Raw genomic sequence first — 89,471 nt, forward strand, 5'->3', positions numbered from 1 at the left:
AGGCTGGTCTGGCTGCGAGACTCTCCTTGGATGTAAGCCATAACGAAAAATGCTCCGTATCTTTCGATACGGAGCATTTTCATTGAGCGCTGCGCAGATTGCTAGGTTTTCACACAGTCTGCGAAGCCGGTTTTTTTGTGCCTGCGATCTTAGAACGAAGCGTTCTGCAGACCGTCCAGGTAACGCTCGGTGTCCAGTGCCGCCATGCAGCCGGCGCCGGCCGAGGTGATGGCCTGACGGTAAACGTGGTCAGCCACGTCACCGGCGGCAAAGACACCTTCGACGCTGGTTGCGGTGGCATTGCCGTCACGGCCGCCCTGCACTACCAGATAACCGTCCTTGAGGGTCAACTGGCCTTCGAACAGCGAAGTGTTCGGCGTGTGGCCGATGGCGATGAACACGCCGTCGACTTTGATCTCGTCGAAGCTGCCATCGTTGTTCTTCAGACGCGCACCGGTCACGCCCATGTTGTCGCCCAGCACTTCGTCAAGGTTGGCGTTCAACTTGAGGATGATCTTGCCTTCGGCCACACGGGCGTTGAGCTTGTCGATCAGGATCTTCTCGGCGCGGAAGGTTTCACGGCGGTGGATCAGGGTCACAGTGCTGGCGATGTTGGCCAGGTACAGCGCCTCTTCAACAGCGGTGTTGCCGCCGCCAACCACTGCAACAGGCTTGTTGCGGTAGAAGAAACCGTCGCAGGTCGCGCAGGCCGAAACGCCTTTGCCCATGAACGCTTCTTCCGATGGCAGGCCCAGGTAACGAGCGCTGGCGCCGGTGGCGATGATCAGGGCGTCGCAAGTGTAGGTCGCGCTGTCGCCGGTCAGGCTGTAGGGCTTGGAAGCGAAATCAACGGCGTTGATGTGGTCGAACACGACCTCGGTTTCAAAACGCTCGGCGTGCTCGCGCATCCGCTCCATCAACACAGGACCGGTCAGGCCGTGGACGTCGCCCGGCCAGTTGTCGACTTCGGTGGTGGTGGTCAGTTGACCGCCGGCCTGCATGCCGGTGATCAGCAGTGGCTTGAGGTTGGCACGGGCCGCGTATACCGCAGCGCTGTAACCGGCAGGGCCGGAACCGAGAATAATCACTCGCGAATGACGGACTTCAGACATGACCTGCTCCTGTTGACCGGGCCGAAAAACTGGCACGGTTCGCCGGACTGCCGGCGGGAATAAAAAAGGACCGTGGAAAACCTTGGGGAAGGCTTGAGCTCGACAGTCCTGTAAAAAGTTGGGTGCAGCGTATCGAGGGGGGCAAGATTAAGGAAATACGGTTTAACAATCCAGCTCATAGGTGGTCTCTATGCCGACCCACTGACGAGATGGACGTCTTTGTTACAGTGAATGTCGATCGCTCTGCCGCGCTTTCGCACATCTTGCAAAGTCGGTAAGGTCGGCGCGTTTTCCCTTGCTCGGAGCCCCTTATGCCCGCCCCTGTTCTGTCCGGCCCGCAATACCTGCGCGAAGGCCTCAAACTGGTTCTCAGCCCGGGCCTGCGCCTGTTCGTGTTGTTGCCGCTGGCAATCAACCTGGTGCTGTTCGTCGGATTGATCTATCTGGCCGGCCATCAGTTCAGCCTGTGGGTCGATACGCTGATGCCGTCGCTGCCCGACTGGCTGAGTTTCCTCAGCTACATCCTCTGGCCGCTGTTCGTGGTGCTGGTGGCGTTGATGGTGTTCTTCACCTTCACTATGCTCGCCAACGTGATTGCCGCGCCCTTCAACGGCTTCCTCGCGGAAAAAGTCGAAGTGGTCGTGCGCGGCAGCGATGACTTCCCGGCGTTCAGCTGGGGCGAACTGATCGCGATGATCCCGCGCACCCTCGCCCGGGAAATGCGCAAGCTCGGCTACTTCCTGCCGCGGGCCATCGGCCTGTTCATCCTCTCGTTCATCCCGGTGGTGAACATCGTCGCCGCCCCCCTGTGGCTGCTGTTCGGCGTGTGGATGATGGCGATCCAGTACATCGACTACCCGGCGGACAACCACAAACTGGGCTGGAACGAAATGCTCGCCTGGCTGCGCGAGAAGCGCTGGCAGAGCATGAGTTTTGGCGGGATCGTTTATCTGGTGTTGCTGATTCCGGTGGTCAACATCCTGATGATGCCGGCCGCTGTGGCCGGGGCGACACTGTTCTGGGTGCGTGAGCGTGGTGCCGAGAACCTTGTAACCCAACGCTGACCCCGTCACAAATCCATCATCCGACCGTCACAAGCGCGACATGGCCTCAGCCGACACTGAGGTCATGACGACAGCTCTACACATCACTCTGATCAGCGAAACCTTCCCACCGGAAATCAACGGGGTGGCCAATACCCTTGGTCGCTTGTGCGATGGATTGCGCGCGCGCGGCCATCAAGTTGACCTCGTACGGCCGCGTCAGGGCGGTGATCCGCAGCGCAGTGACGACGATGCTGTGTTGTTGTGTCGTGGCTGGCCGTTGCCGGGTTATCCGGGGCTGCAATGGGGCCAGTCGTCGATGCACAAACTGCTGCGGCGCTGGAAGCAACAGCGCCCGGACGTGCTGTACATCGCCACTGAAGGCCCGCTCGGTTTGTCGGCGTTACGGGCGGCGCGGCGTCTGGGGATTTGCGTGGTCAGCGGTTTCCACACCAATTTCCAGCAATACACCAGTCAGTACGGCCTCAGTCTCCTGACCCGGATGCTGACGCATTACCTGCGCTGGTTTCACAATCGTTCGGCGCTGACGCTGGTGCCCAGTGTCAGCCAGCGACTGGAGCTGGAGCGCCGGCATTTCGAGCGATTGGCGTTGTTGTCCAGAGGCGTGGACAGCCAGTTGTTCCACCCAACCAAACGCATGAACGCTTTGCGTGAGCAATGGGGGCTGGGTGAGCGTGACATTGCTGTGATTCATGTAGGAAGACTCGCGCCAGAAAAAAACCTCGGTTTGCTCAAACGCTGCTTTGAAAAGCTGCGCAGCACTTATCCACAGCGCAATCTGAAGCTGATCGTGGTCGGCGACGGGCCGCAACGTATGGCCCTGGAAAAAGATCTGCCCGAGGCAATTTTCTCTGGGGCGCAGCGCGGTGAAGCGTTGGCGGCGCACTATGCGTCCGGTGATGTGTTCCTGTTTCCGAGCCTGACGGAAACCTTTGGCAATGTGGTGCTCGAAGCACTGGCTTCAGGGCTTGGCGTGGTGGCTTACGATCAGGCTGCGGCGGCGCAGCATATTCGCCATGGCTATAACGGCGTACTGGCGATGCCGGGCGATGAAGAGGCGTTCTGTGATGCGGCGACGTGGTTGCTGGAGGCGCATGAGACATTGCGTTGCGTGCGCCTGAATGCACGGCAACATGCGAGTCGCCAAGGATGGGCGGCCGTGATCGAACAGTTTGAAAGTCACTTGCGTGGGGCATGCCAAGGGGAGCAGTTGGTGCCGAATGCGCCGACATTGCCTTGATTACCGCTGACTTTGAGCCGTCTTCGCGAGCAAGCCCGCTCCCACATTGGAATGCATTTCAATTGTGGGAGCGGGCTTGCTCGCGAAGGGGCCTATGAAGGCGCCCGTTAAACCAGCGTCATCAACGCCTCACGGCTGAACGGCAGAATCTCCTGCTCACGTCCTTCGCGCACTTTCTGCGCCCAGTCCGGGTCCACCAGCAGCGCACGGCCTACTGCCACCAGATCAAATTCCTCTTTATTCAAACGCTCCAGCAGGTTCTCCAGACTGGCCGGTTGGGCGACCTTGTCGGTGTTGACCATGAACTGCAGGAATTCGCCATCGAGCCCGACGCTGCCGACAGTGATGGTCGGTTTGCCCGTTAGCTTACGCGTCCAGCCTGCCAGGTTGAGCTCGGACCCGTCGAACTCCGGCTCCCAGAAACGCCGCGTCGAGCAGTGAAAAATATCCACACCCGCATCGGACAACGGCTTGAGAAACTCGCCCAACGCTTGCGGGGTTTGCACCAGACGTGCGGTGTAATCCTGCTGCTTCCACTGCGAGAAACGGAAGATGATCGGGAAACCTTCGCCGACCGCCGCGCGTACTGCCTGAACAAGTTCGATAGCGAAACGCGAACGGTTGGCCAGGCTGCCACCGTATTCGTCGGTGCGCTGGTTACTGCCTTCCCAAAAGAACTGGTCGACCAGATAGCCGTGGGCGCCGTGGATTTCCACGCCATCCATGCCGATGCGTTGTGCATCTTTGGCCGCCTGAGCGAAAGCGGCGATCACGTCCTGAATGTCTTGTTTGCTCATGCCGTGAACCACGACCTGACCGTCCTTGAGTTTTTCCGACGGACCGTAACCCGGCACGCTGGCGTCCGGCTCGGTGCCGATACGGCGTACGCTGCCGACGTGCCACAGTTGCGGAACAATCTTGCCGCCTTCAGCATGGACGGCGTCGACGACTTTTTTCCATCCGGCCAATGCGGCCTCACCGTAGAAGTGCGGCACGTTCGGATAGCCGTTCGAGGCCTTGTGGCCGACGGTGGTGCCTTCGGTGATGATCAGGCCGACACCAGCGGCTGCGCGACGGCGGTAATACTCGATGACTTTGGAGTTCGGTACGCCGCCCGGAGAAAACGAACGGGTCATTGGCGCCATGACCACGCGGGTCGGCAGTTCGAGGGCACCGAGGTGGAAGGGTTTGAACAGGGCTTGAACGGGCATCACAAGGCTCCACGAAAACATTATCGACAGGGCATAAGCCATATGACGGCGATAATATGAATAGTGACGCCAGCGCGGAAGCACTATTGATCTGAATGATTAAGGGTCAAAAGGCAGGCAAAAAAATCGCAGCGCGATGGCTGCGATTTTCAGGTTTCAGCTCAGCGCTTTTTCAATCGCATGAACAATGGTCGGATCGTCTGGCGCCGTGCGTGGCGAGAACCGGGCCAACACCCGGCCGTCCTTGCCGAGCAGGAACTTCTCGAAATTCCAGGTGATGTCACCGGGAAATTCCGCTCCCTCGCCCGCCAGCAGGCGGTAGAGCTGGTGACGATCGTGACCGTTGACTTCGAGCTTGCTCGACAACGGGAACGTCACGCCATAGTTGAGGCTGCAGAATTCCTGAATTTCCTGTTCGGTGCCTGGTTCCTGACCGGCAAACTGGTTGCACGGCAAGCCCAACACACTGAAGCCTTTGCTTTTGAACTGCTGGTAAAGGTTTTCCAGCGCCGCGTACTGTGGGGTCAAGCCGCATTTGGAGGCGACGTTGACCACCAGCACGACGTGGCCCTTGAAGGGCGCCAGCGGTAGCTCCTGACCATCCAGGGCTGTCAACTTAAGGTCGTGAAAAGCACTCATGACGAACTCCAGGATTCCCGTGTTCTACTCGAAACGGCCACTTGGCGAAGCTACCAAGGACAGCCGCGGACTAAAAAGGCGCCCGCAGGCGCCTCTCCAGTTCTCGAAAGCTTAGCGCAGAAAATCAGTGCTGATGGCCGCCTTCGCCATGGACGTGACCATGAGCGACTTCTTCCTGGCTGGCGTCACGGATAGCAACGATCTTCACTTTGAAGTTCAGGCGCTGACCGGCCAGTGGGTGGTTGCCGTCAACAGTCACATCGTCGCCGTCCAGGTCACGGATGGTCACGATCTGCATTTGGCCGTCCGGCGCCGAAGCGTGGAACTGCATGCCCACTTCCAGCTCGTCAACACCTTCGAACATGCTGCGGCTCAGTGTGCTGACCAGTTCGGCCGAGTATTCGCCGTAAGCGTCTTCAGGCTCAACGGAAACTTCCAGCTCGTCACCAACAGCTTTGCCTTCCAGGGCTTTTTCCAGGCCCGGGATGATGTTACCTGCGCCTTGCAGGTAGACCAGCGGAGCGCCGCCGGCGGAGCTGTCGATGACCTCACCAGCGTCGTTGGTCAGGGTATAGTCGATGGAGACAGCCTTATTGGCGGCGATCAGCATGGGGCGAGACCTTTTGCATAAGAATTTAGAAAGGCGAAGTTTAGCGAAGCAATCGCGCGAAAGCGAACACAACCCGGACAAACGGGATTCGACGATTACGGGCTTCCATCTGGACGAAGAGGATCACTGGGTGGTCGAGCTTTCCTGCGGCCACACTCAGCACCTGCGTCACCAGCCACCCTGGCAATCTCGGGCGTGGGTGCTGGATCCGGCGCAACGTATTGAAAAAATAGGCCAACCCTTTGCCTGCGGTTGGTGCGCACAAGGCTCGGTTAGCGATAACCTTGGCGACTGAATTTCGGCAGATCGTCAGAGAAAGATGATCGCCATTGCCATGCACCCTTAGAGAATTCGCATGCAAACTTTTTTTATCGCGCCCACCGATTTTGGCGTGGGTCTGACCTCCATAAGCCTCGGGCTGGTGCGCATGCTTGAGCGAGCCGGGTTGAAAGTCGGTTTCTTCAAGCCGATTGCCCAGCCGCACCCGGGCGACACCGGCCCTGAGCGCTCCACCGAACTGGTGGCCCGCACCCATGGTCTGAAACCGCCACAACCGTTGGGCCTGGCCCACGTTGAGCGGATGCTCGGCGACGGCCAGCTCGATGAGCTGCTCGAAGAAATCATCACCCTTTATCAGCAGGCAGCCGTCGGCAAGGACGTGCTGGTCGTGGAAGGCATGGTGCCGACCCGCAGCGCCAGTTACGCCGCGCGGGTGAATTTGCACCTGGCCAAAAGCCTCGATGCCGAGGTGATTCTGGTCTCGGCACCGGAAAACGAAGTGCTCGCCGAACTCTCCGGCCGTGTCGAATTGCAGGCGCAATTATTCGGCGGCCCGAAGGACCCGAAGGTTCTCGGCGTGATCCTCAACAAGGTCAAGACCGACGAGAGCATGGAGGCCTTCGCCGCACGTCTGAAGGAGCACTCGCCATTACTGCGCAACGGCGATTTCCGCTTGCTCGGCTGCATCCCGTTCCAGCCCGAACTCAACGCGCCACGCACCCGTGACGTGGCAGACCTGATGGGCGCGCAAGTGCTCAACGCCGGCGACTACGAAACCCGGCGCATGAGCAAAATCATCATTTGCGCGCGGACCATGCGCAACACCGTCGAGCTACTCAAGCCCGGCGTGCTGGTGGTGACGCCGGGCGACCGCGACGACATCATCCTGGCCGTCAGCCTCGCGGCGATCAACGGCGTGCCACTGGCCGGCCTGCTGCTGACCAGCGACACCCTGCCCGATCCGCGCATCATGGACTTGTGCCGTGGTGCCTTGCAGGCCGGTCTGCCGGTGTTGTCGGTGAGCACCGGCTCCTACGACACCGCCAACCTGCTCAATGGCCTGAACAAGGAAATCCCCATCGATGACCGCGAGCGTGCGGAAATCATCACCGACTTCGTCGCCAGTCATCTCGATGCCAACTGGCTGCACCAGCGCTGTGGCACGCCACGGGAAATGCGCCTGTCGCCAGCGGTGTTCCGCTATCAATTGATCCAGCGCGCCCAAGCCGCCAACAAGCGCATCGTCCTGCCCGAGGGTAGCGAGCCGTTCACCGTGCAGGCAGCGGCGATCTGCCAGGAGCGCGGCATTGCCCGTTGCGTGTTGCTGGCCAAACCCGAAGACGTCGAAGCCGTGGCCCGCGCCCAAGGCATCGTCTTGCCGCCAGGGCTGGAAATCCTCGACCCGGACCTGATCCGCGAGCGCTATGTCGAGCCGATGGTCGCCCTGCGCAAGACCAAAAGCCTCAACGCGCCGATGGCCGAACAACAATTGGAAGACACCGTGGTGATCGGCACCATGATGCTGGCACTGGATGAAGTCGACGGGCTGGTTTCCGGTGTCATCAACACCACCGCCAATACCATCCGCCCAGCCTTGCAACTGATTAAAACCGCGCCAGGCTGCACGCTGGTGTCGTCGGTGTTCTTCATGCTGTTCCCCGAAGAAGTGCTGGTCTACGGCGACTGCGTGATGAACCCGCACCCAAGCGCCGCCGAACTGGCCGAGATTGCCCTGCAAAGCGCTGACTCTGCCGCCGCGTTCGGCATCACCCCGCGCGTGGCGATGATCAGTTACTCCAGTGGCGAATCGGCCACAGGCGAGGAAGTCGAAAAAGTCCGCGAAGCCACCCTGCTCGCCCATGAGCAACAGCACTCGCTGCTGATCGACGGCCCGTTGCAATACGACGCCGCCGCCAACGAGAACGTGGCACGGCAACTGGCGCCTAACAGTCCGGTCGCCGGACGCGCCACGGTGTTCGTGTTCCCTGACCTGAATACCGGCAACACCACCCATAAAGCCGTACAGCGCAGCGCCGATTGCGTCAGCCTCGGCCCGATGCTGCAAGGCCTGCGCAAACCGGTGAACGACTTGCCACGCGGTGCACAGGTCGACGACATCGTCTACACCATCGCCCTCACGGCGATCCAAGCCGCCAACCGACCTATGGATGTGTAAATGCTGGACTTTCTACCTGCACCACTGCGCGGCGTGATCGCCTCGCTGCTGTTGGCGCTCAATACGATAGTGCTGTGCTCGTTTCTGTTCTGCGTGGCGCTGGTCAAGGCCTTGCCGTTCGCCGTCACTCAGCGCATTGCCGGCTGGCTGATGCGCCACACCCACCAAGCCTGGATCAGCAACAACAAAGGCTGGATGAACCTGGTGCGCCGCACGCGCTGGCACCTTAGCGGCCTGCAAGGTCTGGACTATCAACACTCGTACCTGATCACCAGCAACCACCAGAGCTGGGTCGATATTCTGGTGCTGCAATACGTCCTCAACCGGCGCATCCAGCCACTGAAGTTCTTCCTCAAGCAGGAGCTGATCTGGGTGCCGGTGATCGGTCTGGCCTGGTGGGCGCTGGGCTTTCCGTTCATGAAGCGCTACTCCAAGGCTTACCTTGCCAAGCACCCGGAGAAGAAAGGCAAAGATCTGGAAACCACCCGCAAGACCTGCGCGAAATTTCGCAACAATCCGGTGGGGATTTTCAACTTCGTCGAAGGCACGCGCTTCACTGAAGGCAAGCATGCTCAACAGCAATCGCCGTTCAAATACCTGCTCAAGCCCAAGGCCGGGGGCATTGCCTTTGTACTGGACGCAATGGGTGAACAACTGGAGTCGATCGTCAACGTGACGATCCACTATCCGGCCGGACGTCCGGGTTTCTGGGACCTGCTGTGTGGGAATGTGCGGGATGTCGTGGTGCACTTTGAAGCGCTGAAGATCCCGCCGCAATTCATCGGCAAGAACTACGACCAGGACGGCGAATATCGCCTGCAGTTTCAAGGCTGGATCAATCAGCTATGGCTGGACAAGGATGCGCTGTTGGAACAGATGCACCGCGAATATCCAGACCGCCATTGATTCCTGTGGGAGCGGGCTTGCTCGCGAATACGGTTTACCATTCAACGCTGATGCTGGCTGATCCACCGCTTTCGCGAGCAAGCCCGCTCCCACAGTTGACCGAGTTGGCCCGAAATAAAAAGCCCGCCGATGATTGCTCATCGGCGGGCTTTTTGGTTTGCAGCTAACGCTTAGATCGCACCACGCTGACGCAGCAGATCCAGCACTTGCTTGACGCTTTCTTCCAGCGACAGCGACTGGGTGTCGATCACCAGATCAGCATTGAGCGGCACGTCATACGGGAAGGATTCGCCCGGAATGTTGTCGCCACCGGCAGCATACAACCCTTGCGGATCACGTTCGGCGCACACAGTCGGCGAGGCCTGGACGTAGACCGTCAGCAGACGTTCCTTGCCGATCAGGTCCTTGGCCTGCTCACGCCCCTCTTCGCTGGGTGCCACGAATGCCGCCAGCGTCAGCAGGCCCGCTTCGTTGAACTGACGCGCAACATGCGCGGCACGACGCCAGTTTTCGGTGCGACCGACGCGATCATGCGCCAGACCTTTGTTGAGGTCGTGACGCAGGTTCTGACCATCCAGTACAAACACCGCACGGCCCATGTCGAACAGCTTGCGCTCAACGGCGTACGCCAGCGTGCTCTTGCCCGCGCCCGACAAACCGCTGAACAACACGGTGGCCGGTTGCTGGCCGAAACGCTGAGCGCGTTCTTCGGTGGCAACATGGGCCAGTTTGCCGTGGTGCGTCGCGGTGCCGTGAGTCACGGGCTGCGCGACGATCATGCCGGCGCCGACGGTGCCGTTGGTCAAGCGGTCGATGACGATGAAGGCGCCAGTGGTGCGGTTGCTCTCGTAACCGTCGAGGGCGATCGGCGCGTCGAGCGCGATCTTCACCTTGCCGATTTCGTTGAGCTGCAACGCGCTCGCCGGGCCTTCTTCGAGGGTGTTCACATCCACTTTGTTGACGATGCTGGCGATGGAGCCCGGCACGTAACTGGTGGCGCGTTTGATGTCGTATTTCTTGCCCGGCAGCATCGGCTCTTCAGCCATCCACACCAGCATCGCTTCGAAGCTGTCGGTGACCGGCGGCACGTTGTCGGCATGCACCAGCAGATCGCCGCGAGAGATGTCGATTTCGTCTTCCATGGTCAGCGTCACGGCCTGACCGGGGCCTGCGTGCTCCAGCTCACCTTCGAAGGTGACGATGGATTTCACGCGGCTGCTCTTGCCCGACGGCAGCACCACGACTTCGTCACCCTTGTGCACGATGCCGCTGGCGAGCGTGCCGGCAAAACCACGGAAATTCAGGTTCGGACGGTTGACGTATTGCACCGGGAAACGCAGATCGGTGAAGTTACGGTCGCCCGCCACTTCCACGGTTTCGAGAATCTCCATCAGCGACTGGCCGGTGTACCACGGCGAACGCTCGGACTTGTTCACCACGTTGTCGCCCTTCAGGGCCGACATCGGCACGAAGTGCATGCTGGTAGGCTTCATCTTCAAGCCTTCGGCGAACTTCAGGTAGTCGGCCTTGATCGACTCGAACACGCCTTCATCGAAATCCTTGAGGTCCATCTTGTTGATGGCGACAACGATGTGCTTGATGCCCAGCAAGGACGCGATGAAGCTGTGGCGACGGGTCTGGGTCTGCACGCCGTAACGGGCGTCGACCAGGATGATCGCCAGGTCACAGGTGGACGCACCGGTGGCCATGTTGCGGGTGTACTGCTCATGGCCGGGGGTGTCGGCGATGATGAATTTGCGTTTGGCGGTGGAGAAATAGCGGTAGGCGACATCAATGGTGATGCCCTGCTCACGCTCGGCCTGCAGACCGTCGACCAGCAATGCCAGGTCGATATCGTCACCGGTGGTGCCGACTTTCTTCGAATCGCGGGTGATGGCTTCCAGGTGATCTTCGTAGATCATCTTGGAGTCGTGCAGCAGGCGCCCGATCAGGGTGCTCTTGCCGTCATCGACGTTACCGCAGGTCAAAAAGCGCAGCAGCTCTTTACGTTCGTGCTGGCCCAGGTAGGCGAGGATGTCCTCGCTGATCAAATCAGATACGTGCGACATGACAACCCCTTAGAAATAACCCTGACGTTTCTTGTCTTCCATGGAGCCGGCGCCATCGTGGTCGATGACACGGCCCTGGCGCTCGGAAGTTCGCGTCAGGAGCATTTCCTGAATGATGTCCGTCAGGCTTTCAGCCTCGGACTCCACCGCGCCCGTCAACGGGTAGCAGCCAAGGGTACGGAAACGCACTTTCTTTTTGACGATGCGCGCTTTGTCCTCATCGGACAGGTGCTCGAGGATTCGGTCGTCGTCGATCATGATCAGCGTGCCGTTCTTCTCGATCACTTCGCGCTCGGCGGCAAAGTACAGCGGCACAATCGGGATGCCTTCGAGGTAGATGTACTGCCAGATGTCCAGTTCGGTCCAGTTCGACAACGGGAACACGCGGATGGATTCGCCCTTGTTGACCTTGCCGTTGTAGACGTTCCACAGCTCTGGACGCTGGTTTTTCGGGTCCCAGCGGTGCTTGCTGTCGCGGAACGAGTACACGCGCTCTTTGGCGCGGGATTTCTCTTCATCACGACGGGCACCGCCGAACGCTGCGTCGAAACCATGCTTGTCGAGCGCCTGCTTCAGGCCCTCGGTTTTCATGATGTCGGTGTGCTTGGCGCTGCCGTGGGTGAACGGGTTGATGTTCTGCGCCACGCCGTCCGGGTTGATGTGGGTGATCAGGTCCAGGCCCAGTTCTTCGACCATCTTGTCGCGGAACTTGTACATCTCCTGGAATTTCCACCGGGTGTCGACGTGCATCACCGGAAACGGCAGTTTGCCCGGGAAGAACGCCTTGCGTGCCAGGTGCAGCATCACGGCGGAGTCTTTACCGATGGAGTACAGCATCACCGGGTTGTCGAACTCGGCGGCCACCTCGCGGATGATGTGGATGCTTTCCGCCTCCAGCTGTTTCAGATGCGTCAGTTTGTCGACCATGGCTACTCACGAAAGCTTTCTTATGAACGGCCAGCGGGCCGTGTTCGAGCGGGGAATCCTAGCACAGCGAGCTTCTTCTAATCAGGACGCCAACTAGATCGAAAGAGCATATGAATATGCCCACTCGTTTGGGCAGCAAGCGCTCTTCTGTGGGAGCGGGCTGGCTTGCGAAAGCGCAGGGTCAGTCGAAATCATTTTTGAATGACACACCGCATTCGCGAGCAAGCCCCCTCCCACCTTGGATCGATGTGATACGTCAGATCGGGTTCGGGCAATCGATGAAGATGTGTTCGAGGGCGAAGCGTTTGGCCAGGTAATCGCCCAGCGCCTGCACGCCGTAGCGTTCGGTTGCGTGATGACCGGCGGCGATGAAGCTGATGTCGTTTTCCCGGGCGCTGTGGAAAGTCTGCTCAGACGCTTCACCGCTGAGAAACAGATCGACACCCGCCGCCACCCCGTGATCGATATAACCCTGACCGCCTCCGGTGCACCAACCGACCCGACGGATCATCGCGCTGCCTTCGACCAGCAACGGCTCGCGCCCCATGACGTCCTGCACCTTGCGGGCGAAATCACGCGCAGTGACGGGTTCGTTCAGCGAGCCGACCAGACCGACGACTTTCAGATTGTCCGGATCCAGCGGGCCTTCAACGGTGATGTCCAACTGGCGCGCCAACTGCACGTTGTTGCCGACCTCGCAATGCAGATCCAGCGGCAAGTGGTAGGCGAGCAGGCTGATGTCGTGCTTGAGCAATGTCTTCAGGCGACGCTGTTTCATGCCAGTGACGCACGGGTTCTCGCCCTTCCAGAAGTAGCCGTGATGCACCAGCACCAGATCGGCTTCGGCCTCGACGGCGGCGTCGAGCAACGCCTGACTGGCGGTGACGCCGCTGACAATGCGCATCACCTGCGGACGGCCCTCGACCTGCAACCCGTTGGGGCAATAGTCGGCGATTTTTGCACTGCCCAGGTAACGATCGGCTTCTTCGACGAGGGTGCTGAGGGCGACGGCCATGAAAGACTCCTAAATATCCCGTTCAGAGGCGCGCGCGGCCTCGTATAATGCGCGACATTATGGGCGGTCTGACCCCGCCTGCAACTTTTCCAGGACGTGCTTAATGTTCAAGGCGCTACGTTTTATGGGCTGGCCGCTGTTGGCCGGTGTGCTTATCGCTCTGTTGATTATTCAGCGTTACCCGCAATGGGTCGGGCTGCCGAGCCTTGACGTCAACCTGCAACAGGCCCCACAGACCACCAGCGTGCAGCAGGGGCCGGTGTCCTATGCGGACGCGGTGACCACTGCCGCACCGTCAGTGGTCAACCTGTACACCACCAAAGTCATCAACAAACCGGCGCATCCTTTGTTTGAGGATCCGCAGTTCCGCCGCTTCTTCGGTGACAACTCGCCCAAGCAGAAGCGCATGGAATCGAGCCTCGGTTCCGGCGTGATCATGAGCCCGGAAGGCTACATTCTGACCAACAACCACGTCACCAGCGGTGCCGATCAGATTGTCGTCGCGCTGAAGGATGGTCGCGAAACCCTCGCCCGTGTGATCGGCAGCGACCCGGAAACCGACCTCGCCGTATTGAAGATAGACTTGAAAAACCTGCCGTCGATTACCGTCGGGCGCTCCGACAACATCCGCATCGGCGACGTCGCGCTGGCCATCGGCAACCCGTTCGGCGTCGGCCAGACCGTGACCATGGGCATCATCAGCGCCACCGGGCGCAATCAGTTGGGCCTGAACAACTACGAAGACTTCATCCAGACCGACGCGGCGATCAACCCGGGCAACTCCGGCGGCGCGCTGGTCGATGCCAATGGCAACCTGACCGGCATCAACACGGCAATCTTCTCCAAATCCGGCGGCTCGCAGGGCATCGGTTTTGCCATCCCGGTAAAACTCGCGATGGAGGTGATGAAGTCGATCATCGAACACGGTCAGGTGATTCGTGGCTGGCTGGGCATTGAAGTGCAGCCGCTGACCCAGGAACTGGCGGAGTCGTTCGGTCTGTCAGGGCGCCCGGGGATTGTTGTCGCCGGTATCTTCCGTGACGGTCCGGCGCAGAAGGCCGGCCTGCAACTGGGCGACGTGATTCTGAGTATCGATGGCGAACCGGCCGGCGATGGTCGTCGCTCGATGAACCAGGTCGCGCGGATCAAACCCACCGACAAGGTGACGATTCAGGTGATGCGTAACGGCAAAGAACTCAAGCTCACCGCTGAAATCGGCCTGCGCCCACCACCGGCACCGGTGCAGGAAAAAGAACAGTAGGACTTTGTTCGCGCCGATGGCGCGAATAACAGACATTCTCAAAAGGCATGTTATATTGTTTCAATTTAGCCATTGGAACAACATAACATGTCGTCTCGAACAAAGGCCTCTCTACTGGGCCTGACTCTCGGTCTGCCCCTGGGTTTATTGGGCGATCCGGCCTTCGCCGAAGATCAGATTCCGCTGGAACTCGACGCCATCAGTGTCACCTCCGATTACGAATCCCCCACCGGCCCGGTCAAGGGCTACCGCGCCACACGCTCCTCCAGCGCGACCAAAACCGATACCGCGATCCGCGACATCCCCCAAGCCATCAGCGTGGTGCCCGCCAGCGTGCTCAAGGATCTGGGCAGCACCAGCGTCGAGCGCGCACTGGAGTTCGCCGGCGGTGTGTCGAAGCAAAACAACTTCGGCGGCCTGACCCTCTACGAATACAGCGTGCGCGGTTTCACCACGTCGGAGTTCTACAAGGACGGTTTCAGCGCCAATCGCGGTTATCCAAGCACGCCGGACGCGGCCAATATCGAGCGCATTGAAGTGCTCAAAGGCCCCGCCGCCAGCCTCTATGGCCGTGGTGATCCCGGCGGCACGGTAAACATCGTCACCAAGAAACCGCAGGCTGAAGCCTTTAGCACCCTGCAAACCAGCGCCGGCAGTTGGGATCGTTATCGCACCGCGCTGGACATCAACACGCCACTGGATGATCAAGGCGATGTGCTGTCGCGCATCAACCTCGCGGTCGAAGACAACAATAGCTTTCGCGATCACGTCGACAGCCAGCGCGTATTCGTCGCGCCTTCGATCAGTTGGCAGTTGAACCCGGACACGTCGCTATTGGTAGAAAGCGAAATCGTCCGTCACAGCTCCACCTTCGATCGCGGCATTGTCGCGCCGAACAATACATCGAGTGGAGTGTCGCGCTCGACCTTCCTCGGTGAACCGAACGACGGCAACATCGACAACCACAACAACCTGCTGCAGGCCACGCTTGAGCATCACCTCAATGACAGCTGGAAACTACGCCTGGCCAGCCACTACAAGGAAGGCAAACTCTGGGGCTTCGCCTCCGAAAGTCGTGCGCTGAATGCCGACGGCCACACCGTCAACCGCCGTTACCGCGAGCGCGACAATAACTGGCATGACAGCATCACCCAACTGGAACTGCGCGGCCTGTTCGACCTCGGCCCCTGGCAGCACGAACTGCTGATCGGCACCGAATACGAAAACTATCGCAAGAACGAACGGGTCACGACCCTCGCCGGCAGCCCGTATGCCATCGACATCTACCGGCCGATCTACGGTCAGCCAAAACCCGATGGCGCACGCTCAGGCACTGACTTCTTCGAACACGTCGAAAGTCACGCACTGAACCTGCAGGATCAAATCGTCTTCACGGACAAACTGCGCGGGATGATCGGCGCGCGTTTCGAACATTTCGACCAACGCATCGACGATAAAACCCGCAGTGCCAGCAGCCGACAGAGTCACGATGCCCTCACCCAGCGCGCCGGCCTGCTCTATCAGTTGACGCCCGATACCGGCCTGTTCGCCAACGCCTCGACCTCCTTCAAACCGAACAACGGCCTCGACGCCGCCGGCAAATCCTTCGCCCCGGAAGAAGGCGTTGGCTACGAAATCGGCATCAAGAACGAACTGTTCGACGAACGTCTGAGCAGCACCCTCGCCTTCTTCCACATCGACAAGGAAAACGTCCTTGCCCTCGACCCGGGCACCGACACCAGCCGTGCGATGGGCAAGGCGCGTAGTCGTGGCTTCGATCTGCAAGTGACCGGGCAAGTCACCGATGCCGTAAGGGTGATCGGGGCATTTGCCTACATCGACGCCGAAGTGACCAAGGGCGACGCGGTGATTGCCACTGGCAGCCGAATTCTCGGCGTGGCCAAGCGCAGCGGCAGTTTGCTCGGTGTTTACGAATTTCAGGATGGTCACCTGCGCGGCTCGGACGTCGGCGCAGCGTTTACGTATGTCGGTGACCGCTCGGGTGAGTCAGGCAGTGACTTCGAATTACCGGCCTATCACACCGTCGATCTGCTGGCCCATTACAAGGCCAGCGACAACGTCACCGTTGGCCTGAACCTGAACAATCTGTTTGACGAAAAATACGACGAGCGCTCGTACAGCAACTACTGGGTCAACCCCGGCGAACCGCGCAATTTCACCGTCAGCCTGACACTCAACCTGTAAAAGGACGTCACCATGCAATACCGTAAAACCCTCCTGATCCTCGCCGCGCTGTTCGCCACACAAGCCACAGCCCATGGCCTGTGGACAGAACAACGCCGCGGCAACATCGAAGTGATCTACGGCCACGGCGCCGAAGACAATGCCTTCAAGGCCCAGAAAATCAGCGGCGCGTGGGCCTATGACGCGGGCGGCAAGATGATCCCGGTCAGCGTCGAGCGCCTTGCCGATCACGCCCGCCTGAAGCCGCTGAAAACGCCGGCGGTCATGGCGGTGGCGCTGAACAACGGGATGTGGTCACAAACGGCTGACAAGAAGTGGATCAACGAAGGTCGCAGCAAAGTGCCCGGTGCAATCGAAGCGACGCAGACGTTCAAATACAGCCTGGCGATTTATCAACCGGGAGCGAAGTTGCCCAAGCTCGATCAGATCAAACTGCTGATTGTGCCGGAGGTCGATCCGCTAACCGTCGGGCCGGGGAATTCATTGCCGGTACGGGTTTTGCTCGATGGCAAACCGGCAGCGGGCGTGAAGTTGATCGGCGATTATCGGAGCGCGCCGAATACGCTGAGCACCGAGACCGACAAGGACGGGCGCGCGCAGGTGTTGGTACGAAATGAGGGGTTGAATGTGATTGCCGCGCAGGTTGAGGTGCCGGTGAAGGACAGTGTTGATGTGAACAGTCGAGGGTTGTTCAGTTCGCTGACGTTTTTGGGGGAGCCACATCACGAGTAAGGCTCAGGATTCGCGGCGCTGCATTCGCGAGCAAGCCCGCTCCCACATTTGATCTGTGTCGTGCACAAATCCACTGTGGGAGCGGGCTTGCTCGCGAAAGCGGTTCAGAGGTCGCCGAGCCCGTCGATCAACGCCTGATTCTGCTCCGGCGTGCCGATGGAAATCCGCAGGAACTGCGCAATCCGCGCCTGCTTGAAGTGCCGCACGATCACGCCTTGCTCACGCAATTTGGCCGCCAGCCCTGCGGCGTCATGTTGCGGATGCCGGGCGAAGATGAAGTTCGCCGCCGACGGTAGCACCTCAAAGCCCTTGGCCCGCAACTGCGCAATCACCCATTCACGGCTCTCGATGACCAAGCGACACGTCTTGTCGAAATACTCGCGATCTTCGAACGCCGCTGCTGCACCGACATTCGCCAGACGATCCAGCGGATAGGAGTTGAAGCTGTTCTTGATCCGCTCCAGCGCCTCGATCAGGTCCGGATGCCCCACCGCCAGACCGACCCGCAGGCCCGCCAGTGAACGGGATTTGGACAGGGTCTGCGTCACCAGCAGGTTCGGATAGCGATCCACCAGGCTGATGGCCGTCTCGCCGCCGAAATCGATATAAGCCTCATCGACCACCACCACCGAATCCGGGCTGGCCTTGAGGATTTGCTCGACCGCGTCCAGTGCCAGCAGGCAACCGGTCGGAGCGTTCGGATTGGGGAAAATGATCCCGCCGTTCGGCTTGGCGTAGTCCGCCGGATCGATCTGGAACTGCGCGTCCAGCGGCACCGCGTCGAACTTGATGCCGTACAACCCGCAATAAACCGGATAGAAGCTGTAGCTGATGTCCGGGAACAAGAGCGGCTGATCGTGTTGCAGCAAACCGTGGAAGATGTGCGCAAGCACTTCATCCGAACCGTTGCCCAGGAACACCTGACTACTCTGCACGCCGTAGTAGTTGGCGACCGCGTTTTTCAGCAGGTCGCTGTTCGGGTCCGGGTACAGACGCAGGTTGTCGTTGAGCTCGGTCTGCATCGCCGCCAGGGCTTTTGGCGACGGGCCATAAGGGTTTTCATTGGTATTGAGCTTGACCAGTTTGGTCAGCTTCGGCTGTTCGCCCGGCACATAAGGCACCAGATCCTTGACGAACGGGCTCCAGAATTTACTCATGCTCAGTTCCCCTGCTTGTCGTCAATGATGCGGTATTCGGCGCTGCGCGCGTGGGCACTCAGCGATTCGCCACGGGCCAGCACGGATGCGGTTTTACCCAGCTCCGACGCGCCGGCCTCGGAGCAGAAGATGATCGACGAACGTTTCTGGAAGTCATACACGCCCAGCGGCGAGGAGAACCGCGCAGTGCCGGAGGTCGGCAATACATGATTGGGGCCCGCGCAGTAGTCGCCCAGGGCTTCGCTGGTGTGACGGCCCATGAAAATCGCACCCGCGTGGCGGATCTGCGGGAGCCAGGCTTGCGGGTCAGCGACCGACAACTCCAGGTGCTCCGGCGCGATACGGTTGGCGACTTCGATCGCCTGCGCCATGTCACGCACATGAATCAGCGCACCGCGACCATTGATCGAGGTTTCGATGATGGTCGCGCGATCCATGGTCGGCAGCAGTTTGTCGATGCTCGCGGCAACCTTGTCGAGGAACTCGGCGTCGGGGCTGACCAGAATCGCCTGAGCGTCTTCATCGTGTTCGGCTTGGGAAAACAGGTCCATGGCGATCCAGTCCGGATCGGTCTGACCGTCGCACACTACGAGAATTTCCGAAGGGCCGGCGATCATGTCGATACCGACCTGACCAAAAACGTGGCGCTTGGCTGTCGCTACATAGATGTTGCCCGGGCCGACCACTTTGTCGACCTGCGGCACGCTTTCGGTGCCATAGGCCAGCGCGGCAACGGCTTGTGCGCCGCCGATGGTGAACACCCGGTCGACGCCCGCGATGCACGCCGCTGCCAGCACCAGCTCGTTGATTTCACCACGCGGGGTCGGCACGACCATGACCACTTCGGTCACACCGGCGACCTTGGCCGGAATCGCGTTCATCAACACCGACGACGGGTACGACGCCTTGCCTCCCGGCACGTAGAGGCCTGCGCGATCGAGCGGCGTGACCTTCTGGCCCAGCACCGTGCCGTCGGCTTCGGTGTAGCTCCAGGAATCCTGCTTCTGTTTTTCGTGGTAGCTGCGCACCCGGGCTGCGGCTTTTTCCAGGGCTTCGCGTTGCGCCACGGTGATGCGGGTCAGGGCCAGTTCCAGGCGCTCGCGCGGCAGGATCAGGTCAGCCATCGAGGCCACTTCCAGACCGTCGAACTTCTGGGTGAACTCGACCAGCGCCGCGTCACCGCGCTCGCGCACAGCCTTGATGATGTCCAGCACGCGCTGATTGACCGAGTCGTCAGACACACTTTCCCAGCTCAGCAGATGATCCAGATGATGCGCGAAATCCGGATCAGCAGCGTTGAGTCGGCGAATTGCAGTCGGTGCGGTCATAGCGAGAACCTCATAGGAATGGCAAAAACTCAGGCGCCCTAACTTAGCAGTCGTTTCCGCTTGGGCACCTGAGATTCTGGCTATGAGGCGGATAGACGGGCGCGGCTCAAGGTCGCGCAGGTAGATCAGCCGCGGTGTCGCGATTCCACTGCGTTGCGCAGGGTGTCGATCAACGCCTGGATGCGGGCGTGTTGCATTTTCATCGAAGCTTTGTTGACCACCAGACGCGAGCTGATCGTGGCGATCAGTTCCTGAGGTTCCAGGCCGTTGGCGCGCAGGGTGTTACCGGTGTCGACCACGTCGATGATCTTGTCGGCCAGACCGATCAGCGGTGCCAGTTCCATCGAGCCGTAAAGCTTGATGATGTCGACCTGACGGCCCTGCTCGGCGTAGTAACGCTTGGCGACGTTGACGAACTTGGTCGCCACGCGCAGACGGCCCTTGGGCTCGACCGCGCCGATCTTGCCGGCGGTCATCAGTTTGCACTGGGCAATCTGCAGATCCAGTGGCTCGTACAGGCCCTGGCCGGTGTATTCCATCAGCACGTCTTTACCGGCCACGCCGAGGTCGGCCGCGCCATGTTCGACATAAGTCGGCACGTCGGTGGCGCGCACGATCAGCAGGCGTACGTCTGCCTGCGTCGTGGGGATGATCAGCTTGCGGCTCTTGTCCGGATTCTCGGTCGGCACGATGCCCGCTTCAGCGAGAAGCGGCAGGGTGTCGTCAAGGATGCGGCCCTTGGACAGTGCGATGGTCAACATGGGAAACGTCAGTCCTTATCAAGGTACTCATGTCCGGTCGCAATCGGCGCCGGACACACATCGAGCCGGCAACCGGCTCGACTCAAAACGAATTCAACGGGCACATCCTTGTGCCCATGCAGCAGCTATTAGCCCGGAACGCGACGGATCTTGGCGCCCAGCATCTGCAGTTTTTCTTCGATGCACTCGTAACCACGGTCGATGTGGTAGATGCGGTCGATCAGGGTATCGCCTTCGGCAACGAGCGCCGAAATCACAAGGCTTGCCGAAGCACGCAGGTCGGTTGCCATCACTGGCGCGCCTTTGAGGACTTCAGTACCGGTGACGATGGCGGTGTTGCCTTCGACCTGGATCTTGGCACCCATGCGGTGCAGTTCGTAGACGTGCATGAAGCGGTTTTCGAAGATCGTCTCGATCACTGCGCCAGTGCCTTCGGCAATGGCGTTGAGCGAGATGAACTGTGCCTGCATGTCAGTCGGGAACGCCGGGTACGGCGCAGTGCGCACATTGACCGCTTTCGGGCGCTTGCCATGCATGTTCAGCTCGATCCAGTCTTCACCGCTGGTGACCTCTGCGCCGGCTTCACGGAGTTTTTCCAAAACCGCCTCGAGGATGGTCGGATCGGTATCCTTGACCTTCACACGACCGCCGGTCACTGCAGCGGCCACCAGATAGGTGCCGGTTTCGATACGGTCAGGCATGACTTTGTAGAAACACGAACCCAGACGCTCGACGCCATCAATAGTGATGGTATCGGTGCCAGCACCGGAAACCTTGGCGCCCATGGCGTTGAGGAAGTTCGCCAGGTCCACCACTTCAGGCTCACGCGCGGCGTTCTGCAGCACGCTGCGGCCCTTGGCCAGAGCAGCAGCCATCATGATGTTTTCGGTACCGGTCACACTCACGGTATCGAAGAAAAAGCTCGCGCCGCGCAAGCCGCCTTCAGGCGCCTTGGCCTTGATGTAGCCGCCTTCGACGTCGATTACCGCGCCCATGGCTTCCAGGCCACGGATGTGCAGGTCGACCGGACGCGAGCCGATGGCGCAACCGCCAGGCAGGGCGACTTCGGCTTCACCGAAACGGGCAACCATCGGGCCCAGCACCAGGATCGACGCACGCATGGTTTTCACCAGTTCGTACGGAGCGATCAGGGTCTTGATGGTGCGCGGGTCGATTTCGACGCTGAGTTTCTCGTCGATCACCGGCTCAATGCCCATGCGACCGAACAGCTCGATCATCGTGGTGATGTCGTGCAGGTGAGGCAGGTTGCCAACGGTCACCGGGCCATCGCACAGCAGGGTGGCTGCCAGGATCGGCAGGGCGGAGTTCTTTGCCCCGGAGATGCGGATTTCGCCATCAAGACGAACGCCGCCGGTAATAATCAGTTTATCCATAAGAATCTCGACGCCCTTAGGCTCAGGTGCGCTCGGCCCAGGCCGCGCTGCTGAAAAATTTCATAGTGACCGCATGGATGCTGCCATCGGTGATCCATGGGTTCAAATGGGCATAGATCTGCTGCTGACGCTTCACCGGGCTCAACGCCGCCAGTTCATCGCTAATCACGTTCAGCTGGAAATTGCAGCCTTCGCCCTCAACTTCTACCAACGTTCCGGGCAGCTTTCCTTCAAGGAAGCTCTTCACTTCTACGGCCTGCATGCTCAACCTCAATCGGCGCCCTGTGCGCACGGGTCGGACATCATACAAAAAAGCCCCGCGCCTGCGAACCCCGCATGGCAGGACTCTGACGGGGGGCTTCTTTATCGATGCGAATTCAGTGTAGCGCCAGCACTTCGGTCAGCTCGCTGACCTGAGCGATTTCGCGCATGTCATCGGGCAGTGCCCGGATGCTGACAGCCTTGCCGGCGGCTTGAGCATCGCGCATGAAGCACAGCAGCAACGACAAACCGACGCTGCTGGACTTCTTTACGCCCGAGCAGTCGATGACCAGCGACGAAGCCTTGCTGGACTTGATCAGCGCCTGCCCTTCCTTGCGCAGGTCAGGCCCGGTGCGGTAGTCCAGCACTCCGCTGAGCAAAAGCTCATCGACATCACTCATACGCACTGCCGCCTCTTTCATTGCGCTGGCTTCACGGCAGCTTTGTCGGTTTCTTCTTTGGCTTTGGCGACTTCACCGGCCCAACCGTTGATGGTCGCGTCCAGGTTGTTGCCATTGCGCTGCATCGCATCAGAGAACTGATCACGGAACAGCTTGCCAATGTTGATACCGTTGATGATCACGTTGCGCAGTTTCCACTCGCCGTTGATCTTCTCGAGCGTGTACTGCACTGGATAGATCGCGCCGTTGTTGCCTTTGACGGTCATGCCGACGCTGGTGCGATCGCCGGACTCGTCCTTGGCCGGATCAACAGTGATGCCCTGGTTGTTGTATTCAAGCAAGGCGTTGCCATAAAACTGGAACAGGCCTTTCTTGAAGTTTTCCTGGAACGTCTGCATCTGTGCCGGCGTCGCCTTGCGCGAATACTTGACCGTCATGATGCTTTTGGAAATGCCTTCGGCATCCACCACAGGGCCGACAATGGTGTTCAGCGCGGTATAGAAATCCTGCGGATCCTGTTTGTACTTTTCTTTATTGGCCGCCAGATCAGCCAACATCCGGTTCGTGGTGTCCTGAACCAGATCATGCGCCGACTGCGCCGCCACAGCAGTGCCCATCAATGGCAATGTCGCAAGCAGTACCAACAGTCCACGTCGCAAGGTAGAGATCATTCAAAAGCTCCTCATTTGGCGTCTTTGCTAACGGTATTGAGCAGGAATTTACCGATCAGGTCTTCCAGTACCAGTGACGACTGCGTGTCGTGAATGGTTCCACCATCCTTCAGACGGGTGTCTTCCCCGCCCACGCTGATACCGATGTACTTCTCGCCCAGCAGCCCAGCGGTCAGGATAGACGCGGTGGAGTCGGTCGGCAGATTGTCGACGTTTTTATCCACTTGCAGAGTCACCCGACCCGTGAAGCTGTCGTGATCCAGATCGATTGCCGTGACCTTGCCGATCGTGACGCCGGCCATGGTCACTTTGGCTCTGACCGTCAAACCGGCGATATTGTCAAAGTAGGCATAAAGTTTATAGGTGTCGGTGGTCGAAGTCGGAGACAGGCCACTGACCCGCAAAGCAAGCAGCAGCAAAGCCAGGATCCCTGCCAGCAGGAACAGGCCGACACCGATTTCCAGGGTGCGGTTTTGCATCAGAAATCTCCAAACATCAAAGCGGTCAGAATAAAGTCCAGGCCGAGCACTGCCAGCGAGGCAAACACTACGGTCTTGGTGGTGGCACGACTGATCCCCTCGGAAGTGGGCTCACAGTCATAGCCTTGGAATACGGCGATCCAGGTCACTACGAAGGCGAAAACGATACTTTTGATGACACCGTTGAGCACATCACTGGTGAAGTTCACGCTGTTCTGCATGTTCGCCCAATAGGAGCCTTCATACACGCCCAGCCAGTCGACAGCCACCCACGAGCCGCCCCAGATGCCCACCACGCTGAAAATCATCGCCAGCACCGGCAGGGAGATGAAACCGGCCCACAAACGCGGCGCGATAATGTACTTGAGCGGGTCGACACCGATCATTTCCAGGCTGGAAAGCTGTTCGGTGGATTTCATGTTGCCGATTTCTGCGGTCAATGCCGAACCGGCACGCCCGGCAAACAACAGCGCCGTCACCACCGGGCCCAGTTCACGCAGCAGGGTCAGAGCAACCATCTGCCCTACCGCCTGCTCCGAACCGTAGCTCGACAGAATGCTGAAACCCTGCAGCGCCAGCACCATGCCGATGAAGATACCGGAGACCACGATGATCACCAGCGACATGACGCCCACCGAATGCAACTGTTTGACCAGCAGGCCAAAACCGCCGCTGATGCCGCCACGACCGATCAAGGCGTGAAACAGGAACAGCGTTGCACGACCAAACACCGCAATGGCGTCGATCGCCGCTTCGCCGAACCGGCGTACGCGTTCTATGAATGAAATTCTGCGCATCAGCGCTTCCCCAGAAGATCTGCGCGGTAATCCGTCGCTGGAAAGTGGTACGGCACCGGGCCGTCAGGATCGCCCGTCATGAACTGACGAATACGCGGCTCGTGCGAGTTCATCAATTCGTCCGGCGTGCCCTGCCCCAGTACCTGACCGTCGCCGACTATATAGAGGTAGTCGGCAATGCTCGCGGTTTCGGCCAGATCGTGGGACACCACGATGCTGGTGATTCCCAGCGCATCATTGAGCAGACGGATCAAGCGTACCAACACACCCATGGCGATCGGGTCCTGGCCCACGAACGGCTCGTCGTACATGAGTATCTGTGGATCGAGCGCAATTGCGCGAGCCAGAGCCACGCGACGCTTCATGCCGCCAGACAGCTCATCGGGCATCAACTCGATGGCGCCACGCAAGCCAACGGCCTGCAGCTTGAGCAGGACGATGTCGCGGATCATTTCTTCCGGCAATTGGGTATGAACGCGCAGGGGAAAAGCGACGTTCTCGAAAACATCGAGATCGGTGAACAGCGCACCGCTCTGAAACAGCACGCCCATGTGCTTGCGTGCATCGAACAGATCGCTGCGCGAAAGCTGCGGCAGGTTCTGACCGTTCACCCAGACTTCGCCACTGGAAGGACGCAACTGTGCGCCCATCAACCGCAGCAGGGTGGTCTTGCCACACCCGGAAGGCCCCATGATGCCGGTGACCTTGCCGCGCGGTATGCGGATATCGACGTTATTGAAAATGCTGCGCGCACCGCGCTTGAAGGAGACTCCCTTCAGCTCGACCGCGTAGGCGTTATCGGCACTCATCTAAACTCCTTGCGATGCAGCCTCTCACTCGGACGCCTGGCTCTACTTAAAAAGCACTTACATCCCGGGCAGGCCGAACTGGCGGCGAACTATATCACTGCAAAGGCCAAGCGCCCAAGGCTTGTACCGGGCTGTATTCAACGGTAAGGGGGAGACTGGAGGCCGTTTTGCCGGGTTTTGGTCGCGGGGAATGCTAAAGCACGACGAACTTGCGTGAGGCTTTGCAACATAACCGCTATAATCGCCGCCTTTTCATCGGGCTATACGATTTCTGACATGAGCCAATCCAGCGACCTGATTCAATCGGCACAACGCACCATCCGCCTCGAAATGGAAGCCGTAGAAGGCTTGTTGCCCCATATCGACGCCGATTTCGTACGCGCCTGCGAGATGATTCTGGCCAGCAAGGGCCGTGTGGTGGTGGTCGGCATGGGCAAGTCCGGACACGTCGGCAACAAGATTGCTGCGACCCTGGCCAGCACCGGCACCCCGGCTTTTTTCGTACATCCGGCCGAAGCCAGCCACGGCGACATGGGCATGATCACTCGCGATGACGTGATCCTGGCCCTCTCGAACTCCGGCTCGACCAACGAAATTGTCACCCTGCTGCCTTTGATCAAGCGTCTGGGCATCCAGTTGATCAGCGTGACCGGCAATCCGGCCTCGCCACTGGCGAAGGCTGCCGAGGTCAACCTCAACGTTCACGTCGAGCAAGAAGCCTGCCCGCTGAACCTGGCGCCGACCTCCTCGACCACCGCTGCACTGGTCATGGGTGACGCCCTGGCCGTTGCATTGCTGGAAGCGCGCGGCTTTACCGCTGAAGATTTTGCTTTCTCTCACCCGGGCGGTGCGCTGGGTCGTCGTCTGTTGCTGAAAGTGGAAAACGTCATGCACAGCGGGCAAGAGCTGCCACAAGTGCAACGCGGCACTCTGCTCAAGGACGCTCTGATGGAAATGACCCGCAAGGGTCTGGGCATGACCGTGATTCTTGAAGCCGACGGCAAGCTCGCCGGGATTTTCACCGATGGCGATTTGCGCCGCACGCTGGATCGCAGCATCGACATCCGCAGCGCGACCATCGACCAGGTGATGACAGCCCACGGCAAGACCGCCCGACCCGAGATGCTCGCCGCCGAAGCCCTGAAAATCATGGAAGACCACCGAATCAACGCGCTGGTAGTTGTCGATGAGGAAGATCGCCCGGTCGGCGCCTTCAACCTCTCCGACCTGCTGCGCGCAGGAGTGATGTAATGAGCACCGATCTGCTGCAACGCGCAAAAGCGATCAAACTGGCGGTTTTCGACGTCGACGGCGTCCTTACCGACGGACGCCTGTACTTCCTTGAAGACGGCAGCGAGTTCAAGACGTTCAACACCCTCGACGGTCAAGGCATCAAAATGCTGATGAACGCTGGCGTGCAGACCGCCATCATCAGCGGCCGTAAAACGCCCGTGGTCGAGCGCCGAGCGAAAAACCTCGGCATCGCGCACCTGTTTCAGGGCCGCGAAGACAAATTGGTGGTTCTGGACGGTCTACTTGAGCAACTGGGCCTAAGCTATGAACAGGTCGCCTACCTCGGTGACGACCTGCCCGACCTGCCGGTGATCCGCCGCGCAGGCTTGGGCATGGCCGTGGCCAACGCCGCTGATTTCGTCCGCGAACACGCCCATGGTGTGACCCGGGCCCGCGGCGGCGAAGGTGCCGCCCGTGAATTCTGCGAACTGATCCTGCGCGCCCAAGGCCGCCTCGATGCGGCCAACGCCGCGTACCTGTGAGCCAAAAAATGTTCAGCAAAAAATTTCGTAACTTCCTGCTCTTCGCCTGTATAGCCGCGATATTCGCGGCGGTCGGCTATTGGAACATCAGCCCGGAACGCTTTCTCGACAAACCGCCAACCTCGTCGGTAGATACCCCTATCGACTGGTATGCGACCAACACGCATACCTTGCAATACCTTCCGGACGGCAAAGTGCAGTATGAAATGACGTCCGACAAGGCCGAACACGTCAAGGCGACCGACATCACACTGGTGACCAAGCCCGACCTGAACATGTACCGCGGGACAGAGTTCCCATGGCACGTGACCAGTGAGCGCGGCGAAGTGAACTCGGGCGGCACCGAAGTCGAGTTGATCGACTCGGTACGCGTCAAGCGCACCGATGAAAAGAACCGCGACACCCTGATCACGTCGACTCGCATGACGGTGTTCCCGCAGCAGCAATATGCGCAGACCGCGCAACCCGTTAGAATCGACGGCGCTGGGGGTGTATCGACTGGCGTGGGAATGAAAGCGTATCTGAAGGAAAGCAGGATACACCTGCTATCGAACGTAAGAGGACAGTATGAGGCTCGTTAAAACCCTCCCTATTTTGCTCAGTCTGGGCGCAGCACTGGGAAGCGTGAGCGCCTGGGCTCTGCCGAACGATCAAGAGCAGCCGATCCGCATTCAGGCCGACGATGCCCAACTGGACGACAAGAATGGCGTTGCCACCTATAAAGGCGACGTGATCATCACTCAGGGCTCGATGAAGGTTACCGGCAACACCGTGACCATCACTCGCACTCAGGCCGGTGACATCGACGTGGTGACCTCGGTGGGCAACCTTGCCTACTTCGAGCAACTGCAAACCGCCGGCGACAAGAAACCCGTTCAAGGCTGGGGCGTAACGATCCAGTACCACGCAGCGCAGAACCGCGTCGTGCTGATCGACAAGGCCAAGGTTGTCGACAAGGACGACAACATCACCCAAGGCGAGAAAATCGTCTACGACACGGTGAAGAAACTCGCCAGTGCCGGCCGTGCCACCGGCAGCAAGGTCACCGAGTCGCGTCCGCGCATCGACATGGTGATCCAGCCGAAGAAGAAAACCGACGAGAAAACCCAGTAATGGCCACTCTGAAAGCTCAGCATCTGGCCAAGGCCTATAAAAGCCGCCAGGTCGTGCGTGACGTCAGCCTGTCGATCGACAGCGGCCAGATTGTTGGCCTGCTCGGCCCGAACGGTGCCGGCAAGACCACATGCTTCTACATGATTGTCGGCCTGGTACAGGCCGATCAGGGCCGCGTGCTGATCGACGATCTGGACGTCAGCCACCAGCCAATGCACGGTCGCGCAAAGGCAGGTATTGGCTATCTACCGCAAGAAGCCTCGATCTTCCGCAAGCTGTCGGTGGCCGACAACATCATGGCCATCCTCGAGACTCGCCAGGAGCTCGACAAGGCCGGCCGTCGCAAGGAGCTGGAAAGCCTGCTGCAGGAATTTCACATCAGCCACATCCGCGACAACCTGGGCATGAGCCTGTCCGGTGGTGAACGCCGCCGAGTGGAAATCGCGCGTGCTCTGGCAACCGCACCGAAATTCATCCTGCTCGACGAACCGTTCGCCGGTGTCGACCCGATCTCGGTCGGCGACATCAAGCAGATCATCCACCACCTCAAGGCCAAGGGCATCGGCGTACTGATCACCGACCACAACGTGCGTGAGACGCTGGATATCTGCGAAACCGCTTACATCGTCAACGACGGCCAGTTGATTGCCGAAGGCGACGCAGAAACCATCCTGGCCAACGATCTGGTCAAGGAAGTGTATCTGGGTCACGAATTCCGCCTGTAAACGCGACAGCGCCCGGAGAGACGCGCGGGCGCTGTATCGATTCAAGCAGGATTTAATACGCTTTAATTGTTACAACGCTCTAGGCAAACACTTCAGTTTCAGGCATATAATTTGCTTAAGTTTGGCGCTTCGGCGCTCTGTAGTGGATGGCGCATGTGCGCCGGCGAATAAGGTGTTAAGCCCCTGCCATGAAACCATCGCTAGTCTTGAGAATGGGCCAGCAGCTGACGATGACACCGCAGCTGCAACAGGCCATCCGTCTGCTCCAATTGTCGACCCTGGATCTGCAACAGGAAATCCAGGAGGCCCTGGAATCCAATCCGATGCTCGAACGCCAGGAAGAAGGCGACGACTTCGATAACTCGGACCCTCTGGCCGACAACGCCGAGCAAAAGCCCAACACCGAAATTCAGGAACCGTCCTATCAGGAAACCGCTCCGACGGTGGACAATCTGGAAGATGGCGAATGGAGCGAGCGTATCCCCAACGAGCTTCCGGTCGACACGGCCTGGGAGGACGTCTACCAGACCAGTGCCAGCAGCCTGCCCAGCAGCGATGACGACGAATGGGACTTCACCACTCGCACCTCCGCCGGTGAAAGCCTGCAAAGCCACCTGCTGTGGCAGCTCAATCTCGCGCCGATGTCAGACACCGACCGACTGATCGCCGTCACCCTGGTCGACTGCATAAACAACCAGGGTTACCTGGACGAAACCCTCGAAGAAATCCTCGAAGCGTTCGACCCGGAACTGGACATCGAACTGGACGAAATCGAAGCCGTTCTGCACCGCATCCAGCAGTTTGAACCCGCTGGCATCGGCGCCCGCAACCTCGGCGAATGCCTGTTGCTGCAACTGCGCCAGTTGTCGGCGAAGACACCATGGCTGACTGAAGCGAAACGTCTGGTCACCGACTACATCGACTTGCTCGGCAGCCGCGATTACAACCAGTTGATGCGGCGCATGAAGCTCAAGGAAGATGAACTGCGTCAAGTCATCGAACTGGTGCAGAGCCTCAACCCGCGTCCGGGCTCTCAGATCGAATCCACTGAAGCCGAATACGTCGTCCCTGACGTCATTGTGCGCAAGGACAATGAACGCTGGCTGGTCGAACTGAATCAGGAATCAGTGCCCCGCCTGCGGGTCAACGCCCAGTATGCCGGCTTCGTAAGACGCGCCGATACCAGCGCCGACAACACTTTCATGCGCAACCAGTTGCAGGAAGCCCGCTGGTTCATCAAGAGCCTGCAAAGCCGCAACGAAACCCTGATGAAAGTGGCCACCCAGATCGTCGAGCATCAACGCGGCTTTCTGGAATACGGGGACGAAGCCATGAAGCCACTGGTGCTGCATGACATCGCCGAAGCGGTTGGCATGCACGAATCGACGATTTCCCGAGTGACCACGCAGAAGTTCATGCATACCCCGCGCGGTATCTATGAACTGAAATACTTTTTCTCAAGCCACGTCAGCACCTCCGAAGGCGGTGAATGCTCGTCCACGGCGATCCGCGCGATCATCAAAAAACTGGTTGCTGCGGAAAATCAGAAAAAGCCGTTGAGTGACAGCAAGATCGCTGGTTTACTGGAGGCACAAGGCATTCAGGTGGCTCGCCGCACCGTCGCCAAGTACCGCGAGTCCCTCGGGATCGCGCCTTCGAGCGAACGCAAGCGGTTGATGTAAGCCACGTTACAGCGTTCCAGTGGCAGGCTATCCAGCCTGCCGCTTTATGCACTGGCAACGAAGGAGAAGCTGTATGCAAGTCAACATCAGTGGACACCAACTGGAAGTGACCGAACCTCTGCGCACCTACATCAACGAGAAACTCGAACGATTGGAGCGCCATTTCGACAAGATCACCAACGTACAAGTCACGATGTGTGTCGAAAAGCTCAAGCAGAAAATCGAAGCCACCTTGCATATTCCCGGCAGTGAAGTGGTCGCCAACGCGGAACATACCGATATGTACGCCGCGATCGACGCCCTGACCGACAAGCTGGATAAACAACTCAAAAAGCATAAGGAAAAGACCCAGAGCCTGCTCCAGGGCGCTACCGGTCGATAACCCCCCACTCCATGATCCGACTTGAAAATATCCTGACCCCCGGCCGTTCTCTTGTGAACGTGCCGGGCGGCAGTAAAAAGAAAGCCCTCGAACAAATTGCCAACCTGATCGCCCGCGAAGTGCCGGCGCTGGAGATGCAAGATGTCTTCGAGGCCCTGATTGCCCGTGAAAAACTCGGTTCCACCGGTTTTGGCAACGGCATCGCCATTCCTCACTGTCGCCTCAAGGGTTGCATTGAGCCTGTCAGCGCTCTGCTTCACCTCGACGCCCCTATCGATTTCGATGCGATCGACGGCGCCCCCGTTGATCTGTTGTTTGTACTGCTGGTCCCAGAAGCCGCTACCGATGCGCACCTGGAGTTACTGCGTCAAATCGCCAGCATGCTCGACCGCAAGGAAGTACGCGAAAGACTGCGCAGCGCTGCCGGCAGTGAAGCCTTGTACCAAGTGGTACTGGAAGAGCAGAACAGGCATTAATCATGCGCTTGATCATCGTCAGTGGCCGCTCCGGCTCGGGCAAAAGCACCGCACTGAATGTCCTTGAGGACAGCGGTTACTACTGCATCGACAACCTGCCGGCAGGCTTGTTGCCAGAACTGGCTGAACGCGCACTGATACACACCGAATTGGCACAACCGCTGGTGGCCGTGTCGATCGATGCGCGCAACCTGCCGAGCCATCTCTCGCGTTTCCCCGAGTTGCTGGAAGAAGTCCGCAGCCGCCACATCCAGTGCGATGTGCTTTATCTGGACGCCGACGAAGAAACCCTGCTCAAGCGTTTTTCGGAAACCCGTCGGCGTCATCCACTGAGCACTGCCAACCGCTCACTGGCCGAAGCGATCAGCGATGAAACCGCCCTGCTCGGCCCAATCGCCGATCTGGCCGACCTGAAGATCAACACCACCCACCTGAACCTGTACCAGTTGCGCGACACCATCAAGTTGCGCCTGCTCAATCAGCCTGAACCCGGAACAGCATTTCTCGTTGAGTCATTCGGCTTCAAACGCGGCATGCCGGTCGATGCAGACGTGGTGTTCGACGTGCGCTGCCTGCCCAACCCGTACTGGAAGCCAGAGCTGCGCGCGCAATCGGGTCTCGATGCGCCGGTGGCCGAATACCTGGCGGCGCAGCCGGAAGTCGAGGAAATGTTCCAGGACATTTACGCCTACCTGCACAAATGGCTGCCGCGTTTCGCCGCGAGCAATCGCGCCTACGTCACCATTGCCATCGGCTGCACAGGCGGGCATCACCGCTCCGTCTACCTGACCGAACGCCTGGGTCAGGCCCTGCACAAAACCCTGAAGAACGTCCAGGTTCGCCACCGCGACCTCACTTAAAGGATTCACACCGCGATGCCTGCTCTGGAAATCGAAATCATCAACAAACTGGGCTTGCACGCCCGGGCGTCGGCCAAGTTCGTCGGGGTTGCAGGTCAGTATCCGGATTGCACGATCAGAGTAGGCCGCACACCAGAAACGGTAGTGGATGGCAAAAGCATCATGGCGATGATGATGCTGGCTGCCGGCAAGGGCACAAAAATCTATTTGAGTACTGAAGGACATCAGGAACAAGAAGCGCTGGATGCGTTGGTGGCGTTGATCAACAACTTCTTCGACGAAGGTGGCTGATCGTCGAACAGTCAAAAAATCGCAGCCTCGGCAGTGCCAGGGGCCGGTATAAAAAAGGCGCGCCACCCAATCGGATGGCGCGCCTTTTTTGTGTCGCGGGCGGGGCTTAGCTGCCCGCCACCGTCATCCGTTCGATCAACACGGAACCTGTGCGAATATTGCTGCGCAGCTCCAGATCGTTACCGACCGCGACGATCTGCTTGAACATATCGCGCATGTTGCCGGCGATAGTCACTTCCTGCACCGCGAACTGGATTTCGCCGTTCTCGACCCAGAATCCCGCCGCCCCGCGCGAATAGTCACCCGTGACCATATTCAAACCATGGCCCATCAACTCGGTGACCAACAGCCCACGCCCCATGCGCCGCAGCAGTGCGGCCTGATCCTCATCGCCATGAGTGACAAACAGGTTGTGTACGCCGCCAGCGTTGGCCGTACTCGGCATACCGAGCTTGCGACCGGAATAGGTCCCAAGGATGTACGACACCAATTCACCTTTTTCGACAAACGGTTTGGCATAAGTCGCCAGGCCGTCCCCGTCATACCAGGCGCTGCCCATGGCACGCATCAGATGCGGACGTTCGTCGATGGTCAGCCATTCCGGAAACAGCTTCTGCCCCAGCGTGCCTTCCAGGAACGACGATTTGCGATACAGACTGCCGCCGGATACCGCCGACAAGAAACTGCCAAACAAACCGCCTGCCAGTTCTGCAGAAAACAGCACCGGCACCTCGCAAGTCGGCACCGGACGCGCCCCCAGACGGCTCGCCGCCCGTTGTGCAGCGCGTTGGCCGATGCTTACCGGATCCGCCAGCAAAGTGCCCTGACGGTTCACGTCGTACCAGTAATCGCGCTGCATCTGGCCGTCGGCCTCGGCGATCATCACGCAACTCAGGCTGTGTCGCGTCGACGCGTAGCCACCAATGAAGCCATGGCTGTTGCCGTAAACGCGGCAGCCTTGATGGGTGCTGAGGGTGGTGCCATCGGCATTCTTGATCCGCGCATCAGCATCAAATGCCGCCGCCTCACAGATCAAAGCCTTCTCGATGGCCTGCTCCGGCGTGATATCCCATTCGTGGAACAGATCGAAATCCTGCTGATCCCTGGCCATCAGCGCAGCATCAGCGAGGCCCGAAGCTTCGTCCTCGGAGGTGTGCCTGGCAATGGCGAGTGCGGCGGCAACGGTTTCGCGAATCGCCTCAGGCCCCGTGGCAGACGTGCTGGCAGAGCCCTTGCGCTGACCGACGTACAGCGTGATGCCAAAGCCCTGATCGCGGTTGAACTCGACAGTTTCGACTTCGCGCTGGCGGACCGATGTCGAAAGGCCCTGCTCCAGCGACACCGCCACTTCACAGGCACTGGCGCCCTGACGCTTGGCTTCGGCGATGATCTGCTCGACTTGTTCCTGCAGTGCCGGCAATGCCTGCGGGCCGACGCTTTGAACTGCACTCATGCTCATCTCCACTCAAATTCTGCTTTCGGCGGGGGCCATCGAGCGACCGGGCCGGACAAGCGGCCCCCGACTGGTTATCATGGCGGCGTTTCTTTGCGGACTGCCACCATGGTTGATTCTTACGACGACTCCCTCGATACGGGAGAAAAAAGCAAATCTCAGGTCAAACGCGAGCTGCATGCTCTGGTTGACCTCGGCGAGCGCCTTACAACACTCAAGCCTGACTTGATCGCAAAACTGCCGCTGACCGACGCCATGCGCCGGGCCTTGGCCGATGCGCCCAAGCACACCGCGAATATCGCGCGTAAGCGGCATTTGCAGTTCATCGGCAAACTGATGCGCGATCAGGACACTGACGCGATTCTGACTCTGCTCGATCAACTCGATGCCTCGACTCGTCAGTACAACGAGCGTTTCCACAATCTCGAACGCTGGCGTGATCGCCTGATCGCGGGCGACGATGCCGTGCTGGAGAAATTCGTCGTCGACTACCCGGACGCCGATCGCCAGCAACTGCGTTCCCTGATCCGTCAGGCTCAGCACGAGGTTGCGCAAAACAAACCTCCTGCTTCCAGCCGTAAAATCTTCAAATACATCCGTGAGCTGGACGAGACTCAACGCGGTCTGCGTTGATATTCGTCACTGGGTGGTCGCCCTGCGCGCCACCCAAAGCTCCATCTTTTCTTATGCGCCCGTGCCACCCACGGTGATCGCATCGATTTTCAGCGTTGGCTGGCCAACACCCACCGGCACCGACTGTCCATCCTTGCCACACGTCCCCACACCGCTGTCCAGCGCCAGGTCGTTACCGACCATCGACACCCGGCTCATCGCCTCAGGGCCGTTGCCGATCAACGTCGCGCCTTTGACCGGCGCAGTGATCTTGCCGTCTTCGATCAGATAGGCCTCGCTGGTGGAGAACACGAACTTGCCACTGGTGATGTCGACCTGACCGCCACCGAGGTTGGCGCAATAGATGCCTTTCTTCACCGAAGCAATGATTTCTGCCGGGTCGCTTTCGCCGCCCAGCATGTAGGTGTTGGTCATCCGAGGCATCGGCAGATGTGCATAGGACTCACGACGCCCGTTACCGGTGCGGGCCACGCCCATCAGGCGTGCATTGAGCTTGTCCTGCATGTAACCCTTGAGTACGCCGTTTTCGATCAGCGTGGTGCACTCGGTCGGCGTGCCTTCATCGTCGACGCTCAGCGAGCCGCGACGGCCGCTCAAGGTACCGTCATCGACAATGGTGCAGAGCTTTGAAGCAACCATTTCACCCATGCGGCCGCTATAGGCGGAACTGCCTTTGCGGTTGAAGTCGCCTTCCAGACCGTGGCCGACCGCTTCGTGCAGCAGCACGCCGGACCAGCCCGAACCCAGCACCACCGGCAAAGTACCGGCCGGCGCCGGAATCGCTTCGAGGTTCACCAGCGCCTGACGCAGCGCTTCACGGGCATAGCCCATGGCGCGGTCTTCGGCGAGGAAATAACGGTAGTCGGTACGCCCGCCGCCGCCATGCCCGCCACGCTCGCGACGGCCGTTTTGCTCAACGATCACACTGACGTTGAAGCGCACCAGCGGTCGCACATCCGCCGCCAGACCGCCATCAGTGGAAGCCACCAGAATCCGCTCCCAGACCCCGGCCATGCTCACGCTGACTTGCTGGATACGCGGATCGAGTGCGCGGGTAGCCACGTCGATGCGCTTGAGCAGCTCGACCTTCTCGGCACGGCTCAGCACTTCCAGCGGATTGTCCGGCGCATACAGTTGCGCAACGTCTTGGCTGGTAAATGCCTGCACCGTGCCGTTCTGCCCGGCGCGGGAGATCGAACGGGCCGCTCGCGCCGCAGCGCCGAGGGCTTCAAGGGTGATCGCGTTGCTGTAGGCGAAACCGGTTTTCTCACCGGACTGCGCCCGCACACCCACACCCTGATCAAGGTTGAAGCTGCCTTCCTTGACGATGCCATCTTCCAGCGCCCAAGACTCGGAGATCTGACCCTGGAAATACAGGTCGGCGGCATCGATGCCCGGGCCGGCCAGATCGCCAAGCACGCCTTGCAGGCTTTCGATCGTCACGCCGCCGGGCGCCAACAGGTGATCACTGACTGAGGACAACAACTCGCTCATAGGTTTACGCCTTAAATTCGTGTTCTGAGGCAGGCCGCTGTGCGCCCTGCGAGAAAAACCGCCGATGACTCGTCACCGGCATCCGCGCCCTGATGGACGCTTGTTCATCGCTATCGCGTTCGGCCAACAACACCGCTTCGCCTTGATCCTGATGCGCCAGCACGCGGCCCCACGGGTCGATGATCGCCGCGTGACCGAAGGTTTCCCGCGGCCCCGGATGTATCCCGCCCTGCGCTGCCGCCAGCACATAACATTGAGTCTCGATGGCCCGCGCGCGAATCAGCACATCCCAATGCGCCGCACCGGTCACCGCGGTGAAGGCTGACGGTGCGGTAATCAACTCGGCACCGGCAGCGCGCAATTCGCTGTACAACTCCGGGAAGCGCAGGTCGTAACACACTGTCAGACCGACTCGGCCGACCGGCGTGTCCGCCACCACCACGCTACTGCCATAAGCATAGTCATCGGATTCGCGGTAACGGCCGCGATTGTCCGCTACATCGACATCGAACAGATGCAACTTGTCATACCGTGCAACGATTTCGCCCTGATCATTGACCAGCAGCGAGCAGGCATGTGACTTGGCCTCCGGCTGATCGAAGGGCGGCAACGGCAACGTACCGGCCACTATCCATAACCTGAGGTCACGGGCGGTCTGTTTCAACCACGGCAGGATAGGCCCTTCGCCCAATGCTTCGGCTCGACCGATGTCGGCGATGTCGCGACGGCCCATGGCGGCGAAGTTTTCCGGCAACACGGCCAGCCTCGCGCCACCGGCCGCCGCCTGTTCGAGCAGGCGTCGGGCCTGGGCCAGATTGGCCTGCACGTCACTCTGGCTGACCATTTGAATGACCGCTAAAGACATGGCGAACTCCGCAAGAGGTAAGCGGCCATGCTACTCCATCGGTTCAGGGACTGGCTGTTCAAAAAGGCTTGTCGAACGTGATTTTCGGGTCTTTCCATGGACCTTTGACGGTGTATTTCACGCTGGCGAAGCGCGCCACACGATCACCGATCAGCTTGTCGATCAGGAACAGCGCACCACCGATCGCCGGTGCGCCAACGATGAGTGCGGCAATCGGCAGGTTGTTGGTCACCGGCAAGGTCACCAACAACCTGGCATCAACCTGATCGGCGACCAGATCCAGCGTACCGTCCAGTTCGAAGGTACTCGAAGGCCCGGTCAAACGAATTGGTTCGCGGGTCACATACACACCGTTGTTCGCCACCAGTAATCCTTTGACGCGGTCGTAGCTCAAGCCTTTGCCGAACAAGTCGGAGAAATCCAGACGCAAACGACGGCCGATAGCGTTGAAGTTGAGCAAACCAAACACCCGCAATGCCTGTGTTCCGCCCTCCACTTCGACAAACTGGCCCTTGTTCAGCGACGCATCCAGAGTGCCGGAAAAACGCTTGGTCGCCAGCCACGCGGGCGAGCCCGGCCAGCGGCCATCGACATCCATATGGAATTCTTCACTGGTCACACTCGGCGCAAAGCCCCAACCCTTGAGAACATCGGCAAGGTTCTTGCCGCTAATCCGGCCTTTGAACCAGCTATTGGTCGCACCCGGCGCGCCCTCCCAACCGCCATTGCCCTGCAACAGGATGCCTTTGAGGCCCATGTCGAGGTTATTCAGCGCGATGCCTTTGCCGGTCGGTCGCACCTTGAGCGACCAGCCACCGACCAGGTCCTGGCCCAGGAACAGTTGATTGATGGTGATATCCAGCGCGGGGATTTTCGCAGGATCAACCGAGGCCAGCGGATCAGGAGAGTTCTCGTCGGCCTGCTCCTTCGGATCCGGTGCCGGCAAACGCACATACTGAAGGTTGACCCCAATCGGCGTGTTTTTCGCGTCGGCAAGGCTGGCAGAGCCTTTGACCTGCTGACTGTCGAGCGCCAGGTTCCACGCCGCGGATTTACGATCGACCTGCACCGAGGCCTGATCCAGCGTGGTACCGAACGCCGTCAACTTGCCGACCTTGAAGTCAGCGCTACTGAGCAGTTGCTTGGCACTGCCACCCGGGTCCTGCCCGGCGTACTTGTTGAGCAGATCCTGCCACGGCGCGATATCAAGTTCCGACAGCACACCACGAATTCGCAAGCCCTTGGCGCTCGGCAGCACGGCTTGGCCTGCACCGAGGAACAGTTCACCGCGCCCCTCGGCGAATTGGGTCGGCGGCGCGGCAAAGGTGAAATTGGCCAGTTGACCGTAATTGACCCAGTAACGCCGCTCCTGCCCCTGCAGGGTCATGCGCAACTCCGTGTCACGACCGACATCCGCCGCCATGCCGAACGGTGCCGGCAGATCGACCGCGACGCCTATCATTCCGGAGCTGACCATCAACTGGCTGTTGGCGCCGTCCAGGTTCAGTTGCAACTGATAGGGAATCGTCCCGGACACTGGCAACGGCTGTGTCACACCCAGCCAGTCGGTGAGTTTCTTGACCTCGACCTGCCCCGATGCCGCGACCCGGGTTTTGAGCTTGCCAGGACTACCGTCGGCAAAAATTTGCGCGGTGACCGGTTTATCGAACGCTCGCGCCGCAATGTTCTGACCACTGAGGCCTTTGGCGCTGTCGAAACGGAAATCACCCTTGAGTTGAGTCAGTTCCAGCTTCGGCTCGGCCAGTTTCAGCCGCGCATTGGCAGTCGTGAAGTCGACCAGGATTTTCGGCTGATCGCCGCCCTTGTCCAGCGGGATGTCCAGTTTGAGTTTGCCCTGCAGGTCGCCCGCACCTTCCCAGCCGGCGAACGTTTCACCCGTGCCAATCGGTGCGTCTTGAAGAATCTTCAGTCCATCCCCCAAACCGCCGGCAAATGCCCCATCAAGGAACATATGCGTATGTTGTCCGGCAGGCACATGGGGAATATTGACGAAAACGTCGCTGATCCGGGTGTCGAGCAATTGGCCCTCGCTGGCCAGAATTCGCACACCACTGTCCTCAATGAACACATCGCCACTGACCTTGCTCACATGCGGCCAGCCGGGCTGGAAGGCCAGTTCGGCGTCATGCACCTTGAAGAACAGACTGATGCTGCGGTCGGCGTCCCCGGCGTTCTTGCTCAGAGACCCTTGATACTGGAAGAAGCCCTGATCCACCGCGCCTTTGAGGATTGCCGTGCGCAACCATTCGTCGAGTGCCGGGCTGAGGACTTGCGGCAAGTACTTGGCGGTGTAGCGACCGTCGCCATCGACCAGACCGACCCGCAGGTCCATGTAGTCTTCCTGGCTGTGATCAAAATGCAGGCGGATCAGGAAGTCGCCGGCAATCTTGCCTTCTTCGCCCAGTACCTTCAGGTACGGCGCGATCAAAGTGAAACCGTCCTTGTCGAGCTTCCAGGTCAGTCGGGCGTTGGCCTGAATGTACTGCCAGGGTTTGGCGAAAATCGGATCCAGGTGCAGGACGAAATCCTTGCTGTCCATGCGCAACTCGCCACCGTCGAGGTTGCCCGTCAGGCTACCGCTGACATTTCGTGCCGCCGGCGCGCCGTGATAGGCATCGAAACCGACGCTGTCGAGGTTGGCAGCGAAGCCGAACTTTGTACCGTCAGTGGCATTCGGACGGAAATCCAGCAGCACGTTGCGCAGCACGCCGGTCACTTTCAGGCGCTCGACCACCGTGGCAACCTCCTGCGGTAGCGGGCCCAATGCGTTGAGGAGCGGCGTGATCGGTGTCAGATCGAGACGATCGGCCTGCAAATGCCAGCGTTCGTCGACCTTGTCGGTAGCGCGTGTCTGCTGGAGTTGCACGCGAGATTCCCAACGGGTTTCACCGAAGTTCATCGCCAGCGAATCGAGAGTGACGGTGGCGCCATCGGCGCTGTTTTCGTAGTAGGCATTGAGCGCCAGATTGTTGATCTGGATCGGCTTGCGCTCGGCGTAAGCGCCATTGAGTTGCGGGGCATTCAAACGCAGCGCCGCACTTTGCAAAGTGCCTTCAGCCCAGTTCACCCAAAGCTCGCCGCCGGCCTTGATCTCGGAGAAATTCCATTGCCGGGTCAGGCGCTCGGGCAGCCACTTCGACCAGTCACTTTGCGGCAGACTGACGTAGCCTTCCAGGGCGCTGTCCTGCCATTGGCCCGCGCGAATCCGCGTGCGCAGGCTCAGCGCGACCGGTTGACCATCAGGCAAGGTCAAGCGTGCGTCGAGGCGTTGACGACTGGCACCGGTTTTCAGATTGAGACCAACATAGGTGAGGGTCATCGGCGCGTGATCCAGTGGCTGCAGGGTCACTTGGCTATCGAGGACAGACAACTGCCGAATCATTTGCGAGCGATTGAACAGTTGCTCCGCATCCAGTGGCTGATCCTTTTGCACCGGCAAGCCTTCCAGCGCCCAACTGCCGTCCTGCGTTTCCTTGAGGCTGATTTTCAGACCATTGAGTTCCAGATGGGCAATACGCACTTCACGAGCCAGCAGACTGGCCCAAAGATCCGGCACCACCCGCACCCGATCGAGGCGCAAGGCATTGGCGCCGTCACCGACCATCACATCATGGGCCAGCAGGATCGGCGCAAATCCCTTCCAGTTACCCTCCAGTTCACCGATCTGAAGTGGCATACCGAGGGCGGTGCTGGCTTTGTCTTCGATCTCGGCGCGGTATTCGGCCACCAGCGGCGTCAGTTCGCGGCCAAGGCTGACATACAACGCCATCAACACCAGAACCAACGCGCACAGGCTCAGCCCCCATCGGGTGAGTGCGGCCAGAATACGTGTCAGACGGTCCATGTCAGTTGGCTCCCATGGCAAAAAAACTGCGAAAAGCTGAGGCCAGCCGCTGTTGAAAAAGGGTGATGCAGGAATTCAGAGCAGCACCACGTCGTATTGTTCCTGGGAATACATGGTTTCCACCTGGAAGCGTATGGTGCGGCCGATAAACCCTTCAAGCTCGGCGACGTTACCTGATTCTTCATCAAGCAAACGATCCACCACTTTCTGGTTCGCCAACACGCGATAACCCTCGGCCTGATAGGCCCGGGCTTCACGAAGGATCTCGCGGAAAATCTCGTAACAGATGGTCTCCGGCGTCTTTAACTTGCCGCGCCCCTGACAACTGCTGCACGGTTCGCACAGCACTTGCTCAAGACTTTCGCGGGTGCGCTTGCGAGTCATCTGCACCAGACCCAACTCGGTGATGCCGATGATGTTGGTCTTGGCGTGATCACGCTCCAGTTGCTTCTCCAGCGTGCGCAATACCTGGCGCTGGTGCTCTTCATCTTCCATGTCGATGAAGTCAATGATGATGATCCCGCCCATATTGCGCAGGCGCATCTGCCGGGCAATCGCGGTGGCCGCTTCGAGATTGGTCTTGAAGATGGTTTCTTCGAGATTGCGATGGCCGACGAACGCGCCCGTGTTGACGTCGATGGTGGTCATGGCCTCGGCCGGATCGACTACCAGATAACCGCCGGACTTGAGCGGAACCTTGCGTTCAAGGGCTTTCTGGATTTCGTCTTCGACACCGTACAGATCGAAAATCGGTCGCTCGCCCGGATAGTGTTCCAGACGATCGGCGATTTCCGGCATGAGTTCGGCGACGAATTGCGTGGTTTTCTGGAAGGTTTCCCGAGAATCGATGCGGATTTTCTCGATCTTCGGGTTAACCAGATCACGCAACGTGCGCAGGGCCAGACCGAGGTCTTCGTAGATCACGCTTGGCGCTGCGATGGTTTTGATCTGCTCGTTGATCTGATCCCACAGGCGTCGCAGGTAGCGAATGTCCATGAGAATCTCATCGGCCCCGGCACCTTCGGCGGCGGTACGCAGAATGAAGCCGCCGGCCTCTTTGATGCCTTCTTTGGCCACGCAGTCGCTGACCACCTGCTTGAGCCGCTCGCGCTCGGCCTCCTCTTCGATTTTCAGGGAAATACCGACGTGAGCGGTGCGCGGCATGTACACCAGATAGCGCGACGGAATCGACAGTTGCGTGGTCAGACGCGCGCCTTTGGAGCCGATCGGGTCCTTGGTGACTTGTACAACCAGACTCTGGCCTTCGTGCACAAGCGCGCTGATGCTCTCCACCGCCGGGCCTTCACGCACGGAGATTTCGGCTGCGTGAATGAACGCTGCACGATCCAGGCCGATGTCAACGAACGCAGCCTGCATACCCGGCAGCACCCGGACAATCTTGCCTTTATAGATATTGCCGACGATCCCGCGTTTTTGCGTGCGCTCGACATGGACTTCTTGCAGCACACCGTTTTCGACCACCGCCACGCGCGACTCCATCGGCGTGATGTTGATCAGAATCTCTTCACTCATGGCAGGATCTCGTTCAGGCATGTTCACGATAATGGCCGCATCTGGATTCATACGACGCTCATTGCGCGTTCAGGTTTTGCCAACAGGGTATGCCGAAATGGCCCAACAGTTCTGCGGTTTCGCAAACAGGCAACCCGACCACCGCCGAATAGCTGCCATTGAGCCCCGCGACAAACACCGCACCGAGCCCCTGAATGCCGTAACCTCCGGCCTTGTCCCGGGGTTCGCCGCTGGCCCAATAGGCGCCAGCCTCTTCACCGCTGATCGGACGGAACCGCACCAGACTGCGCACCACCCGCGACTCGCAATGCAGGTCTTCAAGCACCGCGATGGCGGTCAGCACTTCATGCTCCTTGCCGGACAACAGCATCAGCATGGCGCATGCGTCAGCTTCGTCCACCGGTTTGCCGAGAATTTTGCCGTTGAACACCACGGCGGTGTCGGCCCCCAGGACACAGCATGCCAGGTCGGACGCGAGCGTACGACGCCCGGCCTCGGCCTTGCCGCGTGCCAGGCGCTCAACGTATGCCGAAGGCGATTCTTCAGGGAGAGGGGTTTCATCAATGTCCGCGCTGATGGCGTGGAACGGAACGCCGATCTGCGTGAGCAACTCACGCCGACGCGGCGATCCAGAGGCGAGGTAAAGCGGCTTCATCAAAACATCTCCCTGTTCAGTGCCTTGCTTCACCGGATCAATTGATTTTGTAGCGCCGGCTCAATCCACGCAAAGCAAAGCTGATCCAAGGCCAAAGCAAGGCGCTGACCAGTGCCGGCAGCAGCAACGCCAGGGTCGGCTGGCGGTTGCCAGTCAAAGCGCTGAGCCACAACTGGACGAGTTGCGCGAGGCCGAAAATCACCAGGATAACCAGACACTGCTGCCACATCGGGAACATTCGCAGGCGCTGTTGCAATGACAACACCAGGAAAGTGATCAACGTGAGGATGAGCGCGTTTTGCCCAAGCAACGTGCCGTAGAGCACGTCTTCAGCCAGCCCCAGACAGAACGCGGTGACCATGCCGACCATATGCGGCATGTACAGCGCCCAGAATGTCAGGAGCAAGGCCAGCCAAAGCGGGCGAAGAATTTCCATGAATTGCGGTAGCGGCGACACGCTGAGCAGCATACCGATGAGAAATGTCAGCCAGACGATCCAGCCGTTTCGCGATGCGGTAGCCCCGACCATTACTCTTGTCTCCCGGTGGTGGCCGGCGCGGCGACAGGCGGTTTGGCCGCTGGCCGGGCAGCAGGTTGGTTCGCAGGTGGTTTTGCAGCGGCGGGCGGTTTGTTCGCAGGTGGTTTCACGGGGGTAGCACCGGCAGCGGCGGCGGGCGTTGCAGGTGTGGCGGCAGGCGTTGCAGCCGCTGCGGGTGCGGTTTTCGGCACAGTCGCCGGCATCATCGGGCCACCGCCCTGCGCATCCAGATCCTCCTGCGCTTGCGCTGCATCGTTGGCGCGCTCTTCGGCGGTGCGATTGTCGCTGAATACCAGCAGCATGTAGCGGCTACGATTGAGCGCTGCCGTCGGCACCGCACGGACGATGGCAAACGGCTGGCCGGAATCGTGAATCACTTCTTTCACGGTTGCGACCGGATAGCCCGCCGGGAAGCGCTGGCCGAGACCGGAACTGACCAGCAGATCGCCTTCCTTGATGTCGGCGGTATCCGCCACATGACGCAGTTCCAGGCGCTCCGGGTTGCCGGTGCCGCTGGCAATCGCCCGCAGACCGTTACGGTTTACCTGCACGGGAATGCTGTGAGTGGTGTCGGTCAACAGCAATACACGGGAGGTGTAAGGCATCAACTCGACCACCTGCCCCATCAGACCACGCGCATCGAGCACCGGCTGACCGAGGACCACACCGTCGCGCTCACCTTTATTGATGATGATGCGATGGGTGAAGGGATTGGGGTCCATGCCGATCAACTCGGCCACTTCGACCTTTTCGTTGACCAGCGCGGAGGAATTGAGCAACTCGCGCAGCCGAACGTTCTGCTCGGTGAGGGCCGCTAGCTTTTGCATGCGACCCTGCAGCAGCAGGTTTTCGGTTTTGAGTTTTTCGTTTTCGGCGACAAGCTCGGTGCGGCTGCCGAACTGGCTGGCGACACCTTCCCACAAGCGACCGGGCAGGTCAGTGATCCAGTAAGCGTCCATCAGCACCAGCGACATCTGGCTGCGTGCAGGCTTGAGCAGACTGAAACGCGCATCGACCACCATCAGTGCGACCGAGAGCACGGCCAGCACCAGCAGGCGAACGCCCAACGAAGGGCCCTTGGCGAAAAGCGGTTTAATAAGCCGCTCCTCCCAGGCAAATGTTCTGTTTATTCATACGACATCAAACCGGCCTGGATGAAGACTGACAGAAGATAAACGCCAACAGGCAGCACTGCAAAGTGCTGCCTGCGCGCTCACCCACGTATTGCAATCGGCGACTTATTCGCTGGAGAGCAGATCCATGGTGTGCTTATCCATCATTTCCAATGCACGGCCACCGCCGCGAGCAACACAGGTCAGCGGATCTTCGGCAACGATCACCGGCAGACCGGTTTCCTGAGCCAGCAACTTGTCGAGGTCACGCAGCAGCGCGCCACCACCGGTCAGCACCAGGCCGCGCTCGGCGATGTCGGAAGCCAGTTCCGGCGGCGATTGCTCCAGCGCGCTTTTCACGGCCTGAACGATGGTTGCCAGGGACTCTTGCAGAGCTTCCAGCACTTCATTGGAGTTCAGGGTGAATGCGCGTGGAACGCCTTCGGCCAGGTTGCGACCGCGAACATCGACTTCGCGAATTTCGCCACCCGGGTAGGCCGTACCGATTTCCTGCTTGATGCGCTCAGCGGTGGATTCACCGATCAGGCTGCCGTAGTTACGGCGCACGTAGGTGATGATCGCTTCGTCGAAGCGGTCGCCGCCAACGCGCACGGATTCGGCATAGACCACGCCGTTCAGAGAGATCAGTGCGATTTCAGTGGTACCACCACCGATATCCACGACCATCGAGCCGCGAGCCTCTTCTACCGGCAGGCCGGCACCGATCGCAGCAGCCATTGGCTCTTCGATCAGGAACACTTCACGGGCACCGGCGCCAAGGGCCGACTCACGGATGGCGCGACGCTCAACCTGGGTGGATTTGCATGGAACGCAGATCAGTACACGAGGACTAGGCTGCAGAAAGCTGTTTTCGTGAACCTTGTTGATAAAGTATTGCAGCATCTTTTCGCAGACGCTGAAGTCGGCAATTACGCCGTCCTTCATCGGACGAATGGCAGCAATGTTGCCCGGTGTACGGCCGAGCATGCGCTTGGCCTCGGTGCCGACAGCAACGACACTTTTCTGGTTACCGTGTGTCCGAATGGCCACAACCGATGGTTCATTCAGGACGATACCGCGCTCGCGCACGTAAATAAGGGTGTTGGCAGTGCCCAGGTCAATGGAAAGATCGCTGGAAAACATGCCACGCAGTTTCTTGAACATGGGAAAGGGACCCTAGGCAACGCGTGGGTAAAAAAGTGCGGCAAACTCTAACAACGACAGGGATTTTGGGCAAGGCGCCAATATGTTAAATTGGCCGCTTTTCTGTGCACCAAGCCCCACAATCGCGGCCTTATGACCGTAGAAGTGCGGTAGTGTTCCGACAATCTAACACACGGACGCCGTCCGTTCTGTTTTCCACTGGAGAATCCCGATGGCGCTAGAACGCTCCGACGTGGAAAAAATCGCTCATCTGGCCTGTCTTGGCCTTAATGATGCCGATCTTCCGCACATTACTTCCGCCCTCAACAGCATTCTCGGGCTGGTCGACGAAATGCAGGCCGTCAATACCGACGGTATCGAGCCTTTGGCCCACCCGCTGGAAGCCAGTCAGCGCCTGCGCGCCGACGTCGTGACCGAAAGCAATCATCGCGAGGCCTATCAGTCCATCGCACCAGCGGTCGAAAACGGCCTGTATCTGGTTCCGAAAGTCATCGACTAAAGGGAAAGAGCCTGCAATGCATCAAATGACTCTGGCCGAGATCGCCCGCGGTCTCGCCGATAAAAAGTTTTCCTCCGAAGAGCTGACCAAAGTCCTGCTGGCGCGTATCACCCAGCTCGATCCTCAGCTCAACAGTTTCATCAGCCTCACCGAAGAGCTGGCGCTGGAGCAGGCGAAAGCCGCCGATGCCCGCCGTGCCAACGGTGAGAGCGGCGCCCTGCTCGGTGCGCCGATCGCTCACAAAGACCTGTTCTGCACTCAGGGCATTCGCACCAGCTGCGGCTCGAAGATGCTCGACAACTTCAAAGCGCCCTACGACGCCACCGTGGTTGCGAAACTGGCGGCTGCCGGCGCCGTGACCCTGGGCAAGACCAACATGGACGAATTCGCCATGGGTTCGGCCAACGAGTCGAGCTGGTACGGCGCGGTGAAAAACCCGTGGAACCTGGAACACGTGCCGGGCGGTTCGTCCGGTGGTTCGGCGGCGGCAGTTGCCGCTCGTCTGCTGCCAGCGGCGACCGCCACTGACACGGGTGGGTCGATCCGTCAGCCAGCTGCATTCACCAACCTCACCGGCCTGAAACCGACCTACGGTCGTGTTTCGCGCTGGGGCATGATCGCTTACGCTTCCAGCCTCGATCAGGGCGGCCCGTTGGCGCGCACTGCCGAAGACTGCGCTATTTTGTTGCAAGGCATGGCCGGCTTCGATCAGAACGACTCCACCAGCATCGATGAGCCCGTGCCGGATTACTCCGCCAGCCTCAATACGTCGCTGCAAGGCCTGCGCATCGGCGTGCCGAAGGAATACTTCAGCGCCGGTCTCGACCCGCGCATTGCCGAGCTGATCCACAACAGCATCAAAGAGTTGCAGAAGCTCGGTGCCGTGATCAAGGACATCAGCCTGCCGAACATGCAGCACGCGATTCCTGCGTACTACGTGATCGCGCCGGCAGAGGCCTCCTCCAACCTGTCGCGTTTCGACGGCGTGCGTTTCGGCCACCGTTGCGAGCACCCGAAAGACCTGATCGACCTGTACAAGCGCTCCCGTGGCGAAGGTTTCGGTACCGAAGTGCAGCGCCGGATCATGGTCGGTGCCTACGCACTGTCCGCCGGTTACTACGATGCCTACTACCTCAAAGCGCAGAAGATCCGTCGCCTGGTGAAGAACGATTTCATGGCGGCCTTCAACGAGGTCGACATCATCCTCGGCCCGACCACGCCGAACCCGGCCTGGAAACTTGGCGCCAAGAACAGCGACCCGGTCGCGGCTTATCTGGAAGACGTCTACACCATCACCGCCAACCTCGCGGGCTTGCCGGGCCTGTCGATGCCGGCCGGTTTTGTCGACGGTCTGCCAGTGGGCGTGCAGTTGCTCGCGCCGTATTTCCAGGAAGGCCGTTTGCTCAACGTTGCGCACCAGTATCAGTTGAACACCGACTGGCACACTCGCACCCCAACCGGCTTCTGAGGAGACACACATGCAATGGGAAGTCGTGATCGGGCTGGAGATTCACACTCAGCTCACCACCCGGTCGAAAATCTTTTCCGGTAGTTCCACCACGTTTGGCTCCGAGCCGAACACGCAGGCCAGCCTGATCGACCTGGGCATGCCCGGCGTATTGCCGGTGCTGAACCAGGAAGCCGTGCGCATGGCCGTGATGTTTGGTCTGGCGATTGACGCCCAGATCGGTCAACACAACGTGTTCGCCCGTAAAAACTACTTCTACCCTGACCTGCCGAAGGGCTACCAGATCAGCCAGATGGAATTGCCGATCGTCGGCAAGGGCCATCTGGACATCGCGCTGGAAGACGGCACGGTCAAACGTGTCGGCATCACCCGCGCGCACCTGGAAGAAGACGCCGGCAAGAGCCTGCACGAAGAATTCAACGGCGCCACCGGCATCGACCTGAACCGTGCCGGTACGCCGCTGCTGGAAATCGTTTCCGAGCCGGACATGCGCAGCGCCAAGGAAGCCGTGGCTTACGTCAAGGCGATCCACGCGCTGGTGCGTTATCTGGGCATCTGCGACGGCAACATGGCCGAAGGTTCGCTGCGTTGCGACTGCAACGTGTCGATCCGTCCGAAAGGCCAGGTTGAGTTCGGCACACGCTGCGAGATCAAGAACGTCAACTCGTTTCGTTTCATCGAGAAGGCGATCAACTCCGAGATCCAGCGTCAGATCGAGCTGATCGAAGACGGCGGCAAAGTGATCCAGCAGACCCGTCTGTACGATCCGAACAAGGACGAAACCCGTCCGATGCGTTCGAAAGAGGAAGCCAACGACTACCGTTACTTCCCCGATCCGGATCTGTTGCCGGTGGTCATCGAAGAGTCGTTCCTCGGCGAGGTGCGCGCCACCCTGCCGGAACTGCCACCGCAAAAACGCGAGCGCTTCCAGAGCCAGTTCGGTCTGTCGGCCTACGACGCCAACGTGCTGGCCACCAGCCGTGAGCAAGCGGACTACTTCGAGAAAGTTGCAGCCATCGGCGGCGACGCCAAACTGGCGGCGAACTGGGTGATGGTCGAGTTGGGCAGCCTGCTCAACAAACAAGGCCTGGACATCGACGAGTCGCCGGTTTCCGCTGAACTGTTGGGCGGAATGTTGCAGCGCATCAAGGACAACACCATCTCCGGCAAAATCGCCAAGGTAGTGTTCGAAGCGATGGCCAACGGTGAAGGCAGCGCTGACGAGATCATCGAAAAGCGCGGCCTCAAGCAAGTGACCGACAGCGGCGCGATCTCGGCAGTGCTGGACGAAATGCTCGCGGCCAACGCCGAGCAGGTCGAGCAATACCGCGCGGCAGACGAAGCCAAGCGCGGCAAGATGTTCGGCTTCTTCGTCGGCCAGGCCATGAAAGCCTCCAAGGGCAAGGCCAACCCGCAGCAAGTGAACGAACTGCTCAAAAGCAAGCTCGAAGGCTGATGCAAACGGAGCCAGAACGTAGGTCTGGCTCCATCCCCTGTGGGAGCGGGCTTGCTCGCGAAAGCGGTCTGACAGTCAGCAAAGCTGTTGAATGTGACCCCCTCGTCGCACCGCCGCCCCCACATTTGTTTTGTGGAGCCTTTGAATGAAACGTCTGCTCGGCGCCTTCACCCTGCTCTCTATACTGGCCGGTTGCGCCAGCACCGACATCATCGACCCGCACGGTTACGACCAGACCGGCGTCGCCTCCTATTACGGTGCCAGACACCACGGAAAACGGACCGCCAGTGGCGAGCCGTTCAACCAGAATGCCCTGACCGCCGCCCATCGCCAGCTCCCCTTTGGCACCCGGGTGAAGGTCACCAACCTGAAAAACGATGAATCGGTCGTAGTCCGCATCAACGATCGCGGCCCGCATACCCGTGGGCGGTTGATCGATGTGTCTCGCGAGGCAGCCGAACAACTCGGTATGCTGCGCAGCGGCACCGCACGGGTTCGCGTGCAGGCCCTCGACAACTGATGGAGCACCGACCATTTTCGCACTGACCGACCTACCACTGCTCAGCGTGATCGAACTGCTTGCCGGGCTGTGCCTGCTGATCTTCGGCGCCGAACTGATGGTGCGTGCAGCCGTACACCTGGCCGCGCGACTGAATGTACGGCCACTGATCATCGGTCTGACCCTTGTTGCCCTGGGCAGTAGCGCACCGCAGATGGCGGTGAGTCTGCAAGCCACGCTGGCACACAACTCCGACATTGCCGTCGGTAGTGTGGTCGGCAGCAGCATCTTCAACATCCTCGTGACCCTCGGTTTGTCGGCGCTGATCATTCCGCTGCGCGTGTCGCGACAATTGGTGCGCCTGGACATTCCGCTGATGATCGGCGCCTGCCTGCTGGTGTTTGTTCTGGCCTGGAATGGGGAAATCGGTCGTTTCGACGGCATCCTGCTACTGGGCGCCCTGGCGCTTTACCTGGGTTTACTGCTGCGCCAGTCACGGCATTCGACACGACCGCACTCGGAACACGGCGAAGCAACACAGGCGTCCTGGATCGGCAGTTCGCTGATGATCATCGTCGGACTGGCGATGCTGGTATTCGCCGGACACCTGCTGTTAGGCGCTGCCATTGAGGTGGCGACCGATCTTGGTTTTTCCGAACGCGTCATTGGCCTGACCGTGGTCGCCGTAGGCACCTCGCTGCCGGAACTCGCCACGTCGCTGATCGCGGCATTGCGCGGGCAACGGGACATCGCGGTAGGCAACGTGATCGGCGCCAACCTGTTCAACCTGCTCGGTGTACTCGGCTTCACCGCGCTGATCGCGCCGACGCCGTTGTCGGTCTCGCCCAATGCGCTGGATTTCGACCTGCCGGTGATGCTCGGCGTCGCCGTGCTGAGCCTGCCAGTGTTCTATTCCGGCTACCGGGTGACCCGCGCCGAAGGTCTGTTGCTGCTCGGTTTGTATCTGGCGTACGGGTTGCATGTGGTGTCGTTCACCACCGGCATGCCACTGGCTGGCAAACTCGAGCGGCTGATGCTGTTTTACGTTTTGCCGACGCTGCTGACGTTTTTGCTGTTCACGTCAGTCATCGCTTGGCGACGCCAACACCACAAGAGGGATGTGCCATGACCGATTCGAAGCAATCCGGGGTTGAAATCCGCCGCCAGGTAATGGGCGATGCATTCGTTGATCGCGCGCTGGGCAACGTCACCGAGTTCACCCAGCCGCTGCAGGACTTCGTCAATGAACATGCCTGGGGTGGCGTGTGGAATCGCGAAGGTTTACCGCTCAAAACCCGCAGTTTGATCACCCTTGCCGCGCTGACGGCGTTGAAGTGCCCGCAAGAGTTGAAAGGTCACGTACGCGGCGCGTTGAACAATGGCTGCACGGTCGAAGAGATTCGCGAGGCGTTGCTGCATTGCGCAGTGTATGCCGGCGTGCCGGCGGCGATTGACGCGTTTCGCGCGGCGCAGGAGGTGATCGACAGTTACCGGAAACCTGAGTGACCGGACTGACGTCTTCGCCGGCAAGCCCGCTCCCACAGGGGCAAGCATTGCAAATGTGGGCGATTGCAGGTTGCCCAACGCCCCTTTGAATCTCAGGTCAGATCCACCCACCCCACTGCAAAATGAAGATCCCGAAATTGGTGGTCACCGCTGCCATCAACGTGGTCAGCACGATGATCGCTGCCGCGAGTTCATGATTGCCCTGTGCCGCCCGGGCCATGACAAAACTGGCCGCCGCCGTCGGGCTGCCAAAATAAAGAAACAGAATCCCCAACTCCGGCCCGCGGAACCCCCACAGCCAGGCACCGACCGTTGCCAGCAGCGGCAGACTGATCATCTTCACCAGACTCGAACTCAGCGCCATGCTGCCGCTCTTGCGCAACGCCGCCAGCGATAGCGTGCCGCCAATACAGATCAACGCCAGCGGCAAGGTGGTCTGCGCCAGATACTGACCCGAGGTTTCCAGCCACCCCGGCAGACTCATCTTGAAATAGGCAAACGGCGCTGCCGCAATCACGCTGATGATCAGCGGATTGCTGAACACGCTTTTACAGATGCTCCACGGATCGGACTTGATCACCGGGCTGTACACCGCCAGCACAATGGTCGAGAGCGTGTTGTAAAACAGGATCACCAACGCGGCGAGAATCGCCCCGAGGGAAATCCCGTAGTCGCCATACATACTGGCGGCGAGCGCCAGACCGATGACGCCGTTATTGCCGCGAAATGCGCCTTGGGTATAGATACCGCGATCTTCACGCGGGCATCTGAAAATCGCCCAGCCCCAGGCAATGGCGAAGCAGGCCAGGGTGGCGAGCGAGAAGTAGATCAGCAACGCCGGTTGCAACGCGGCGTGCAGGTCAGCATGCAAAATGCCGAGGAACAGCAACGCCGGCATGGAAACATTGAACACCAGTGCCGACGCGGTATGGATGAAGTTGTCGTTGATCCAGTCGATGCGCTTGAGCAGCACACCGAGAAACAGCATGGCAAATACCGGCGCGGTGATGTTCAGGGTTTCGAGGAAAATAGCCAGCATGCCGCAGAGCCTTGGGTGAGCGTCGTTAGGGGCCTAATGATAAGCCACAAGTTCTCCGGCGTCTGTGAGTCACTCTTCGCGAGCAAGCCCTCTCCCACATTTGAACTGCATTTCCCTGTGGGAGTGGGCTTGCTCGCGAAGAACGATGACGCGGTCTCAGGTAATCGGCGCCGGATTGAACAACGTAATGTCGTTGTGCAGCCTGTGCTTCTCCGCCCACGTCTGCTGCTTGCCACTCGCCACGTCCAGGTAGTAGTGGAACAACTCCCAACCCAACTCCTCGATGGACGCCCGCCCGGTGGCAATCCGCCCGGCATCAATGTCGATCAAGTCAGGCCAGCGCTGCGCCAACTCGGTACGCGTCGAGACCTTCACCACCGGCGCCATCGCCAGCCCATAAGGCGTACCGCGCCCAGTGGTGAACACATGCAGGTTCATCCCTGCCGCCAACTGCAATGTGCCGCAGACAAAATCACTGGCCGGGGTCGCACAGAAAATCAAACCCTTGTGCTTGAAGCGCTCGCCCGGGCCAAGGACGCCATTGATCGCGCTGCTGCCGGATTTGACGATTGAGCCCAAGGACTTCTCGACAATGTTCGACAGCCCGCCCTTCTTGTTGCCCGGCGTGGTATTGGCGCTGCGATCCGCTTCACCCTTGGCCAGATACCGGTCGTACCAGTCCATTTCGCGGACCAGTTCCTCGGCGATCGCCTTGGTCTTGGCCCGGGACGTCAGCAGATAAATCGCATCACGCACTTCGGTGACTTCAGAAAACATCACCGTCGCCCCCGCCCGCAGCAGCAAGTCCGAGGCATACCCCAACGCCGGGTTGGCGGTGATGCCGGAGAACGCATCGCTGCCGCCGCACTGCATGCCGAGGATCAGTTCGGACGCCGGCACGGTTTCCCGGCGGCGCTGATCGAGCTTCTTCAGACGGACTTCGGCCAACGCCATGATCTGCTCGATCATCTCGGTAAAACCGTGACTGGAATCCTGCAAGCGATACAGCCAGGGATCACTGAGATCAACCGAAGCGTCGTCTTCGTGCATGACCTGCCCGGCCTGCAATTTCTCGCAGCCCAGGCTGATCACCAACGCCTCGCCCCCCAGGTTCGGGTTGCGCGCCAGATTGCGCACCGTGCGAATCGGGATGTACGCGTCGGTGGCGGTGATCGCCACGCCGCAGCCGTAACTGTGGGTCAGTGCGACCACGTCATCGACGTGCGGGTACTTGGGCAGCAGCTCATCCTTGATGCGTTTCACCGCGTGATCAAGCACGCCGGTCACGCACTGCACGGTGGTGGTGATCCCGAGAATATTGCGCGTGCCAACAGTGCCGTCAGCGTTGCGATACCCCTCGAAAGTGAAGCCTTCGAGCGGCGCCTGAGCGTCCGGCACCTCGGTGGAGAGCGGCAAACTGTCCAGCGGCGGCGCGGTCGGCATGCGCAGTTGATCTTCCTTGACCCAACTGCCACGGGGGATCGGCTGCAATGCGTAGCCAATGATCTGGCCGTAGCGAATCACGTGCCCGCCCTCGGGAATGTCTTGCAGCGTGACCTTGTGGCTCTGCGGCACAAAATCCACCGTCACCAGGCCATCCGGAAACTCAGTACCGGCCGGTACCCCTTGGTCATTGACCACAATCACTACATTGTCCCGCTCGTGCAGGCGGATGTAGCGCGGCGAGTCGGAATGTTCAATCAACTGCATGACGCCGCTCCTCAGGAATGCGCTTGAGACAATTTACCCGTGGTTTCAGAACCACCCTGGGTGGGTGGCTCTTTGAGCACCACACGTTTGATCGGGCCGACGATGACCAGATAGCTGAACACCGCCACCAAGGCGTTGGCACCGACGAACACCAGCGCCCATTTGAACGAACCGGTGGAGCTGATGATGTAGCCGATCACGATCGGCGTGGTGATCGAAGCAATGTTGCCGAAGGTGTTGAACAGCCCACCGCTCAGACCGGCGATCTGTTTTGGCGACGTGTCGGATACCACCGCCCAGCCCAGTGCGCCAACGCCCTTACCGAAGAAGGCCAGCGCCATGAAGCCAACGACCATCCATTCAACATCAACATAGTTGCAAGCGACGATGCTGCTGGACACCAGCAGGCCGGCAATGATTGGCGCCTTGCGGGCGAAGGTCAGCGAGTGGCCCTTGCGCAGCAGGTGATCGGAAATCAACCCGCCCAGCACGCCGCCGATAAAACCACAGATGGCGGGCAACGAGGCAATGAAACCGGCCTTGAGAATGGTCATGCCACGCTCTTGCACCAGATACACCGGGAACCAGGTCAGGAAGAAGTACGTGATGCCGTTGATGCAGTACTGGCCCAGGTACACGCCAAGCATCATGCGATTGGTCAGCAGTTGGCGGATGTAGTCCCACTTCGGGCCGTCAGCCTTTTTGCCTTTGTTCTGATCCATATCGACCATGCCGCCGTTGTCGGCGATGAACGTTACTTCCGCTTCGTTGGCCATCGGGTGTTGGCGCGGGCTGTGGATAACCTTCAGCCAGATCAGCGAGAAGACGATGCCGAACACGCCCATGACAATGAACACGTGCTCCCAGCCGTAGGAATAGACAATCCAGCCCATCAGCGGCGCGAACAGCACCGTGGCAAAGTATTGCGCCGAGTTGAAGATCGCCGAAGCAGTGCCGCGTTCAGCGGTCGGAAACCACGCCGCCACAATGCGTGCGTTGCCGGGGAAGGATGGCGCCTCAGCCAGCCCGACCAAAAAGCGCAGCATGAACAGCGCGACGATGGCCGTGGACATGCCGAACTCACCGACAAAGCCTTGCAGCACGGTGAACAGCGACCAGGTGAAAATGCTCAGGGCATAGACTTTTTTCGAGCCGAAGCGATCGAGCAGCCAGCCGCCGGGAATTTGCCCGGCCACGTAGGCCCAACCGAATGCAGAGAAGATGTAACCGAGGGTGACCGCGTCGATACCGAGGTCTTTTTGCAGGCTGGAACCGGCGATAGCGATAGTTGCGCGGTCGGCGTAGTTGATCGTGGTCACCAGAAACAGCATGAGCAGGATCAAATAGCGGACGTGAGTCGGCTTGGACGATTGCATGTAGATGTACTCCCACTGATTATTTTTATGCGCGGGTGAATCTTGTTGGGTCTGTCTTTTGTGGGAGCTGGCCGGCCAGCTCCCATAGATCAGGAACCGATGTAGCTGGTCTTCACGACCGTGTAAAACTCTTGCGCATAGCGGCCTTGCTCACGAGATCCATAGGATGAACCTTTACGCCCGCCGAACGGAACGTGGTAATCCACGCCGGCCGTCGGCAGGTTGACCATCACCATCCCGGCCTGGGAGTGACGCTTGAAGTGGTTGGCGTACTTGAGCGACGTGGTGGCGATACCCGCCGACAGGCCGAATTCAGTGTCATTGGCCATCGCCAGCGCAGCATCGTAATCAGCCACGCGCACGATGTTGGCCACCGGGCCGAAAATCTCTTCACGGCTGATACGCATCGACGCTTCACTGTCGGCAAACAGCGTCGGGGCGAGGAAGTAGCCTTCGGTATCGCACGTCACCAAACCACCGCCGCTGACCAGACGAGCACCCTCGGACTGGCCGATGTCGATGTACTTCATGTCCTGTTCAAGCTGCGCTTGCGAGACGACCGGGCCAATATCGGTGCCGGATTTCAGCGCATGGCCGACCTTGATCGACTTCATGCGCTCGGCCATGGCTTGCACGAACTGGTCGTGAATGCCGGCGGTAACGATCAAGCGGCTCGATGCGGTGCAACGTTGGCCGGTGGAGTAGAACGCGCTCTGCACCGACAACTCGACCGCTTGCTTGAGGTCGGCGTCGTCGAGAATGATCTGCGGGTTCTTGCCGCCCATTTCCAGCTGAACCTTGGCCTGACGCGAGACGCAATTGACCGCAATCTGCCGCCCGACGCCAACCGAACCGGTGAAGCTGATGCCATCGACTTTCGGACTGTTGACCAGGGCTTCGCCCACCACGCGACCGCTGCCCATCACCAGGTTGAACACGCCGGCCGGGAAACCGGCCCGGGAGATGATTTCGGCCAGCGCCCAGGCGCAGCCCGGCACCAGATCCGCCGGTTTCAGCACCACGCAGTTACCGTAGGCCAGGGCCGGGGCGATTTTCCAAGCAGGGATCGCAATCGGGAAGTTCCACGGGGTGATCAGACCGACCACACCCAGCGCTTCGCGGGTGACTTCGACGTTGACGCCCGGGCGCACCGACGGCACGTAGTCGCCGGACAGTCGCAGGCATTCACCGGCGAAGAATTTGAAGATATTACCGGCGCGGGTCACTTCGCCGATGGCTTCGGGCAGGGTTTTGCCCTCTTCCCGGGCCAGCAGGGTGCCGAGTTCTTCGCGGCGGGCGAGAATTTCAGTGCCGACTTTATCCAGCGAATCGTGACGGGCCTGAATCCCCGAGGTCGACCACGCCGCAAACGCTGCGCGAGCGGCGTCGATGGCGGCGTGAACCTGAGTCAGGTCAGCCTTGGCGTAATCGCCGATAGTGTCGTTCAGCTCGGACGGGTTGATGTTGGCCGAGTAGTCGGCACCGGCAACCCATTCACCGTTGATGTAGTTGTCGTAGCGTTTTGCATTGGTCACAGAGCAGCCCTCAAAACTAAAAGCCTTCACGCAAAAAGCCGCTGATTGCTCAGCGGCCTCGCATTTTTCAGGTGTTATTGCGCACCTTGCTTGTCGATCAGCGCGGCGAGCATTTCATACTCTTCGCCCGTCAGATCGGTCAGCGGCGCCCGCACCGGGCCTGCGTCATAGCCGGCGATTTTGGCGCCGGCCTTGACGATGCTCACGGCATAACCGGCCTTGCGGTTACGGATATCGAGGTACGGCAGGAAGAAGTCATCGATGATCTTGCCGACAGTGGCGTGATCTTCACGGGCGATCGCGTGGTAGAAATCCATCGCGGTTTTCGGGATGAAGTTGAACACTGCCGAGGAGTAAACCGGCACGCCCAGCGCCTTGTAGGCAGCGGCGTAGACTTCGGCAGTCGGCAGACCACCCAGGTAGCTGAAGCGATCACCGAGACGGCGACGAATCGACACCATCAACTCGATATCACCCAGACCGTCCTTGTAACCGATCAGGTTCGGGCAGCGCTCGGCCAGACGTTCCAGCAACGGCGCAGTCAGGCGGCAGACGTTACGGTTGTAGACGACCACCCCGATGTTGACCGATTTGCACACCGCTTCAACGTGGGCGGCAACCCCGTCCTGGCTCGCTTCGGTCAGGTAGTGCGGCAGCAGCAACAGGCCTTTGGCGCCCAGACGCTCGGCTTCTTGAGCGTATTCGATGGCCTGACGGGTCGAACCGCCAACGCCAGAGAGGATTGGCACGCTGGTCGCGCAGGTGTCGACGGCCGTCTTGATGATTTCCGAATATTCGCTGGCGGCCAGGGAGAAGAACTCACCGGTGCCGCCGGCGGCGAACAATGCCGAGGCGCCATAAGGGGCCAGCCATTCCAGACGCTTGATATAGCCCGCGCGGTTGAAATCACCCTGCGCGTTGAAATCGGTGACCGGGAAAGACAGCAGACCGGCGGAGAGGATGGACTTCAGTTCTTGTGGATTCATTATTCGAACACCCTGGGTAGCAATATTGTTGTGGTTGAATCGTTCAGCCTTCGCCGAAGTTGTAGGTCATCGTACAACTTAAAAAATAACCGTCAACTGCATTTCATCGCAGGGCACGTTTTTTTGTCGGACAAGATCGATCCTTGACGTAGGAGTTTTCTCGACTAAAGTGAAATTTACTGTATATCCATACAGCAAACTAAAACCAGCCGACGACATATCAAGGAGATAGAAATGTCCGGTCTACAAACCAAATCCCAGGAAAAACCCAAACCGGTCATTGCCCGTTTTGATGATCTGTTTACTCAATCCGGCATCGACTTCAGCACCGAAGATCCACATCTGGTGCTGCACATCGCCGATGCCCACAGCGATGTAGAGCCTGCCACCGCCCTCCCCGATCAAGCCTTGAAGGGCAAGCTGCAAGCACGGTTTGAGGGCGCTGAACACACGGCCATCGGCGACAACACACTGCTGCGCTTCGCCGAAGACGCCCAACCGATCCTCGCGCAAAACGTGCCATTGCATCTGCCCAATGGCTTGGCGCTCACCTACGGCCAAGTGCTGGCGCTGGGCGGCGACTTCTACGGCATCGTCGATCAGCCGATCAACGAAGGCGCAACACCGGTCGACCGCCTGCAACGCTTCAACGCGGCGTTCAATTCTCTCGCGGTCACTGCCGCTTCAAGGGCCGAAGCAACACAGATTCTCGCGGTCATGCAAAAAGAGATCGACGCGGTTAAACAGGCAATAAAGGACGGCAAACAACCCCACGAGGCCTATGACGCGTTAGGAGATACGTTGTCCGAGGAGTGGAACAAAATCACCGGTGGCGGCAGTTTTATCTCGGCGCTGTTTCCACTGGGGCGCTATTTGAAACTGGCGGCGAACAATGCTGATCATTTCGGTGAATGGGCAAAACTGGCCTACATCGCCGGCCACACTGCGGCCTTGCAAACCGCCATGGCCGCCCACGCCAATCACGATGAGCAGCAACTGGAACGGGCTTACGCGATGAACGCGTTTGCCGACCACTTCCTCACCGACCTGTTTTCCTCCGGCCACCTGCGTGTGCCACGCAAGGCGTTGGCTGCTGCGGTCACGCCGAGCGATCTGGGTTCATTGATTACGCGTTTCATGCACGACGAGGACAGCAAATTCGGCCTCAGCGTGCGCAACGCTTATGGCGATCAATGGCGTGCGTTCGGCGACAAGCGCTACTTCGAAGCCACCGACGCCGACAACCGCCAGCAGGTCAATCAAGCGGTGCAAGCCTCGGCGGACGAAGTGTTTGCGGCGTATCTCAGCGGAAAAAAGCCCGTACCGTCCGCGTTTTCTGCACTGCAACGGCTGCCGGATCTGACGGCTGTGTTGAACCCGGCAAACAATTTCCCGGCGCTGTTTCGCACACAGGGCAGCAAGGTGCTGCGGCGCAGGGATGTAAACAACCTCAACGACACCGCGACCGTCGACGACTGGTGGGGTTGGAGCACGTACCTGCTGCTCAAGGATTACCACCCCAGCGGCAACACCAATCAAGGAGATTGACCATGACGATCAAACTGAAACTGGAACTGGCCTCGGGCCAATCACTGAAGGGCGCGCCTCTGGAGTTATTGGCCAAAGGCCTGCCAATTGCCCGGGCGACGGTGGATGCCCAAGGTTACGCAACCTTTGATGCCAACCCCGCTGCCGGCCTGCTCGCCGTAAGGGTCGACCGATCAATTCTGCCGCGCCACTGACAACATCCGCCCCCCTGTAGGGACTGCCGCAGGGGGGCTTTGAAATGACTGGAAATGAACGGTTTAAAACACCTTCTGGGAGAGTCTTTTACCGTGCAGAACCGCCGTGAATGGATCACGGCGCACTACGCACGGAGAGCCCCCCTCATGACTTTTGTCTCACCCACACTTGTGCAATTTCTGCCTCACTCACCAGAGACGGCAACCGTGAACCTATCGGAACTGAGCGATCACCTGATCGTTGAGGTCCCGGACTCCAGCGACTTTGCGGCCAACTGGAGCGTCTACGCCATTCTCGGCGAAGACCCCGAAGAGCCTGAATGGGCGGGCGAAGAAGTCGACACCGGCACCTGGGATGACGCCGAGGACGAGATGGAAAAACTGACGGGCATCGAATTGCAGATTCCAAAGGAAGTGCTGCAGACGTATGTGAATTGCGAAATCGAACTGCGCTACAAGTTTCAGGATGAATCAAGCATGGAACCGTTTTCGGCCCCGTTGATGCTGCGTATTGAAGCCTGATTTCCTGACGCGCCTCCGATCGGGCGCGCCTTTAGAAGACATCGACCGTTCGTCTGGACTGGTATTTCTTACAGGCGCCAGCCATTGCAGATCTCGGCCTTAATGGCTGAGGAGTTAACGAACCGGCTCCGACAGTGCAATGCCTTATCTGCGCTTATTCAACGGTTTGAAGGGACAGTGAAAAGGAATTTGATCATGACTGCACAAGTAAAAGCATTGGATCCTCCAGTACTCAAGGAGGCACAGGATGGTGTACTTAAGGTGGACACATTGGAAGACTTTGCTCATGGGCAGGTAGTCTTTACCTCAAACCCGGAAAACATAATTCTAGGAGACGTGGTTACTTTCAAAGTCAAGACCAGTAACGCCTGGTCAGGGAACATGAACGTGACAGAAGTACCCGGGGTACTTGAGTTCCTCATTCCCAAAGAAGTATTCGCGAAAGATTTCACTGAGGGTACCACTGCCGAGTTGCACTACACCGTGGCAAGAGCAGGGCAGAATCTCGGGAGCTCCGACATGCTGCGTGTGAAGCTCGAACGCTAAACAGCAATCACCCCTGCGCCTGCGCCTCTTCATGGGCCTGGCGCAGTCTTTCACGGCTGTTGGTCAGGTGCAGACGCATGGCCGCACGGGCCGCATCGGAATCCTGGCGGGCAATCGCGTCGTAGATTTCTTCGTGCTCGCGGCTCAGGCGATTCATGTAGTGCTGTTGATCATCATGGGCCAGACGCGCCGAATTCAGCCGCGTGCGCGGGATGATGCTGGTGCCCAGGTGGGTCATGATGTCGGTGAAGTAGCGGTTGCCGGTGGACAGGGCTATTTCGAGGTGGAAGGCAAAGTCCGACGCGACGGCATCACTGGCATGGGACACGCTATCGTTCAGCGCATCGAGGGCAGCGCGCATGGTCGCCAGTTGCTCGGGGCTGCGGCGTTGTGCAGCGAGGCCGGCGGACTCCACTTCAAGGCTGATGCGTAATTCAAGAATCGCCAGCACATCACGCAGGGTGACGACCGTGGCCGGGTCGATACGGAAGCCGCTGGGGCTAGGCGTATCGAGTACAAAAGTGCCGATGCCATGACGGGTTTCCACTTGCCCGGCCGCTTGCAGTCGGGAAATCGCCTCACGCACCACGGTGCGGCTGACGCCATGGGCTTGCATGATCGCCGACTCGGTGGGCAACTTGTCGCCGCGCTTGAGCAGGCCATCACGGATCTGCTCACTCAGCACCGTCACTAATTCCTGTGCGAGGCTGCGGCGCTTGCGCGGAAGGCGCGGGGTGTCGATCAGGTTTTCCATGGTTTGTATCGGGTCTCGAAAATTCGGCTTGGTTGGCATCATAGCTCAAGCGGGTTGTACGATCACTTTCCGTTAACACCACAAATCCTGTGGGAGTTGGCTTGCCAGTTCCCACAGGATTTGTGTCGTGATCATGCCGTTACGGTTTGCTCAACCAAATGGCCGCTGTCGATTCGCACATGCCGTGGGTGGAAGCGCTTCAGACTGCTGCGATGGCCGACGCTGACGATGCTTACCCCCGGCAACTGATCGATCAGTGCCTGATACAGCGTCGCTTCGTCTTCTTCATCCATTGCCGACGTGGCTTCGTCCATGTACAGCCATTGCGGTGCATAGAGCAGCGCGCGGGCGAAGGCCAAGCGCTGTTGCTCGCCCGGCGACAACAGGCGCTGCCAGTGATTGGCTTCATCGACACGGGCTACCAGATGCGGCAACCGACAGGTTTCCAGCACCTGTGCATAACGCTGCGGCGCATAGGTATCGCCCGGCTGTGGATAACTCAGCGCTTCGCGCAGGGTGCCGATGGGCAGATAGGGTTTCTGCGGCAGGAACAGATAACGCGCCGCTGGCAGACGAATATTGCCGTGCCCCGCCGGCCACAAATGCCCCATCGCGCGCAGCAGCGTGGACTTGCCACTGCCGGAACGGCCACTGAGCATGACGCGCTCGCCCGGCTCAACGGTCATGTCGGCACGGGTCAACAGATGACGACCGTCGGCCAGATCCAGCCCCAGGTCATGCACCTTCAGCTCACTGCCTTGATTTTGCACATCAATGGCCGGCGGGCGGTCTTCGTTGTCGGTCATTGCCTGCCGGAAACTCAGCAAACGATCACAGGTGGCGCGCCAGGAAGCAAGGCTCTGGTACGCGTTGATAAACCAGCTGAAGCTCTCTTGAACGTTGCCGAAGGCCGAGCTGATCTGCATCAACTCGCCCAGTTCGATCTTGCCGGCGAGGTAACGCGGCGAAGCAACGATGAAGGGGAAGATAATCGCAGCCTGGCTATAACCGGCGGTGAAAAACGTCAGGCGTTTGGACACTTTCATGATGTCCCAGAAGTTATGCCAGACCATGCCGAAACGGTTGCTCAAGTGACGGTTCTCATTCGGTTCGCCGTTGTACAACGCGATACTCTCGGCATTCTCGCGAATCCGCACCATGGAAAAACGCAGGTCAGCTTCAAAGCGTTGTTGCTGGTTGTTCAGACCGATCAAGCGACGACCGATCAAATGCGTCAGCCAGCTACCCACCACGGCGTAAACCAGCACGCACCAGAACATGTAGCCGGGAATGGTGATGCCATAGAGTTCGATGCTGCCCGATACGCCCCACAAAATGATCGAGAACGACACCAGACTGACGATATTGCGCAACAGCCCGATACCCAGTTCAAGGGTGTTGGACGTGAAACTGTTGAGGTCTTCGGAAATCCGCTGGTCCGGGTTATCGGTGTAACCGCCCTGCTCCAGTTGGTAATAATTCTTGTCGGCGAGCCAGCGTGAGAAATGCTTTTCGGTCAGCCACGCCCGCCAGCGAATCGTCAGCATCTGCGTCAGATATTGTCTGTACACGGCACCGACAATCGCCACGGCCGCGATCACACAGAAGTACAGAATCAGATGCCAGAACGCCGCTTCGTCCTTCTTTTGCAAAGCGTTGTAGAAATCCTTGTACCAGGTGTTGAACCACACCGAGATTCCCACGCTGAGCAGCGAGAGCGCTATCACCGCAATCAGCAGCGTCCAGGCCTTTACCTTCTCTTCACTGCGCCAGTAAGGCGTGATCATCGCCCACACTTTGCGAAAAAACTGGCCGCGCACAGCATCGTTGACCGCGGAATGTTCAGCGTTCGGATTCATGGATAAGGCTCGATATGGAAGAGAACACACACGCACCGATCATAAAGGATCGGTGCGTTTTATCGCGAGGGCTGGCGATAGTCGTTCAGCGCAGGTTCAGCGACGAACCGGGCGCTTCTGCAGTTTGCGCTGCAGGGTGCGGCGGTGCATGCCCAGGGCGCGAGCCGTGGCGGAGATGTTGCCTTCGTGCTCGGTGAGCACGCGCTGGATGTGCTCCCACTGCAGGCGATCAACCGACATCGGGTTTTCCGGCACCAGACTGTCGAGGTCGGCGTGCTCGGAGAGCAGCGCGGCGAGCACGTCGTCGGCGTCGGCCGGCTTGCAGAGGTAGTTGCAGGCGCCGCGCTTGATCGCTTCGACCGCCGTGGCAATGCTCGAATAACCGGTGAGGATCACCACGCGCATTTCCGGGTCCAGCTCCAGCAACTTCGGCAGCAATACCAGCCCGGAGTCGCCGTCCATTTTCAGGTCGAGCGCAGCGTAGTCCGGCAGATCGGCCTGAGCGATGGTCAGGCCTTCCTCGGCGGAACCGGCAGTGCTGACGCGAAAGCCGCGGCGGGCCATGGCGCGCGCCATGACTCGGGTGAAAGTCGCGTCGTCGTCGACCAGCAGCAAATGTGGCAGTTCTTCGCCTTCGACTTGGATTTCGTCACTCATGTTGCTCTCCTCGGGCACCGTGAGGCAGGCGCAGCTCGGTGAGCGTGCCGCCTTCCTCATGACTATAGAGTTTCACTGAGCCGCCGGCGCGTGTCACGCTGGCCTTGCTCAAAAACAGGCCCAGGCCGAAACCTTTGCCCTTGGTGGTAAAAAACGGTTTGCCGATCTGCTCGGCGATGGCCAGCGGCACACCGGCGCCGTGGTCACGAATGCTGATGGTCAAGGTGTCCGCGTCCCAATCCAGCGTCACCTGAAGGTTCTCCGGGCAGGCGTCGGCGGCATTGTTGAGCAGATTCAACAGTGCCTGGGTCAGATCCGGCGGCGGCGCCATGCGCGGCACCGCACCCTGGCCGAGACGCTGGAAGCGATAACTGGCCTCCGGACGCATCAAGTGCCAGCGATTCAGCGCTTCGTCGAGCCAGACCGTGACGTCCTGCATCTCGACGGCCAGACGCCGATTGGCCTCCGCGGCGCGCACCAACTGCTGCAGGGTTTCCTTGCAGAGCTTGACCTGATCCTGCAGCACCTTCAGATCGTCTTGCAGCATCGGGTCGGGATGATCCTGCTGCATCTCTTTGAGCAATACGCTCATGGTCGCCAGCGGCGTACCCAATTCGTGAGCAGCGCCGGCGGCCTGGGTGGCAACGGCGAGCAATTGCTGATCGCGCAGACCTTCCTCGCGCCGAATCGCACGCAGTTCCTCCTGACGACGCAGCTCCTCGGCCATGCGCGCAGCAAAGAACGTGATCACCGCCGCCGCGAGCGCGAAGCTCAGCCACATGCCATAGACCTGCAGGTTCTCCCGGGCGATCGGCAAGGTTTCCAGCGGGTAGAACCGCGTCAGCATCAGGGTGTACAGCGCCAGTGCGATACCGGACAGAACCACCGAATAGCGCCAGGGCAGCGTCACCGCAGCAATGGTCAGCGGCACCAGATAATAGGAAACGAACGGGTTGGTCGAACCACCGGAGAAATACAGCAGCGCGCTGTGGATCACCAGATCGCAGGCCAATTGCAGAGCGTATTCAAGCTCAGTCACCGGCCACGAAGTGCGCAAACGCACGGCGGTAAACACGCACAGCAGCGTTGAACAGCCCAACGTCATCGCCAGTTGCACCCACGGCAACGGCAACAGTTGCAGCCAATAGGCCAAGCCTACGGACCCGGCCTGCGCGGCGAGCACCAGCGTGCGGATGAAAGTCAGCCGCCAGAGGTTCTGGCGAGTGGCGGAAGTCAGTTGTACGGGGGCGAGCATGAGCTCTCCTGATGAGCGCTCCAGGCGGATCGCACGGAGTATAACCAAGCCGCGCCCCCGAGAGGCGAAAGTGCGGCAAACGACCACATGGCGAAAAGATTTTCGGCGGCTATAAGAACGCCTGCTCGCAAATGGTTGCGCGGCAGCCCCGGGCATCTGTATAGAAGTTGTAACTGGGCGAACCGGATCATAAAAGCTAGAGTCTGATGGTTTCACGCAGGCCCCCACCCAACACCTGCGCCCCCATCAAGGAGCCTTCATGCACACATTTCGCCGCAGCGCCGCCCTTCTCGCCCTGACCGTCGGCAGCATCGCCAGCCTCCCGGCCCTGGCCGCCGATGAGCTGCACTACAACCAGATTTCCCTGCGCGCCGAAGTCAGCCAGGAAGTGGCCCGCGACCTGATGATCGTGACCCTCTACACGGAAGAGCAAAACACCGACCCGGCCAAACTCGCCGCCGACGTCAGCACCACCATGAACAAGGCTCTGGCCCAGGCCAAGCAAGTCAAAGACATCACCCTGCGCCAGGGCAGCCGCAACAGCTATCCGATCTACGACACCAAGGGCCAGAAAATCACCGGCTGGCGCGAACGCGCCGAACTGCGCCTGGAAAGCGCCGACTTCGCCGCCCTGTCCAAACTCACCGGCGAACTGCTGACCGACCTGAAAATGGGCGGCATGGACTTCGCCATCGCCGACCCGACCCGCAAGGCCAGCGAAGACGCCCTGCTCAAAGAAGCCGTCACCGCCTTCAAGGCCCGCGCCCAACTGGCCACCGACGCACTGGGCGGCAAGGGCTACAAAATCGTCAACCTGAACCTCAACAGCAATGGCTACCCACAACCGTACCTGCGCGGCCCGATGATGATGAAAGCAGCGGGCATGGATTCAGCGCCGGTTACCCCGGAAGTCGAAGCCGGCACCAGCCAGGTCAACATGACCGCGGATGGCTCGATTGAAGTGCTGATGCCGTGATGTGATGTGGGCTGAATGAAAAACCGGCGATCAGAGCATGATCGCCGGTTTTTTTGTGTCCGGGATTTGTGTTGTTTGTTCTGGCGTCATCGCGAGCAGGCTCACTCCTACCGGAAAATCCTATTTTGCAAATGGGAGCCATCACCTGCCGTTTCTCACGCGGCGAAGTGGGTGGCAGCTATGTGCGGGGTGAGAAACCGGAAAATAGGAAAACCGGCCAGACCGAAGTCTGCCCAAACACAGCCGCCATAACGCATTTGCAGACAGCGAGTACGCTGGCGGCAATTATGCTGATACGAGGACTGAATAACTAATTTTTCCCAGGTTCTCACACCCGATCGCTGAACCTTCAGCGACAACCAAAGCCTAGAGATCGCACGTCCGACGGACAACCTGAAAACCTAGTGGGAAGGTTCTGGTGATTTCACACATTTCTAAACAAACCGAAGTAATCGGGTGACTGAAAGGGCCTCTTCGCGAGCAAGCCCGCTCCCACAGTTTGCACCGAGTACACCCGCCAGAAATGGGTCGGCTGTCAGACCGCCATCGCTAGCAGTTCCCACAGCAACAGATCGCAGCCTAAAGCGGAGACAAGTACCCCCCGCACGCGGCCCAGCCCCGCAGGCTTTATCAAAGTGCCGGCCAGTTGGCACAAAACGCCTTGCCCCCGGCGCAATGGTCGTATGACCCGACGATCAAGGACGCCCCCTACGACCCGGCCAAAGCCCGGGCGCTACTTAAGGAAGCCGGGGTTGCGCCCGGTACAACCATCAACCTTTGGGCGATGACAGTGCAACGCGCCTCGAACCCGAACGCGCGAATGTCAGCGCAGATGATCCAGCAGGATTGGGCAAAAATCGGCATCAAGGCCAACATCGTCAGCTATGAATGGGGTGAGTACATCAAGCGTGCCAAGAATGGCGAACACGACGCGATGATCTACGGCTGGACAGGTGACAACGGCGACCCGGACAACTGGCCCGGTGTGCTGTACAGCTGCACGGCGGTGAAAGGCAGTAATTACGCCAAATGGTGCGACCCGGCCTGCGACAAACTCGTGCAGCAAGCCAAGGTGTCCACCGACAAGTCGCAACGGGTAAAACTGTATCAACAGGCCCAGCAAATTCTTAAACAACAGGCACCGATTACACCGATTGCCAACTCGACGGTGTTCCAGCCGCTGCGCAAGGAAGTCACGGACTTGCGTATTAGCCCATTCGGCCTTACACCCTTCTACGGTGTGGGTATAAATAAGTAACACCAAGCCCCAAGGCGGCGCGCACAACGTGACCAGCGCACCATTTTGGGGCCCTGTTTGCACCGAAAAAATCGCCCGCAAACGGTCAAATGCGTCAACTTTTACACATATGCGACATTAAGGTACGTTCGTGCCACGGTTTAAGGCCGACAGTCGCTCTGCATCTTGCAATGGGTATGGCCCCTGCATAAGTATCCGCAGGCACGACTCACGAGGTCGTACCTCACAACTAAAAAATGACAACAAATCATGAGGCCAACATGCTTAAACACGCGGTCATTCCGTTTTTAGTCGGCGCAGGCTTGTTAGCCTCCGCACCTTTCGCATCCGCTGCGACTAACCTGGTGTTCTGCTCCGAAGGGAGCCCGGCCGGATTCGACCCAGGCCAGTACACCACCGGAACCGACTTCGACGCCTCAGCCGAGACCATGTTCAACCGCCTGACCCAGTTCGAGCGCGGCGGCACCGCCGTTATTCCTGGCCTGGCGACCAAGTGGGACATTTCCGATGACGGCCTGACGTACACCTTCCACCTGCGTGAAGGCGTCAAGTTCCACACCACCCCGTATTTCAAGCCGACTCGTGAGTTCAACGCCGACGACGTGCTGTTCACCTTCAATCGCATGATTAACAAGGATGACCCGTTCCGTAAGGCGTACCCGACCGAATTCCCGTACTTCACCGACATGGGGATGGACACCAACATCACCAAGATCGATAAAGTCGACGACCACACCGTCAAGTTCACGTTGAAAGAAGTGGATGCTGCGTTCATCCAGAACATGGCCATGAGCTTCGCCTCGATCCAGTCCGCCGAGTACGCTGCCAAGCTGCTCAAGGAAGGCAGGGCTGCCGACATCAACCAGAAGCCGATCGGCACCGGCCCGTTCGTGTTCAAGAGCTACCAGAAAGACTCCAACATCCGTTACACCGGGAACAAGGACTACTGGAAGCCTGACGATGTGAAGATCGACAACCTGATCTTCGCCATCACCACCGACCCGTCGGTACGCATTCAGAAGCTGAAAAAGAACGAGTGCCAGATCACCCTGTTCCCGCGCCCGGCCGACCTGAAAGCCCTCAAAGAAGACAAGTCGCTGAAAATGCCTGACCAGGCGGGTTTCAACCTGGGCTACATCGCCTACAACGTGATGGACAAGGTCAAAGGCAGCAACGAGCCAAACCCTCTGGCTGACCTGCGTGTGCGCCAGGCGCTGGACATGTCGGTGAACAAGCCGCAGATCATCGACTCGGTTTACCAGGGCGCTGGCCAGTTGGCCGTCAACGCCATGCCACCGACCCAGTGGTCTTACGACACCACCATCAAGGACGCCAAGTACGACCCTGAGAAAGCCAAAGAGCTGCTCAAGGAAGCCGGCGTCAAGGAAGGCACCGAGATCGTGTTGTGGGCAATGCCGGTACAACGCCCGTACAACCCGAACGCCAAACTGATGGCTGAGATGCTGCAGTCGGACTGGAAGAAGATCGGTCTGAACGTCAAGATCCAGAGCTACGAATGGGGCGAGTACATCAAGCGCTCCAAAGGTGGCGAGAACCAGGCCATGATCATTGGCTGGAGCGGTGACAATGGTGATCCGGACAACTGGCTGAACGTGCTGTTCGGTTGCGACTCGCTCAGCGGCAACAACTTCTCCAAGTGGTGCGACAAGAAGTTCGACGGCCTCGTCAAGGAAGCCAAGCGCACAACCGACCAGGCCAAGCGCACCGAACTGTACAAAGAGGCGCAACACGTCCTCAAAGATGCAGTCCCAATGACACCTATCGCTCACTCGACGGTGTACCAACCCATGCGCGCCAACGTGCAGGATTTCAAGATCAGCCCATTCGGTTTGAATTCCTTCTACGGCGTCAGCGTCAGCAAATAAGGCATTGCAACGGCGACGTTTTTGACGTCGCCGTTGTTTTACCTGCCGGAAAGTTAGGAAATTGCCTACATCCAATTCCGCTGCGGATTACTGCAACGGCATAGGACGCGTCGACTTTTCCTACGAGGTTTCAGGCATTTACGCATTTACTGCCAGACCCACGGCCCCTACCGTCGGGTTCTGACCAGTGACTGTGTGGGCTAACGGTTTGCTGTCCGCACTGGTTTGAGCTTGATGCAGCCACAACGTCCCCGGATGGGATCGCAGCGCATCGAAAAACACTAAAAAAGAGGGAGCGTCATGCGCCATACCTTGGTTTTTTCCGCTTTGCTGGGCGCCGGCCTGTTGGCCGCCACGTCCGCCAGTTTCGCCGCACCCAAAAGCCTGGTGTTCTGCTCCGAAGGCAGCCCGGCGGGTTTTGATACCGCGCAATACACGACGGCCACCGATAACGATGCCGCCGAGCCGCTGTATAACCGTTTGGTCGAGTTCGAAAAAGGCGCGACCAATGTCGTCCCAGGTCTGGCTACCAAGTGGGATATTTCCGAGGATGGTCTCAAGTACACCTTTCACCTACGTGAAGGTGTGAAATTTCATACAACGCCTTACTTCAAGCCAACCCGCGATTTCAACGCCGACGACGTGTTGTTCACGTTTAATCGCATGCTCGATGCACAACAGCCCTTCCGTAAGGCTTATCCGACCGAGTTCCCGTATTTCAACGGGATGAGCCTGAACAAGAACATTGCCAAGGTCGAAAAGACCGGGCCACTGACCGTGGAGTTCACGCTCAACAGCGTTGACGCCGCGTTCATCCAGAACATCGCCATGAGCTTCGCCGCCATTCTGTCCGCCGAATACGCCGACAAGCTGTTGGCCGAAGGCAAGCCGAGCGACATCAACCAGAAGCCGATCGGCACCGGCCCGTTCGTGTTCAAGAGCTACCAGAAAGACTCGAACATCCGTTACACCGCTAATAAACAATACTGGGACCCGAGCCGGGTAAAGCTCGATAACCTGATTTTCGCGATCAACACCGACGCCTCGGTGCGCGTGCAAAAGCTCAAGGCTGGCGAATGCCAGATCACCCTGCATCCACGCCCGGCTGATGTCGACGCGCTGAAGAGCGATCCAAAACTGCAACTGATCTCCAAGCCGGGTTTCAACCTCGGCTACATCGCCTACAACGTGCGCCACAAACCGTTCGACCAGCTCGAAGTGCGTCAGGCGCTGGACATGGCGGTGAATAAACAGGGGATTCTCAACGCCGTTTACCAAGGCGCCGGCCAACTGGCGGTCAACGCCATGCCACCGACCCAGTGGTCTTACGACGATACGATCAAAGACGCTGCCTACAACCCGGAAAAAGCCAAAGAGTTGCTCAAGGCTGCCGGCGTGAAAGAAGGCACCGAGATCACCCTGTGGGCGATGCCGGTGCAGCGTCCGTACAACCCGAACGCCAAACTGATGGCCGAAATGCTCCAGGCCGACTGGGCGAAAATCGGTCTGAAAGTGAAGATCGTCAGCTATGAATGGGGCGAGTACATCAAGCGCACCAAGAATGGCGAACACGACGTCAGCCTGATCGGCTGGACCGGTGACAACGGTGACCCGGACAACTGGCTCGGCACGCTGTACAGCTGCGATGCCATTGGTGGCAACAACTACTCGATGTGGTGCGATCCGGCTTACGACAAGCTGATCAAAGAGGCCAAGGTCGTCACCGACCGCGACCAGCGCACCGCGCTTTACAAACAGGCGCAGCAGTTGCTCAAGCAGCAAGTGCCGATCACGCCTGTCGCCCACTCGACGGTCAACCAACCGTTAAGCACGCGGGTTGAAGGGTTCAAGGTGAGCCCCTTCGGTCGCAACGTGTTCTCGGGCGTCAGTATCGATTAACCCAACCGATTAGCCGCAATGCTGAGGGGGGCCGTCTATCCCCCTCACGCAAGCGCTTTGCCGAAATTCGCCAATCTGGCCTTTGGCAAACGTTTGCGATGTGTGATTGAGTTCTAAACCAAATAGCCGGACGACCAAAAAAAGACCGGTATAAAAAGAAAGTAAAGGAGCTTCACCCATGAAACTGAGCAGCACCGCGATACTGGCTTTGGCCATCAGCAGCATCACCGCCACGGCGTATGCAGAACCTGTCAGTCAGGAGTTCGTCCCGACTACCCTGGCCGGCAGTAGCGCCCAAAGCGAGGCCAAAGGCTTTATTGATGGACAGAGCCTGGGCGGCACAACCCGTAACTTTTATGCCAATGAACTGAAGCGTCGTGACGACAGTTTCAGCTACGTGAAGAACAGCGACAAGAACACCACGCCACAGGTCAGAACCAAAACCCCGCGTCGTATCAACTGGGTTCAGGGCACCATCGTTAACTACACCTCGGGCTTCACCCAAGGCACCGTTGGCGTGAGCACTGAAGTGGCCGCCTACAACGCCATCGTTCTGGATCGTGACCGTAAGGACATCGCTGGCGGCTCCAACCGCACCCTCGCCGACTCCGACGGCGACGCTGTCGGCCAGTGGAGCAAACTGGGTCTGGCCAACGTCAAGTTCCGCGTATCGAACACCACCCTGACCGCCGGTCGCCAGAATTTCAGCACGCCGATCGTCGATGTCATCGGCAACCGTCCGCTGCCTTCGAGCTTCGAAGGTATCAGCCTGCACAGCGAAGAATTCAGCAACCTGTCGTTTGACCTGGCCGGTTTCGACCGCGTCTCGCCACGTACCGAACAGAGCCTGTCGAAATTCCGTTCCGAGTACTCGGCCACTGGTGTTGAAACCGACAAGGTTTACACAGCCGGTTTGAACTACCAGCCGCTCAGGAGCCTGAAAACCAGCCTGTATGTCGCGAACGTTGAAGACTTCTGGAACCAGTACTACTTCGGCGCCACCCACGAACTGGGTGACAGCCAGGTCCTGAGCCTGACCACCGGTCTGAACTACTACAAGACTGTCGACGAAGGCAAAAAGTTGATGGGCAACATCGACAACGACACCTACTCGCTGTCGCTTGGTCTGACTCACCAGGCACACAGCCTGACCTTCTCGTACCAGGAAGTGAACGGTAACGAGTACTTCGACTACCTGCACGAAACCAACGGCATCTACCTGGCCAACTCCTTGCTGTCGGACTTCAACGGCCCGAACGAGAAATCCTTCCAGATCGCTTACGGCTTGAACATGGCTGAATACGGCGTACCTGGCCTGAAGTTCAACATCTACCAGGCGCGCGGCTGGGGCATCGACGGCACTCACTACCGTGGCACGGCTTACACCGATCCAGGAGCCAAGCGCGGCGACCTGAGCCTGATGAATGGCGAGAGCCACTATGAATACGGCGTCGGTGCTTCTTACGCCGTGCAGAGCGGCCCGCTCAAGGCCACCGCTATTCGTGCGACGTACACCACTCACCGCGCCAGCGAGCACCAGGCTGACGGCAACATCAACGAGTTCCGTCTCGTGACCACCATTCCGTTCAACATCCTGTAAAAACGCTAACCGACGGCTGACTCATGAAGAGTCGGCCGTTCGGTTTTTTGTCTTCAACCGATTGCAGAGGGTTATCGATGAAAATGCTTCCCCTACGTGCGGCCGTCGCTGCCGCGTTGTTGAGCGCCGCCATCGGCGTCTCGGCCAAACCCTTGGTGGTCTGCACCGAAGCCAGTCCGGAAGGCTTCGACATGGTCCAGTACACAACTGCAGTCACAGCCGACGCGGTGGCCGAAACCATCTTCAACCGGCTGGCGGACTTCAAGCCCGGCACCACCGAAGTGATACCGGCGCTGGCCGACTCCTGGGACATCAGCGATGACGGCTTGAGCTACACCTTCCACCTGCGCAAAGGCGTCAAGTTTCACACCACCGATTACTTCAAGCCGACTCGCGACATGAACGCCGACGACGTGGTCTGGAGCTTCCAGCGTCAACTGGACCCGAATCACCCGTGGCACAAACTGTCGAGCGTGGGCTTCCCCTACTTTGAAAGCATGGGCTTCAAGGAACTGCTCAAAAGCGTAGAAAAAGTCGACGACAACACGGTCAAGTTCACCCTGACCCGCCGCGAAGCGCCGTTCCTGGCCGACCTGGCCATGGCGTTCTCCTCGATCTACTCGGCCGAATACGCCGACCAGTTGCTCAAGGCCAACAAGACCGGCGACCTGAACAGCAAGCCGATCGGCACCGGCCCGTTCATCTTCCAGCGTTACGCCAAGGACGCTCAAGTACGGTTCAAGGCCAACCCGGACTATTTCCGTGGCAAGCCACCGGCCGATGCGCTGATTCTGGCGATTGCCACCGACAACAACGTGCGCCTGCAAAAACTCAAGGCCAACGAGTGCCAGATTGCGCTGTATCCGAAGCCGGATGACATCCCGAGCATCAAGAAAGACAGCAACCTGAAAGTCGCCGAACTCGACGCGATGACCGTGTCGTATGTCGCCATGAACACCCAGCACAAATACATGAGCGACGTGCGGGTGCGCAAAGCGATCGACATCGCCTTCGACAAGGAAGCCTACGTAAACGCGCTGTTTGGCAAAGGTAACGCCACCGTCGCAGTCAACCCGTACCCACCGACGCTGCTGGGCTACAACCATGACTTGAAGAACCCGCCTCGCGATCTCGACAAGGCTCGCGCCCTGCTCAAGGAAGCCGGTGTTCCAGAAGGCACCACGTTTACCCTGTTTACCCGCAACGGCGGCGGCCCGACCAACCCCAACCCGATGCTCGGCGCGCAGATGATGCAGGCTGACCTGGCGAAAGTCGGGATCAAGATCGACATCCGCGTGATGGAATGGGGCGAAATGCTCAAACGCGCCAAGGCCGGTGAGCACGACATGGTCTCGGCCGGATGGGCGGGCGACAATGGCGATCCGGACAACTTCCTGACGCCTATGCTCAGTTGCGAGGCGGCCAAGAATGGCGAGAACTACGCGCGCTGGTGCAACGAGAAATTCCAGGCTCTGCTGGATGAAGCACGGGCTAAAGTAGATCCGGCCGAACGCGCGAAACTCTACGAGCAAGCCCAGGTCCTGTTTAATCAGGACCAACCGTGGATCAGCATGGCCCACACCCGGATGTTCACTGCAATGCGCAACAACGTAGAGGGCTACCACATCAGCCCTCTGACAACTAATAACTTCGCCACCACCCAGGTGAAGTAGATAAGAAACGCCCGGCCTCCCTGACCCCAGGGAAGCCGGGTACGCCTAACCGGCTGATGAGGTACCACACAAGATGTTTAGTTTTATTGCCCGCCGACTGGGGTTGTTGATCCCCACGTTTTTCGGCATCACCTTGCTGACTTTCGCGTTGATTCGCATGATTCCGGGCGACCCCGTGGAAGTGATGATGGGCGAACGTCGGGTCGATCCCGAAATGCACGCTCAGGCAATGGAACGCCTAGGTCTGAACAAACCGCTGTATGCCCAGTATCTGGACTACATCGGCAAACTGGCTCACGGCGATCTCGGCGAATCCCTGCGTACGCGCACCAGCGTCTGGACCGAGTTCACCTCCCTTTTCCCGGCGACCCTGGAACTGTCCATGGCCGCCCTGCTGTTCGCCGGCATTCTGGGCCTTCTGGCCGGGGTGATTGCGGCACTCAAGCGAGGATCCCTGTTCGACCATGGGGTGATGGGCATCTCCCTGGCGGGGTATTCGATGCCGATCTTCTGGTGGGGCCTGATCCTGATCATGTTCTTCTCGGTGAGCCTGGGCTGGACCCCGGTGTCCGGGCGGATCGACCTGCTCTACGACATCGAGCCGCGCACCGGTTTCATGTTGATCGACACGCTGCTGGCCGATGACGTCGGCGCATTCTTCGACGCATTGCATCACTTGATCCTGCCGGCCATCGTGCTGGGGACCATCCCGCTGGCGGTGATCGCGCGGATGACCCGCTCCTCGATGCTCGAAGTCCTGCGTGAAGACTACATCCGCACTGCCAGGGCCAAAGGCCTGTCGCCGGCACGCGTGGTGTTCGTCCACGGTTTGCGTAACGCGCTGATTCCGGTCCTGACCGTGGTCGGCCTGCAAGTCGGCACGCTGCTGGCCGGTGCGGTTCTGACCGAAACCATCTTCTCCTGGCCCGGCATCGGTAAATGGCTGATCGAAGCCATCGGCGCCCGGGACTACCCGGTTGTGCAAAACGGCATCCTGTTAATCGCCTGCCTGGTGATTCTGGTCAACTTCGTAGTGGACATCCTCTACGGCTTTGCCAACCCACGCATCCGTCATCAGCGCTGAGGTCAATTACCCATGAGCACTCCAACTTCCTCAGCAGCCACCGCCGCGTCCGACGTGGATCAAAGCCTGCTGTACCCGTCACCGTACAAAGAATTCTGGCAAGCCTTCTCCAAGAACAAGGGCGCAGTTGCCGGTTTGCTGTTCATGCTGCTGATCGTCTTCTGCGCGCTGTTCGCGCCGTGGGTCGCACCGCATAACCCGAGCGAGCAATACCGTGACTTCCTGCTGACGCCGCCGTCGTGGCTCGAAGGCGGGCAGATTCAGTTCCTGCTCGGCACCGATGAACTGGGTCGCGACTTGCTGTCGCGTCTGATCCAGGGTTCGCGCCTGTCGCTGCTGATCGGTTTGTCTTCGGTCGTGATGTCGTTGATCCCGGGCATCCTGCTGGGTCTGTTCGCCGGTTTCTTCCCCAAAGTCCTCGGCCCGACCATCATGCGTTTGATGGACATCATGCTGGCCCTGCCGTCCTTGCTGCTGGCGGTGGCGATTGTCGCCATCCTCGGCCCTGGCCTGATCAACACCGTGATTGCAATTGCTGTGGTATCGCTGCCGTCCTACGTGCGTCTGACCCGTGCCGCCGTCATGGGCGAACTGAACCGCGACTACGTGACCGCCGCGCGCCTGGCCGGTGCCGGGCTGCCACGCCTGATGTTCATCACCGTGCTGCCCAACTGCATGGCACCGCTGATCGTACAAGCGACCCTGAGCTTCTCCTCGGCGATTCTCGATGCCGCCGCCCTGGGCTTCCTCGGCCTTGGCGTACAACCGCCAACCCCTGAGTGGGGCACCATGCTGGCCTCGGCCCGCGACTACATCGAACGCGCCTGGTGGGTGGTGAGCCTGCCTGGTTTGACCATTTTGCTCAGCGTGCTGGCAATCAACCTGATGGGCGACGGTCTGCGCGATGCGCTGGACCCGAAACTCAAGAACGCCGCCTGAGGAGATTCCCATGTCACTGCTAGAAATCAAGAATCTCAACGTTCGCTTCGGCGACAAAACCGCCGTGCCGGTGGTCGATGGCCTCGACCTCAAAGTCGACAAGGGCGAAGTACTGGCGATCGTGGGCGAGTCCGGTTCGGGCAAATCCGTGACCATGATGGCCCTGATGGGCCTGATCGAGCACCCGGGGATCGTCACGGCCGACGCCCTGAATTTCGACGGCAAGAACATGCTCACCCTGAGCAACCGCCAGCGCCGGCAGATCGTCGGCAAAGACCTGGCAATGGTGTTCCAGGACCCGATGACCGCACTGAACCCGAGCTACACCGTCGGTTTCCAGATCGAAGAAGTGCTGCGCCTGCACCTGAAAATGTCCGGCAAGCAAGCGCGTAAACGTGCCATCGAACTGCTGGAAAAAGTGGAAATCCCGGGCGCCGCCAGCCGTATGGACGCCTACCCGCATCAACTGTCCGGCGGTATGAGCCAGCGCGTCGCCATCGCCATGGCGATTGCCGGCGAGCCAAAACTGCTGATCGCCGACGAACCGACCACTGCACTGGACGTAACGATTCAGGCGCAGATCATGGATCTGCTGCTGGCGTTGCAGAAAGAACAGGACATGGGCCTGGTGCTGATCACCCACGACCTCGCGGTCGTGGCTGAAACCGCCCAGCGCGTGTGCGTGATGTATGCCGGCCAAGCCGTTGAAGTCGGTCAGGTGCCACAACTGTTCGACATCCCGGCGCACCCGTACAGCGAAGCGCTGCTCAAGGCGATTCCGGAGCACAGCCAGGGCGCCGAGCGTCTGGCGACGCTGCCGGGCATCGTCCCGGGCCGTTACGACCGTCCGCAGGGCTGCCTGCTGTCGCCGCGCTGCCCGTACGTGCAGGACAGCTGCCGCGCGCAACGTCCGACCCTTGACCCGAAAAGCCACAGCCTCGCCCGCTGCTTCTACCCGCTGAACCAGGAGGTGGCGTAATGGCCGTCGTACTTACCGCCCGCGACCTGACCCGTCACTACGAAGTCTCCCGTGGCCTGTTCAAGGGCCACGCCACCGTGCGCGCGCTGAACGGCGTGTCGTTCGAACTGGAAGCCGGCAAGACCCTCGCGGTTGTCGGCGAGTCGGGCTGTGGCAAATCGACCCTCGCCCGCGCCCTGACCCTGATTGAAGAGCCGTCGTCCGGCTCCTTGAAAATCGCCGGCCAGGAAGTGGCCGGTGCCGACAAGGCCCAGCGCAAGCAACTGCGCAAAGACGTGCAGATGGTGTTCCAGAGCCCGTACGCGTCGTTGAACCCACGGCAGAAAGTCGGTGATCAGCTCGGCGAGCCGCTGCTGATCAACACCAACCTGTCCGCCGCCGAACGTCGCGAGAAAGTCCAGGCGATGATGAAGCAGGTCGGCTTGCGTCCCGAGCACTACCAGCGCTATCCGCACATGTTTTCCGGCGGTCAGCGCCAGCGGATCGCCCTGGCCCGGGCAATGATGCTGCAACCCAAAGTGCTGGTGGCGGACGAACCGACTTCGGCGCTGGACGTGTCGATTCAGGCGCAGGTGCTGAACCTGTTCATGGATCTGCAGCAGGAGTTCAACACCGCCTACGTGTTCATCTCGCACAACCTGGCGGTGGTGCAACACGTGGCCGATGACGTGATGGTGATGTACCTCGGTCGCCCGGTGGAAATGGGTCCGAAAAACGCCATCTATGATCGTCCTCTGCACCCTTACACCCAGGCGCTGCTGTCGGCGACCCCGACGATTCACCCGGATCCGGACAAGCCGAAAATCAAGATCGTCGGCGAATTGCCCAACCCGCTCAACCCGCCCGCAGGCTGCGCGTTCCACAAGCGTTGCCCGTATGCGACCGAGCGTTGCAGCACTCAAGAGCCAGCCCTGCGCGAGCTCGACAACCGGCAGGTGGCGTGCCACTACGCCGAGCAGTTCCTCGACGGCGCGGCGTAAGCAAATCCCGAGGCAAATGCAAGCCCGCTCCCACAGAGATTGTGTTGGACTTAGAGTCAAAGTGTTAACCAAACCCCTTCCGCTTCGATTGCGCATCAGTCGAGGTAGAAGGGGTTTTCTTTTGTCTGCCATTTACGTCTGGCTGTCGCCTTCGTCACTGTCGTCGGTGGCCGGCTCGTCGGTGGTCGAATCATCATCGCCTTCGCTGCCGCCCTGGCCTTTATCACCGCCCTCAGAATCAGACTTGGCCAGCATCAGCCCGCTGTGCCCCACCTGCCCGCTGAAGGCCTGGGCATCGTGATCCTCGCACTCGGCCCAAGCCGTCGCGGTGCCGAGGGAGAAGATCACCATCACTTTCAACAGCAGCAAAACGCGTAGCAATCTGTTTTTCATGATCGATTCCATCCTCTGCGGGTGAGACAAACATGCCGATCCGGCGATGAATGAAATCTAGTTCCGATCCGCCGGGTTCACCAGACAAGACACTCAGCAGCCGGCAGAAATACCCTCGACACAAAGACTGGTTTCCAATAACGCCAATAGCCGGAGCCGCTAAAGGACGCCGGCCTGCCCTTAAGGCCCGTCCGAGACGCGTGTGTGAGTGGCCGGATAAATCAGCGGGATGGCCAACAGCGCCAGCGTCGCACTGACCAGCCAGACACTGTGCCCGCCAAAGTATCCGTACATTTGACCGCTCAGCACCGGTGATACCAGTGCGCTCGCACTCCAGCTCATGAAAAACAGACCGAAGTACTGCCCGCCTTTGCCACTCTGTGCATGCTGCATGACCAACACATTGAGCGGCGGCATGAACAGCGCTTCGCCCAGTGTCCAGACCACCGTCGACAGGCAGACGAAAAACAGTCCGGTGCCCAATGGCAACATGCCCAGCCCGATAGCCAGCAACAGACTGCCGGCCACCAGTTGCCGCCGCATGCCCCACCGTTCGCCCCAATGGGACAGCGGAATCTGCAGGGCCACAATCAGTATCGCGTTGAGCGCGAACTGCCAACCGATGGCTTCTGTGCTCAAGTGGTAGTAGTCACGCAGATAGTTGCCCAGCGTGCTGTAGACGGTATCGAACGCCATGCCGAGCAAGACCGCCGCTGCCAGCAACCAGAGAAACGCCTTGTCGCGATACGCAGAGGATGCGCCGGAGCCCGCATCGGCTGACGCCTCAACGATCAGCACCGGTCGACGCCAGGTCGTGCGGACAAACCAGAGCAACGCCAGTAGCGTCATCGCCGCACTGGCGAAAAACACCGAGCGAAAATCCGTCTGCGCCAACACCCCGCCAGCCACCCCGGCAGCGGCCATCCCGAGATTTCTCGCAACCCGGCTCAAAGCTTGCGCACGCGAACGCTGCGCAACCTCGCAATACTCCATGATCAACCGTTGATGCAGGGTGCGGATCGCCCCGTCGAGCACACCGCTCAACAGCAATAACGCCGCAAGCCACGGCACGTCGGTGACCACCCCCAACAGGATCAGGGTCCATACCGACAGGAAAAACAGCGCCGCCGTGAGCCGCGCCGTGGGAAAGCGATCACTGAGCAACCCACCGACCATCGAACCGATCAACAGCCCCGCGCCGTAACCGGACAGCAGCCAGCCCACGGTTTCAATCGCCAGCCCCAGCTCCTGACGCAGATACAACGCCATGAACAGCTTGACCATACTGCTGAGGCGATTGATGAACAGCAGCGCCGCGAGCACCCAGGCCATTACGCCGAAATAGCCATTGAGTCGCAGCAGGTAAGTCAGCCGACTTGTCATTCCTTTGACCTCTCAAAGCGACTTTCGCAAACCTGAGACACTAACGGTCAGCTCTCGGATTGTCGCGCTCAAGTATGTCGAGATCACAAAAAACGGAGTCGCCCTACAGCCCCATGCAGGTGCAACCTTCGGCAGATCAGGCAGATTGAAGGCACTCAGTCAGAAAATGGTCGGCCGTCAGGCCGCCTTCGCGAGCAGGCTCGCACACAAAAAAGCATGAGCAGAACGCGTATCCCCTCTGCTACTCACCACTCAACAGGATGAGCGTTAGCTCGGCTGCAGCTCTTGACCTTGATCCACGGGCGACGTCGGAAGGCTGAGTGGAGGGATTGATCCGGGGATGGGAGCGCAGCGACCGTTTGGCGAAGCCAAACACATCGAGAGGAGGTGCAGCGCAGCAAACCGGAGGCGATGCCCCCCGGATCAATCCCGCAGCGAAGGAACCCCGAGCCCCAGCGAGCGGGCCGCACGTAGGAGCAAGCGTTTTTTTGCTTACTTTTTTTAGGCGTTTGTAAAAAAAGTGAGTCGCCGTAAGGGCGAAACCGTCAGCCGCAACACCCGCAGAAACGGATATACACCCAAACCAACCAAGCAAAAAAAGCCCCCTAGGCATACACCTAGGGGGCTTTGGACAAAACAATTCAGCGCTTAGTGATGCTCACGCGTCGCACGGAATTTCACATCCGGCCAGCGCTCTTCCATCAACGCCAGGTTAACCCGCGTCGGAGCGAGGTAAGTCAGGTGCCCGCCGCCATCGACTGCCAGGTTTTCCACAGCCTTGTTGGAGAATTCCTCAAGCTTCTTCTTGTCGTCGCATTCAATCCAGCGCGCCGAGTAAACAGTGATCGGCTCATACGAGCACTCGACCTTGTATTCCTCTTTCAAGCGACTGGCGACCACGTCGAACTGCAGCACACCGACGGCACCGAGAATGATGTCGTTGCTGCGCTCCGGGAAGAACACCTGGGTCGCGCCTTCTTCAGCCAACTGCTGCAGCCCCTGGCGCAGTTGCTTGGATTTCAGCGGGTCACGCAGACGCACGCGACGGAACAGTTCCGGGGCGAAGTGCGGAATACCAGTGAAACCAAGCGCTTCGCCTTCGCTGAAGGTGTCGCCGATCTGAATGGTGCCGTGGTTGTGCAGGCCGATGATATCGCCGGCAAACGCCTCTTCCAGTTGCTCACGCTCGGAGGAGAAGAACGTCAGGGCGTCGCCGATGCGCACGTCCTTGCCGGTACGCACATGACGCATCTTCATGCCTTTTTCGTACTTGCCGGAGCAGATACGCATGAAGGCGATGCGGTCACGGTGTTTGGGGTCCATGTTCGCCTGGATCTTGAAGATGAAGCCCGAGAACTTCTCTTCGACCGGTTCCACGGTGCGCTCGTTGGCCACGCGTGCCAGCGGGCGCGGCGCCCAGTCAACGACGGCGTCGAGCACGTGGTCGACACCGAAGTTGCCCAGTGCGGTACCGAAGAACACCGGGGTCAGTTGGCCGTCGAGGAACTCTTGCTGGTTGAACTCGTGGCAGGCGCCCTGTACCAGTTCCAACTGCTCGATGAAGCGGTCGTACTCGTCGCCCAGATGCGCGCGGGCTTCGTCGGAGTCGAGCTTCTCGATGATCTTGGTTTCGGTGCGTTCGTGACCGTGACCGGCGGTGTAGACAATGATGTAGTCGTCGGCCAGGTGGTACACGCCTTTGAAGTCGCGGTAGCAACCGATCGGCCAGGTGATCGGCGCCGCCTTGATCTTCAGAACGGCTTCGATTTCGTCGAGCAGTTCGATCGGGTCGCGGATGTCACGGTCGAGTTTGTTGATGAAGCTGACGATCGGCGTGTCTCGCAGACGGCAAACGTCCATCAGCGCGATGGTCCGTGGCTCAACACCCTTACCGCCGTCGAGGACCATCAAGGCCGAGTCCACTGCCGTCAGAGTGCGGTAGGTGTCTTCGGAGAAGTCTTCGTGGCCCGGGGTGTCGAGCAGGTTGACCATGTGATCGCGATACGGGAACTGCATGACCGACGTGGTAATGGAAATACCCCGTTGTTTCTCCATCTCCATCCAGTCGGATGTCGCATGGCGGTCGGATTTACGGGATTTCACCGTACCGGCCACCGCAATCGCCTTGCCCATCAACAGGAGCTTTTCGGTGATCGTGGTTTTACCGGCATCGGGGTGGGAAATAATGGCGAAAGTGCGGCGTTTCGCGACTTCGGCGGCCTGGTTGGTCATGGGAAATCGCCTGGCGGTGATTCAAAAAAGGGCCGCGATTATAGCCCAAGTCCAGACAATAACCGAACCGTTGAGCACATCAGGGGTGGCCAAATGCTGTCTCGGATGGGAACCTTTTAAAGCACGGAGACGTCCATCCCCTGTTACGACGTTTCGTCAGGGGCTGAAAAATCAGCAAGTTAGCCTGACGAGGCTGCGCTCATGGCTCGCTTTCAGACCGCTTTTTGCCGGTGCTGAGGGAGCTGCTTCTCGCGAACGTTTTTTCCCGGCAGCCAAGGTTTGGCCTGCCACGCAGGATGGCGTTCGCCGACTAAAAAAGGAGTCCGCCTGTGGCTATCCGCTATGGCAAAGGGCTGATGGGAGGTGCGGTGGTGATCGCGCTCCTGGCCCTGCTGGTCCACTGGATCGGCATCAACACGATCGAACACTACCGCGACGATTTGTTGTTTTACCTGCAAGCTCATCTGGTTCTCGTCCTCGCTTCAATGCTCGCTGCCCTCGTCGTGGGCATCCCCGCCGGCATCTTCCTCAGTCGCCCAGGCATGGTCGGGCGCGCCGAACGCTTCATGCAGATCTTCAACATCGGCAACACCGTGCCGCCGTTGGCCGTACTCGCAATTGCCCTGGGGATTCTGGGCATCGGCAGCGGCCCGGCGATCTTCGCGCTGTTCCTCGCGTCACTGTTGCCAATTGTGCGCAACACCTACGAAGGCCTGAAAAACGTTCAGGGTTCACTCAAAGAAGCCGCCGTCGGCATCGGCATGACCCCGCGTCAGGTGCTGTGGAAAGTCGAGTTGCCCAATGCCGTGCCGATCATCGTCGGTGGTGTGCGTGTGGCGCTGGCGATCAATGTCGGGACAGCGCCGCTGGCGTTTCTGATCGGCGCCAACAGCCTTGGCAGCCTGATCTTCCCGGGTATCGCGCTGAACAATCAGCCGCAACTGCTGCTCGGCGCCGCGTGTACCGCCTTACTGGCGCTGCTGCTCGATGGCGCTGTCACCCTGGGCAGTCGACTCTGGCTCGAACGCGGCTTGCGCCCGTCTTAAGCCCCGGCAAAGGAATCTTCATGAAACGACTTAGCTTGATTTTAGGCTGCGCCCTGCTGTTCGCAGGAATCGCCCAAGCCGCCGACAAACCGGTTATCCGCATTGGCGCCCGGGTGTTCACCGAACAAACCCTGCTGGCGCAAATCACCTCGCAGTACCTGCGCAGCAAAGGCTACGACGCGCAAATCACCGGTGGGCTGGGTAGCAATCTGGCGCGCAGCGCTCAGGAGAGTGGCCAACTGGACATGCTCTGGGAGTACACCGGTGTGTCGCTGGTGTCCTACAACCATGTCACCGAAAAACTCGACAGCGAACAGTCCTACGCTCGGGTGAAAGAACTCGATGCCAAAAAAGGCCTGACCTGGCTCGCACCGTCGAAATTCAGCAACACCTATGCACTGGCCCTGCCGAAAAAAATCGCCGACCAGTACCCGCAGATCAACAGCATCAGCGAACTGAACACCGTGCTGCGGGATGAGGCCGAGGCCAATCATCTGGTGGCTCTGGACACTGAGTTCGCCAACCGCTCCGACGGCCTGGACGGCATGGTCAAGCTCTATGACATGAACCTGACACGCGAGAACACCCGCCAGATGGACGCCGGTCTGGTCTACACCGCCCTGCGCAATGGCCAAGTGTTCGCCGGCCTGGTGTACACCACGGACGGTCGCCTGAGCGCCTTCAATCTGAAATTGCTGGCGGACGACAAGCATTACTTCCCGGACTACACCGCCGCGCCCGTGGTGCGCCAGGCCTATCTGGACGCCCACCCGAAACTGGCCGGGCAACTCAAGCCGCTGGCCGAACTGTTTGATGACGAAACCATGCGCCGGCTCAACGCGCGGGTCGATGTCGATCATGAAAGCCCATCCGCTGTGGCCGCTGATTTCCTGCGCCAACATCCATTGAATTGAAGGGAGGAAACGTCATGGAATTCTTGAACGCCTTTTCCCATCTTGACTGGCAGCAGGTGCTGCACCTGACCTTGCAGCACATTTCTCTGGTGGGGATCGCCGTCAGTCTGGCGATTGTCGCCGGTGTGCCGCTGGGCATTCTGATGACCCGCTTTCCGAGCCTCGCCGGCCCTTTACAGGCCAGCGCCACCGTGCTGCTGACCGTGCCGTCGATTGCCCTGTTCGGCCTGCTGTTGCCGTTCTACTCCAAGTTCGGCCAAGGCCTGGGCCCGATGCCGGCGATCACGGCGGTGTTCCTTTATTCACTGCTGCCGATCATGCGCAACACCTACCTGGCCCTGACCGGCGTCGAACCGGGCATCCGTGAAGCCGCGCGCGGCATCGGCATGACCTTCGGCCAGCGCCTGCGCATGGTCGAGTTGCCGATTGCGGTACCGGTGATCCTCGCCGGTGTGCGCACTGCCGTGGTGATGAACATCGGCGTGATGACCATCGCCGCCACCGTCGGCGCCGGCGGTCTCGGTGTGTTGATCCTCGCCTCCATCAGCCGCAGTGACATGTCGATGCTCATCGTCGGCGCGCTGCTGGTCAGTCTTCTGGCGATCTTCGCCGACCTCCTCCTGCAGTGGCTGCAACGCGCGCTGACTCCAAAAGGACTCCTCAAATGATCGAACTTCAAAACCTCAGCAAGACCTTCCAAAGCAACGGCAAAGACATCAAAGCCGTGGACTCGGTGAGCCTGACCGTCAATGAAGGCGAAATCTGTGTGTTCCTCGGGCCATCGGGTTGCGGCAAAAGCACCACGCTGAAGATGATCAACCGCCTGATCAAACCGACTTCGGGCAAGATCCTGATCAACGGTGAAGACACCACCGACCTGGACGAAGTGACCCTGCGCCGCAACATCGGCTACGTGATCCAGCAGATCGGTCTGTTCCCGAACATGACCATCGAAGAGAACATTGTGGTGGTGCCGAAGCTGCTCGGCTGGGACAAACAGAAATGCCACGACCGCGCCCGTGAACTGATGAGCATGATCAAGCTTGAGCCCAAGCAGTATCTGCATCGTTATCCGCGTGAATTGTCCGGTGGCCAGCAACAGCGCATCGGCGTGATTCGTGCGCTGGCGGCGGACGCACCGCTGTTGCTGATGGACGAGCCGTTCGGTGCGGTCGACCCGATCAACCGAGAGATGATCCAGAACGAGTTCTTCGAGATGCAGCGCGCGCTGAACAAGACCGTCATCATGGTCAGCCACGACATCGACGAGGCGATCAAACTCGGCGACAAGATTGCGATCTTCCGCGCCGGCAAACTGCTGCAGATCGATCACCCGGACACCCTGCTCGCACACCCGGCGGACGACTTTGTCAGCAACTTCGTCGGCCAGGACAGCACCCTCAAGCGCCTGCTGCTGGTCAAGGCAGAAGACGCGGCGGACAACGCGCCGTCGGTGAGCCCGGAAACCCCGGTGGCCGATGCGCTGGAATTGATGGACGAACATGACCGCCGCTACGTCGTGGTCACCTGTGCCGAGAACAAGGCGCTGGGTTATGTGCGTCGCCGCGACCTGCACCGCCAGACCGGCACCTGCGCGCAGTTCCTGCGTGAGTTCAACGCCACGGCGGCGTATGACGAGCATTTGCGCATCCTGCTGTCGCGCATGTACGAGTTCAATCGTTCGTGGTTGCCGGTGTTGGACGCCGAGCGGGTGTTCCTGGGCGAGGTCACGCAGGAGTCGATTGCCGAGTATCTGAGTTCCGGCAAATCCCGCGGTGGCAAGACCAGCATCATCTTCCCCGCCGAGACAGCGCTGGCCTGATAGAGCGCTGATGTGCCGTGCCCCTCTGGCAGGGCACGGCACAATTGAATGGATCAGGAAGAGATGGCCTGGTCACCGGCAATGAACTCGAACCGCACATCAGCCGATGGCGTCTGGGGCAGCGTGATCCTGATTGCCGGAATCCAGATACCTGTCTGGTTCTTGAAATCCTGCTGGTCATACTGCGCACCGGCCTTGCCGGCGTCACCGATGTAGAACACCGCCTCGATTGGCAACGTCGTGCCAGATTCTGCCCCCACTTGGCCAGCCGGAACTCGTTCTGCGTATTGAAGGCGAACGTGCCGCCCATCCCCTGGGCCTTGATTGCCTCATTGAAAGCGGTGGTGGCTGCCTGATTCAAATCGTCGCTCACATCAAAGCCGCACAGATGCCCGTATTTGTTCGTTTGCTGATTGTAATGCGCGATGTATTGCGCGGCCGTATTGATCCCTTGTGACTGGCAGGGTCGACTGGAAACTATTCCCGGACTTTGACCGCAGCCCTGATCTGCGCGCGGGGTCGTTGCACCGTCCACCGGAAAGAAACAAAGTATCTCTGGTTCTATTTTACCCACGGGTTTGAAAAAGTACGGATACAAGATAAATCCGTTGTGATAACCGAAGACCAACTTGCTGAACTTCGCATCCGCCCGCAAATAGGAAAAAGACACGCCGGTAGACGTTGGATTAGGGTTCCAGAAATGAAACTGTGTGGAGTGTTGAGTGGCTCTCAACATGACCCCGGAACACAGGAATGCCGGGGCTGAAGGGTTATTTCGGCACATGTTCAGCTTGTTGTGGTAGGCCTCCGTGAGATAGGCGGCAATCTGTGGCCCGGTGCCGGCGCCCATCACCCCAGTCGATGCGGTCCCGAGCACTTCCTCTCGCGATACGGGAACAGACGGCTGAACCACTTCGTGAGTGGCACAACCTGACAGAGTCAATACAACTAGCCACAGTAATATTCTATTCATCCTTGTTACCCCAGCATCCGCTTGAATTGATAGACAGGCGCACTCCCCCCATCATGCAAACGGGTCGACGGAGCCATTTCCAATAACAAAAAATAGTGTGCTCGCCGATCACCAGACTTTCTTTCAGAACTAATCGGCGCCCTCATCCTAGAAAGAAAACCGCGTCTAGACACCTGTCAGAAATACTAGTCCTGACGGTTGTCTCAAGGCTTTTTTGGAATTAAACGTCTGTGGCTTATTTCCGTTTTTTCCAGCCATACCAACTACGCAAATCCATGCTCGAGGGAACATCAGCCTGTCATGTCGGTCGGTTACATCAGTACCGGAGGAAGACCGCACGACGGAAGCGTGCAAAAACGCGACATTTTTTGTTGATCTCAGGCCCCTCACGCCCTAAAGTTCGCGCCGAACGTCCATGCTGGAAACGATCCATCCGGCTCAAGTACTGACGACGAGACAGCAAGGCCAAGGGCAGCATCGGCGCCCGTGGCCTTTTTGCTTTCGGCGACATGCCTTGGGAAGTAGGCGAACCAAAGTGGGGATACGGAGGACGTTCATTTGCACCCATTGTTTTTACTTGTTTGCCCATAGGAGCTCCCAGCATGTCGATCCAGGTCGAAGACTATTTCGCGCGCGCTACATTCGACAAAATGAAGGCGTTCGCCGACAAACAGGAAACCCCGTTCGTGGTGATCGACACCGCGATGATCAGCCAGGCCTACGATGACCTGCGCGCCGGTTTCGAATTCGCCAAGGTCTACTACGCGGTCAAGGCCAACCCGGCCGTCGAGATCATCGACCTGCTCAAAGAGAAAGGTTCGAGCTTCGACATCGCCTCGATCTACGAGCTGGACAAAGTGATGGATCGCGGCGTCAGCGCCGACCGTATCAGCTACGGCAACACCATCAAGAAATCCAAGGACATCCGCTACTTCTATGAGAAGGGCGTGCGTCTGTTCTCCACCGACTCCGAAGCCGACCTGCGCAACATCGCCAAGGCTGCACCGGGCTCGAAAGTGTATGTGCGCATCCTCACTGAAGGCTCGACCACCGCTGACTGGCCGCTGTCGCGCAAATTCGGCTGCCAGACCGACATGGCCATGGACCTGCTGATCCTCGCCCGAGACCTGGGCCTGGTGCCTTACGGCATCTCGTTCCACGTCGGTTCGCAGCAGCGCGACATCAGCGTCTGGGACGCGGCAATCGCCAAGGTCAAAGTGATTTTCGAACGTCTGAAAGAAGAAGACGGCATTCACCTGAAGCTGATCAACATGGGCGGTGGCTTCCCGGCCAACTACATCACCCGCACCAACAGCCTGGAAACCTACGCTGAAGAAATCATCCGTTTCCTGAAAGAAGACTTCGGTGATGACCTGCCGGAAATCATTCTGGAGCCGGGCCGTTCGCTGATCGCCAACGCCGGCATCCTGGTCAGCGAAGTGGTATTGGTCGCACGTAAATCGCGCACCGCCGTCGAGCGCTGGGTGTACACCGATGTGGGCAAGTTCTCCGGCCTGATCGAAACCATGGACGAGGCGATCAAGTTCCCGATCTGGACCGAGAAGAAAGGCGAGATGGAAGAAGTGGTGATCGCAGGCCCGACCTGCGACAGCGCCGACATCATGTACGAGAACTACAAGTACGGCTTGCCGCTGAACCTGGCGATTGGTGATCGTCTGTACTGGTTGTCGACCGGTGCGTACACCACCAGCTACAGCGCGGTTGAGTTCAATGGCTTTCCGCCGCTGAAATCGTATTACGTGTAATTGTTGAACCGGTGTCTAGTCCTGAAATAGGTTTACACCTATCTCACCCTAACGCCCGATGCACTGCATCGGGCGTTTTGTATTTTAAGGACAGGTGCGGGCGCTCTTGGTTGTAGATCAAGACCGCTTCCCGCACCAT

At 59.4% G+C, this 89,471-nt stretch carries 82 protein-coding genes and 1 pseudogene; 44 read left to right on the forward strand and 39 right to left on the reverse strand.

The features are described from left to right. Positions 1-149: 149 nt before the first annotated feature. Positions 150-1,112 carry a thioredoxin-disulfide reductase gene (gene trxB, locus AACY18_RS23075; RefSeq protein WP_221730013.1) on the reverse strand — a complete coding sequence of 321 codons (963 nt, stop codon included), beginning with the start codon at positions 1,110-1,112 and terminating at the stop codon, positions 150-152. Between the two features lie 311 nt (positions 1,113-1,423). On the opposite strand from trxB, the gene cysZ reads away from it, so the two are divergent. After that, a complete protein-coding gene (cysZ, locus tag AACY18_RS23080) occupies positions 1,424-2,176 on the forward strand; it encodes a sulfate transporter CysZ (RefSeq protein ID WP_339466215.1) in 753 nt (250 codons plus the stop codon). Positions 2,177-2,216: 40 nt separating this feature from the next. Next, positions 2,217-3,416 carry a glycosyltransferase family 4 protein gene (locus AACY18_RS23085; protein ID WP_339466217.1) on the forward strand — a complete coding sequence of 400 codons (1,200 nt, stop codon included), beginning with the start codon at positions 2,217-2,219 and terminating at the stop codon, positions 3,414-3,416. Positions 3,417-3,523: 107 nt separating this feature from the next. On the opposite strand, the gene AACY18_RS23090 is transcribed toward AACY18_RS23085, so the two are convergent. From AACY18_RS23090 to AACY18_RS23100, 3 genes are all read right to left on the reverse strand, one after another. Then, on the reverse strand, positions 3,524-4,627 hold the full coding sequence (locus tag AACY18_RS23090) for an NADH:flavin oxidoreductase (protein WP_339431770.1): 1,104 nt from the start codon (positions 4,625-4,627) through the stop codon (positions 3,524-3,526). Positions 4,628-4,783: 156 nt separating this feature from the next. Next, positions 4,784-5,266 (reverse strand): glutathione peroxidase, encoded by a 483-nt coding sequence (locus AACY18_RS23095; RefSeq protein WP_221730017.1) that lies wholly within the window; start codon positions 5,264-5,266, stop codon positions 4,784-4,786. 124 nt (positions 5,267-5,390) lie between these two features. After that, positions 5,391-5,876 carry an FKBP-type peptidyl-prolyl cis-trans isomerase gene (locus AACY18_RS23100; protein WP_339431769.1) on the reverse strand — a complete coding sequence of 162 codons (486 nt, stop codon included), beginning with the start codon at positions 5,874-5,876 and terminating at the stop codon, positions 5,391-5,393. Here AACY18_RS23100 and AACY18_RS23105 point away from each other — a divergent pair. Genes AACY18_RS23105 through AACY18_RS23115 form a run of 3 tightly spaced genes read left to right on the forward strand, consistent with a single transcriptional unit; the run spans position 5,845 to position 9,237 of the window. Then, a complete protein-coding gene (locus AACY18_RS23105; protein ID WP_339431768.1) occupies positions 5,845-6,171 on the forward strand; it encodes a DUF3565 domain-containing protein in 327 nt (108 codons plus the stop codon). The genes AACY18_RS23100 and AACY18_RS23105 overlap by 32 nt on opposite strands. 60 nt (positions 6,172-6,231) lie before the next feature. Continuing rightward, complete coding sequence (pta, locus tag AACY18_RS23110; protein WP_339431767.1) at positions 6,232-8,331, forward strand: phosphate acetyltransferase; 2,100 nt, start codon at positions 6,232-6,234, stop codon at positions 8,329-8,331. Next, positions 8,332-9,237, forward strand: a complete 906-nt coding sequence (locus AACY18_RS23115; RefSeq protein ID WP_339466219.1) for an acyltransferase — start codon at positions 8,332-8,334, stop codon at positions 9,235-9,237. Between the two features lie 170 nt (positions 9,238-9,407). On the opposite strand, the gene cysN is transcribed toward AACY18_RS23115, so the two are convergent. The 3 genes from cysN to AACY18_RS23130 form a co-directional block, all read right to left on the reverse strand. Continuing rightward, positions 9,408-11,306 carry a sulfate adenylyltransferase subunit CysN gene (cysN, locus tag AACY18_RS23120; protein WP_339466221.1) on the reverse strand — a complete coding sequence of 633 codons (1,899 nt, stop codon included), beginning with the start codon at positions 11,304-11,306 and terminating at the stop codon, positions 9,408-9,410. A 9-nt stretch (positions 11,307-11,315) separates the two neighbouring features. Beyond that, the gene (cysD, locus tag AACY18_RS23125; RefSeq protein ID WP_098967227.1) at positions 11,316-12,233 is read right to left on the reverse strand and encodes a sulfate adenylyltransferase subunit CysD; all 918 of its coding nucleotides are present in this window, start codon (positions 12,231-12,233) and stop codon (positions 11,316-11,318) included. Between the two features lie 256 nt (positions 12,234-12,489). After that, positions 12,490-13,248: a Nif3-like dinuclear metal center hexameric protein gene (locus AACY18_RS23130; protein WP_339431764.1), complete on the reverse strand. Its 759-nt coding sequence runs from the start codon at positions 13,246-13,248 to the stop codon at positions 12,490-12,492. Positions 13,249-13,351: 103 nt separating this feature from the next. Between AACY18_RS23130 and algW the strand changes: the two genes are divergently transcribed. From algW to AACY18_RS23145, 3 genes are all read left to right on the forward strand, one after another. Further along, positions 13,352-14,509, forward strand: coding sequence for a Do family serine endopeptidase AlgW (gene algW / locus AACY18_RS23135; RefSeq protein ID WP_221730023.1), 1,158 nt, complete (start codon positions 13,352-13,354; stop codon positions 14,507-14,509). A gap of 87 nt (positions 14,510-14,596) precedes the next feature. Then, positions 14,597-16,714, forward strand: coding sequence for a TonB-dependent siderophore receptor (locus AACY18_RS23140; RefSeq protein ID WP_339431763.1), 2,118 nt, complete (start codon positions 14,597-14,599; stop codon positions 16,712-16,714). Positions 16,715-16,726: 12 nt separating this feature from the next. Next, a complete protein-coding gene (locus AACY18_RS23145; RefSeq protein WP_339466223.1) occupies positions 16,727-17,446 on the forward strand; it encodes a DUF4198 domain-containing protein in 720 nt (239 codons plus the stop codon). A 104-nt stretch (positions 17,447-17,550) separates the two neighbouring features. Here AACY18_RS23145 and hisC read toward each other — a convergent pair whose 3' ends face one another. The 10 genes from hisC to AACY18_RS23195 form a co-directional block, all read right to left on the reverse strand. Further along, on the reverse strand, positions 17,551-18,603 hold the full coding sequence (hisC, locus tag AACY18_RS23150; protein WP_339431761.1) for a histidinol-phosphate transaminase: 1,053 nt from the start codon (positions 18,601-18,603) through the stop codon (positions 17,551-17,553). 2 nt (positions 18,604-18,605) lie between these two features. After that, positions 18,606-19,931 carry a histidinol dehydrogenase gene (hisD, locus tag AACY18_RS23155; RefSeq protein ID WP_339431760.1) on the reverse strand — a complete coding sequence of 442 codons (1,326 nt, stop codon included), beginning with the start codon at positions 19,929-19,931 and terminating at the stop codon, positions 18,606-18,608. 125 nt (positions 19,932-20,056) lie between these two features. Next, positions 20,057-20,692 carry an ATP phosphoribosyltransferase gene (gene hisG, locus AACY18_RS23160; RefSeq protein WP_221730028.1) on the reverse strand — a complete coding sequence of 212 codons (636 nt, stop codon included), beginning with the start codon at positions 20,690-20,692 and terminating at the stop codon, positions 20,057-20,059. 128 nt (positions 20,693-20,820) lie between these two features. Next, positions 20,821-22,086, reverse strand: coding sequence for a UDP-N-acetylglucosamine 1-carboxyvinyltransferase (gene murA / locus AACY18_RS23165; protein WP_045122295.1), 1,266 nt, complete (start codon positions 22,084-22,086; stop codon positions 20,821-20,823). A gap of 22 nt (positions 22,087-22,108) precedes the next feature. Beyond that, positions 22,109-22,348, reverse strand: coding sequence for a BolA family protein (locus tag AACY18_RS23170; protein ID WP_007912386.1), 240 nt, complete (start codon positions 22,346-22,348; stop codon positions 22,109-22,111). Between the two features lie 115 nt (positions 22,349-22,463). Continuing rightward, on the reverse strand, positions 22,464-22,769 hold the full coding sequence (locus AACY18_RS23175) for an STAS domain-containing protein (RefSeq protein WP_339431759.1): 306 nt from the start codon (positions 22,767-22,769) through the stop codon (positions 22,464-22,466). Then, a complete protein-coding gene (locus AACY18_RS23180) occupies positions 22,766-23,419 on the reverse strand; it encodes an MlaC/ttg2D family ABC transporter substrate-binding protein (RefSeq protein WP_339466226.1) in 654 nt (217 codons plus the stop codon). The genes AACY18_RS23175 and AACY18_RS23180 overlap by 4 nt, the downstream gene beginning before the upstream one ends. A gap of 11 nt (positions 23,420-23,430) precedes the next feature. After that, complete coding sequence (gene mlaD / locus AACY18_RS23185) at positions 23,431-23,898, reverse strand: outer membrane lipid asymmetry maintenance protein MlaD (RefSeq protein ID WP_339431757.1); 468 nt, start codon at positions 23,896-23,898, stop codon at positions 23,431-23,433. Continuing rightward, positions 23,898-24,695 (reverse strand): lipid asymmetry maintenance ABC transporter permease subunit MlaE, encoded by a 798-nt coding sequence (gene mlaE / locus AACY18_RS23190; protein ID WP_339431756.1) that lies wholly within the window; start codon positions 24,693-24,695, stop codon positions 23,898-23,900. Before mlaE ends, mlaD begins: the two co-directional genes overlap by 1 nt. Then, complete coding sequence (locus AACY18_RS23195) at positions 24,695-25,504, reverse strand: ATP-binding cassette domain-containing protein (protein ID WP_339431755.1); 810 nt, start codon at positions 25,502-25,504, stop codon at positions 24,695-24,697. Before AACY18_RS23195 ends, mlaE begins: the two co-directional genes overlap by 1 nt. A gap of 276 nt (positions 25,505-25,780) precedes the next feature. On the opposite strand from AACY18_RS23195, the gene AACY18_RS23200 reads away from it, so the two are divergent. The 10 genes from AACY18_RS23200 to AACY18_RS23245 all read left to right on the forward strand — a co-directional run bounded on the left by AACY18_RS23200 (position 25,781) and on the right by AACY18_RS23245 (position 32,808). Continuing rightward, positions 25,781-26,755: a KpsF/GutQ family sugar-phosphate isomerase gene (locus tag AACY18_RS23200; protein ID WP_339466229.1), complete on the forward strand. Its 975-nt coding sequence runs from the start codon at positions 25,781-25,783 to the stop codon at positions 26,753-26,755. Then, positions 26,755-27,279: a KdsC family phosphatase gene (locus tag AACY18_RS23205; RefSeq protein ID WP_339431753.1), complete on the forward strand. Its 525-nt coding sequence runs from the start codon at positions 26,755-26,757 to the stop codon at positions 27,277-27,279. The genes AACY18_RS23200 and AACY18_RS23205 overlap by 1 nt, the downstream gene beginning before the upstream one ends. A gap of 8 nt (positions 27,280-27,287) precedes the next feature. Continuing rightward, positions 27,288-27,860 (forward strand): LPS export ABC transporter periplasmic protein LptC, encoded by a 573-nt coding sequence (lptC, locus tag AACY18_RS23210; RefSeq protein ID WP_339431752.1) that lies wholly within the window; start codon positions 27,288-27,290, stop codon positions 27,858-27,860. After that, positions 27,847-28,392, forward strand: a complete 546-nt coding sequence (lptA, locus tag AACY18_RS23215; RefSeq protein ID WP_339431751.1) for a lipopolysaccharide transport periplasmic protein LptA — start codon at positions 27,847-27,849, stop codon at positions 28,390-28,392. Before lptC ends, lptA begins: the two co-directional genes overlap by 14 nt. After that, positions 28,392-29,117: an LPS export ABC transporter ATP-binding protein gene (gene lptB, locus AACY18_RS23220; RefSeq protein WP_008085069.1), complete on the forward strand. Its 726-nt coding sequence runs from the start codon at positions 28,392-28,394 to the stop codon at positions 29,115-29,117. Before lptA ends, lptB begins: the two co-directional genes overlap by 1 nt. 188 nt (positions 29,118-29,305) lie before the next feature. After that, complete coding sequence (locus tag AACY18_RS23225; RefSeq protein WP_339431750.1) at positions 29,306-30,799, forward strand: RNA polymerase factor sigma-54; 1,494 nt, start codon at positions 29,306-29,308, stop codon at positions 30,797-30,799. A gap of 73 nt (positions 30,800-30,872) precedes the next feature. Further along, positions 30,873-31,181: a ribosome hibernation-promoting factor, HPF/YfiA family gene (gene hpf / locus AACY18_RS23230; protein ID WP_187676780.1), complete on the forward strand. Its 309-nt coding sequence runs from the start codon at positions 30,873-30,875 to the stop codon at positions 31,179-31,181. A gap of 11 nt (positions 31,182-31,192) precedes the next feature. After that, positions 31,193-31,657, forward strand: a complete 465-nt coding sequence (ptsN, locus tag AACY18_RS23235; protein ID WP_339431749.1) for a PTS IIA-like nitrogen regulatory protein PtsN — start codon at positions 31,193-31,195, stop codon at positions 31,655-31,657. Between the two features lie 2 nt (positions 31,658-31,659). Next, positions 31,660-32,517 carry an RNase adapter RapZ gene (rapZ, locus tag AACY18_RS23240; protein WP_221730039.1) on the forward strand — a complete coding sequence of 286 codons (858 nt, stop codon included), beginning with the start codon at positions 31,660-31,662 and terminating at the stop codon, positions 32,515-32,517. Between the two features lie 15 nt (positions 32,518-32,532). Then, on the forward strand, positions 32,533-32,808 hold the full coding sequence (locus AACY18_RS23245; RefSeq protein WP_339431748.1) for an HPr family phosphocarrier protein: 276 nt from the start codon (positions 32,533-32,535) through the stop codon (positions 32,806-32,808). Between the two features lie 106 nt (positions 32,809-32,914). Here AACY18_RS23245 and pmbA read toward each other — a convergent pair whose 3' ends face one another. Further along, positions 32,915-34,261, reverse strand: coding sequence for a metalloprotease PmbA (gene pmbA, locus AACY18_RS23250; RefSeq protein WP_401161623.1), 1,347 nt, complete (start codon positions 34,259-34,261; stop codon positions 32,915-32,917). A gap of 108 nt (positions 34,262-34,369) precedes the next feature. On the opposite strand from pmbA, the gene yjgA reads away from it, so the two are divergent. Next, positions 34,370-34,894: a ribosome biogenesis factor YjgA gene (yjgA, locus tag AACY18_RS23255; protein ID WP_221730042.1), complete on the forward strand. Its 525-nt coding sequence runs from the start codon at positions 34,370-34,372 to the stop codon at positions 34,892-34,894. A 51-nt stretch (positions 34,895-34,945) separates the two neighbouring features. Here the strand turns inward: yjgA and tldD are convergent, their stop codons facing one another. The 8 genes from tldD to mreB all read right to left on the reverse strand — a co-directional run bounded on the left by tldD (position 34,946) and on the right by mreB (position 46,120). After that, positions 34,946-36,388 (reverse strand): metalloprotease TldD, encoded by a 1,443-nt coding sequence (tldD, locus tag AACY18_RS23260; RefSeq protein ID WP_016771693.1) that lies wholly within the window; start codon positions 36,386-36,388, stop codon positions 34,946-34,948. Positions 36,389-36,392: 4 nt separating this feature from the next. Beyond that, complete coding sequence (locus AACY18_RS23265; protein WP_339466231.1) at positions 36,393-37,253, reverse strand: carbon-nitrogen hydrolase family protein; 861 nt, start codon at positions 37,251-37,253, stop codon at positions 36,393-36,395. A gap of 58 nt (positions 37,254-37,311) precedes the next feature. Beyond that, entirely contained in the window at positions 37,312-41,118 is a 3,807-nt protein-coding gene (locus tag AACY18_RS23270) for a YhdP family protein (protein ID WP_339466233.1), read from the reverse strand. A gap of 75 nt (positions 41,119-41,193) precedes the next feature. Next, positions 41,194-42,651 carry a ribonuclease G gene (rng, locus tag AACY18_RS23275; protein WP_339431744.1) on the reverse strand — a complete coding sequence of 486 codons (1,458 nt, stop codon included), beginning with the start codon at positions 42,649-42,651 and terminating at the stop codon, positions 41,194-41,196. A gap of 58 nt (positions 42,652-42,709) precedes the next feature. After that, on the reverse strand, positions 42,710-43,306 hold the full coding sequence (locus AACY18_RS23280) for a Maf family protein (RefSeq protein WP_339431743.1): 597 nt from the start codon (positions 43,304-43,306) through the stop codon (positions 42,710-42,712). A gap of 37 nt (positions 43,307-43,343) precedes the next feature. Continuing rightward, positions 43,344-43,835, reverse strand: a complete 492-nt coding sequence (mreD, locus tag AACY18_RS23285) for a rod shape-determining protein MreD (protein ID WP_339431742.1) — start codon at positions 43,833-43,835, stop codon at positions 43,344-43,346. Then, the gene (gene mreC, locus AACY18_RS23290) at positions 43,835-44,941 is read right to left on the reverse strand and encodes a rod shape-determining protein MreC (RefSeq protein WP_339431776.1); all 1,107 of its coding nucleotides are present in this window, start codon (positions 44,939-44,941) and stop codon (positions 43,835-43,837) included. The genes mreD and mreC overlap by 1 nt, the downstream gene beginning before the upstream one ends. A 141-nt stretch (positions 44,942-45,082) precedes the next feature. Beyond that, entirely contained in the window at positions 45,083-46,120 is a 1,038-nt protein-coding gene (mreB, locus tag AACY18_RS23295; protein WP_015093487.1) for a rod shape-determining protein MreB, read from the reverse strand. 211 nt (positions 46,121-46,331) lie between these two features. Here mreB and gatC point away from each other — a divergent pair, with 211 nt between their 5' ends. The 6 genes from gatC (at position 46,332) to AACY18_RS23325 (ending at position 51,548) form a co-directional block, all read left to right on the forward strand. Then, positions 46,332-46,619, forward strand: coding sequence for an Asp-tRNA(Asn)/Glu-tRNA(Gln) amidotransferase subunit GatC (gatC, locus tag AACY18_RS23300; RefSeq protein ID WP_007915356.1), 288 nt, complete (start codon positions 46,332-46,334; stop codon positions 46,617-46,619). A gap of 16 nt (positions 46,620-46,635) precedes the next feature. Next, on the forward strand, positions 46,636-48,087 hold the full coding sequence (gene gatA / locus AACY18_RS23305; RefSeq protein WP_339431741.1) for an Asp-tRNA(Asn)/Glu-tRNA(Gln) amidotransferase subunit GatA: 1,452 nt from the start codon (positions 46,636-46,638) through the stop codon (positions 48,085-48,087). Positions 48,088-48,097: 10 nt separating this feature from the next. Then, positions 48,098-49,543 (forward strand): Asp-tRNA(Asn)/Glu-tRNA(Gln) amidotransferase subunit GatB, encoded by a 1,446-nt coding sequence (gatB, locus tag AACY18_RS23310; protein WP_339431740.1) that lies wholly within the window; start codon positions 48,098-48,100, stop codon positions 49,541-49,543. A 145-nt stretch (positions 49,544-49,688) separates the two neighbouring features. Continuing rightward, positions 49,689-50,063, forward strand: coding sequence for a septal ring lytic transglycosylase RlpA family protein (locus AACY18_RS23315; protein WP_339431739.1), 375 nt, complete (start codon positions 49,689-49,691; stop codon positions 50,061-50,063). 46 nt (positions 50,064-50,109) lie between these two features. After that, entirely contained in the window at positions 50,110-51,171 is a 1,062-nt protein-coding gene (locus tag AACY18_RS23320) for a calcium/sodium antiporter (RefSeq protein ID WP_339466235.1), read from the forward strand. Further along, a complete protein-coding gene (locus tag AACY18_RS23325; protein ID WP_339466237.1) occupies positions 51,168-51,548 on the forward strand; it encodes a carboxymuconolactone decarboxylase family protein in 381 nt (126 codons plus the stop codon). The genes AACY18_RS23320 and AACY18_RS23325 overlap by 4 nt, the downstream gene beginning before the upstream one ends. A gap of 97 nt (positions 51,549-51,645) precedes the next feature. On the opposite strand, the gene AACY18_RS23330 is transcribed toward AACY18_RS23325, so the two are convergent. The 5 genes from AACY18_RS23330 to kdgD all read right to left on the reverse strand — a co-directional run bounded on the left by AACY18_RS23330 (position 51,646) and on the right by kdgD (position 58,194). Next, entirely contained in the window at positions 51,646-52,587 is a 942-nt protein-coding gene (locus AACY18_RS23330; RefSeq protein WP_339466239.1) for an AEC family transporter, read from the reverse strand. Between the two features lie 156 nt (positions 52,588-52,743). Beyond that, positions 52,744-54,297: a galactarate dehydratase gene (gene garD, locus AACY18_RS23335; protein WP_339466241.1), complete on the reverse strand. Its 1,554-nt coding sequence runs from the start codon at positions 54,295-54,297 to the stop codon at positions 52,744-52,746. 11 nt (positions 54,298-54,308) lie between these two features. Then, positions 54,309-55,673, reverse strand: coding sequence for an MFS transporter (locus AACY18_RS23340; protein WP_339431735.1), 1,365 nt, complete (start codon positions 55,671-55,673; stop codon positions 54,309-54,311). Between the two features lie 89 nt (positions 55,674-55,762). Beyond that, complete coding sequence (locus AACY18_RS23345) at positions 55,763-57,208, reverse strand: aldehyde dehydrogenase family protein (RefSeq protein ID WP_339466244.1); 1,446 nt, start codon at positions 57,206-57,208, stop codon at positions 55,763-55,765. 74 nt (positions 57,209-57,282) lie between these two features. After that, complete coding sequence (kdgD, locus tag AACY18_RS23350) at positions 57,283-58,194, reverse strand: 5-dehydro-4-deoxyglucarate dehydratase (protein ID WP_339466246.1); 912 nt, start codon at positions 58,192-58,194, stop codon at positions 57,283-57,285. A gap of 234 nt (positions 58,195-58,428) precedes the next feature. Here kdgD and AACY18_RS23355 point away from each other — a divergent pair, with 234 nt between their 5' ends. From AACY18_RS23355 to AACY18_RS23370, 4 genes are all read left to right on the forward strand, one after another. Next, complete coding sequence (locus tag AACY18_RS23355; protein ID WP_339431733.1) at positions 58,429-59,742, forward strand: phospholipase; 1,314 nt, start codon at positions 58,429-58,431, stop codon at positions 59,740-59,742. Positions 59,743-59,744: 2 nt separating this feature from the next. After that, entirely contained in the window at positions 59,745-59,936 is a 192-nt protein-coding gene (locus AACY18_RS23360; protein WP_339466247.1) for a hypothetical protein, read from the forward strand. A gap of 207 nt (positions 59,937-60,143) precedes the next feature. Beyond that, positions 60,144-60,458 carry a hypothetical protein gene (locus AACY18_RS23365; protein ID WP_339431731.1) on the forward strand — a complete coding sequence of 105 codons (315 nt, stop codon included), beginning with the start codon at positions 60,144-60,146 and terminating at the stop codon, positions 60,456-60,458. Between the two features lie 195 nt (positions 60,459-60,653). Further along, entirely contained in the window at positions 60,654-61,004 is a 351-nt protein-coding gene (locus AACY18_RS23370) for a hypothetical protein (protein ID WP_339431730.1), read from the forward strand. Between the two features lie 7 nt (positions 61,005-61,011). On the opposite strand, the gene AACY18_RS23375 is transcribed toward AACY18_RS23370, so the two are convergent. From AACY18_RS23375 to AACY18_RS23390, 4 genes are all read right to left on the reverse strand, one after another. Continuing rightward, positions 61,012-61,758 carry a FadR/GntR family transcriptional regulator gene (locus AACY18_RS23375; protein ID WP_339466248.1) on the reverse strand — a complete coding sequence of 249 codons (747 nt, stop codon included), beginning with the start codon at positions 61,756-61,758 and terminating at the stop codon, positions 61,012-61,014. A 131-nt stretch (positions 61,759-61,889) separates the two neighbouring features. Then, on the reverse strand, positions 61,890-63,617 hold the full coding sequence (locus AACY18_RS23380; RefSeq protein ID WP_339431728.1) for an ABC transporter ATP-binding protein/permease: 1,728 nt from the start codon (positions 63,615-63,617) through the stop codon (positions 61,890-61,892). 96 nt (positions 63,618-63,713) lie between these two features. Then, entirely contained in the window at positions 63,714-64,274 is a 561-nt protein-coding gene (locus tag AACY18_RS23385) for a response regulator transcription factor (RefSeq protein ID WP_003221630.1), read from the reverse strand. Further along, entirely contained in the window at positions 64,267-65,529 is a 1,263-nt protein-coding gene (locus AACY18_RS23390) for an ATP-binding protein (protein ID WP_339431727.1), read from the reverse strand. The genes AACY18_RS23385 and AACY18_RS23390 overlap by 8 nt, the downstream gene beginning before the upstream one ends. A gap of 259 nt (positions 65,530-65,788) precedes the next feature. Here AACY18_RS23390 and AACY18_RS23395 point away from each other — a divergent pair, with 259 nt between their 5' ends. From AACY18_RS23395 to AACY18_RS23440, 10 genes and pseudogenes are all read left to right on the forward strand, one after another. Continuing rightward, positions 65,789-66,505 carry an SIMPL domain-containing protein gene (locus AACY18_RS23395; RefSeq protein WP_339466250.1) on the forward strand — a complete coding sequence of 239 codons (717 nt, stop codon included), beginning with the start codon at positions 65,789-65,791 and terminating at the stop codon, positions 66,503-66,505. Between the two features lie 619 nt (positions 66,506-67,124). Continuing rightward, positions 67,125-67,763 (forward strand): annotated as a pseudogene (locus AACY18_RS23400) (ABC transporter substrate-binding protein); the annotation flags it as partial. 260 nt (positions 67,764-68,023) lie between these two features. Further along, positions 68,024-69,649 (forward strand): ABC transporter substrate-binding protein, encoded by a 1,626-nt coding sequence (locus AACY18_RS23405; protein ID WP_339431725.1) that lies wholly within the window; start codon positions 68,024-68,026, stop codon positions 69,647-69,649. A gap of 300 nt (positions 69,650-69,949) precedes the next feature. Next, entirely contained in the window at positions 69,950-71,548 is a 1,599-nt protein-coding gene (locus tag AACY18_RS23410) for an ABC transporter substrate-binding protein (RefSeq protein WP_339431724.1), read from the forward strand. Between the two features lie 178 nt (positions 71,549-71,726). Then, entirely contained in the window at positions 71,727-73,148 is a 1,422-nt protein-coding gene (locus tag AACY18_RS23415; RefSeq protein WP_339466251.1) for an OprD family porin, read from the forward strand. Between the two features lie 77 nt (positions 73,149-73,225). After that, positions 73,226-74,821, forward strand: a complete 1,596-nt coding sequence (locus tag AACY18_RS23420) for an ABC transporter substrate-binding protein (RefSeq protein WP_339431723.1) — start codon at positions 73,226-73,228, stop codon at positions 74,819-74,821. Positions 74,822-74,894: 73 nt separating this feature from the next. Next, a complete protein-coding gene (locus AACY18_RS23425; protein WP_221730069.1) occupies positions 74,895-75,905 on the forward strand; it encodes an ABC transporter permease subunit in 1,011 nt (336 codons plus the stop codon). Positions 75,906-75,917: 12 nt separating this feature from the next. Beyond that, entirely contained in the window at positions 75,918-76,844 is a 927-nt protein-coding gene (locus tag AACY18_RS23430) for an ABC transporter permease subunit (RefSeq protein WP_221730070.1), read from the forward strand. A 10-nt stretch (positions 76,845-76,854) separates the two neighbouring features. Beyond that, entirely contained in the window at positions 76,855-77,823 is a 969-nt protein-coding gene (locus tag AACY18_RS23435) for an ABC transporter ATP-binding protein (protein ID WP_339466254.1), read from the forward strand. Further along, positions 77,823-78,803, forward strand: coding sequence for a peptide ABC transporter ATP-binding protein (locus AACY18_RS23440; RefSeq protein ID WP_339431721.1), 981 nt, complete (start codon positions 77,823-77,825; stop codon positions 78,801-78,803). Before AACY18_RS23435 ends, AACY18_RS23440 begins: the two co-directional genes overlap by 1 nt. A gap of 132 nt (positions 78,804-78,935) precedes the next feature. Here the strand turns inward: AACY18_RS23440 and AACY18_RS23445 are convergent, their stop codons facing one another. The 3 genes from AACY18_RS23445 to AACY18_RS23455 form a co-directional block, all read right to left on the reverse strand. Further along, positions 78,936-79,196: a hypothetical protein gene (locus tag AACY18_RS23445; RefSeq protein WP_339466256.1), complete on the reverse strand. Its 261-nt coding sequence runs from the start codon at positions 79,194-79,196 to the stop codon at positions 78,936-78,938. Positions 79,197-79,376: 180 nt separating this feature from the next. Then, entirely contained in the window at positions 79,377-80,579 is a 1,203-nt protein-coding gene (locus AACY18_RS23450; RefSeq protein ID WP_339466257.1) for an MFS transporter, read from the reverse strand. Between the two features lie 648 nt (positions 80,580-81,227). Further along, positions 81,228-82,811: a peptide chain release factor 3 gene (locus tag AACY18_RS23455; protein WP_339431718.1), complete on the reverse strand. Its 1,584-nt coding sequence runs from the start codon at positions 82,809-82,811 to the stop codon at positions 81,228-81,230. A 356-nt stretch (positions 82,812-83,167) separates the two neighbouring features. Between AACY18_RS23455 and AACY18_RS23460 the strand changes: the two genes are divergently transcribed. The 4 genes from AACY18_RS23460 to AACY18_RS23475 are packed head-to-tail and all read left to right on the forward strand — an operon-like array spanning position 83,168 to position 86,593. After that, positions 83,168-83,857: an ABC transporter permease gene (locus tag AACY18_RS23460; protein ID WP_339431775.1), complete on the forward strand. Its 690-nt coding sequence runs from the start codon at positions 83,168-83,170 to the stop codon at positions 83,855-83,857. Positions 83,858-83,877: 20 nt separating this feature from the next. Beyond that, positions 83,878-84,771 (forward strand): glycine betaine ABC transporter substrate-binding protein, encoded by an 894-nt coding sequence (locus AACY18_RS23465; protein ID WP_339431717.1) that lies wholly within the window; start codon positions 83,878-83,880, stop codon positions 84,769-84,771. A 14-nt stretch (positions 84,772-84,785) separates the two neighbouring features. Next, positions 84,786-85,439, forward strand: coding sequence for an ABC transporter permease (locus AACY18_RS23470; protein ID WP_221730077.1), 654 nt, complete (start codon positions 84,786-84,788; stop codon positions 85,437-85,439). Then, on the forward strand, positions 85,436-86,593 hold the full coding sequence (locus AACY18_RS23475) for an osmoprotectant ABC transporter ATP-binding protein OsmV (protein ID WP_339466258.1): 1,158 nt from the start codon (positions 85,436-85,438) through the stop codon (positions 86,591-86,593). Before AACY18_RS23470 ends, AACY18_RS23475 begins: the two co-directional genes overlap by 4 nt. 53 nt (positions 86,594-86,646) lie before the next feature. On the opposite strand, the gene AACY18_RS23480 is transcribed toward AACY18_RS23475, so the two are convergent. Further along, entirely contained in the window at positions 86,647-86,853 is a 207-nt protein-coding gene (locus AACY18_RS23480) for a hypothetical protein (RefSeq protein WP_339466261.1), read from the reverse strand. A 1,315-nt stretch (positions 86,854-88,168) separates the two neighbouring features. On the opposite strand from AACY18_RS23480, the gene AACY18_RS23485 reads away from it, so the two are divergent. Beyond that, positions 88,169-89,332: a type III PLP-dependent enzyme gene (locus AACY18_RS23485; RefSeq protein ID WP_008088754.1), complete on the forward strand. Its 1,164-nt coding sequence runs from the start codon at positions 88,169-88,171 to the stop codon at positions 89,330-89,332. Positions 89,333-89,471 lie beyond the last annotated feature (139 nt).

It is taken from the genome of Pseudomonas sp. EA_65y_Pfl2_P74 (assembly GCF_963970575.1).
GTDB lineage: Bacteria > Pseudomonadota > Gammaproteobacteria > Pseudomonadales > Pseudomonadaceae > Aquipseudomonas > Aquipseudomonas baetica_A.

What these genes read in the sequence shown, in the direction of transcription:
- trxB (WP_221730013.1), bottom strand. Translation starts at nt 1,112, where the DNA reads ATGTCTGAAGTCCGTCATTCGCGAGTGATTATTCTCGGTTCCGGCCCT.
- cysZ (WP_339466215.1), top strand. Translation starts at nt 1,424, where the DNA reads ATGCCCGCCCCTGTTCTGTCCGGCCCGCAATACCTGCGCGAAGGCCTC.
- AACY18_RS23085 (WP_339466217.1), top strand. Translation starts at nt 2,217, where the DNA reads ATGGCCTCAGCCGACACTGAGGTCATGACGACAGCTCTACACATCACT.
- AACY18_RS23090 (WP_339431770.1), bottom strand. Translation starts at nt 4,627, where the DNA reads ATGCCCGTTCAAGCCCTGTTCAAACCCTTCCACCTCGGTGCCCTCGAA.
- AACY18_RS23095 (WP_221730017.1), bottom strand. Translation starts at nt 5,266, where the DNA reads ATGAGTGCTTTTCACGACCTTAAGTTGACAGCCCTGGATGGTCAGGAG.
- AACY18_RS23105 (WP_339431768.1), top strand. Translation starts at nt 5,845, where the DNA reads ATGGAGACAGCCTTATTGGCGGCGATCAGCATGGGGCGAGACCTTTTG.
- AACY18_RS23100 (WP_339431769.1), bottom strand. Translation starts at nt 5,876, where the DNA reads ATGCTGATCGCCGCCAATAAGGCTGTCTCCATCGACTATACCCTGACC.
- pta (WP_339431767.1), top strand. Translation starts at nt 6,232, where the DNA reads ATGCAAACTTTTTTTATCGCGCCCACCGATTTTGGCGTGGGTCTGACC.
- AACY18_RS23115 (WP_339466219.1), top strand. Translation starts at nt 8,332, where the DNA reads ATGCTGGACTTTCTACCTGCACCACTGCGCGGCGTGATCGCCTCGCTG.
- cysN (WP_339466221.1), bottom strand. Translation starts at nt 11,306, where the DNA reads ATGTCGCACGTATCTGATTTGATCAGCGAGGACATCCTCGCCTACCTG.
- cysD (WP_098967227.1), bottom strand. Translation starts at nt 12,233, where the DNA reads ATGGTCGACAAACTGACGCATCTGAAACAGCTGGAGGCGGAAAGCATC.
- AACY18_RS23130 (WP_339431764.1), bottom strand. Translation starts at nt 13,248, where the DNA reads ATGGCCGTCGCCCTCAGCACCCTCGTCGAAGAAGCCGATCGTTACCTG.
- algW (WP_221730023.1), top strand. Translation starts at nt 13,352, where the DNA reads ATGTTCAAGGCGCTACGTTTTATGGGCTGGCCGCTGTTGGCCGGTGTG.
- AACY18_RS23140 (WP_339431763.1), top strand. Translation starts at nt 14,597, where the DNA reads ATGTCGTCTCGAACAAAGGCCTCTCTACTGGGCCTGACTCTCGGTCTG.
- AACY18_RS23145 (WP_339466223.1), top strand. Translation starts at nt 16,727, where the DNA reads ATGCAATACCGTAAAACCCTCCTGATCCTCGCCGCGCTGTTCGCCACA.
- hisC (WP_339431761.1), bottom strand. Translation starts at nt 18,603, where the DNA reads ATGAGTAAATTCTGGAGCCCGTTCGTCAAGGATCTGGTGCCTTATGTG.
- hisD (WP_339431760.1), bottom strand. Translation starts at nt 19,931, where the DNA reads ATGACCGCACCGACTGCAATTCGCCGACTCAACGCTGCTGATCCGGAT.
- hisG (WP_221730028.1), bottom strand. Translation starts at nt 20,692, where the DNA reads ATGTTGACCATCGCACTGTCCAAGGGCCGCATCCTTGACGACACCCTG.
- murA (WP_045122295.1), bottom strand. Translation starts at nt 22,086, where the DNA reads ATGGATAAACTGATTATTACCGGCGGCGTTCGTCTTGATGGCGAAATC.
- AACY18_RS23170 (WP_007912386.1), bottom strand. Translation starts at nt 22,348, where the DNA reads ATGCAGGCCGTAGAAGTGAAGAGCTTCCTTGAAGGAAAGCTGCCCGGA.
- AACY18_RS23175 (WP_339431759.1), bottom strand. Translation starts at nt 22,769, where the DNA reads ATGAAAGAGGCGGCAGTGCGTATGAGTGATGTCGATGAGCTTTTGCTC.
- AACY18_RS23180 (WP_339466226.1), bottom strand. Translation starts at nt 23,419, where the DNA reads ATGATCTCTACCTTGCGACGTGGACTGTTGGTACTGCTTGCGACATTG.
- mlaD (WP_339431757.1), bottom strand. Translation starts at nt 23,898, where the DNA reads ATGCAAAACCGCACCCTGGAAATCGGTGTCGGCCTGTTCCTGCTGGCA.
- mlaE (WP_339431756.1), bottom strand. Translation starts at nt 24,695, where the DNA reads ATGCGCAGAATTTCATTCATAGAACGCGTACGCCGGTTCGGCGAAGCG.
- AACY18_RS23195 (WP_339431755.1), bottom strand. Translation starts at nt 25,504, where the DNA reads ATGAGTGCCGATAACGCCTACGCGGTCGAGCTGAAGGGAGTCTCCTTC.
- AACY18_RS23200 (WP_339466229.1), top strand. Translation starts at nt 25,781, where the DNA reads ATGAGCCAATCCAGCGACCTGATTCAATCGGCACAACGCACCATCCGC.
- AACY18_RS23205 (WP_339431753.1), top strand. Translation starts at nt 26,755, where the DNA reads ATGAGCACCGATCTGCTGCAACGCGCAAAAGCGATCAAACTGGCGGTT.
- lptC (WP_339431752.1), top strand. Translation starts at nt 27,288, where the DNA reads ATGTTCAGCAAAAAATTTCGTAACTTCCTGCTCTTCGCCTGTATAGCC.
- lptA (WP_339431751.1), top strand. Translation starts at nt 27,847, where the DNA reads ATGAGGCTCGTTAAAACCCTCCCTATTTTGCTCAGTCTGGGCGCAGCA.
- lptB (WP_008085069.1), top strand. Translation starts at nt 28,392, where the DNA reads ATGGCCACTCTGAAAGCTCAGCATCTGGCCAAGGCCTATAAAAGCCGC.
- AACY18_RS23225 (WP_339431750.1), top strand. Translation starts at nt 29,306, where the DNA reads ATGAAACCATCGCTAGTCTTGAGAATGGGCCAGCAGCTGACGATGACA.
- hpf (WP_187676780.1), top strand. Translation starts at nt 30,873, where the DNA reads ATGCAAGTCAACATCAGTGGACACCAACTGGAAGTGACCGAACCTCTG.
- ptsN (WP_339431749.1), top strand. Translation starts at nt 31,193, where the DNA reads ATGATCCGACTTGAAAATATCCTGACCCCCGGCCGTTCTCTTGTGAAC.
- rapZ (WP_221730039.1), top strand. Translation starts at nt 31,660, where the DNA reads ATGCGCTTGATCATCGTCAGTGGCCGCTCCGGCTCGGGCAAAAGCACC.
- AACY18_RS23245 (WP_339431748.1), top strand. Translation starts at nt 32,533, where the DNA reads ATGCCTGCTCTGGAAATCGAAATCATCAACAAACTGGGCTTGCACGCC.
- pmbA (WP_401161623.1), bottom strand. Translation starts at nt 34,261, where the DNA reads ATGAGTGCAGTTCAAAGCGTCGGCCCGCAGGCATTGCCGGCACTGCAG.
- yjgA (WP_221730042.1), top strand. Translation starts at nt 34,370, where the DNA reads ATGGTTGATTCTTACGACGACTCCCTCGATACGGGAGAAAAAAGCAAA.
- tldD (WP_016771693.1), bottom strand. Translation starts at nt 36,388, where the DNA reads ATGAGCGAGTTGTTGTCCTCAGTCAGTGATCACCTGTTGGCGCCCGGC.
- AACY18_RS23265 (WP_339466231.1), bottom strand. Translation starts at nt 37,253, where the DNA reads ATGTCTTTAGCGGTCATTCAAATGGTCAGCCAGAGTGACGTGCAGGCC.
- AACY18_RS23270 (WP_339466233.1), bottom strand. Translation starts at nt 41,118, where the DNA reads ATGGACCGTCTGACACGTATTCTGGCCGCACTCACCCGATGGGGGCTG.
- rng (WP_339431744.1), bottom strand. Translation starts at nt 42,651, where the DNA reads ATGAGTGAAGAGATTCTGATCAACATCACGCCGATGGAGTCGCGCGTG.
- AACY18_RS23280 (WP_339431743.1), bottom strand. Translation starts at nt 43,306, where the DNA reads ATGAAGCCGCTTTACCTCGCCTCTGGATCGCCGCGTCGGCGTGAGTTG.
- mreD (WP_339431742.1), bottom strand. Translation starts at nt 43,835, where the DNA reads ATGGTCGGGGCTACCGCATCGCGAAACGGCTGGATCGTCTGGCTGACA.
- mreB (WP_015093487.1), bottom strand. Translation starts at nt 46,120, where the DNA reads ATGTTCAAGAAACTGCGTGGCATGTTTTCCAGCGATCTTTCCATTGAC.
- gatC (WP_007915356.1), top strand. Translation starts at nt 46,332, where the DNA reads ATGGCGCTAGAACGCTCCGACGTGGAAAAAATCGCTCATCTGGCCTGT.
- gatA (WP_339431741.1), top strand. Translation starts at nt 46,636, where the DNA reads ATGCATCAAATGACTCTGGCCGAGATCGCCCGCGGTCTCGCCGATAAA.
- gatB (WP_339431740.1), top strand. Translation starts at nt 48,098, where the DNA reads ATGCAATGGGAAGTCGTGATCGGGCTGGAGATTCACACTCAGCTCACC.
- AACY18_RS23315 (WP_339431739.1), top strand. Translation starts at nt 49,689, where the DNA reads ATGAAACGTCTGCTCGGCGCCTTCACCCTGCTCTCTATACTGGCCGGT.
- AACY18_RS23325 (WP_339466237.1), top strand. Translation starts at nt 51,168, where the DNA reads ATGACCGATTCGAAGCAATCCGGGGTTGAAATCCGCCGCCAGGTAATG.
- AACY18_RS23330 (WP_339466239.1), bottom strand. Translation starts at nt 52,587, where the DNA reads ATGCTGGCTATTTTCCTCGAAACCCTGAACATCACCGCGCCGGTATTT.
- garD (WP_339466241.1), bottom strand. Translation starts at nt 54,297, where the DNA reads ATGCAGTTGATTGAACATTCCGACTCGCCGCGCTACATCCGCCTGCAC.
- AACY18_RS23340 (WP_339431735.1), bottom strand. Translation starts at nt 55,673, where the DNA reads ATGCAATCGTCCAAGCCGACTCACGTCCGCTATTTGATCCTGCTCATG.
- kdgD (WP_339466246.1), bottom strand. Translation starts at nt 58,194, where the DNA reads ATGAATCCACAAGAACTGAAGTCCATCCTCTCCGCCGGTCTGCTGTCT.
- AACY18_RS23355 (WP_339431733.1), top strand. Translation starts at nt 58,429, where the DNA reads ATGTCCGGTCTACAAACCAAATCCCAGGAAAAACCCAAACCGGTCATT.
- AACY18_RS23360 (WP_339466247.1), top strand. Translation starts at nt 59,745, where the DNA reads ATGACGATCAAACTGAAACTGGAACTGGCCTCGGGCCAATCACTGAAG.
- AACY18_RS23370 (WP_339431730.1), top strand. Translation starts at nt 60,654, where the DNA reads ATGACTGCACAAGTAAAAGCATTGGATCCTCCAGTACTCAAGGAGGCA.
- AACY18_RS23375 (WP_339466248.1), bottom strand. Translation starts at nt 61,758, where the DNA reads ATGGAAAACCTGATCGACACCCCGCGCCTTCCGCGCAAGCGCCGCAGC.
- AACY18_RS23380 (WP_339431728.1), bottom strand. Translation starts at nt 63,617, where the DNA reads ATGAATCCGAACGCTGAACATTCCGCGGTCAACGATGCTGTGCGCGGC.
- AACY18_RS23385 (WP_003221630.1), bottom strand. Translation starts at nt 64,274, where the DNA reads ATGAGTGACGAAATCCAAGTCGAAGGCGAAGAACTGCCACATTTGCTG.
- AACY18_RS23390 (WP_339431727.1), bottom strand. Translation starts at nt 65,529, where the DNA reads ATGCTCGCCCCCGTACAACTGACTTCCGCCACTCGCCAGAACCTCTGG.
- AACY18_RS23395 (WP_339466250.1), top strand. Translation starts at nt 65,789, where the DNA reads ATGCACACATTTCGCCGCAGCGCCGCCCTTCTCGCCCTGACCGTCGGC.
- AACY18_RS23405 (WP_339431725.1), top strand. Translation starts at nt 68,024, where the DNA reads ATGCTTAAACACGCGGTCATTCCGTTTTTAGTCGGCGCAGGCTTGTTA.
- AACY18_RS23410 (WP_339431724.1), top strand. Translation starts at nt 69,950, where the DNA reads ATGCGCCATACCTTGGTTTTTTCCGCTTTGCTGGGCGCCGGCCTGTTG.
- AACY18_RS23415 (WP_339466251.1), top strand. Translation starts at nt 71,727, where the DNA reads ATGAAACTGAGCAGCACCGCGATACTGGCTTTGGCCATCAGCAGCATC.
- AACY18_RS23420 (WP_339431723.1), top strand. Translation starts at nt 73,226, where the DNA reads ATGAAAATGCTTCCCCTACGTGCGGCCGTCGCTGCCGCGTTGTTGAGC.
- AACY18_RS23425 (WP_221730069.1), top strand. Translation starts at nt 74,895, where the DNA reads ATGTTTAGTTTTATTGCCCGCCGACTGGGGTTGTTGATCCCCACGTTT.
- AACY18_RS23430 (WP_221730070.1), top strand. Translation starts at nt 75,918, where the DNA reads ATGAGCACTCCAACTTCCTCAGCAGCCACCGCCGCGTCCGACGTGGAT.
- AACY18_RS23435 (WP_339466254.1), top strand. Translation starts at nt 76,855, where the DNA reads ATGTCACTGCTAGAAATCAAGAATCTCAACGTTCGCTTCGGCGACAAA.
- AACY18_RS23440 (WP_339431721.1), top strand. Translation starts at nt 77,823, where the DNA reads ATGGCCGTCGTACTTACCGCCCGCGACCTGACCCGTCACTACGAAGTC.
- AACY18_RS23445 (WP_339466256.1), bottom strand. Translation starts at nt 79,196, where the DNA reads ATGAAAAACAGATTGCTACGCGTTTTGCTGCTGTTGAAAGTGATGGTG.
- AACY18_RS23450 (WP_339466257.1), bottom strand. Translation starts at nt 80,579, where the DNA reads ATGACAAGTCGGCTGACTTACCTGCTGCGACTCAATGGCTATTTCGGC.
- AACY18_RS23455 (WP_339431718.1), bottom strand. Translation starts at nt 82,811, where the DNA reads ATGACCAACCAGGCCGCCGAAGTCGCGAAACGCCGCACTTTCGCCATT.
- AACY18_RS23460 (WP_339431775.1), top strand. Translation starts at nt 83,168, where the DNA reads ATGGGAGGTGCGGTGGTGATCGCGCTCCTGGCCCTGCTGGTCCACTGG.
- AACY18_RS23465 (WP_339431717.1), top strand. Translation starts at nt 83,878, where the DNA reads ATGAAACGACTTAGCTTGATTTTAGGCTGCGCCCTGCTGTTCGCAGGA.
- AACY18_RS23470 (WP_221730077.1), top strand. Translation starts at nt 84,786, where the DNA reads ATGGAATTCTTGAACGCCTTTTCCCATCTTGACTGGCAGCAGGTGCTG.
- AACY18_RS23475 (WP_339466258.1), top strand. Translation starts at nt 85,436, where the DNA reads ATGATCGAACTTCAAAACCTCAGCAAGACCTTCCAAAGCAACGGCAAA.
- AACY18_RS23485 (WP_008088754.1), top strand. Translation starts at nt 88,169, where the DNA reads ATGTCGATCCAGGTCGAAGACTATTTCGCGCGCGCTACATTCGACAAA.